This window comes from Paenibacillus sp. BJ-4 (assembly GCF_020404765.1).
Classification (GTDB): domain Bacteria; phylum Bacillota; class Bacilli; order Paenibacillales; family Paenibacillaceae; genus Paenibacillus.
Genome location: NZ_JAIVEM010000045.1, coordinates 1 through 109202 on the forward strand (window position 1 = coordinate 1; position 109202 = coordinate 109202).

Annotated in this window: 87 protein-coding genes, 1 rRNA gene and 1 pseudogene; 11 read left to right on the forward strand and 78 right to left on the reverse strand. The window is 44.4% G+C overall.

What is annotated here, in order from left to right:
* The 22 genes from LCF57_RS09375 to LCF57_RS09485 all read right to left on the reverse strand — a co-directional run.
* Window positions 1–62: ribosomal RNA gene (locus LCF57_RS09375) — 16S ribosomal RNA — on the reverse strand; the annotation flags it as partial.
* A 389-nt stretch (window positions 63–451) separates the two neighbouring features.
* Window positions 452–2467 carry an NAD-dependent DNA ligase LigA gene (gene ligA, locus LCF57_RS09380; RefSeq protein ID WP_226000447.1) on the reverse strand — a complete coding sequence of 672 codons (2016 nt, stop codon included), beginning with the start codon at window positions 2465–2467 and terminating at the stop codon, window positions 452–454.
* Window positions 2468–2554: 87 nt separating this feature from the next.
* Entirely contained in the window at window positions 2555–4879 is a 2325-nt protein-coding gene (gene pcrA, locus LCF57_RS09385; RefSeq protein WP_226000448.1) for a DNA helicase PcrA, read from the reverse strand.
* A 42-nt stretch (window positions 4880–4921) separates the two neighbouring features.
* Window positions 4922–5632 carry a heptaprenylglyceryl phosphate synthase gene (locus tag LCF57_RS09390; RefSeq protein ID WP_226000449.1) on the reverse strand — a complete coding sequence of 237 codons (711 nt, stop codon included), beginning with the start codon at window positions 5630–5632 and terminating at the stop codon, window positions 4922–4924.
* 125 nt (window positions 5633–5757) lie between these two features.
* On the reverse strand, window positions 5758–6630 hold the full coding sequence (locus LCF57_RS09395) for a phosphatidylinositol-specific phospholipase C/glycerophosphodiester phosphodiesterase family protein (RefSeq protein ID WP_226000450.1): 873 nt from the start codon (window positions 6628–6630) through the stop codon (window positions 5758–5760).
* 106 nt (window positions 6631–6736) lie between these two features.
* Window positions 6737–8137: an undecaprenyl-phosphate glucose phosphotransferase gene (locus tag LCF57_RS09400; protein ID WP_226000451.1), complete on the reverse strand. Its 1401-nt coding sequence runs from the start codon at window positions 8135–8137 to the stop codon at window positions 6737–6739.
* On the reverse strand, window positions 8134–9042 hold the full coding sequence (locus tag LCF57_RS09405; protein ID WP_226000452.1) for a glycosyltransferase family 2 protein: 909 nt from the start codon (window positions 9040–9042) through the stop codon (window positions 8134–8136). Before LCF57_RS09405 ends, LCF57_RS09400 begins: the two co-directional genes overlap by 4 nt.
* A 249-nt stretch (window positions 9043–9291) precedes the next feature.
* Window positions 9292–9384 carry a putative holin-like toxin gene (locus LCF57_RS28140; protein WP_219727884.1) on the reverse strand — a complete coding sequence of 31 codons (93 nt, stop codon included), beginning with the start codon at window positions 9382–9384 and terminating at the stop codon, window positions 9292–9294.
* Window positions 9385–9748: 364 nt separating this feature from the next.
* Complete coding sequence (gene rfbD, locus LCF57_RS09420) at window positions 9749–10624, reverse strand: dTDP-4-dehydrorhamnose reductase (RefSeq protein WP_226000453.1); 876 nt, start codon at window positions 10622–10624, stop codon at window positions 9749–9751.
* Between the two features lies 1 nt (window position 10625).
* Window positions 10626–11645, reverse strand: a complete 1020-nt coding sequence (gene rfbB / locus LCF57_RS09425; RefSeq protein WP_068497099.1) for a dTDP-glucose 4,6-dehydratase — start codon at window positions 11643–11645, stop codon at window positions 10626–10628.
* A 112-nt stretch (window positions 11646–11757) separates the two neighbouring features.
* On the reverse strand, window positions 11758–12306 hold the full coding sequence (gene rfbC, locus LCF57_RS09430) for a dTDP-4-dehydrorhamnose 3,5-epimerase (RefSeq protein WP_226000454.1): 549 nt from the start codon (window positions 12304–12306) through the stop codon (window positions 11758–11760).
* Window positions 12307–12328: 22 nt separating this feature from the next.
* Entirely contained in the window at window positions 12329–13072 is a 744-nt protein-coding gene (locus LCF57_RS09435; protein ID WP_226000455.1) for a sugar phosphate nucleotidyltransferase, read from the reverse strand.
* A gap of 13 nt (window positions 13073–13085) precedes the next feature.
* Window positions 13086–13457, reverse strand: coding sequence for a GtrA family protein (locus LCF57_RS09440; protein ID WP_226000456.1), 372 nt, complete (start codon window positions 13455–13457; stop codon window positions 13086–13088).
* A complete protein-coding gene (locus LCF57_RS09445; RefSeq protein WP_226000457.1) occupies window positions 13441–14376 on the reverse strand; it encodes a glycosyltransferase family 2 protein in 936 nt (311 codons plus the stop codon). Before LCF57_RS09445 ends, LCF57_RS09440 begins: the two co-directional genes overlap by 17 nt.
* On the reverse strand, window positions 14357–15454 hold the full coding sequence (locus tag LCF57_RS09450; RefSeq protein ID WP_226000521.1) for a DegT/DnrJ/EryC1/StrS family aminotransferase: 1098 nt from the start codon (window positions 15452–15454) through the stop codon (window positions 14357–14359). Before LCF57_RS09450 ends, LCF57_RS09445 begins: the two co-directional genes overlap by 20 nt.
* A gap of 5 nt (window positions 15455–15459) precedes the next feature.
* On the reverse strand, window positions 15460–16026 hold the full coding sequence (locus LCF57_RS09455) for an acyltransferase (protein WP_025720503.1): 567 nt from the start codon (window positions 16024–16026) through the stop codon (window positions 15460–15462).
* Window positions 16023–16442: a sugar 3,4-ketoisomerase gene (locus tag LCF57_RS09460; protein ID WP_226000458.1), complete on the reverse strand. Its 420-nt coding sequence runs from the start codon at window positions 16440–16442 to the stop codon at window positions 16023–16025. Before LCF57_RS09460 ends, LCF57_RS09455 begins: the two co-directional genes overlap by 4 nt.
* A 390-nt stretch (window positions 16443–16832) precedes the next feature.
* A complete protein-coding gene (locus LCF57_RS09465) occupies window positions 16833–19049 on the reverse strand; it encodes a hypothetical protein (RefSeq protein ID WP_226000459.1) in 2217 nt (738 codons plus the stop codon).
* Window positions 19046–20413, reverse strand: a complete 1368-nt coding sequence (locus LCF57_RS09470) for a mannose-1-phosphate guanylyltransferase/mannose-6-phosphate isomerase (RefSeq protein ID WP_226000460.1) — start codon at window positions 20411–20413, stop codon at window positions 19046–19048. The genes LCF57_RS09465 and LCF57_RS09470 overlap by 4 nt, the downstream gene beginning before the upstream one ends.
* Before the next feature lie 12 nt (window positions 20414–20425).
* Entirely contained in the window at window positions 20426–23731 is a 3306-nt protein-coding gene (locus LCF57_RS09475) for a glycosyltransferase (RefSeq protein ID WP_226000461.1), read from the reverse strand.
* A 15-nt stretch (window positions 23732–23746) separates the two neighbouring features.
* On the reverse strand, window positions 23747–25030 hold the full coding sequence (locus tag LCF57_RS09480; RefSeq protein WP_226000462.1) for an ABC transporter ATP-binding protein: 1284 nt from the start codon (window positions 25028–25030) through the stop codon (window positions 23747–23749).
* Between the two features lie 13 nt (window positions 25031–25043).
* Window positions 25044–25826 (reverse strand): ABC transporter permease, encoded by a 783-nt coding sequence (locus LCF57_RS09485; protein WP_226000463.1) that lies wholly within the window; start codon window positions 25824–25826, stop codon window positions 25044–25046.
* A gap of 145 nt (window positions 25827–25971) precedes the next feature.
* Here LCF57_RS09485 and LCF57_RS09490 point away from each other — a divergent pair, with 145 nt between their 5' ends.
* A complete protein-coding gene (locus tag LCF57_RS09490) occupies window positions 25972–28425 on the forward strand; it encodes an O-antigen ligase family protein (protein ID WP_226000464.1) in 2454 nt (817 codons plus the stop codon).
* Between the two features lie 70 nt (window positions 28426–28495).
* On the opposite strand, the gene galU is transcribed toward LCF57_RS09490, so the two are convergent.
* The 4 genes from galU to LCF57_RS09510 form a co-directional block, all read right to left on the reverse strand.
* Complete coding sequence (gene galU / locus LCF57_RS09495; protein WP_226000465.1) at window positions 28496–29392, reverse strand: UTP--glucose-1-phosphate uridylyltransferase GalU; 897 nt, start codon at window positions 29390–29392, stop codon at window positions 28496–28498.
* Window positions 29393–29587: 195 nt separating this feature from the next.
* Window positions 29588–32098, reverse strand: coding sequence for a U32 family peptidase (locus tag LCF57_RS09500; protein ID WP_226000466.1), 2511 nt, complete (start codon window positions 32096–32098; stop codon window positions 29588–29590).
* Between the two features lie 804 nt (window positions 32099–32902).
* On the reverse strand, window positions 32903–34819 hold the full coding sequence (locus LCF57_RS09505) for a stalk domain-containing protein (protein WP_226000467.1): 1917 nt from the start codon (window positions 34817–34819) through the stop codon (window positions 32903–32905).
* A 48-nt stretch (window positions 34820–34867) separates the two neighbouring features.
* On the reverse strand, window positions 34868–36115 hold the full coding sequence (locus LCF57_RS09510) for a S1C family serine protease (protein WP_226000468.1): 1248 nt from the start codon (window positions 36113–36115) through the stop codon (window positions 34868–34870).
* A 310-nt stretch (window positions 36116–36425) separates the two neighbouring features.
* Here LCF57_RS09510 and LCF57_RS09515 point away from each other — a divergent pair, with 310 nt between their 5' ends.
* Window positions 36426–38051 carry a nitrite/sulfite reductase gene (locus LCF57_RS09515; protein ID WP_226000469.1) on the forward strand — a complete coding sequence of 542 codons (1626 nt, stop codon included), beginning with the start codon at window positions 36426–36428 and terminating at the stop codon, window positions 38049–38051.
* A 111-nt stretch (window positions 38052–38162) separates the two neighbouring features.
* Here the strand turns inward: LCF57_RS09515 and LCF57_RS09520 are convergent, their stop codons facing one another.
* From LCF57_RS09520 to uvrB, 3 genes are all read right to left on the reverse strand, one after another.
* A complete protein-coding gene (locus LCF57_RS09520; protein WP_226000470.1) occupies window positions 38163–39374 on the reverse strand; it encodes a hypothetical protein in 1212 nt (403 codons plus the stop codon).
* A gap of 433 nt (window positions 39375–39807) precedes the next feature.
* A complete protein-coding gene (gene uvrA, locus LCF57_RS09525) occupies window positions 39808–42669 on the reverse strand; it encodes an excinuclease ABC subunit UvrA (protein WP_226000471.1) in 2862 nt (953 codons plus the stop codon).
* A gap of 173 nt (window positions 42670–42842) precedes the next feature.
* Complete coding sequence (uvrB, locus tag LCF57_RS09530) at window positions 42843–44834, reverse strand: excinuclease ABC subunit UvrB (RefSeq protein WP_226000472.1); 1992 nt, start codon at window positions 44832–44834, stop codon at window positions 42843–42845.
* 208 nt (window positions 44835–45042) lie between these two features.
* On the opposite strand from uvrB, the gene LCF57_RS09535 reads away from it, so the two are divergent.
* Window positions 45043–45873 carry a flagellar motor protein gene (locus LCF57_RS09535; RefSeq protein ID WP_226000522.1) on the forward strand — a complete coding sequence of 277 codons (831 nt, stop codon included), beginning with the start codon at window positions 45043–45045 and terminating at the stop codon, window positions 45871–45873.
* On the forward strand, window positions 45857–46669 hold the full coding sequence (locus tag LCF57_RS09540) for a flagellar motor protein MotB (RefSeq protein ID WP_226000473.1): 813 nt from the start codon (window positions 45857–45859) through the stop codon (window positions 46667–46669). The genes LCF57_RS09535 and LCF57_RS09540 overlap by 17 nt, the downstream gene beginning before the upstream one ends.
* A 242-nt stretch (window positions 46670–46911) precedes the next feature.
* Here LCF57_RS09540 and LCF57_RS09545 read toward each other — a convergent pair whose 3' ends face one another.
* Complete coding sequence (locus LCF57_RS09545; protein WP_226000474.1) at window positions 46912–47139, reverse strand: Spo0E family sporulation regulatory protein-aspartic acid phosphatase; 228 nt, start codon at window positions 47137–47139, stop codon at window positions 46912–46914.
* Window positions 47140–47420: 281 nt separating this feature from the next.
* Window positions 47421–48824 carry a DNA-binding protein gene (locus LCF57_RS09550; protein WP_226000475.1) on the reverse strand — a complete coding sequence of 468 codons (1404 nt, stop codon included), beginning with the start codon at window positions 48822–48824 and terminating at the stop codon, window positions 47421–47423.
* Between the two features lie 255 nt (window positions 48825–49079).
* On the opposite strand from LCF57_RS09550, the gene LCF57_RS09555 reads away from it, so the two are divergent.
* Complete coding sequence (locus LCF57_RS09555; protein ID WP_226000476.1) at window positions 49080–49460, forward strand: helix-turn-helix domain-containing protein; 381 nt, start codon at window positions 49080–49082, stop codon at window positions 49458–49460.
* A gap of 84 nt (window positions 49461–49544) precedes the next feature.
* Here the strand turns inward: LCF57_RS09555 and LCF57_RS09560 are convergent, their stop codons facing one another.
* Both LCF57_RS09560 and LCF57_RS09565 read right to left on the reverse strand, forming a co-directional pair.
* Entirely contained in the window at window positions 49545–50942 is a 1398-nt protein-coding gene (locus LCF57_RS09560) for a helix-turn-helix domain-containing protein (RefSeq protein WP_226000477.1), read from the reverse strand.
* 42 nt (window positions 50943–50984) lie between these two features.
* Window positions 50985–52381: pseudogene (locus LCF57_RS09565) on the reverse strand (DNA-binding protein).
* Between the two features lie 295 nt (window positions 52382–52676).
* On the opposite strand from LCF57_RS09565, the gene LCF57_RS09570 reads away from it, so the two are divergent.
* Both LCF57_RS09570 and LCF57_RS09575 read left to right on the forward strand, forming a co-directional pair.
* Window positions 52677–53252, forward strand: coding sequence for an RNA polymerase sigma factor (locus tag LCF57_RS09570; RefSeq protein WP_226000478.1), 576 nt, complete (start codon window positions 52677–52679; stop codon window positions 53250–53252).
* Window positions 53224–54369, forward strand: coding sequence for a DUF4179 domain-containing protein (locus LCF57_RS09575; protein WP_226000479.1), 1146 nt, complete (start codon window positions 53224–53226; stop codon window positions 54367–54369). Before LCF57_RS09570 ends, LCF57_RS09575 begins: the two co-directional genes overlap by 29 nt.
* Window positions 54370–54425: 56 nt before the next feature.
* Here LCF57_RS09575 and LCF57_RS09580 read toward each other — a convergent pair whose 3' ends face one another.
* Complete coding sequence (locus tag LCF57_RS09580) at window positions 54426–54581, reverse strand: hypothetical protein (RefSeq protein WP_226000480.1); 156 nt, start codon at window positions 54579–54581, stop codon at window positions 54426–54428.
* A 70-nt stretch (window positions 54582–54651) separates the two neighbouring features.
* Here LCF57_RS09580 and LCF57_RS09585 point away from each other — a divergent pair, with 70 nt between their 5' ends.
* On the forward strand, window positions 54652–54831 hold the full coding sequence (locus tag LCF57_RS09585; RefSeq protein WP_226000481.1) for a hypothetical protein: 180 nt from the start codon (window positions 54652–54654) through the stop codon (window positions 54829–54831).
* A gap of 253 nt (window positions 54832–55084) precedes the next feature.
* On the opposite strand, the gene LCF57_RS09590 is transcribed toward LCF57_RS09585, so the two are convergent.
* The 13 genes from LCF57_RS09590 to ftsE all read right to left on the reverse strand — a co-directional run bounded on the left by LCF57_RS09590 (window position 55085) and on the right by ftsE (window position 69560).
* Window positions 55085–56377: a helix-turn-helix domain-containing protein gene (locus tag LCF57_RS09590; protein ID WP_226000482.1), complete on the reverse strand. Its 1293-nt coding sequence runs from the start codon at window positions 56375–56377 to the stop codon at window positions 55085–55087.
* A gap of 536 nt (window positions 56378–56913) precedes the next feature.
* Window positions 56914–59337, reverse strand: a complete 2424-nt coding sequence (locus LCF57_RS09595) for a glycoside hydrolase family 44 protein (RefSeq protein WP_226000483.1) — start codon at window positions 59335–59337, stop codon at window positions 56914–56916.
* Window positions 59338–59483: 146 nt separating this feature from the next.
* Window positions 59484–59648, reverse strand: a complete 165-nt coding sequence (locus LCF57_RS09600; RefSeq protein ID WP_226000484.1) for a hypothetical protein — start codon at window positions 59646–59648, stop codon at window positions 59484–59486.
* 28 nt (window positions 59649–59676) lie between these two features.
* Window positions 59677–59796 (reverse strand): glycoside hydrolase family 48 protein, encoded by a 120-nt coding sequence (locus tag LCF57_RS28145; RefSeq protein WP_155983919.1) that lies wholly within the window; start codon window positions 59794–59796, stop codon window positions 59677–59679.
* Between the two features lie 410 nt (window positions 59797–60206).
* The gene (locus LCF57_RS09610) at window positions 60207–60590 is read right to left on the reverse strand and encodes a hypothetical protein (protein WP_226000485.1); all 384 of its coding nucleotides are present in this window, start codon (window positions 60588–60590) and stop codon (window positions 60207–60209) included.
* Between the two features lie 210 nt (window positions 60591–60800).
* Entirely contained in the window at window positions 60801–62006 is a 1206-nt protein-coding gene (locus LCF57_RS09615) for a DUF4179 domain-containing protein (RefSeq protein ID WP_226000486.1), read from the reverse strand.
* Window positions 61993–62529: an RNA polymerase sigma factor gene (locus LCF57_RS09620; protein ID WP_226000487.1), complete on the reverse strand. Its 537-nt coding sequence runs from the start codon at window positions 62527–62529 to the stop codon at window positions 61993–61995. The genes LCF57_RS09615 and LCF57_RS09620 overlap by 14 nt, the downstream gene beginning before the upstream one ends.
* 175 nt (window positions 62530–62704) lie before the next feature.
* Window positions 62705–63262, reverse strand: coding sequence for a class I SAM-dependent methyltransferase (locus LCF57_RS09625; RefSeq protein WP_226000523.1), 558 nt, complete (start codon window positions 63260–63262; stop codon window positions 62705–62707).
* 179 nt (window positions 63263–63441) lie between these two features.
* Window positions 63442–64758, reverse strand: a complete 1317-nt coding sequence (locus LCF57_RS09630) for a serine protease (RefSeq protein WP_226000488.1) — start codon at window positions 64756–64758, stop codon at window positions 63442–63444.
* 164 nt (window positions 64759–64922) lie between these two features.
* Complete coding sequence (locus tag LCF57_RS09635; protein ID WP_226000489.1) at window positions 64923–66389, reverse strand: S41 family peptidase; 1467 nt, start codon at window positions 66387–66389, stop codon at window positions 64923–64925.
* Between the two features lie 207 nt (window positions 66390–66596).
* Window positions 66597–67880, reverse strand: a complete 1284-nt coding sequence (locus LCF57_RS09640; RefSeq protein WP_226000490.1) for a murein hydrolase activator EnvC family protein — start codon at window positions 67878–67880, stop codon at window positions 66597–66599.
* 86 nt (window positions 67881–67966) lie between these two features.
* A complete protein-coding gene (gene ftsX, locus LCF57_RS09645; protein WP_226000491.1) occupies window positions 67967–68884 on the reverse strand; it encodes a permease-like cell division protein FtsX in 918 nt (305 codons plus the stop codon).
* Window positions 68874–69560 (reverse strand): cell division ATP-binding protein FtsE, encoded by a 687-nt coding sequence (gene ftsE, locus LCF57_RS09650; protein ID WP_007432660.1) that lies wholly within the window; start codon window positions 69558–69560, stop codon window positions 68874–68876. The genes ftsX and ftsE overlap by 11 nt, the downstream gene beginning before the upstream one ends.
* Window positions 69561–69784: 224 nt before the next feature.
* Here ftsE and LCF57_RS09655 point away from each other — a divergent pair, with 224 nt between their 5' ends.
* Window positions 69785–71203, forward strand: a complete 1419-nt coding sequence (locus LCF57_RS09655) for a VanW family protein (protein ID WP_226000492.1) — start codon at window positions 69785–69787, stop codon at window positions 71201–71203.
* Window positions 71204–71280: 77 nt separating this feature from the next.
* Here LCF57_RS09655 and LCF57_RS09660 read toward each other — a convergent pair whose 3' ends face one another.
* Window positions 71281–72468, reverse strand: coding sequence for an S-layer homology domain-containing protein (locus LCF57_RS09660; RefSeq protein ID WP_226000493.1), 1188 nt, complete (start codon window positions 72466–72468; stop codon window positions 71281–71283).
* 264 nt (window positions 72469–72732) lie between these two features.
* On the opposite strand from LCF57_RS09660, the gene LCF57_RS09665 reads away from it, so the two are divergent.
* The gene (locus tag LCF57_RS09665; RefSeq protein WP_226000494.1) at window positions 72733–73521 is read left to right on the forward strand and encodes an alpha/beta hydrolase; all 789 of its coding nucleotides are present in this window, start codon (window positions 72733–72735) and stop codon (window positions 73519–73521) included.
* A 115-nt stretch (window positions 73522–73636) separates the two neighbouring features.
* Here LCF57_RS09665 and LCF57_RS09670 read toward each other — a convergent pair whose 3' ends face one another.
* The 17 genes from LCF57_RS09670 to hpf all read right to left on the reverse strand — a co-directional run bounded on the left by LCF57_RS09670 (window position 73637) and on the right by hpf (window position 96227).
* Complete coding sequence (locus LCF57_RS09670; RefSeq protein ID WP_226000495.1) at window positions 73637–75271, reverse strand: glycosyltransferase family 39 protein; 1635 nt, start codon at window positions 75269–75271, stop codon at window positions 73637–73639.
* 102 nt (window positions 75272–75373) lie between these two features.
* Window positions 75374–76975: a glycosyltransferase family 39 protein gene (locus LCF57_RS09675; RefSeq protein WP_226000496.1), complete on the reverse strand. Its 1602-nt coding sequence runs from the start codon at window positions 76973–76975 to the stop codon at window positions 75374–75376.
* Window positions 76972–77391, reverse strand: a complete 420-nt coding sequence (locus tag LCF57_RS09680; protein WP_226000497.1) for a GtrA family protein — start codon at window positions 77389–77391, stop codon at window positions 76972–76974. Before LCF57_RS09680 ends, LCF57_RS09675 begins: the two co-directional genes overlap by 4 nt.
* Complete coding sequence (locus tag LCF57_RS09685) at window positions 77354–78358, reverse strand: glycosyltransferase family 2 protein (protein ID WP_226000498.1); 1005 nt, start codon at window positions 78356–78358, stop codon at window positions 77354–77356. Before LCF57_RS09685 ends, LCF57_RS09680 begins: the two co-directional genes overlap by 38 nt.
* 24 nt (window positions 78359–78382) lie before the next feature.
* Window positions 78383–80842, reverse strand: a complete 2460-nt coding sequence (locus LCF57_RS09690; protein ID WP_226000524.1) for a glycosyltransferase family 2 protein — start codon at window positions 80840–80842, stop codon at window positions 78383–78385.
* Complete coding sequence (locus LCF57_RS09695) at window positions 80835–81086, reverse strand: hypothetical protein (RefSeq protein WP_226000499.1); 252 nt, start codon at window positions 81084–81086, stop codon at window positions 80835–80837. The genes LCF57_RS09690 and LCF57_RS09695 overlap by 8 nt, the downstream gene beginning before the upstream one ends.
* A gap of 432 nt (window positions 81087–81518) precedes the next feature.
* The gene (argH, locus tag LCF57_RS09700; protein WP_226000500.1) at window positions 81519–82931 is read right to left on the reverse strand and encodes an argininosuccinate lyase; all 1413 of its coding nucleotides are present in this window, start codon (window positions 82929–82931) and stop codon (window positions 81519–81521) included.
* An 87-nt stretch (window positions 82932–83018) separates the two neighbouring features.
* Window positions 83019–84254, reverse strand: coding sequence for an argininosuccinate synthase (locus LCF57_RS09705; protein WP_025720414.1), 1236 nt, complete (start codon window positions 84252–84254; stop codon window positions 83019–83021).
* A 66-nt stretch (window positions 84255–84320) separates the two neighbouring features.
* Window positions 84321–85277, reverse strand: coding sequence for an ornithine carbamoyltransferase (gene argF / locus LCF57_RS09710; RefSeq protein ID WP_226000501.1), 957 nt, complete (start codon window positions 85275–85277; stop codon window positions 84321–84323).
* A 48-nt stretch (window positions 85278–85325) separates the two neighbouring features.
* Complete coding sequence (locus LCF57_RS09715) at window positions 85326–86588, reverse strand: acetylornithine transaminase (RefSeq protein WP_226000502.1); 1263 nt, start codon at window positions 86586–86588, stop codon at window positions 85326–85328.
* Window positions 86589–86644: 56 nt separating this feature from the next.
* Window positions 86645–87484 (reverse strand): acetylglutamate kinase, encoded by an 840-nt coding sequence (gene argB / locus LCF57_RS09720; protein WP_226000503.1) that lies wholly within the window; start codon window positions 87482–87484, stop codon window positions 86645–86647.
* A gap of 91 nt (window positions 87485–87575) precedes the next feature.
* The gene (gene argJ, locus LCF57_RS09725) at window positions 87576–88802 is read right to left on the reverse strand and encodes a bifunctional glutamate N-acetyltransferase/amino-acid acetyltransferase ArgJ (RefSeq protein WP_226000504.1); all 1227 of its coding nucleotides are present in this window, start codon (window positions 88800–88802) and stop codon (window positions 87576–87578) included.
* A gap of 105 nt (window positions 88803–88907) precedes the next feature.
* The gene (gene argC / locus LCF57_RS09730; RefSeq protein WP_226000505.1) at window positions 88908–89957 is read right to left on the reverse strand and encodes an N-acetyl-gamma-glutamyl-phosphate reductase; all 1050 of its coding nucleotides are present in this window, start codon (window positions 89955–89957) and stop codon (window positions 88908–88910) included.
* Between the two features lie 346 nt (window positions 89958–90303).
* Window positions 90304–91203, reverse strand: a complete 900-nt coding sequence (locus LCF57_RS09735) for a YitT family protein (RefSeq protein ID WP_226000506.1) — start codon at window positions 91201–91203, stop codon at window positions 90304–90306.
* Between the two features lie 98 nt (window positions 91204–91301).
* Window positions 91302–92415, reverse strand: a protein-coding gene (gene prfB, locus LCF57_RS09740) for a peptide chain release factor 2 (protein ID WP_226000507.1) whose coding sequence is annotated in 2 segments (ribosomal slippage) — window positions 91302–92342 and window positions 92344–92415 — 1113 coding nt in all. Because the reading frame shifts where the segments join, the coding sequence is not laid out codon by codon here.
* A gap of 438 nt (window positions 92416–92853) precedes the next feature.
* Window positions 92854–95304: a preprotein translocase subunit SecA gene (gene secA, locus LCF57_RS09745; RefSeq protein ID WP_226000508.1), complete on the reverse strand. Its 2451-nt coding sequence runs from the start codon at window positions 95302–95304 to the stop codon at window positions 92854–92856.
* Window positions 95305–95666: 362 nt separating this feature from the next.
* A complete protein-coding gene (gene hpf / locus LCF57_RS09750) occupies window positions 95667–96227 on the reverse strand; it encodes a ribosome hibernation-promoting factor, HPF/YfiA family (protein ID WP_025716758.1) in 561 nt (186 codons plus the stop codon).
* A 357-nt stretch (window positions 96228–96584) separates the two neighbouring features.
* Here hpf and LCF57_RS27855 point away from each other — a divergent pair, with 357 nt between their 5' ends.
* Entirely contained in the window at window positions 96585–96731 is a 147-nt protein-coding gene (locus LCF57_RS27855) for a hypothetical protein (protein ID WP_226000509.1), read from the forward strand.
* 615 nt (window positions 96732–97346) lie between these two features.
* Here the strand turns inward: LCF57_RS27855 and LCF57_RS09760 are convergent.
* The 13 genes from LCF57_RS09760 to LCF57_RS09820 form a co-directional block, all read right to left on the reverse strand.
* On the reverse strand, window positions 97347–97544 hold the full coding sequence (locus LCF57_RS09760; RefSeq protein ID WP_013373372.1) for a cold shock domain-containing protein: 198 nt from the start codon (window positions 97542–97544) through the stop codon (window positions 97347–97349).
* Between the two features lie 286 nt (window positions 97545–97830).
* The gene (gene pseC, locus LCF57_RS09765) at window positions 97831–99042 is read right to left on the reverse strand and encodes a UDP-4-amino-4,6-dideoxy-N-acetyl-beta-L-altrosamine transaminase (protein ID WP_226000510.1); all 1212 of its coding nucleotides are present in this window, start codon (window positions 99040–99042) and stop codon (window positions 97831–97833) included.
* A gap of 30 nt (window positions 99043–99072) precedes the next feature.
* Complete coding sequence (locus LCF57_RS09770; RefSeq protein ID WP_152379617.1) at window positions 99073–100020, reverse strand: dTDP-glucose 4,6-dehydratase; 948 nt, start codon at window positions 100018–100020, stop codon at window positions 99073–99075.
* 28 nt (window positions 100021–100048) lie between these two features.
* On the reverse strand, window positions 100049–101080 hold the full coding sequence (gene pseI, locus LCF57_RS09775; RefSeq protein ID WP_413232191.1) for a pseudaminic acid synthase: 1032 nt from the start codon (window positions 101078–101080) through the stop codon (window positions 100049–100051).
* A gap of 10 nt (window positions 101081–101090) precedes the next feature.
* Window positions 101091–101558, reverse strand: coding sequence for a GNAT family N-acetyltransferase (locus LCF57_RS09780; RefSeq protein ID WP_226000512.1), 468 nt, complete (start codon window positions 101556–101558; stop codon window positions 101091–101093).
* Between the two features lie 14 nt (window positions 101559–101572).
* Complete coding sequence (pseG, locus tag LCF57_RS09785) at window positions 101573–102616, reverse strand: UDP-2,4-diacetamido-2,4,6-trideoxy-beta-L-altropyranose hydrolase (protein ID WP_226000513.1); 1044 nt, start codon at window positions 102614–102616, stop codon at window positions 101573–101575.
* The gene (locus LCF57_RS09790; RefSeq protein ID WP_226000514.1) at window positions 102616–103347 is read right to left on the reverse strand and encodes a glycosyltransferase family protein; all 732 of its coding nucleotides are present in this window, start codon (window positions 103345–103347) and stop codon (window positions 102616–102618) included. Before LCF57_RS09790 ends, pseG begins: the two co-directional genes overlap by 1 nt.
* Window positions 103348–103373: 26 nt before the next feature.
* The gene (locus LCF57_RS09795; protein WP_226000515.1) at window positions 103374–104369 is read right to left on the reverse strand and encodes a UDP-N-acetylglucosamine 4,6-dehydratase family protein; all 996 of its coding nucleotides are present in this window, start codon (window positions 104367–104369) and stop codon (window positions 103374–103376) included.
* Window positions 104370–104395: 26 nt separating this feature from the next.
* The gene (locus LCF57_RS09800; RefSeq protein ID WP_226000516.1) at window positions 104396–106159 is read right to left on the reverse strand and encodes a motility associated factor glycosyltransferase family protein; all 1764 of its coding nucleotides are present in this window, start codon (window positions 106157–106159) and stop codon (window positions 104396–104398) included.
* 136 nt (window positions 106160–106295) lie between these two features.
* Complete coding sequence (locus LCF57_RS09805) at window positions 106296–106640, reverse strand: hypothetical protein (RefSeq protein ID WP_226000517.1); 345 nt, start codon at window positions 106638–106640, stop codon at window positions 106296–106298.
* Window positions 106640–107023: a flagellar export chaperone FliS gene (gene fliS, locus LCF57_RS09810; protein ID WP_226000518.1), complete on the reverse strand. Its 384-nt coding sequence runs from the start codon at window positions 107021–107023 to the stop codon at window positions 106640–106642. Before fliS ends, LCF57_RS09805 begins: the two co-directional genes overlap by 1 nt.
* A gap of 17 nt (window positions 107024–107040) precedes the next feature.
* Window positions 107041–108564 (reverse strand): flagellar filament capping protein FliD, encoded by a 1524-nt coding sequence (gene fliD / locus LCF57_RS09815; RefSeq protein WP_226000519.1) that lies wholly within the window; start codon window positions 108562–108564, stop codon window positions 107041–107043.
* Window positions 108565–108576: 12 nt separating this feature from the next.
* Window positions 108577–108948, reverse strand: coding sequence for a flagellar protein FlaG (locus LCF57_RS09820; RefSeq protein ID WP_226000520.1), 372 nt, complete (start codon window positions 108946–108948; stop codon window positions 108577–108579).
* Between the last annotated feature and the right edge of the window lie 254 nt (window positions 108949–109202).

The following is a 109202-nucleotide window of genomic DNA, read 5'->3' on the forward strand; positions in this document are numbered from 1 at the left end:
ACTTGCATGTATTAGGCACGCCGCCAGCGTTCGTCCTGAGCCAGGATCAAACTCTCCAATAAAGACCAACCGAAGTTGGTTATAGAAAGAGCGATTAGCTCATTTTTAATGCTAGCGATTCTTCTTTATAAAAGAAGAAATCTTTATTTTCATCATCCATTTGTTCAGTTTTCAAAGAACTTGTCTGTTCTCGTCTATTTAACGAGCCAGGAATTAGATCATATCATGTTCGTCGCTTTCTTGTCAAATCTTTTTTTGATTTTCTTTTCAGCAACCTTTGCTTTAAGGAAAGCTGCTCTCAAAGCAACGTCTAATAATATAACATGATTAAAGCTATTAAGCAAGCATTTTTTAAAAATATTTTTTTAGTTTTATATACCTACCACTGAACAATGACTAACAAAACAGCCACCCCGTCCTTAGACGGAGTGGCTGCGCACATTACAAACTATTATTCTTGCTCCAGCAATCTGATGAATTCGTCCTCATCTTCTATAGTTTCGATTCCGAGTTGTTGGGCCTTGGCCAGTTTACTGCCAGCCTTTTCACCAGCTATGACTAGATCCGTCTTTTTCGATACAGATCCAGCCACCTTGGCACCCAGCGCCTCCAGCCTGGAAGCTGCTTCGTCACGGGTAAGCTGATGCAAGGTACCTGTGAGCACAACCGTTTTGCCACTGAAGAAGCTGTCTGTCTTCTTTTGCTGTGGAGCTTCAGGAGCTTGAGCCTTCACTCCGAGCGATAGCATCTTTTCAATCCCCGCCTGAGTAAATGGATCTGCGAAGAACGCAACAATACTTTCAGCTACAATCCCGCCCACATCCGGTAGTTCTATCAGTTCTTCCACGGTAGCGGACATGACCTTATGCAAATCACGATAATGTTCTGACAGCATACGTGTTGTCGCTTTACCGGTATTCGGTATACCCAGTGCGTAAAGGAAGGAAGCCAGATCTCTTTCTTTACTTTTCTCAAGTGCTGCTAGAAGGTTATTGGCTTTTTTCTCACCAAACCGCTCCAGCTTTACTAGATCGTCATATTGGAGTGTATACAAATCCGCAGGCTCGCGTACTTCCAGTTCGTCATGCAACTGGATCGCTGTTTTGTCGCTGAATGTTTCAATATCCATGGCATCACGCGATGCAAAATGGGAAATGCGGGCCACAATCTGAGGTTTGCACCCCAGCTTATTATCGCAGAACAAATGGGCCCCTCGCTGCTGCAATGGGAAACCGCAGGCCGGACAATGATCGGGTACGACAATTTCCTCCCCGTCGTTCTCAGATGTTACCTTTCCCAATATCTCGGGAATGACATCATTGGAGCGACGGATAAACACACGTGTCCCCAAAGCGAATTTCAAATTCTTGCGCTCGATATCACCGGCATTGTTCAATGTGCAATTTTGTACAGTGACTCCCGCCAGCTCCACCGGCTCCACCCTTGCCAGCGGTGTAATTTTACCAGTTCGACCTACATTCCACTCGACCGAGTTGAGCACCGTGGTGGTTTCCTCTGCTTCGAATTTATATGCCACTGCCCAACGTGGAAATTTATCGGTATACCCAAGAGCCTCGCGTGTGCGCATATCTGTAATTTTCAATACAGCCCCATCAATGAGATAATCCAAACGGGCACGAGACTCTTCAATCTCAGCCAGTTGCTCCATCGCATCATCAAAATTATCAAAGTAAGTCAGATATGGGTTCACCTTAAAGTGATTGTCACGCAGGAAGGCCATCATCTCCTGGTGGCTATCAAACTGGATACGGTCCGCAAATCCTACATTGTAGAAAAACGCATTCAGTCGCCGCTCTGCTGTCACTTTGGGATTTAAATTACGCAAAGCGCCAGCTGCGGCATTACGTGCGTTTTTAAGAGGGTCCACAGCGGTCTCATTATATTTCGCCAGCACAGACAGATTCATTATGCCTTCTCCCTGAACTTCAATGGTTCCATCCTGAAAAGGAATCGTAAGCGGCACGGATTTAATGGTCTTTACCTGTGCCAGTATCCCTTCACCCACAACGCCATTGCCACGGGTAGAAGCCTGCACCAGCTTTCCATCCGTATAAGTCAAATTCAACGTTAGCCCATCGAATTTAAGTTCTATCGCATAGCTTGGAGAAGGCAGAGGCTGCTCCGGGTTCTTGGTATTGTAATCATTGACCAGCTTAACGACACGCGCGTTCCATGTACGCAGCTGCTCCATATTCTGTGCTTTATCCAGGCTCCATAACGGGGCCAGATGACGATGCGGCGTGAATCCCTTAAGCAATTCCCCACCTACGCGCTGTGTTGGCGAATCTGGCAACACCAGTCCGCTCGCCTGTTCAAGCGCTACCAGCTCGTCATAAAGCACATCATATTCTTTGTCGCTGACCATGGGCTCATCCAGTGTGTAATAATGATAGTTATATGTGTTCAGCTCAGCAACAAGCTGCTCCATCCTGTGCATTGGGTTCATGCAGGCGTATCCCTCCGGGAACTTCATCAGGGCAGAAGCCTAGGCCATTCTGCCGCTGTGAGGCTCGAGATTTATTGATGTTAAAATCTATTCTACTTTTGTGATAGGTGCAAAGCCAGCCAGCAGTCGTTTAACCCCGACCGGAGCCGGGAAGGCGATCTGAAGCTCCATATCATTGCCCGTTCCTTTGACAGCCACAATGGTTCCCACTCCCCACTTGCCATGCTGTACCTTGTCTCCAGCAGCAAAAATAGAAGGCCCCCCTGTCGAAGCTGCCGGGGAAGGCTTGGGCGATGAAGATGTCGTTACAGTAACACGCGACGACGCGGAGGCAGTCGAACCACTACGACTCATCGAATCAAAGGAACGCTCTCCTCCAAAGTTACTACCACTACTTTTACCCAGTCCACGCCCGCCATAAGAGCCCCCTATATTGCCTGAACGACGGTAGCGATCCTGTTTGATGATCGTATCCTCTTTTAACTCGTCCGGAATTTCTTCCAGAAAGCGCGACGGCGGATTAGCAGTGGTACGACCAAACAGAGTACGCATTTGTGCGCATGTAAGGAACAGTTGCTCCTCTGCACGGGTAATGCCGACATACGCCAATCTGCGTTCTTCCTCAAGCTCTTCATTATCCAGGAAAGCCCTGCTGTGAGGAAATACTCCCTCCTCCATACCGACAATAAATACAATTGGAAACTCCAAACCTTTTGCACTGTGCATGGTCATCAATACAACGGCATCACTTTGCTCGTCTTCATCGTCATTCATGGAATCGATATCTGCGATAAGAGCAAGGTCGGTCAGGAAGGAGACCAGCGATTTGTCCTCCGCACCTTTCTCAAACTCCATTGTTACCGACAGAAACTCATCAATATTTTCCAGACGTGAGCGTGATTCGAGGGTATTCTCGTTTTGCAGCTCCAGCCGGTACTGGGTGGTTTCCAGCATTTTTTCAGTTAACTCCGTGACCGACAGATAGTCCACCATCCGACTTAAACCTTCGATCATATCGTAAAACTCGACCAGCGCATTGCGGGTACGGCCAGCAAAGCCCAAATCATCTACCACTTGCAGCACGCGGAAGATCGAAACTCCACGCTCCGCTGCGGCTGCCTGCAATTTACCAACCGTCGTATCTCCGATGCTTCGTTTTGGCACGTTAATGATTCTCATCAAGCTGATATCGTCGTCAGGATTGGAAAGCAGACGCAGATAGGCCAGCAAGTCCTTAATCTCTTTACGATCATAGAACTTGATCCCGCCAACGATCTGGTACGGTATGTCCGATTTGATCAAAATTTCCTCGACGACCCGAGACTGGGCATTGGTACGGTACAAAATGGCATGATGGCTATAGGTTTTGCCCGCTTTAATATTCTTATGAATTTCCGAGGCGATAAAGTAGCCCTCATCATGCTCCGAGTCAGCACGGTAAACTTTAATCTTGGCTCCGCCTTCTTTGTCGGTCCATAGTTTTTTCGGCTTGCGGCCTGTATTTTGCGCAATAACCTCATTCGCTGCGTTCAGTATGTTCGAGGTTGACCGATAGTTCTGCTCCAGCAAAATGGTACGCGCTTCCGGATAGTCCTCTTCAAAGTTCAAAATATTGCTGATATCCGCACCCCGCCATCGGTAGATGGATTGGTCACTGTCACCTACTACACAAATCCGATGATGCTTATCAGCCAGCATTTTGCATAGCATGTACTGCGCACGGTTGGTATCCTGGTATTCATCGACATGAATGTATTGAAATTTCTTTTGGTAAAAATCCAGCACTTCAGGCACTTCTTTAAAGAGCTGAATCGTTGCCATGATCAAATCATCAAAATCAAGAGAGTTGTTACTTTTGAGCCGTTGTTGGTACTTGGTATATACCTTCGCCACAATTCCCTCAAAATAATCGCCAATCTTGCGCTCATACATTTCAGGAGTGACCAGTTCATTTTTAGCCGTGCTCATCATAGATTGAACCGCTTTGGGTTCAAATTTTTTGGTATCTATATTCAGATCCTTCATGCAGCTCCGAATGACAGACAATTGATCCGTGGAATCCAAAATGCTGAAATTGGAGGTGAATCCGATCCGCTCAATATCCCGACGCAAAATACGCACACACATCGAGTGGAAAGTGGATACCCACACATCTCTTCCCTGCGGGCCAATCAGCTTGGATACGCGATCCTGCATCTCACGCGCGGCTTTGTTCGTAAAGGTAATCGCCAAAATCCCCCATGGAGCCGTCTTGCGGGTCGCGATAAGGTAGGCTATTCGGTGCGTGAGCACCCTTGTCTTGCCACTGCCTGCGCCAGCCATAATCAGCAACGGACCATCTACCACCTCTACGGCCTGACGCTGAGGAGGATTTAGGCGGGCTACAGCCTCGTGTATATCTATTGATTGCATGCATGCATGCTCCTTTCTCCGAGCTTCGATAAAATAAACATTCTATACTTTCAATTTCACAGCCACCGTCTCTAGCGCTTTCGCCAAGTCACGGTAAATGATGTTCCCTACTATAATGGTGTCACAAACGGCAGCCGCTTGTAACGCGGTAGATTTATCCACGATACCTCCTCCGTATAGGACACGAGAGCGCTCTGTGCTGCGATGTATTTTTTGTACCAGCTCCATATCCCCAAAGGTACCGCTATATTCCACATAAACAATTGGCAGATGCATGAGCTTGTCAGCAATCTGCGCATAGGAGACAGCCGATGAAGCACTCAGCGAAGTATCGGCTCCGGTAAGTTTAGCGACCGTAGAATCAGCGTTCAAAACAATATATCCTTCTGTCACAAGCGAATCCCAAGGAATCATATAACCAAACTGCTCAATTGCACGCTGGTGCTGCCCTAAGATCCAATTACTGTCCATGGTATTCAGTACCATGGGAATCATATATAGATCAAACCCTGGCACGACAGCCTCCAGATCGGACACCTCAAGTACACATGGCACCTCATAACGCCGAACCCGTGACAGTAAATCCACCGTATTTTCATAAGTTATGCCCGAGGAACCTCCTACCATAATAGCGTCCGTACCAGACATACACACGGCATCCAGCGCCTTATCGTCCAGTTCCTTGTCAGGATCAAGCTTAAAAACATGTCTCCATGATTGAATTGAATCTACCAACACACATTCCTCCAGCATCCTTTGCTTTTGTCATGATCCGGACGAACCGAATTCGATATCCAAAAGCGTTCTATGCTAAGTCTATGACAGTGCTCAGAAGGTGTCAATGTTCGTATTAGATGGGAACACTCCGTTCATGCATTTCAGGGCTGTAACACGTACAACCAACTGCGTTTACTTAGTTCTTTCTCCGTTAAAACATCAGTATAGAATCCACGTACACCCATCTGTTCGTACTCTGCGGCTGCCTTCAATTCATTAATGGTATTCACGTAGCATACTGCCCCCGCCTGACGCAAGCTTTCCACTAGAGGACCACTCACCCGATTTTCTGGTAAAGTCACTGCTGTTATATGGTTTCTTTGCACAAATCGAATGATCTGGTCGTCCGTATCTTCTGTGGCATAAAGCGTATAAATAATGGATGGATAGGGATAAATACTTCGTAGTGTTCGCAGCATTTCTTCATTGTAAATTTGAGGGACAATACGAGATAGAAGGTTAGGATTTTTCTCCTGTGCCTGACGGGTCAGTTGCGCGAATAGCTGTTTTATTTGAGCAGGGTCCTGCTCCTTCGTATCCGTCACGACATAGGCATCTGGATATAATTCCAATAAGTCCAATACATCCCTCCAGTCCACCGGGGAATAGGAGCCGTGTATGGGGGTGTTCTTGAATTGCTCGTAGCTCCAAGGCTTTCCCCCTTGCTCTGTAGCAACTACGTGCTCCTGCTGCAATTGCTCTGTAAAAGATTCTGTCCATTCATGGCGCGCCACCAAATGCCCATCCGAAGTAAACATCAGATCGATCTCAAATACGCGGCTGCCTTTTTTATAATTTTCCACAAATGCTTCACGCGCATTGGTATAAGCCAAACCATCGACGGCTCCCATGGCATGAGAAATCACACGGTGAGTGGTAAAGCCGGCATGTTCCTCTGTAGATTTTCCTTTGTAAGCCAATAAAAACGCGCCAATCAACATTAAAAGAATGACCGCAGCAATCAGTCGTTTCATAGGGTGTCACATCCTTTTCGTACAGGTCAATACCCTGCATACACCTACTCAAAACAATTTCCAGACACAAAAACACCCTCCGGCTGAACCGAAGGGTGACTCTGGATTAATACGCGTTTTTGAAGCCGTTGCGAATCGTGCGGAAAATAATTTTAATATCGAATAAGAGCGACCAATTCTCAATGTAGAAAATGTCATGCTTGATCCGTTCCTCAATGGACGTATCCCCACGCAACCCATTGCTCTGTGCCCAGCCTGTAATTCCAGGACGAACATGATGCTTTACCATATATTTTGGAATTTCCTCACGGAACTGATCCACATAATACGGTCGTTCCGGACGGGGACCAACGACACTCATATCTCCCAACAACACGTTGAAAAACTGTGGCAGCTCGTCGAGGCTCGTTTTTCGAATGAAGGAACCAAAACGCGTGCGCCGTGGATCATTAGCAGTCGTCCACCCTGTATCTTCAGTCCCAAGCGGCAGCACCTTCATGGAGCGGAATTTGTACATTCGGAAGGTACGACGATTCAAACCTACGCGCTCCTGCTTAAAAATGATGGGACCTCTTGATGTGACCTTCACACCAATCGCCACTGCCAGCATAATCGGAGAGGTCAGAACAATAGCGAATAAAGAGAATAAAATATCGAACAGACGCTTAAATAATCGGTTCCCCGCCACATCCAGCGGAATATCCCGTACATTGATCATTGGCATGCCTGCAAAGTTATCAAAATAAGGCCGAGCAGGCAAATAGTCGAAAAAGTCGGGAATAATCAGTGTGCGTACCCCGGCCTTTTCACACATGTTGATAATTTTAGGGTACTTATCATGGGCATCCAGCGGTAGAGCCAGAATAACCTCGTCAATCATCAGGTGCGACAGCGTTGCCTCCAATTGATTTAATCCGCCAAGAATCGGGCGAAAATGCGCTTCTTCCTCTTCACTCCAGTGACGTTTATCATCCAGAAATCCCACCACTTCATATCCCAAATCAGGATACTGTCCAAGATTATGATAAAACCGTTGGCCCAGAGAGCCTGCCCCGAGAATGAGCATGAATTGCTTATTGTACCCTTTTTGACGGAGCACTTTAAGAATCTGCTTCAAAAAATATCGATAAAACAAAATCAGCAGCACATTTCCAACCATATAGATCGCTAGATAGGAACGCGAAATATCGATTTGCTTTACGAAAAACATGACACTCAGTAATACAAACAGACCAACAATGTGGATCTGGGTGACGCGAAATACGTCGTCTGCAAATCGCTTTTTGCGTTTGGGCGAATAGAGCGAGAACAACATACCCAGCACCACGGCAATCAGACCGTAGATTAAACTCCAGCCTCCATATACTTGAATAGGAAGCGGCTCTTGATAGGTAATCCATTCACTTTCAAACTTAAAGAACCAAGCAATCAAGAAAGATAACTGAATGACAGAGAAATCCGCCACAATATACAATTGGGTTAAAAAACGTTGATTTCTGCGTATCATGCTTTCACCTCAGTACGAGATTGTTCGCCGCTGTCCGGTTTGGCCGGTGCAGACAGTTTATTTTTCAAAAAGGCTATTCCAAATTTCACCGTAATCCCCGCGTAGACAGCCATGTTGGTGATCCAGCTGTACTGCTGTTTGTAATGCTTGCGGTGAAATACCCACATAGCTCTATGAAACTCATAAATAATTTTCAAAGGACGACGGCGAGCACTTCCCCCTTTGATATGAACAATATATGTGCGCGGGTAGTAGTAAATGCCCCACCCTGCTTGCTTAATCCGGTAACACCAGTCAATGTCCTCACCATACATAAAAAAGGTTTCGTCCAAACCGCCAACCTGCTCAATAGTCTCGCGACGCACCAGCATAAAAGCTCCAACCAGTACATCTACAGGGTACTCATTATCCGGGCTTAGATGCCCAAGCTGGTATTGGTTGTACTTCGGATTATCTGGGTAACGCTTCGACCAGCCGAAAGCGTAGTAAAAAGACGCAGACGGTGTTGGAAACCCACGTTTACATGCCTTGTCTAGTGAACCATCTGGCAAGATGACCTTGCAGCCCGCAGCTCCGATGTCCGGGTGCGTATCCATAAACTGAATCATCGTATCCAGTGTGTCCGGCTGCACCAGCGTATCGGAATTCAAAAGCAATACATAGCGTCCGCTGGCCACTTCTATTCCCTGATTGTTTGCCTTGGCAAAACCTGTATTATCCTCATTAGCTATCAACATGATCTCCGGGTATGCAGCACGGATAGCCTCAACAGACCCGTCACTGGAATGATTGTCGATGACAATCACTTCATATCGATATTGCGTTTTTGACGCATACACCGACTGCAAACAATCCAGCGTCAAACGGCATGTATTATAGTTGACGACCAGTATGCTTACATCCATATTTAAAACGCTCCTGACAAATTCAGTAATCTATTCTACTATCGACTATTATAGCATACCCCGCAGACCACGGGGCGCAAAAAAGCACATAACTTGTAACCTTACACAGTTGAGGTCTAAAAATCATCGTGGTAAGATATACATGGAAAAAGGGCTGGTGCCAGCCAGCCCCTGCGCAACCGACGCTCCCAAGAGCGGGCGGTTTTGGAACAATCAGGCCGAAAATAGACCCTTCCTTGCGGGGGCGGTCTATTTTCGTTTGTTAAACTCTAACAGTGTGACGATTAACGCCCCGAACGTCAGCATTAAACTGAGCGCCTCAAACACTGTCACAGGCTTCACCCCCCTCCTCGGGAGAGTTAGCCGACCGCCCTTGCCAGCCTATATCGGTTGCGCCTCTCAATTATACTATATTTTTCCATAAAGGAACATGCATTCGATGGTATTTTATCTAGTATTCATTTGCACCTTTGACTATTTGACGCTTATATATGGAAAAAAGTTTCAATATTTTTTCTTTCCATACCTCTATAACTTCCCCAACAAGAAAACCAACTTATAAATCCAGTTGTCTAACCGCGACTGTCTATAGAAGGGGGACTGCCAAATGTATTTCAGCCGAAGAAATAATCCCTTTATGTCTCTACATAATAAAATCTCCCAATCATAACATGATGGGAGATCGCTGCAGATATATAGTCTACCTCTATTTACTGGAACTTTCCAGATACTCTTTTAAAAAATCCTGCAATCCTTCACGCCAATCGCGTAAATCATTCAACCCATTGGTTCGGATCGCAATATGCTCCATAACCGAATTACACGGACGTGCTGCGGGCCTAGGGAATTGTTCCGTACTACATGGGTCCAGTTTCGCTGTCATCTTAGCACCTAATAGTTCTGCCGCATCCTGAAAAATCGCTTGCGTAAACTCGTACCAGGTGCAAGTACCGCTGTTGGACGCGTGATATACGCCATACTTCTCGGTTTGAACCAATTCCGCTAAAAAACGAGCCAAATCCACCGTATAGGTAGGCGAGCCCTTCTGATCGTTTACGACCTGAAGGTGCGGCTTTTCCTGTCCAAGCTTCAGCATCGTTTTCACAAAATTGTTCCCGTGCAATCCATATACCCAAGAAGTACGAACAATAAAATATCTGGAGGAAAGTGTTTGGGCCAGTATCTCCCCGGCCCGCTTAGACTTTCCGTAAATACTCTGCGGATTTGTATTGTCATACTCATGATAGGGCTGCTCCGCTATTCCATCGAACACGTAATCCGTGCTGATATAAACCAGCTTGGCTCCAACCTTTTCCACAGCCAGTGCCACATTACGTGTGCCTGCAGCGTTGACTTGATAAGCCCCGTCTACATCGGTCTCCGCAGCATCCACAGCCGTATACGCTGCACAGTGGATTACTGCATCAGGTTGATATTGCCCTACAATATTCACAGTCTGCTGCAAATCCGTGATATCCAATTGTTCCCGATCGTAACCAAGGACATCATGCCCTTGCTCCTGAAAAACCTTTACTACATCTTTGCCAAGTTGACCGGATGCTCCAGTAACCAGTACCTTCATCTTACGCATCCCCCAAGCGGGAACCGTACTGCTTTGCATAATATTGCTGATACTCGCCGGATTGAATGCGAGTCCACCATTCTTTGTTGTCCAAGTACCAACGGATCGTTTCTTTAATGCCTGTTTCAAAAGAGTGCTTTGGCTTCCAGCCCAGCTCATTCATGGTCTTTGTTGGATCAATGCCATAACGGCGGTCATGACCTGGACGATCCTGCACATACGAAATCAGAGATTCTGGCTTGCCCAGCTCCTCCAATACCGTTTTGACGATATGCACATTTGTCCGCTCATTATTTCCACCGATATTGTATACTTCACCCAGTTTACCCTGATGAATGACCAGATCAATTGCGCTGCAATGATCCTCTACATACAACCAATCACGGATGTTCAGGCCATCCCCGTATACAGGTAGCTGCTGATCACTCAACGCACGCGAGATCATCAGTGGAATCAGCTTTTCTGGAAACTGGTACGGACCATAGTTATTGGAACAACGCGTGATATTCACAGGTAGACCAAAGGTTTCATGATATGCACGAACCAGCAGATCGCCACCTGCCTTGGAAGCAGAGTAAGGACTATTAGGCTGCAGCGGAGTTTCCTCCGTAAACAAACCTGTTTCACCCAGAGATCCGTACACCTCATCTGTCGATACCTGTACAAACTTGGTCACATTATGTTTCTTGGCTGCGTCCAACAGTACCTGTGTACCAAATACGTTTGTTTTCACAAACACTTCCGGCTCCAAAATACTCCGATCCACATGCGACTCTGCCGCAAAATTCACCACCACATCAATCCCCTGCTGCATCAACTGGTCAATCGCTTGCGCGTCAGTAATATCTGCTTTCACGAAGGTATGATTGGGATGATTTTCGATGGATTTCAAATTTTCCAGATTACCTGCATACGTAAGCGCATCGATATTCACAATTTCGTAATCTGGATGCTGTTTTAACATATACAATACAAAGTTACTGCCAATAAATCCGGCACCGCCGGTGACAAGAAGTTTCATACAGTCCTCCTAAAACTCTCACTAATACATACAGAATATGCCTCAAAGCCAACAAAGAACAAGGAAATGCCGCCCATTTTATAAATTGTGCCTAGCTTTACTTGTCAGTAATCTATTCGAAATTAATATCTGCTTCAGCCAGCGCCGGTTGCTTCTGATCCTTTTCCGAAAGGATTGCATGGGAAGTGGGCCAATCAATCCCCAGTGCAGGGTCATTCCAAAGAATACCACGATCATTTTCAGGTGAATAGTACTCGTCGACCTTATAAAACACCTGAGTATTTGGCACGAGCGTGCAGAATCCGTGAGCAAATCCTTTAGGAACCAGTAATTGACGCTTATTGTGTTCACTTAAGATCACCCCAACCCATTGACCGAATGTTGGAGAACTTTTTCGAATATCTACAATAACATCATAAATGGCTCCAGAAAGCACTCGAATGAGTTTGGTCTGGGCTTTAGGATTAAGCTGGTAATGCAACCCTCGGATCACGCTGGCTTCTGCAGATAAGGACTGATTATCCTGAATAAAAGCATAGTTGGTTCCGTGCTGCTTCATGATTTGTTCATTGTAACTCTCCATAAAAAAGCCACGATGATCACCATGAACAACAGGTTCAATGATTTTCGCACCTTCCAGTTTCAAAGGGATTACCTTCATTCGTCCGCATCCTCCCTTTACTTTAAAGCTTTAGCTTTCCAAACTCTTCACCAAACACGATATCCTTGGCTAATTCATTAGCACGTGCAAGAGATGGGTGAGTTCCAGCATCCGTCCACCATCCTTGAAGAATATCATATGTCAATGTTCCATTAGCAATATATGCATTGTTAACGTCAGTTATCTCAAGTTCTCCACGAGCTGAAGGTTCAAGCGTTTTTACAATTTCAAACACACTTTGATCGAACATATAAATACCTGTTACAGCGTAATTACTTTTGGGATCTTTAGGTTTTTCTTCAATAGATACAATCCGTTCTTTTTGAAGCTCGGCCACTCCAAAACGGTGTGGATCTTGAACCTGCTGAAGAAGGATCTTCGCCCCCGTAATTTGGTTACGGAAATTATCCACAAATGGTGCAATGTCATCTTGAAATACATTATCGCCCAAAATAACAACCATTTGATCATCACCAACAAATTGTTCAGCGAGATCAAGGGCTTGTGCGATCCCGCCTGCTTCATCCTGAACTTTATAAGTGAATGTTACACCCATTTCACGACCGCTACCAAGAAGGTTAACGACATCTCCCATATGCTCTTTACCTGTAACGATAAGAATATCCTTTATCTCAGCTTGCTTGAGCTTGAATACAGAATGAAAAATCATTGGGTACTTACCAACGGGTAATAAATGCTTATTTGTGACTTTGGTTAAAGGGTAAAGACGTGAGCCTGTACCTCCCGCAAGAATTATCCCTTTCATAATAAAACCTCCATTAATTCGTTCTAATAATTAATCTCGATAAAACAAAAGTAATTGGAATGGTAACAATAGTAACTATTAACGGAACAAAAATTTCTGGTATGTGAAAAATTCTAACCAAGGCAAACAGCAGTAACAAGTTAATCAAATACTGTACAATATATACAATTGGATATTTGATAAAGCTCCTTAAAGAAACCTTTTGCTTAAAAACAAACAAAGCATTTAAAAAAAATGATATAACTATTCCGCAAACATATGAAATGCTATAAGAAATCTTATAATCAACGAAGTCAATAAGAGCTAAATAAATACCATAGGTTGCCAGTGTATTTAATCCCCCGCTAATTAGAAATTTAAGAAACTCTTTATTCGTAAGTTTCATCCACAATATATGCAGGGCGCTCTCTACTTTCATCAAGAATCCTCCATAGGTACTCTCCAATTATGCCGAGCATAATCATAATGATACCTAATAAAAATGTAATCAGTGCAATAATTGTAGTCCAACCTTGAAGTTCGATCAATCCCACAAGCGCGTTGATAATTATAAAAACACCATATAAAAAACTTAAAACAGCAGTAACAAAACCTATTGCTGACATAAAACGAATAGGCGCATATGAGAAGCTAACAAATGAGTCAACAAATAACTTAACCTTTTTAGATAACGTCCATTTAGACGTTCCCAATTTTCTTTCCCGTCTCACATAAGAAACCATTTCTCTCTCATGGCCAAGCCAGTAAATCAGACTCATAATGTTTGTGTTTTTTTCTCTTATGTGTAAAACTTCACTTACCACTTGTTTATCAACTAGTAAAAAGTCAAAACCGCCTTTAGGATAATCTTTTAAAGCCAGCTTCTCCAGAAGGTAATAATACGTATTGGAAAAAAGCTTTTGCGAGAAAGACTCCTCTCTATCTTCTCTTGTTGCCAAAACAACTTTTTTACCAGATTTCCAATGCTGAATCATTTCTTTGAATAGCTCTGGCGGATCCTGCAAATCTGCTGCAATAATACCTACACAATCACCCGAAGCATAGTTCAAACCAGCTTGTATGGCAGACATCGAGCCGAAATTTCTGCTTAGCTTGATAACTTTTATTCTAGAATCTTTCTCTCTAGCCTCCAATAATAACCTCAAAGAATCATCTTTGGAACCATCATCAACAAAAATAAATTCTAAATCACAGCCAATCAAGTGCTTTTGTAAATCAGTCAGTCTAGGAATCGTATAAGGTATATTTAACTCATTAAAGTATACAGGAACTACGATAGAAAATTTAATCGGGTTTGTAGTCATTAATAGCCTCCACAACATACTTTGCATCTTCCATAGTCATAACTGGACTTAACGGAATGCTTATAACCTCAGAGTGGATTTTCTCAGAGATAGGAAAACTTGAACTTCCCCATTCACTATAAGCTTGTTGTTGATGCGGTGGAATAGGATAATGGATCATAGTTTGAATTTCTTTGTTTTTTAGGAAATCAGCGAAATTATTCCTATTTTTAACTCTCACAACAAAAACATGCCAAACATGAGACAGTTCTTTTTCTTCAACCTGAGGCAAAGTAATATGAGGATTGTGAATATTATTCAAATAATATAATGCAATCTCTCTTCTCAATTGATTGTCGCGATCTAAATACTTTAATTTTTCTCGAAGTATAGGGGCCTGAAATTCATCCAAGCGACTATTATAACCTTTTACGATATTTTCATATTTTTTCTCAGAGCCATAATTACGAAGTGCGTATAATTTTTTGTAAAGTTCTTTATCATTTGTTGTTATTGCTCCCGCATCACCTAAAGCACCCAAATTTTTCCCTGGATAAAAACTGAATGCGGCTGCATCGCCTAAATTTCCAGCACGAATACCGTCATAAATTGCACCATGTGATTGAGCGCAATCTTCAATAATTTTCAAATTGTATTTTTCTGCTAAGGTACGAATAGGTTTCATGTTACATATCTGCCCATATAAATGAACGACTAATATCGCTTTCGTTCTATCAGTAATTGATTCCTCAATTCTATCGGGGTCAATATTATATGTCTTAAGATTAGGTTCAACCAAAACTGGAATAGCCCTATTAGCAGAAATAGAAAGAATCGATGCAATATAGGTATTCGAAGGTACAATAACTTCATCTTCTGGACCAATATCATAAGCACGTATAATTAATTCTAATGCGTCAAGTCCATTAGCTACCCCAACGCAATATTCGGTCCCACAATAGTCGCTGAAATCCCGTTCAAATGCTTTAACCTCTTCTCCCAAAATATACCACCCGGAATGCAGAACTTTCTTCATGCTTTCCAAAATAGCTACTTCGTGTTGTAAATTTATTTTTTTCAGATCTAGGAAAGGTATCATGATATTCACTCACTTTGTATGTTTATTGAAATTTCTCCATTAAATAAGTGATACTGAGAATCACATTTAGAGCAATAATAAACTTCATTTAAATTTTCTCCACAATTACAAATATACCCGTGAAATCTTGCCGGGTTTCCATAGAATAAGGTATTATTTGGGATATCAGAAGTTACGACCGAACCTGCACCCACCATAGCATATTTCCCAATTCTATTACCAGCTATAATTGTAGCGTTGGCTCCAATAGAGCAGCCCTCTTCCAAAAATGTGTTTAGAAATTTATCTGGATACTGTTTGGAGCGCGGCTTCATATCATTCGTAAATGTTACATTAGGGCCAATAAACACATTATCTTTTATTCGAACACCGTCCCATATATACACCCCAGATTTAATTGTAACATTGTTACCTATAGTCACATCATTCTCAATAAATGTATGATCATTAATATTACAATTATCCCCTACTACAGCACCAGGTAAAACATGAGCAAAAGCCCAGATTCGTGTATTATCACCTATTTTATTGGTCTCTACTATTGCCATTTCATGAGCAAAATAATTTTTCATGAATCATACACCTCTAAAAACACAGAATAGTCTCTGATATAGTCCTCTGCATCATATAGATGGGATGCAAGCACCAAAAGTACACAATCAGAAGAAAAATCATACATTTCATGCCAGTCATTAGGTTCTAATATTAGTACCTTAGCAGGATTATCTAATAATACATCCGTTTTTCTTTTGGCATTATCTAGGTATACTTTACAACTACCTGCTACAGCTACTAAAGCTTGCCGTGTTTTATAATGAGCATGAAAACCACGTCTAATATCGTGTTTTGTTCCATAAATATAAAAGACTCTTTTAATCTCAAAAGGTAAATCCTTATGTTCTTCAATAACAGCAAGCATACCTCTTTCATCGCCTAATTCACTAATTTTTATCAATTGACTTGTGTACTCATATGATGAACTACTCATTTGCCCCTCCCCATCAACACATTTATAAACTTAACCAGTCAATTCTTCCTGTTGGATAGTCCAATAAGAATGACAACACGAAAAGAAAAAACTAATAACAATGGATATCCGAACTTGATTCAACTACGGTTACCCCAATGAAAAATAGATACCCTAGACAGGAAATAGTAAAAAAAACGGTAATAAACTTAACTTTCTTAGTCTTATAATTAAGAAAGCCAACTATTCGTCAATTTAAATTTAATAAGGATTAAAAGCCCGAAAGTCAGTATCACATAATAGATCAAATTGGTTATTATTTTTAGTTGTTTTATAGGAATAAGAACCTTTCCATGTTTTCGTGCCTTTATGAGATGTGGCCCAAGTCTGAAATTGTATTTAGTAAACTAACTATGAATGGCTTTGTTCATCAAACGAAAGCTGCTTACTATTTGGCGTATAATATATATAGTATTTATTTCGAGAGAAAAATTCGCTTATCTCTTTATCGGTAGGCGAATATGAATCATTCCAACCAGACGCAGCATTACTTACTGATATCAAAAAGTGATTTGGATGTTCCCAATGTCTGTTAGAAAACTGATTAGAAGCTAAAAAATCATCATTAAAAGTTAATTTTTCACCCTTAGAGTTTATTACTTCTATTTCTTGCTGTTCCATAGGTAAATATTTGATTTGGTCGGTTTGAAGCACTTTATACCCTTGTTTATTCTGAAGTAAACTCCAATTTTCTTGACCCTGAATTGTTATTTCTTTACCATAATTTATTCTAGATAAATACTCATTTTTTTTCTTTTCCCACTGGCTATCTGTTAACTTCGACTTTAACTTTTCAGAATAGCTTCTGAGATCGTAGAATGCTGACGTTTTATCATAACTTTCAATTGGATCCTTACCGGTTAAGTTTTTAAGAGTAGCTTCTAACTGCTTCAAATAATCAGGAGTATACCCGTTTCTATCGATGTAGATTCCTGTGTAACCAGTATAGCTTATAATGTTTATTGCCTCATTTATGGGCCTTTTCACCAACGCTTTCATCCACCTATCCCCAAAGCTTGATTTCATGTTCCCAAAGCTCCAGTATAGGTCGTGAGAGTGAATATAGCCTTTCAATAAATCATAATTGCCCATATTGTTGAGTTTTTCACCTTCTGGAAAAGACACATATGGAACCTGAAAAATCATAGATTTTGAAGGCACTAATTCTCTAATATGATGAATAAATTCTGCGTCCTGATTGTACTTTTGTGCAACTATTTTAGATGATACTAACGGATGTGAGGACTGATCAAACATTCCAACAAAAGCGACAATCAACGCAATCAGAAAAACAACATAATTATTAAGCTTAAATTTTTTAATTATTAACTTTGTGCTTAGTGCTAAATATAGTAAAGAAAAAAACGCAATAAAAATACTTAGTCTATTATAACTTCTTATTTGAGCAGATATTAAAGCTGCAAATAATACTCCAAACCCACCAATTGTACCCAATAACAAAGCGCATACATTCATGATCGAGAGAGTTCTGACATACTGATTATTCAGATCGGGACGCATTTTCAGAAAAATCATCACTATTAAGAGCATCAAGAATCCAAATGAGCCGATCACCCCTAGTGAAGCTGTATCATTTTCATTTACAAGAGGCGCCTTACTGTTATACTCATTTTTTTTATCTCTAATCCACTCTATATTGTGATTTGTAGTAGGCAAAAGCAGTTGAGATATTTTAAGTCCATATATTTCAGCCGATTCAAAGTCCCTGCTTGAGATACTGTCTTGACTAGGATTATTAAGTTTATAATACAAACTCGGCGAAATGTTAACTGCTAATGAAAATACAATGATTAAAACCAAAAATAAAGATTTAAAAAACTTTGCAGCGTTCTTCTCGAATATCCATTGTACAATTCCAACGACAGCCAAAAAAAAGCAAGAAAAGAAAGCATAATAGGCTCCAGTCGCGCCAATTAGAGCACAAATTATAAAAGAAGCGAATAATTTCTTGTTGACATTGATTCTGTATCCCTCAGTTTTTGGATTCTCTCTTGACTTAACTAATAGAAAATCATCTTGATGAGCTAACCACATTATAACCATTACCATCAATGGAATCATATAATATCCTAACAAAAATAAGTGCCCAGTTCTCAAAATATGATAGGGAAGAAAAGCATAGAGAAGACTAAAGGTAATAGAAAATGAAATAGGAACCTTGAAATTACGGAAAACCATGTGCGCCGAGATCATACATAACGGGAAAGTTATCAAATAATATACATTCATTACCCAAATGGAATCAGAATTAAATAAGGATAATAATTTCATCACTAAATACTGAAAATTATCCCCTCCTAAAGGGTAATCATACATCTCCAATCCAAAAGGAGCTCCCACATAAGGATTAAAATTATACCAGCCATTATCTATCATGCCTTTAATGAACAGATTTGTTGATAAGCCGTCACCCGTGTATACATACGGAATATAAATGTCAAACAAATTTAAACGCAACACATACCACATGCTAACAAAACATACAATTGCACAAAGTATATACTCTAATGGAATGCGTACTTGCTTTATATGCAACAGCCTTTTCATCGTTTACATTCAGCTCCTACACTACCTGGTAAATTGCTCGAGAATTCATCAATTTGTACCTCTACTAAATGTAAATCTATACCCTCCCTATTTTCAACTGAGTACTCTTCGTCAGCTCGAATAAAAATAGATTCATTTGTATGAAGCTTTGATCCCCTTCCGTTCACCTTTATTAATGCTGTTCCACTAACTACTATCCAAAATCGTCCGCCTTGAAATAGCTTCTCATCACTTAGTTTTTTCCCTGACTTTATTACTAGCTTCTTTATTCTATAGTTTGTTGAATATTCTAACTCGGTGTATGTGCCCCAAGGTCTATATATCTTATTATGACTTTCACTTATACTAGAACTCCTCTTTTTTAACTCATCGACAATCTGCTTGACCTTTTGTGATGAGCCTTTTTGAGAAATTAGTAGAGCGTCAGGGGTATCCACAATAATTAGATTATCTACATCCACGGTTGCAATTGTTCTATCACTCGAAAGTATTAAATTTTGCGAAGAGTCTATCCCTATATGCTGATCAGATATAGTGTTATCGTTCGCGTCCTTCGGTAATTCATCATATAATGATTCAAAACTTCCTAGATCGGACCAACCAATATCGGATGGGACGACTTTAACGATATCACTTTGCTCTATTACCGCGTAATCTATACTATCTGATGGTATATGATTCATATCCACCATACGAATTCTACATAAATTTTGATTTTTATGTGAATTTTGGAATGCATTAATAGCAGCAATATAGATCTTAGGGGCATAAGTTTCCAATTCCCGCAAAAACACTCCGGACTTTAACAAGAAAATACCACTATTCCAATAATAATTGCCTAGCTGTACATATCTTTTAGCGAGTGTAAGGTCGGGCTTTTCTTTAAATGAAATCACTTTGGTTCCCTCTGATTCAATATAGCCATATCCAGTCTCAGGATAATCTGGCGTTATACCGAAAGTCACTATATCCCCCTGCTCCGCCATATATTTAGCAATCTCTATACAACGATTATACTCATCTTTATTTTTTACAATATGATCGGATGGAGTAATTAAAAGTAAATCGTCTTCATTAGCCGCCAAGCAGGCAAGTGCAATAGCTGGAGCAGTATTCCTACCTATCGGCTCAAGCACGAACCTAGTTTCTCTAAAGTTAATCTCTTCTAAATGATCTTGTGCCAAAAAATATTGTGCCTCATTTGAAACAATAATCGTTTCATCACATAAACTGCGATTACGCTCAACAGTTAATTGAAATAAAGAACGCTCAGATACCAATTTATTAAATTGTTTTGGATATCCTGCTCTTGAGATTGGCCAGAGACGCGTCCCGTTCCCCCCACATAGAACTACATTAATCATTTATAAATTCTCCTATTGAGTAATATCCAGAGAAATAACCCGTTCAGCAGCTTCGTTTGTAAAATGTTCCTTAATATACTCTCCAGATAATGCAGAAAGTTTAGCCCACTTGGTTTCGTCTGTATATAACCTTATAATGTGATCAGCAAATTCTTGTTCTTCATCTGCAATTTCCATCACTAAATTTGCTTCTTTAAGTCCCTCGGCTCCAATGGAGGTTGTAACAAGAGGAACTTGATAATAAAGCGACTCAACAACTTTCCCCTTGACACCTGCTCCAAAACGAAGTGGTACTACTACCAAACGGGTCTGCCGGTAGTATTCTTCTAATTCTCCATCAGTTACATAGCCCGTAATAATAATTCTTTCAGATTGCCTTGCCATCAAATCCTCTGGAGGATTTGATCCCACGACATAAAGTTTAATGTTTGGAATCTCTCGGGAAAGATAAGGTAAAACTTTATCTATAAACCATATAATCCCATCGAAGTTAGGTGTATGATTGAATCCGCCCACAAACAGTAAACCACTTCTTTTGTTAAATTGTGTATTACTAGTATCTGTGTCATAGGGTTTATCATATAGAAATAAAGGTATGTTCCGAATTAATTTATTCGGAAACTCTGAACCAACCAGTTTTTTCTCATATTCTCCAACGACATGAATTACATCTGACTTTTCAAATAACTCAAACTCAACTTTTTTCCATTCCTCAGATGCCTTTAATAAACTAACCTCTCCAGAAATTTCATAGTTTCTCAATTCACGTATATAATGCAGATCATGCCCGAAATATATGATTTTAGCTTTCGTATGCTTTTTAAAAACATCTATATACTTGACTGAGATATGCGGACGATTCAAATACACATAATCAATATACTGTGCGTTATTCTTTATCCATTGGTTAATATGCTTAGCATATTCATTTCCGTATAGAACCTCAACACCCATTTGTTCAAGCTTTGTAGTGTAAGGCTCATGCTTGAAGAAGTTATCACCCATAAAAATAACATGGAAGCCCATGGACCGCAGTAATTTAGTATAGAGGAACGTGCATCTTCCCCCGGCATCCTTATCATAGTGCGGCACATAGTGATCCACAATAACCACAGTTTTCTTATAGCGGCTACGATCTCTCGCCCAGAAAAGGTGCTCAGCATTATTGAAATGATCTTTAGCAAGCTCTGTCTTCCATTTTTCTTTAAACTTCTCTTTATTTGTGACCTGATAGCTTTTAATACCGCTTCCGGTATCCGTCCCGTGTGAAATACCTTCAAAGTGAACGATAACGGATCGCGGTTGCAGCATGACTTTATAGCCCAGTCTTCTAATTTCAAAAGCAATATCCGTATCCTCAAAATAAGCAGGAACGTAGCGTTCATCAAATCCCTTAAGCTCTTTCCACAAGTTATGCCGCAGCAAAATGGCTGCACCGGAAACATAATCTACTTCCTTAACATAGTTGTATTCCGGCTTGGATGGATCATCCAGTCGTCCAAAGTTCCAGCCACTTGCATCATTCCAGATAATCCCGCCAGCTTCTTGCTGTCTTCCATCCGGATATACCAGCTTAGAGCCAACCATTCCGATAGTCTGATCCGATTCAATCAATTCCACCAGAGAGCTTAGCCAATCCTTCTGTACATTCGTATCATTATTGAGGAAAAACAGATACTCTCCCTCTGCAACTTTGGCTGCATTGTTACAATTAAGAAGAAAACCGCGGTTTACACCGTCACGGACTACTTTGATATTTTCCACATAATTAGCAATATTGATTGTCTCATCATTGGACACATCGTCGGCAATAATGACCTCGTAGGATACATCATTGGTATTTTTCAAGATGGATGCAAGGCACAAATAGGTGTATTTCCATTGATTGTAAACCGGTATAATTATAGACACCTTAGGAGCATTAATTTCAGGAAACACCAAATGCTCATAATGAACATTATCCATTTCCTCAACCTCAACAACTGGAGTCTCTTCCTCTACAAATCGTCCAACATACGTATCAATTCTGCTGCCGAGCCGACTGCTATCTTCGGATTTCAAATAGTATTTTAATTTTCGCAGGTTAGACTTGTTAAGTGCGGAAAGCATGATTTTAGGATGCTTTACCGTTCTTGCGGCCAGTTTCGATACTACACGCCGTTTGCTGTTGGCAGGAACCAGCCAATCCCGGAAATGATAATATTTCTGCAGCAGACGCCAACCGCCAGACTGATAGATATTATTTAGAATTCTTTCCTGCCGAAGTAGAAGCTCTATGTGTCCTTTTTGATTCTCAATTTGAGTGCCCAATTTATTTTTTTGTGCCTCAATACTATGTTTCAATTCAACAATCTTTTGCTCATACTTGCCAGTAAGCTCTATTTCCTGTTGCTTCCACAAGGCTTTCGCCGTCACCAACTGCTCTTTATAATTTCCAAGCTGACTATGCAGCTCGCTTTTTTCTTCTTCCAGGCGATACAGCTTTTCCTTGAGAGGATCCAGTTCTGCAAATCTTTCTCTCAAAAAAAACAATTCCTGATCCAGCACGTTGATATGCTTGTTTCTCTCTTCAACTTCATTCTGTAAGCTCAAAATACGTTCAGTTATCTCCTGATACTTGTCAGGATATGGTGTAATGGAGAACTTCGGCTCTGCATACTCAGAGAAATCGGAACAAAAAGCAATCATATATTTCTCATGTATTTCTTGGCTGTCATTCAACTCACAAGCATAAACAGAAGTGCCGCCCGAAGAGGCGTTGTTCATAAGCGAAACAACTTCAAATCGCTGAGAAACAATGTTAGTATACTTAAAATAATCCTTCAGAAAATTAGAAAACTCGTCTTTATACAACTCTTTAACATGATAAGGATTGGTGTAATCCCTCAAGTCGGAATAGTATTTTTTGTTAGGTGTTGAAACAACGAACGTCCCATTGTCTTTCAACAATCTTTTGACTTCCTTTAGAAAAAGAATTTGCAATTCTTCATCAACATGCTCCAGCGTTTCAAAGGAAACAATGATATCAAAAGAGTTGTCCTGAAATGGCATGCGCTCAATACTGGCGATATAATATTCGAGATTGTCCTTTGGATAAACTCTCCTTGCATGCTCAATTGTGTCCGAATCAATATCTATTCCTACAACTTTGGCAGCAGAATTCGCCAGCAAATAAGAGCCATAACCCTCTCCGCAAGCCGCGTCCAGCACAGTCTTTCCCTTTACCAGTTGTTTGAGTACGCTGTACCGCTGAATATGTTCTATTTCTAGTTCCTTATCTGATTCTTGAGGTATAAAACGCTCCCCTGTAAAATCCAATGTAATCCCTACTTTCTATAAGATAACTGAGAAAGAGACATCGTTTAAATAAAGTACACCACTCAGCGAATCATACCCAATTGGTAAAACCTCAAGAACCAATGCATCATGAACCCAACTATGCTGCTTATGATCCTGTTGTGTACCTGAAGCAATTGCAGGTGAAATAGTATACTGCCCCTGATTCAAGCTTGGAAAACGGAAGTCGAAACAGAAAACATACCCTTTCCCGGGAGAAAGCGACTCCTGTTTCATACCTAAAATATAGCTGTTAGTCTGCCCGATAATATTTCCAAGACGGTCTCTAATGGAAAAACCGACAATCGGATTGTCAATCACTTCGAATATATCAATTCGGATGAGCAGTTGTACATTTTGCTCCGCTTCTACGAATGTTACTTTATGACGCGTAGCGGAGTCATAAAGTGTTATGCCTGTAATAAGCGCTTTATCGTCACCCATCATATCGAGTTTATCCTGCAGAGGATCAACCATATCAGCTTTGGAAGAGCCCTCAAAAATAGATTCAGAATCTAAAGATATATCTAAACCCAATTTTTTGTAATCTGCTCCAATCATAAAGGCCTGATATTTCTTGGATATCTCTTTAGGATCTCCTTCTTCAATAAGCCTACCTTCATTAATCCAGATTACCCGATCACAGTATTTGTTGATAACTGACATATCATGGGTTACAAACAGAACCGTTTTAGTCTTCTTCAACTCATCTATTTTCCGATAGCATTTTTGCTGAAATCTAATATCGCCCACACTCAGCGCCTCATCAATAATTAAAATGTCTGGGTCCACATTGATAGCTACTGCAAAAGCGAGCCGTACAAACATTCCGCTAGAATATGTTTTGACTGGCTGGTGAATAAATTGCCCAATATCAGCAAATTCAAGAATTTCATGTAATCTTTGATCCATATCTTCTTTGGAGAAGCCCATAATAGTCCCGTTCAGATAAATATTCTCAATCCCTGTGAAATCAGGATTAAAGCCTGCGCCAAGTTCCAGTAGAGCCGATATATTCCCTTTAACTTGCAATGAACCAGAAGTAGGTGTAAGCACACCAGTGATCATTTTAAGCAAAGTGGATTTACCTGAACCGTTCTTACCGATGATCCCCAGACACTCTCCCTTAGGGACATGAAAGGTAACCTGGTCAAGAGCCACAAATTTCTCGTGATAAGCTTTATTTGATAGATGCAATGCTTCTTTTAACCTGTCGGTAGGTTTATGGTAGAGCTTATATTGTTTAGTAAGGCTTTGGGCCTTAATTACATAATCATCCATTCGATATTACTCCTTATATGACATCTGCAAAATGAGGTTTTAACTTACGATATAAAAAGTAACCTACAATAAGCATAGCGAGGGTAACCACCCAAAAATAGATAGTTAACTTCATATCTTGCCAAAACCACTGCCGATAAATAAATATTCTCCGATAACCATCCGTTATATAGTACATAGGGTTTGCCTTAAATAAGAAGCTGTACTTTTCTGGAATCATTTTAAGTGGGTACATAATAGGAGTAAGCCAAAATCCAAACTGTACCAGTAAAGCGACAATCTGAGATGTGTCTTTAAAAAATAACAAAATCGAACTCGTAATCCACGATAGTCCAACTACCAACAAAAAAGTAGCTATCAAATAATAAAAAATTTGGAAGTAATATACCGTGAAATCATATTTATACACCGCAAACATGATAACGAGAAAAACTAAAAAAAACAGATGTACAAATAAAGAGGAGTAAATCCTTATAATTGGTAATATTTCAAGTTTAAAAACCACCTTTTTAACCAAAAAATTATTATCCAATACAGACGTGGTTGACGTCTGCCAGGCCTCGGCAAAAAAGTTCCATGGAATCATGGCACATATAAGCCACAAAATAAACGGAGCGTCATCAATCGGTGTAGACCTGAATCCCACCTGGAAAACAAACCAGAACAGAAGTATAGTAACTAAGGGCTGTATAAAGGCCCACACCGTTCCAAGATAAGAACCCATATATCTCTTTTTGAAATCACTTTTTGCTAAGCTAATAATTAGCTTTTGCGTCTTAATAAATTCTGCCCACATATGGCACTTCCCCACTTACATTTAAAATGTCGAACTGCATAATAATCAGTATTTTGCTTAAAACCCTATTCAATACACGAGTGGATAGTATGAAGCCCCTGTGCTAAAATATTGACGTATCTACAAGAAAAGGAGATTGTAAACCTTGTCGAATCCAGTATACGGGAAACAAGCCCAAACGTCGACCCGTGGCGATAAAAGGGCGGCTATATTTTGGGTGTTAATTGTTGGCATGATTTTGTTTTTAGCTTGGGCCCCCTTCCAGGCTGCACTTTTTAATGGGCAAATGTTCGACTTTGAAAAGCCTCTGTATTGGGCTTTAATCATCAGCACGATTCTATTGATCTTGGGAATCGTAACCTATTATAAGAAATTCAAATTGGAAGATCAAAGAGACTGGCTGGCGGTACTTGTTATGCTGCTCCCGCTGACATACGTGCTCTCGATGATTTCCGCTGCTTCTCATTATCTCGCAATGAACATGGTCGTAGTGCAGTGCATCTATGCCTCATTATTCATCATTACATTGTACGCCTTGCGGGATCGGTTGAGCAACCGGATCATTCAAACCACAATTATGACCGTTGCCTACCTTATTATAGGCTTCGGGTTCATTAACTGGTTCGGGCAATGGGTCTTGGCTGGGCGCTTGGTGGGTTGGTTCTCGTCCAGGGTATTTAACAATCATTACATAGATGCCGTCATGACGGACTCCAATGGTATACGTCTGACATCCGTCTTTCAGTACGCAAATACGTATGCAGCATTTTTGATGGCGTTTTTGTTCGCAGCCGTTTTTTGCCTAATGAAGTCAAAGACGTGGTATGGAAAAGTGACTCACGCCTTTATGCTGGTGCCTATTCTGGTATCACTGTTCCTGACTCTTTCGCGTGGTGGTCTTGTGATGCTGCCCGTAGTATTTGTACTACTACTTTTATTTTTTAAACCTGCACGTCAAATTTTGTGGATACTACATTGCGCAATTGCAGGTGTCGTTTCACTTGCTATTTTGAGTCCTATTACAAATTGGGGATTACAGCTGAATCAGACCTACAACGGTGCCGTGGCTGCTAAAGGCTGGGGACTGCTTCTTGGGGCTTCCTTGGTGACTGCAGTTGTTCTATGGCTTATACAAGCCTCTCTGGGACCTCGTTTGGAAAAAGGGATGCAAGGTCTAGCTTCACGTAAACTCTCTAATCTGTGGCTGCCTGTTGGCTCTGTGGTCGTGATTGGTGTAGTTGCGTTCCTGCTCATTGGTACAGGGCTACGGAGCTTTCTGCCGGCCAACGTGGAGACACGTCTGGAAAACATCAACTTCCAACAGCATAGTGTGCTGGAACGTATAACTTTTTATCGTGATGCTTCGAAGCTAATTGCCGATTATCCGTTGATTGGCGCAGGTGGCGGCGGTTGGGCTACGCTGTATGAAAAATATCAAGACTATGGCTATACAAGCGCACAGGCACATAACTTTTTCATGCAGTATTTGGTAGAGGTCGGTATTCTTGGATTCATTATTTTCATGGCGTTTATCCTTTATATTTTCTACAAATATATTAAAGGCTATATCAAAAACGATGAGGAAAATCGGGATAGCCACTTCCTTTACCTGATCTTGGCGATGTCCATTTTGCTCCATAGTCTATTGGACTTTAATATGAGTTATGTGTTCATGGGCATACTTGTGTTTATAGGACTCGGGGGTATGGCTGCAGCAATGGATACACAACCTGTAAAACGCTTGGCTATGAAGCCCGAAGGCTTCCGTCCGATTTACAGTATCGCCATAGGTATCCTCAGTATTGTGCTCCTGTTTGTGGGGCTACGCTTTGTACAAGCCAACAATGCTGCCTGGGAAGCAAAAGCGCTGGAAAGCAGCAATTCGTTCGAACAAAGACAAGCTGCTTATAATAAAGATTTGAACTTGCGCCCAACTCATATTGATTCCATTGTAGGGTTGAGCCGCATGTACTATCAGGTATATCAGCAGACTAAACGCGAAGAATTTTATACTGGCGGCCTTGCTATTGTTGATCTGGGTCTACAGGCAGAGCCGTATAATAAAAATATGCTGGTTATTAAGATGCGACTAGAGCAAGCTAAAGGAAACAGTGACAAGGCATTTGCCATTTTGGAAAATAACCGTACTAACTTCAACTGGGATCTGGATTGGCACAATTTGTTGATTACGCAAGCGTTTGAGTTTGGCAATAAAGCTCGATTGGCCAATGACACAGCTAATGAGAAAAAATATTTTGATGCTGGGATGAGCGCCTATCAACGCATTCTGGATGGTATGGCGCATTTAAAGACATTGCCTCCTACTCAGTTTACTGGCCGCTCTTGGGAGATCACACCATCGATTGCATTGAATGCCGGTAAGATTCAATTCGTCACGGGTAAGTATGCCGAGGCTGCCAGCATTCTGAAAAACGGCTTGAAGGACGATCTGAGTGATTCCACGAATCGTGAGGTAGCTCGTTATTATATTGCCGCTCTGCAAAAGCAGGGACAGGATGACAAAGCATTGTACGATAAGCTGATTAAAGCTGATCCGATGGAGAAGGAGCAAATTGCTCAGTTGAAATCGGAGAAATAGGTATATAAAAATAGACTGCCATGATATCATATCATCTGGCAGTCTATTTTTTTATATTAAGCATGGTAGGCTATTGAAACTTTGCCTGCTTTTGTTGATCAATCTCTTCTATAACCTGTCTCATATAAGCCAGTACTTCATCTTTAATTTCGTTATGCTGCAGGGCATAATGAATGGTTGTTTCAATGAAGCCCAGCTTCTCGCCAACGTCATGGCGGTTCCCATCAAATTCGTAGGCCAGAATGGGTTTTTTTTCGCCCAGTTTGGACAATGCATCTGTCAGCTGAATCTCCCCGCCTACGCCAGCGGATTGCTGACCAAGAATATCAAAAATATCAGGCGTCAAGATATAGCGTCCCATAATCGCCAAATTGGAGGTTGCTTCTTCTTTCTTCGGCTTTTCTACCAGACGTTCTGCTTCCGAGATTTTGGTGGTAAGTGCATGTCCTTCAACAATCCCATAACGATGAACCTCGTTCCAATCTACTTGCTTTACACCTACAACCGAACGCTGATACTCATCAAAAACATCAATCATCTGTTTGAGACATGGATTATCGGATTCGACGATATCATCACCCAAAAGCACGGCAAAAGGCTCATCACCAATAAACTTACGTGCACACCAGATAGCATGCCCCAAACCTTTAGGTTCCTTTTGACGAATATAGTGGATATCTGCCATTTCTGATGGTTTGCGCACTTCATTAAGCAGATTCCATTTTTCTTTCGAAGTAAGATTATATTCTAGCTCAAATGAGTAGTCAAAATGATCCTCAATTGCTCTTTTGCCTTTACCAGTAACGATAATGATATCCTCAATACCAGATGCTACAGCCTCTTCAATAATATATTGAATCGTCGGTTTGTCTATGATCGGAAGCATCTCTTTAGGCATCGCCTTCGTAGCAGGAAGGAATCGGGTTCCCAGTCCCGCAGCAGGAATAATCGCTTTACGGATTTTCATAGGTTAAGCTCCTTTGTCTTCAATATAACGAATAGGAATACTGTCTATGATTATAACAGGAAGATAGATGAATTTGATAGGTTAAAGAAGAAGACATCTTCCCTCGACGAGAACATGTCTTCCAATCTCTAGCTTGCTATATGATTATATTATGCTTCTATGATCTTTCTTGCTCCAGTATAAATATACAGTTATTTACTTCACCAGCTGCCCACGTGTAACACCCAGCTGATTCGTCGCTTTGAGAGTCTTCCAAACCTGCGTTCCGCTGATTTCTCCGCGCAGGGCACGGTTATACAGATCAATAACCTCATGCACTTGCTCCGGTGTCTCTTCCAAAAATTCTACACGGTAACGAGACACACCCAGCTCCATAAAGTTGGACAGGTACTCGGCGCCGGATTGCTCAATAGCATTGTATACTGTATTGCGGCAGCCTTCGTCCACACGGACCGGGTGAGACATACCAATCCGATCACGCAGGGAGGCACGATGATCCTCACAAGGGCGACCACAGTTGGTGTAGTCCGTGCCTTCACTCATAAAGGTACAGTATACGCAGTGTTCGGTATGGAACATCGGCATATGCTGCTGGATTACGATTTCCAGCTTGTCAGTACGCGTACGTCTAAGCATATCGACCATCTGTTGGATGTTCAGATCATACGACGGCGTAACGAGGTCGCAGCCGGAATCAAGGAACAGATCGGCCGCCTTATGGTTGGCAACGTTAAGCGAGAAGTCGCCAATCAGCTGCGGATGATGTGCGTCCGGGTTCTCCAAGCGATGACGCATGTAGAAATACAGCGCACCCGGATTGCGTACCAACACAGCATCCGGCTTCAAGCGCAGGATGTTGTTGTGATAGCCGTTTTCACCCGGCATGTGAATACGCGGGGTCACCAGCGCAATTCGGCGTCCTGCGCCGTGTACGGCCTCAACAGCGGCCGGAAATTGCTTGATGAACTCGAAGTCGGCGTAGATGAACTCCACGCCGGCCTCCAGCGCAGCCGCAACCTGCGGGAGGCTGCGGCACAGCGCGGTCAGCTCCGCCTGACCGCGTACCACAGGCGATGCCGGAACGGATGCATCGCCATACACCTCCACCGCCCGCTTCGTGTACACGGGCGGTTTGGGGCGCTCGCCCGCGAGCAATTCCACCGCCTGGCGGCGGATGCTGTTCAGCTCGCGCATCGGCACGATGACGTCCCCATGCAGATGGACGTCCAGTTCTTCCAGCTGGAACACTGTTCCGCCCAGACGGCCGAACTGTTCTTCGAGCAGCTCGTACGTCATCGGACGCTTCTGGGCAATTTCAAGTTCCAGCTCAGAGTCCACGCGGACCGTTGTACCCTTCTGCACATCGGTCCACCAGGTCGACAGCGGCTGCCCTGGGGAGCCGCTGACACGTACATGTACCGGGAAGACACGGTACGGCTTATCGGTCTCGTACGACTGGCGCAGACGCTTGTCCAGCGCCGGGTCGTTGGTCTTCCAAATGCGGTCGCCTACGTGCACACGGCGCAAATCGACATCGTTGCGTCCCGCTATGATGTCGATGATCCAACCTTCTCCGGCTTCGCCTTCAATCTTCACACCCTTGCGGCGGATATCGTATACGCGTCCGCCCTCTTCTTTTTGCGTAGGATCTCCCGCATCGAATACAATACCGTCGCCACGCTTAAGCGGCGCATCAATACGGCACACTACACCATCACGGAGAATTTGTTCCACCCGGCCCAGATACACGCCCCGGCTTTTCGGGAACGTACCGTCAACCAGCTTTTTGTTATTCGTTCCTTCCAGAAAACCGTGCGTAAAGCCGCGTGAAAAGCTCTGCTGCAGCTCACGAATATCTTCTTTGCTCGTTTTGGATGTATCGCCATCAAAATACTTATCAATGGCCTTGCGGTACTTGCTGACCACATTTGCCACATATTCAGGCGTTTTCAGTCGGCCTTCGATTTTAAAAGAAACCACACCCGCGTCGATCAGCTCAGGCATCAAATCAATAGCTGCCAGATCCTTAGGAGACAACAAGTATGTCACATCGGCCATCGGCTTTTGTTCTCCATCCACCATCAGATCGTAAGGCAAACGACATGCCTGCGCACACTCACCACGGTTAGCAGAGCGTCCGCCCCACATTTCTGAGGTCAGACATTGGCCTGAGTAGGATACGCATAACGCGCCATGCACAAACACTTCCATCGGAAGTCTCGCCTGATCGCCAATTTTTTGAATCTGTTTCAGATTATTTTCACGACCAAGCACAACCCGCTCCATGTTGTACGGCTTCGTGAACTCTACGGCCTCCGGCGAAGTAATTGTCATTTGGGTAGAACCATGAATCGGAAAATCCGGTGATATATCACGAATCATTTTCACCAAGCCCATATCCTGAACAATTAAGGCATCAACTCCAGCATCAATGCAGGCATCAACCAGTTCCTTAGCGTCCTCCAGTTCATTCTCAAATACCAGTATATTAAATGTCAAAAAGCCCTTAACCCCGTAGCTATGCAGAAACGCCATAATTTCAGACAGTTCCTCCATGCGGAAATTGTTCGCCCGTGCCCGTGCATTGAACTTTTCGACTCCGAAAAAGATTGCATCGGCTCCATTCGCTACCGCCGCACGCATACAATCCCAGTCACCTGCTGGTGCCAGAAGCTCGACATCTTCTCTTCGTACTGCTGATTTCATTATTGTCCTCCCTATATGCTGAAAACGAATGATCACGCATTGGCTCATCGTTTTTCAGGGCAGCTATGCTGCTTGTTTGAATCCTATCTGTTTCTATCATCCTGTCCGATCATTCACCCTCTGAACCATCGGTTCCTCGCATGAATTGCATCCAACTCAAAAAATCCGCATCACAAACATCTGCGGCATAAACATTCTTATCTTGTAACTAATCTAGTGTACCAGACTGCGCCCCAAGCTTCTACACTTTCCAAGCGATTCCTTCAAAAATATCATATCTATATAAGTTGAACTTAAAAGTTACTTATTATGCCACTACGCAGTCGGATGGTGCTTCCCATCGCCACCGCCCCCGAATTTCTTGAATAAAGCCTATGTTCAGGGGAGAAATCCGGGGACAAAAGCGACCGCTCCGCTTGTACAGCACCATTCCGCCTACTCCGTTCCCTGTGAACATTTTTCTTAATTTAACTTATATAAAAACACAAAAAACACTTACAATCCCGTCAAACGGTACATTGTAAGTGCTGATTATACAAAGTAAGACAGAATTCACATGTTCAAATACCACAAACAGCAGCCTTTGACTTCCCTGCCTCTATCCCCTCCTTGAAAAATTAGTACTCTTATGGCGGGCACCAGCCGGAGCGGGCCATTTGAATCCGAAGAAGCGTCAGCGTTCGCCTTTGACACGGGATTCTTACCTTTCAATCCCTTATAAAATCAAAGAATCCCGGGTCAACAGCGATCGAAGGATCAAATGGCACGCGCAGCACTTCCCCCACAAACTGCCTAATCTTTTCTCTACTTCACAAACATAAATGAATTCAGCGTTGAATCCAGTGCGTTAGACTGCACAGCCGTGTTGTTCGCGTCATTCAACGTTGTTGTCACGGTATATGTTTTTCCATTATGCTCCAGAACGATTTGGTGGCCTGTATAGCCGATCCCTTCCTCCACACGGTGGAATGCAAAGGACACTGCCGGAACACCAGCAAATGTCACGTCCTTAACCTCCTCAACCTTGAGGTTCTTATAGTTTTTACCTTGTTTATCATAAAAGTCCTTGAGCTGGGACACTGTTAACTCAAATGATTGATCATTGTCGATTTTGATGGAAAAACGACCGCCTGTAAACTTGTATTCCACATCGCCTAATTCAAATTGGTCGCTAACCGCAGTCCAGTACCGTGGAATATTGACCGTATATTCATAGGCTTTGGATGTTTTTTTGATCGTTTTCGTTTTATCCGCCAGATAGTCATCTTCTTCCAACTGTCCAAAGTTGCTCGCTACGGTTTGGAAATCAATTTGAAGCGAGGAAATGAGTGCGTTGAACTGGTCATTCCCTTTGCTTACTTTTTCCGGTACCGCGTATTCTGCCAAGTAGCGGTATCCACTTTGCTGTATCAGCACATTGTATTCCTTAACCCATCCGTCACCAAAATTATACCGGTACTCCTGAACTAGTCCTTGAACACCTGCAACCTTCATTGGATATGTCTTCTGTGCCTCGTAGGCTGTAGACACAAATGAATCACTCAGCCATTTTTGCAGCTGTTGACTCCAATTCTCCAGTGTCCCATCCGCTGGAGCTGAGGTTACCTTTATGTGGAAGCTTGATCCATCATTGCTTTCGTATTGCATCCGCTGATCATCCATATTCCAGCCCGCGGGTATGCTGAGTGATACACCGTAGTCTGGATTTCCGGCCTCGCGAGTGCCTCCTACGACGGTGGACAGGTCTTTGATGCTCTTATCCTGCGCATTAAAGGAGGTCTTGAAGGAATTTAACAATCCCGCATATTGGGCCAGATCTTTATAGTTCGTGGCTTTAGCATCGGAAAAATAAATCACATACAGTCGTCCGTTATCATAATATTGACGATTTTCCCACAATACGCCGTCCGCATCCTTCGTAATGACACGAGCATAAGGCACCTTCGCTTTCGGGAAGGATTTCCGATCTATGACAGTTTCTCCCGTTTCCTTGGCATTCTGCACCAATTGTTGTAACAGATCATCCGCATTCAGTGGAACCGGCTGTGATGCTGTATGGACTTCCATATAATACGCGCTATTTTCGTCCATAAAAGTGGAAATGCTCTCATCTCCACCTCCCTGACCAATGACGAGTCCTGTTGGATAGTTCATAGACCATTCGTAGTAACTGTTCCCGATCTGCGTCTTGCCCTCATCATTATCAATGTTCGGCGTCTCTTCAGCTACCGTACCCGCCTCTTCTTGCGCTTCCATCCGAATGATGATACCTGCACCATTCTTCTCCAGCTTGCCGCCAAGGCCTTCCGCTACTTGACGCAAGGGCACCATAAGGATACCTGAAGACATTTCCGGTGGAGCGGAAAGGGTCACCTTGTGGCCTCTCACCCAGGCTGTACGGCTACCCATAGTCAGCGATACGATGCGAGACCCGCTGCTGATTTTGACTACATTATCCTCTGCCAGCCGAATTTTGCTGTTAAATGCCTTTTTAAACACACCTGCCGGAACCATAAGTGCGCCACTCTTCGAGTACGGCTTCGTAATATTCGCCTTCTGACCGTTCACGATGGCTGTATTGCTGCCGCTTTGCAGACGCAACTCCAATATGGTTTTATCACTACTATCTGCTGCGGCTGCTGGCAAAGTGGAAAGCAGAAGGGACAATGCGACTGCGCCGACCCCCAGCTTACGCATCATTTTTCTTTGAATATGCTTCACAATAATCTCCCTTTAGCTGTATTTGATAGATTCAAGGTCCGTTTTCGTTCACTTTCCAGTAACAGCGGCCTCTTGAGCTGACTCTGATGCTTCCTTGGAAGGCGCTTTGCCGCCATCTTCGACAGAATCCGATTCATTCGAATCCTCAAGATCTTCTCCCGACTGAATGGAATCGTAGATTTCACCATTATCCTGTGTCAATACCAGCTTGCGCTTCACAATATCACCATCCGACTGCATAAGTACACTCACCGTTTGACCCGGCTGATAGCTTTTAAGCAACTCATTGACGTCGATTGCGGAAGCTACACGCTTGCCATTAATACTGTACAGCTCATCGCCTTCCTTGATTTTGGCCTGAACGGCGTTCGCCGAAGTAATTTTCGTGACTTTCAGAGGGTCCTCGGTAGGCAATCCGACGATAGCCGACCAGCTCTCTTCCAGGCCCAAGCCAAGACTGGCACGCCGAACCTCGCCGTATTTGAAAAATTGGCCGATGACGTATTTTACCGTATCCGATGGAATTGAAAAGCCCATATTTTCAATGCCGACCGCCGAGAACTTCATTGTATTGATCCCGATGACCTCACCCTTGAGATTGACCAGCGGACCGCCACTGTTACCGGGATTGATCGCTGTATCACTTTGGATCAGACGATAAGCAGCGTTGACACCACGGTTCAGTCCGCTAACGACACCCGAGGTTGCCGAATTACGAAGTGAGAACGAGATAGGCGTACCGATAGCGACCACCTGCTCACCCACCTGCAGACTGTTCGTGGAGGCTGCCAAAGTAGCGGGCTTGAGTCCGCTTGCCTTGATTTTGACTAATGCTAAATCACTGACCGGATCGCTGTAGCTGTCGGTAATTCCATACGATTTTCCGTCCGAAGTTACAACCACAGCATCACCTAATCCTTCGATAACATGTGCGTTCGTGACGATCCACCCATCTGTCCGAATGATGACGCCCGTGCCGTGAGCCAGATTGTACCGATCTCCACCTGCTACTGTTTCTCCTGTGGCTGAACGGCCGATGATACCGACCACAGAAGGAGATACATTTTTAATGACCTGCGGCACACGATCAGCCGATAACGTATATGTACCATTCGCGCTGTTATATGCGCCGCTGGTTCCCAAAGCTTTATTCATATCGCTTACGTTGACATAGACCCCGCCATTAATGACTTTGGCCTTCAAGGCAGCTCCACTGCTGGCTGCACCTGCTGTTCCAGAAACACACAAAGCGCTGCCCAAAGCCAGAACAGCCGCTCTTTTCCCCATCTTACGCATACACTCACCATTTCCTCTCTTACATGCCCCTGTTCTATCAGCTAGTCCAAATCTACCATAGAGGGGACATGCATACAATCGCTTTAAGCCCTATCTTTTTCTAAAAAAGTGCCGTTTGCCACTTACCTGTTCTCTCATACTATTTATATTATAAATTTACCAAATCCTTATATCAAAAAAATAAGCAAAAACGATAAATAATCGTTATACCATTTGGACCATTCCTTCGTTTACGGGCACAACCAATTATGATACCATCACATTATATCTTAGTTCTATTGTCGGAAATAAAGTGAAGGAGGTTAACAGGATGGCCTACGAACCAATCTGGACTGCTCATCCAGATAAGCTAAACAAATTTGAGCTGGTCAAGCTGGAAAAAGACGGTCTCGACGTAATACGTACCATTATCGAAAACTATGCAAACGAAGGCTATGACTCGATTTCCGCAGACGACATGGACCGTTTCAAATGGGCTGGTGTCTATCAGCAAAAGCCCAAGGATGGTCATTTCATGATGCGTGTCCGAATCAACACAGGTATCATGACCTCAGCACAGGCACATGCACTGGCTGACATATCCACGCTGTACGGACGCGGTCTTGTGGATGTCACCACTCGTCAGGCGATTCAATTTCACTGGCTGACGGTTGAAAACTTGCCCGATATTTTCAAGCGACTGGAAGAAGTCGATTTGTATTCCTTTGAAGCCTGCGGAGACTGCCCGCGTACGATTGTCGGGAACCCGCTGGCTGGCATTGACCCCAACGAATTGGTGGATACTAGGGAGATTGTCGATGAGGTAAACCGTTTCTTTTTATTGAATCGAGACTTCTCCAATCTGCCGCGCAAGTACAAAATGTCCATCTCCGGCAATACGTACAACAACGCACAGGCTGAAATTAACGACTTGTCCTTCACGCCAGCCACCAAGACCATTGACGGAAAAGAAGTGGTCGGCTTCCACGCGATGGTCGGTGGAGGTTTGTCCGCCAAGCCACACTTGGCACAGTCACTGGATCTGTTTGTTCGTCCCGAGGAAGTACTGAAGGTTGCTATTGCAGTCACAACCATTTTCCGTGACTACGGCTATCGGGAAAAACGCCACCATGCCCGCCTGAAATTTCTCGTCGCCGATTGGGGCCCGGAAAAGTTTTTGGCAAAGCTCACCGAGTATATTGGCGAAATGCCAGGGCGAGGCGAGGACAAAACGATCGGCTGGCAGGCCGCCTATTTTGACGGTGTACATCCACAAGTCCAAAAGGGGCTGAACTACGTTGGCCTGAACGTGCCTGTCGGTCGTCTGAGCGCCGACGAGCTGCATGAACTGGCTGAACTGGCTGATCGCTATGGTGATGGACAGATTCGTACCACCATGTCGCAAAATATATTGCTGAGTGGCGTGCCGGACGACCAAGTGGATGAATTACTGAAAGCTCCTGTTTTGCAGCGCCTGACACCACAGCCCAAGCATTTTATGAGCCGCACGATATCGTGCACAGGGAATGAATTCTGCAATCTGGCGATTGTAGAAACCAAAAAGCGGGCGGTTGACGTAGCCGAGTATTTGGATCAGCACATAGATTTGGATGAAAAAGTGCGAATTCATTTTATCGGCTGCCCAAATTCCTGCGGTCAAAAGCATATTGCCGACATCGGCTTGCAGGGCTCGCTCATTAAAACACCTGAAGGCATGGTCGACGCTTTCGATATCGCTGTCGGGGGAACACTCGGATCGGGTGCCCAATTGAACAAAGCGCTCAAAGGCCGCGTACGCGGGGATCAGGTTGGACCTGTTCTGGCAGAACTCATTCTGTTCTATAAAGAGAACCGGACCCCTGGCGAAAGCTTTTACGCGTATGTACAGCGTGTAGGCATTCCGACTTTCCAGGAAAAGCTGTCTGCTATTTTACAGTCCAGCATCGTTGCATCCTAGATACAGCATCGAATACCAGCCTGTTTGTATTTCATATACAAGCAGGCTGTTTTTTATGATCACACAGCTATACAAGATCGTCCTCGGTGTTTCACAAAAAAAGACACCGGATTACTCCGGCATCAATATTTTCGCAAAATCGAGAGCTGTTGGTTTCTGTGCACCTGTTGTAGATGTTACCACCGCGTAGCCTGATGGTATTTTATATATCAAGCCTGTATCATATCGGATACCAAAGGAATTGTCTTCCTTATAATGAGTCGTAGTTTCCCATTCCTTCGTCCCGTTTCCTTCCAAGCCTGTGATCGTGATTCCATGCATCTTCGTGGTTTTTCCCAGTGGATCATATCGATCGCTAAACTGAACGTACAGCTGTTCTTCAGGCAGGTACACCCGGTCAGCCGGATAGTCCTCTGTGTTACCAAACAATTGCAGACCATTGCTTAAAACCTGTGTGCGCTTGCTGCTTCCTTTAAGTCCCGTTACAGCAATATGACCACTGGACAGCTCACGCACGGCTGCAATGTCCTTGCCTGAGCCCAAATCCAACTGGATATTGCGAATATCGCGACCATATACATCTGCTTGCACCCCTACCGGGCCATCTGAGCTGTTCATAAGCGCATAATACCCATCGTGGCTGCCGACCAGCCAACCCGAGTTCACCCCGTTCGTCGTGCGATTCCATTGACTATCGCCATCTTCTGTATATTTGAGTACAGTGAAAGTCTGCTCCGCACCGTTAAGAGAGGAAACCAGAAAACCTCCATCCGCAAGCGGTTCCAAACCTATCCGAGAATTCTGTCCTTGGGATATCAAGCCATCTGTTTGTAACGTTTTGGACCACACGGCATTTCCATCGTTGTCCAAACGTGTAGCCTGCAAATCTTGTATGCCGTTCGGTTTTGTATAGTCAGTCAGAAACAGCATGCCACCATCTAACGTTTCCCGCTGTACTCCCCTACTGCTCGTTCCCGGTTGCGTGTTCAAATCCTGCTGGTGCCACCATACGCTCTCCAGAGAGCTGTCCAGCTTGCCATATGTAACATGCACGACGCTTGCCTCTGTATCGTCCTCGATATTCAGGATTAAAAATCCACCATTCACCGCGGGCTGGATATAATCGTGGGCGTTTTCTACATCCTTAATGCTTCCAATCGCCGCACTGGTTTCAATCTCGGCTTGCTTGGGTACAAGTGCCTGAGACACCTCTGATGCATAGGATGGTGAAGCACTATACCCCATCGCACATGCCGCCAAAACAATTCCCGCTGCCCATGAATATACTCGTGTACGTAGAACCCTGTTTTGTACAATCTTCAAAACGTTCCAGCTCCCTTCATGACTTTACCTCAGAGATGTTTTATAAACCTTGATGTGATCAAACTACAGACGGTTTCGCTTCAACTTGGAATGGTTGTCACGTGGGCACGGAGCTTCGTATGATGCCAATTACTTATGAGTTATATATTTACCTCTTCAAGTCCGAGCCTAAACATTCGCAACTCCACAATAGAGAGAGACTACTCAGAACTTTATGACGATGAATACAGCTATAGATTTATTATTTCAGTCCTTGGAAAACTAGGTGTCACATGCTTTAACGCAAGAAATTCATAAAAGTTTTCTTTTTTTCAAAAATAATAAAGCCCTGCCAAGAGAAAGGCATCAATACGCTAATTCGTATTCCGCCTTCCTGCCTGTGCAGGGCTTCTAAAACATACAACAGACGCTATCTTTAGATCACAATCGCTATCTATAGATCAACGGCCTGAAGCGCTTGGCTGCGCTGTGTATCCCGTTCAAGGATTGGTTTTAAATATCGGCCTGTATACGATTCTTCAACTTTCACGAGCTGTTCCGGTGTTCCTGTAGCCAGGATCGTTCCACCGCCGCTTCCACCTTCTGGTCCCAGATCAATCAAATAATCGGCTGTTTTAATTACATCCAGATTATGCTCAATAACCAGAACCGTCTCTCCTGAATCGACCAAACGATGCAGTACCATTAGTAATCGGTCAATATCGTGAACGTGCAGGCCGGTGGTCGGCTCGTCCAAAATATAAATTGTTTTGCCTGTGCTGCGACGATACAGTTCAGAAGCCAGCTTCACACGCTGAGCTTCACCCCCGGATAAGGTAGTCGCAGGCTGACCCAGCTTGACATACCCCAAACCTACATCCATTAGCGTCTGAATCTTGCGATGAATCTTCGGGATATTTTCAAAAAACTCTGTCGCATCCTCTACCGTCATCTCCAGCACATCTGCAATACTCTTACCTTTGTATTTAACCTCAAGGGTCTCCCGATTATAGCGTTTGCCCTTGCAGACTTCACATGGAACATATACATCCGGCAGAAAATGCATCTCAATCTTGATGATGCCGTCGCCTTTACAAGCTTCACAGCGGCCTCCCTTAATGTTAAAGCTAAAACGACCTTTTTGGTAACCACGGACCTTCGCTTCATTTGTTTTTGAAAATAGATCACGGATATCATCAAATACGCCGGTGTAGGTCGCAGGATTTGAACGAGGCGTGCGGCCGATTGGAGACTGATCAATCTCTACGACCTTATCGATATTTTCAAGCCCGCGAATTTCCTTATGTTGGCCCGGACGAACTCTCGCCCGGTTCAGATCACGCGCCAGCGTTTTGTATAGGATTTCGTTGACCAGCGTTGACTTCCCAGAACCGGATACGCCAGTAACGGCTGTGAACACACCTAACGGGACTTTAACATTCAAATTTTTGAGATTGTTCTCCTTGGCCCCGCGAACCTCCAGCCACTTATCCGTAGGCTTGCGTCGTACGGTATTGACCGGGATGAACTTGCGTCCGCTCAAATACTGCCCTGTCAAAGAGTTCGGGTCTTCCATAACTTCCTGCGGGGTCCCCTGTGACATAATCATCCCGCCATGGATTCCTGCTCCCGGCCCAATATCAATGATATAATCCGCCGCCATCATGGTATCTTCGTCATGCTCCACCACAATCAACGTATTTCCGAGATTCCGCATATGCTCCAAAGCACTGATCAGGCGGTCATTATCTCGCTGGTGCAATCCGATACTAGGCTCGTCCAAAATATAGAGTACACCCATTAGACTGGACCCGATCTGTGTCGCAAGCCGAATACGCTGTGCCTCACCACCGGACAACGTCCCTGCTGCACGGCTTAATGTCAAATATTCCAGACCGACATTGACCAGGAAGCCTAAACGGTTGTTAATTTCTTTTAAAATGAGATTGGCAATCGACTTTTCCTTCTCACTTAGCTCCAGCGTTTGAAAAAAGTGAGCCGCTTCAGTGATGGACAAATCAGTCACATAGGCGATATTGTGCTCCTGAATGGTTACTGCGAGGCTCTCTTTCTTCAGACGGTGTCCCTTACAGGTGTTACATGGTTTGGCGCTCATGAAGCCTTCAATAAATTCACGGATGCCATCAGAAGCTGTATCACGATAACGACGCTCCAGATTCGGAATGATTCCCTCAAAGGTCACATAGGCTTCCTTGCGTTGACCAAAATCATTTTCGTAGCGGAAGCGAATCTTCTCGTCAGCCGTCCCGTGTAAAATAATATTCATTTGCTCCGTGGTCAATTGGCTAACAGGAACATCCTGTGGAATACCGTAATGCTCGCATACCGACTGTAAAAATTGCGGATAATAAGTGGAAGTTCCACCACTCCATGCCTGAAATGCTCCATCTTCCACACTTTTTTGAGGATCGGGAATAAGCAAATCTGGGTCAACTACCATTTTAGCACCCAGTCCGTCACAATCCGGGCAAGCACCAAACGGATTATTAAAGGAGAACATCCGCGGGGTCAGCTCATCTATACTGAAACCGCAAATCGGACACGCAAAATTAGAGCTAAACCGCAGCTCTTCTTGACCCATATTGTCCACAAGCAGTTGACCGCCTGACAGTTTTAGAGCCGTCTCAATCGAGTCGGATAGACGCGTACGCACATCTTCCTTGACTACGATCCGGTCTACGACCACTTCAATCGAATGCTTCTTATTCTTCTCCAGCTCAATCTTTTCCGACAGCTCGCGCAATTCGCCATTGACACGTACCCGTACAAAGCCCTGCTTGGCTATATCCGCAAATAGTGTTTTATGCTCGCCCTTGCGTCCCGATACCAATGGAGCCAAAATTTGCAGTCGTGTCTTTTCAGGATACTGCATGATACGATCCACCATCTGCTCAACGGTCTGGGATGTGATCTCAATGCCATGTTCAGGGCAATGAGGGTGGCCGACTCGGGCAAACAATAACCGCAAGTAATCATAAATTTCTGTAACCGTACCGACGGTGGAACGCGGATTCCGGTTAGTGGTTTTCTGGTCAATAGAGATCGCTGGAGACAGACCGTCAATCGAGTCGACATCCGGCTTCTCCATTTGTCCGAGGAACTGACGTGCATACGCAGATAGAGATTCCACATACCGCCGCTGTCCTTCCGCATAAATCGTATCGAAAGCCAGTGACGATTTACCCGAACCACTAAGCCCGGTCAGAACGACAAATTTGTCACGTGGAATCGTCACGTCGATATTTTTGAGATTATGCGCCCGTGCGCCTTTGATGATGATGCTTTCATTCGCCAAATGTTTCATCTCCTTAGCTGTAGTTCAAGTTATGCTATATTCCATTGGGTTATTGATGCAGGTGATATATCGCAAAGAGAACGACCACATGGGCCGCTCTCACTATTGTTAAAACCATCAAACATTTCATTTTCAATGTGCTTTCGCTACCAACCTATTCTTATACTAAAAGTTTAATCGGCCCGCAGCTCCAACAAAGCATCACGCAACTCGGCTGCCCGCTCGAACTGTAGATTCTTGGCGGCATCCTTCATTTCTGCTTCCAGACGCTGAATAAGCGATTGACGCTCCTTTTTGGAAAGTTTACCCGTCTCACTAGGAAGGTAATCATTCTTCGCCTCTGTAGCCTTGGTTGCTTCAATGACATCCCGAATTTTTTTGCGGATCGTTTGAGGGGTAATCTCATGCTCTTCATTATACTGAATTTGAATGGCACGGCGACGTTCGGTTTCTTTGATCGCTTTATCCATAGATTCGGTAATCTTATCGCCGTACATAATAACACGACCATCGCTATTCCGTGCTGCCCGTCCAATCGTCTGAATCAGAGACCGTTCAGAACGCAGGAAGCCTTCTTTGTCCGCATCCAAAATTGCGACCAGAGATACTTCCGGTAAATCCAGGCCTTCCCGCAACAGATTGATCCCGATCAGCACATCAAAAGTGCCCAGACGCAGATCCCGCAAAATAGCCATCCGCTCCAGCGTCTTAATCTCAGAGTGCATATATCGGACCTTGATGCCCACTTCTTTCAAATAGTCTGTCAAATCCTCAGACATTTTCTTCGTGAGTGTGGTGACCAGCACCCGTTCTTCACGCTCTATGCGAAGCCGTATCTCATTAATAAGATCGTCAATCTGTCCCTTGCTCGGACGTACTTCAATAATTGGATCAAGAAGCCCGGTAGGACGAATGATCTGCTGCACCATCGTTTCGCATTTCTCCATCTCATAGGGACCTGGAGTAGCTGATACGTAGATGATCTGATTCACCTTGTCTTCGAACTCTTCAAATTTCAACGGACGGTTATCCAGCGCGGACGGCAGACGGAAACCATGCTCCACCAGCACATTCTTGCGTGCTTGGTCACCATTATACATAGCCCGAATTTGCGGCAACGTAACATGGGATTCGTCAATGACGATCAGCATATCATCCGGAAAATAATCCATCAACGTATACGGTGTCGCTCCCCGCTCGCGGAATGTCAGCGGACCCGAATAGTTCTCGATCCCGGAACAAAAACCGACCTCTTTCATCATCTCGATATCATAACGAGTACGTTGTTCCAAACGCTGTGCCTCCAGCAGCTTCCCTTGTTCCTTCAGCACCGCCAGCCGTTCTTCAAGCTCACGCTCAATGTTGACCAGTGCCACCCTCATCGTATCCTCATGCGTGACGAAGTGAGATGCCGGGAAAATAGCTACATGGTCACGCTCACCGATCAATTCACCTGTAAGCACATCAATTTCGGTAATCCGTTCAATCTCATCCCCAAACAGTTCTACCCGTATGGCATGTTCCCCTTGAGAAGCCGGAAAGATTTCAACCACATCCCCCCGTACACGGAAAGTACCCCGCACGAAGTTGATATCGTTCCGCTGATATTGAATATCGACCAAGCGGGACAAAATCTGATTGCGGGGTTTCTCCATACCGACTCTAAGCGAAAGCAGCAGGCTTGAATATTCTTTCGGCGACCCCAGACCATAGATGCAGGAGACACTCGCCACGATAATAACATCACGACGCTCGAATAGAGAGCTTGTGGCCGAGTGGCGAAGTTTATCAATCTCTTCATTAATGCTGGAATCCTTCTCAATATACGTATCGGAAGACGGAATGTACGCTTCCGGTTGGTAGTAATCATAGTAGCTGACAAAATAATCGACGGAGTTGTTTGGAAAAAACTCTTTAAACTCGCTTGCCAGTTGGGCAGCCAACGTCTTATTATGCGCAATAATCAGCGTAGGCCGATTCAGCTTGGCAATGGTTTGCGCGATGGTAAATGTCTTACCCGTTCCCGTAGCACCCAACAACGTTTGATGCTTCTTTCCTTCTGCGATCCCTTCTACCAGTTCAAAAATGGCCTGAGGCTGATCGCCTTGAGGTTGGAATTCCGACTCAATTTCAAAAGTCTTGTTGCTAACAACGATATCACTCATTGCCCTGCATCACCCTTATCGTCTAAAATGGAAACATCATGTTTCTACACCAGCCGAGCTGGAACGTCTTTGCCTGTAACTCTATGTCAATATTTCCCGAGCAATGATACTTGGGAAATATGGTTAGATAAGAATGTTTGTTCCCGTATTATACCTCTTTCTTACTGTGGATGCAAACGATAAGTCTTGAATAGGAGTGAATTATATTTTGGATATCACCATCGTGTTGGGCATCATCGTAGGAATCATATCATTAATCGGTGGCTTCTTATGGGAGGGTGGCCAATTTTCAGGACTGCTCCAGGGTACATCGGCTCTGATTGTATTTGGTGGAACCTTCGCCGCAGTCGTTATTAGCTACCCCGCCTCCAAGCTGAAAACCCTCCCCATTGCGCTTCGGATGGCGTTTAGCCGTGAGGAAAACCCTACCGAGCAATATATAGAAGATTTGGTTTCTATGGCTTCCACCTCCCGCCGATCCGGTGTACTCGCGCTAGAGCGTATTTCCTCGGAGCATCCGAATGCTTTTTTGCGTGAAGGTCTTCAACTGGTCATCGACGGCACCGAGCAGGAGCAGATCAAACAGATTCTAGAGCTTGAGTTAGATACCATTGAACAAAAGCATGAAGGATATGCCAAAATATTCGAATCAGCAGGCGGCTATGCCCCTACGATGGGAATTATCGGTACGGTAATGGGTCTGATCCATGTACTGGGCAGTCTGACCGAACCTACTGCGCTCGGACCGTCCATTGCTGTCGCGTTTATCGCAACACTATACGGCGTAGCCAGCGCCAATCTGATCTTCTTGCCCATCGCTTCTAAAATAAGAGCGTGTAGTGAAAGAGAAATTTCCACGCTGGACTTGCTGCTGCAAGGTATTCTGGCTATCCAAAACGGTGAGAACCCGAAGCTGGTACGCAAAAAGCTGGAGTTTTTTATCCGCACAGAGCAAACTCCGGATCGCAAGCCGCCACGTCGCTCACGCATAAAGGACGCTGCTCCAAAGGAGGATTCCTTCCATGAGCGCGCGCGCTAAGCGCCGTGGGCGTAAGGAGGGCGGAGACCATCGTGATCGCTGGATGATTACCTATGCTGATCTAATCACCCTGCTGCTCATTTTTTTCGTCGTAATGTACGCTATGAGCAGCCTGGATGCCAAGAAATACGACGTCGTTGTTCAATCCCTCCAGGATACGTTCCGTAAGGGTGATTCTATTTTGGAGCAAGGTTCGGGCATCACGGGGACGGCGGATCGCTACACCAGTAAGAATCCGCCTGCGACCAAGCAACCGGCATCCGATAAAAAAGAAGCGGGATCGACTAAGCTAACCGAACGTGAACAGGCCTTTCGTAAGCAGGAAAAAGAACTGCAAAATCTAATGGGTGTCATTCAAGAATATATTTCAGACAACAAGTTGGAAAACCAGATTTTTGTGTCAGATCAACCGCGCGGTATTGTCATTACGCTGAATGACCGCTTTTTATTCGATCAAGGCAGGGCTGCACTCAAGCAAGGCTCTGCGAACACGCTATCCAAGTTGGCCAGTCTGTTCAGGGACTTAAAAACCCCTATCAGCATTGAGGGGCATACGGACAACATTCCGTTCACTCGCACCTCAAGCCCATCGATCTATAAGGACAACTGGGAGCTTTCCGGCGCACGCGCGTTATCTGTACTCCGATTCTTTCTGGATAGAGAGCAGCTGTCGCCTTCTGGATTCCAGTATGCGGGGTATTCGGATACCCGACCGGTTGGTGACAATAAGACCGAGACTGGACGACAAAAAAACCGCCGTGTCGAAATCACTGTACTGCGTCAGCTTCAACAGTAAATGCCAAAAACCTCCTGAGTCACGCAGCAACGTGAATCGGGAGGTTTTTTGGGGATACATATCATCATGTTACATGGCTTCCGCTCTGATGTGATGCAGAACAATAAACCGTACGAACAACGTGTAAAAATGCGGCGTACGAGATGCAATAGAGATTATTTTGTTTAGTCTATATCCCCACTATGTATTAGAAGCCAAGGTGAAGTTAGAAGTTAGGTATATCTTGTCATGTTGCTTGAAAATCAATAAGATAGGACAAGCTCATGTTGTTCCTCTTGCATATGTGAACTATGGGGTATGCTCTGTTGTCTACGATAGCTATATTTCCAATCGCTGTACTTATTCAGGAGCCGATCCAACTCCATGGATTTGGTCAACACCCGTCGATCCTTCAATCCCACCTCATTCGCCAAATCATTTAATTCTTTCCGCTTTTCTTCGATGCAGTCCTCCAATTCTTGCCATTTCACATCAATAAACCTCCTGTTTGGTGTGGTATTTACATTTATTTTACAAGCTGATACCTTCCCCACAGGTTAAAAATATAATAAAACCCATTTCATCCCTTTAACGGAATGAATCAAAAAAACAGCCACACTAGGGCTGTTTTTTTCACTAATTCCATTTAACAGGAAACTCACCTAGAAGCAAATATCCACAATTGCGATTTCACCCACCTCTACCATGACTAAAAACTGTAATATGGGAACTATCACTAATTATATTATCGAAAGAAGGCAGAATCCCGATATTACCGACTACTATTAGAGAAAGCAAAAGTGAAAGAAAAACCCTCTTCATCTTTGCACACCCCTTTAATAATAGATTTATAAATCTCAATTTGTCCTTCGTCACATAAAGCTCTATGATTTTCGAAGAAAACCATACTCTGGGCGAAACTCTCTACATTTTTAAGAAAGAATGATATCTGTATACATTGTAAAATAGCATTTATTGTCTCCTTGTATTTCTTATTTCGGCTATAATAAATGGCTAATTGAAAATTAAAATTATAATAATCGTCCATAAATATTACATCTTGAGTATTTCTGAAAGTATCGATATGTTTGATAAAACGATCCAAGATAATGTCAACTGAAAACAAATTCCTATTAGCTGATTCTAAAATATTCACAAGACCTGGTAATATCTCTTCATTATTGTTCTCTAATAAGTTCACATATTGAGGGAGAACAGATGTATCTCCTAGTAGTAAATCAAGTGTATAAGAGTTTCCCTGAGACCACACCTTAAACTTTTCCACTTCTCTTTTCCCAACGGTGTCTAAACCATCAAACCAACTTAAATCAGCATACTCAGCAACAATTTTTTTCGCATTATCATAGTCCCCAATTTTTTGTAAGGCATAAGCTTTCATAAGTAATCCTTGTCCATAATACACTACTAAATGTCGTTCAGTTTTTATTGGTACATAATCCCTGTTTTTGCGAGTTCTTCTTTTATTTTCTTCTTCATATATAATTTTAGATTGTTCCCAAAGCTCATCGCTGTGTGTAATTGTTTCTTGCCATTTATGTAGTGAAGAATATATATTTGTTAGATGCAATAATCCGTCTAATTGATGACACTCTGGCAACCGAAAACGAAAAGGTTCAAATTGAATAGCTGCCTTTAGGTTTATTTCAGTATTCTCACCAATTTTTGCACGAAATAATTTATAGTGACTAATTGCCAATCTCTCCGAATGTTGATACTTTTCATTTTCAATAACACACTCATAAAAAGGTATCGCCTCTTGTAACTTTCCTGCATCATACAGTTCTTCTGCCAAAGTAAAGATTGTAGGGATATGAGTAAGATCTTCCATTAATCGAGATAATACTTTCTCTACGCACCGCAGGTTTCCAACTTCAACACAACGAATTAGAAACGGCTTAACTCTTTTCCAATGTGGTCTTCCATCATAAAAACATTCATCCACATACAGGTCGTACAACCAGTCCTCTGGATAATTAAGCGCTTTAGTAATCAAGTCCATTTGTCTCACAGAGATTGGTTTAGGCGGATTGCCGTTAAGCATAGCACTAAATATGCCCCGGTTAAGACCTGTAGCTTGTCCAAAACTATTAAAGGTATATCCACCAAGTTTTAATTCTTTCTCAATTTCCGAACGAATCGTGGTTGCATTTTCCAATAAAGACACCTCCCGGCGTATTCAGATGATTTTAAAAATCACCCTCCTCGACAACCAATTACAATATACTAGAAATTATATGAATAAATTGGATGATGGTCAACCCCTTTTCTACACTGTTTTAATATATTATGGAATTTAATGTCTGTTAAATAGTCTCTACAAGGACTTATTAACAAATTATTTAGGTAATTCAATTACCTCCACGCTTGATCTACCTTTGTCTACACTCATACTATAGGAGTGTGGATGTCGATGGAAACAACGAAACTCATAGGAACAAAAATCTTCCAATTTCGAAAATTGCTTGGTATTACACAAGAACAACTTGCAGAAGCATCCGATTCAACAGGTTCCTATATCGGAAAGTTAGAGCGTGGCGAGGTCAATGTCCAAATCAAAACATTGGAGAAAATAGCCGAGGCACTAGGCACAAACGTGTTTGCATTTTTTAACTTTAATTCATATGAAGAACTCAAAAGCCAGCCCTGGATATGGGGATGTGTTCATATTCTTTCCCAGCAGAGTGAAGCGGAGCAAAATAAAGCTTATCGTATTTTAAAGGAACTTTTCTCGTCAGAGAGTGAGCTTACTGAAAATAACTCCGACGCTCCTGGTACACATGAGGAATATTAACTTTCACTCGATTAACACGCACGTAAAAATTAAAAGAGTTGTGTGATCTTCTACTCTAGGTAGAGAAACATAGCCCTTTTTGCTCTAAGAGGTCATTTGCCTCATATTACTTTCCACTGCTTTTATCGCTTTTTCATATTCTGTCCGTTGTTCTTCGGTCGAATGATCCTTATATTTCTCAAACAATAGCGTGATGGACTTGATATAGTAGGTCTTATCGTTTAACTGTGAGGACGCTTTTAAACTAATCAGCATACTGTCTATTGCCTCGGTATAGCTTCCTTTATTAAAATAGTATCGACTAAGCTCAAGAAAAAAACGAGAATATGTCAGCAGATTATTATTTGTATGATAATACGAAATATTTGTACGTAGTTCCCTATATTCATTAATATTCTCTGCAAAAAGGATTAGAATATCGTCTATTGAGTAACTGTAATTATTGGCCGATTCTATAATGGTCATTAGCCCAAGTAATATTTCCTGAGGATTATTCCTAATAAGTTCAACATAGGGAGATAAACTAGTCATATCCCCCATCAGAATTTCTAAATTTAAACGGTTTGCTTTTCCCCATATTTGGAACTTCTGTACCTCTACCGTTCCAATCTCATCCAGACCTTCAAAGCCAGTTAGATTTTCATAGTAAGGTATGAACTTCATAGCTTCTTCATATAGTCCTTGTTTTTCGAGAGCATTTCCCTGCATTAAATAGGCTTGACCATAGTAAACGATTAGATGTCTTTCTGTATTTAGATTTATAACTCTACGATTCTTCGTCCTCGTTTGAGTTTGATGCCTATAAATACTTGTGACTAGTACCTCAAGTTCTTTCGCATAGTGTATAGTCGTCTCATAATCATAAAATTGAAAATGCAAATTAGCCAATTTTAATAAAGCGTCTAATTGGTAATTCTCAGGAAGGTTCCTTCGAAACGGAGCAAACTTTATAGCTGCTTGACGATTATTATCCAAGTCAGTATTCAGAGAATTACAGAACAATCTATACTGACTGATGGCCAATCGCTCCGATTGGTAATACCTTTCGTTCTCTACCACACACTCATAAAAGGGAATAGATTCCTTTTTCTTGCCTCCTTTATACAGCTCCTCTGCAAGCTCAAATATCGTCGACACATAGGATAAGTCCTCTGTTAGTCTCATCAATACCTTTTGAATACAGTCTTTCCTATCCAACTCTACACAACGCAATAAAAAAGGCTTGATTCGCTTCCAGTGCCCTTTTCCCTCGTAAAAGCATTCATCTATGTACAACTCATACAGCCAGCCTTCAGGATATCCCAATGCCTTGGTAATCAGGTCCATCTGCCGAACAGAGATTGGCTTAGGCGGATTACTATTCAGCATGGTGCTAAATGTACCACGGTTAATTCCAGATATTTTACTGAAGCTGCTAAATGTATAGCCCCTCTGCTTTAGTTCTGTCTCTATCTTCGAGCGGATCGTAGGTGTATGTTCCATTTCAATCCCTCCTGTGTGATCAAATAACAAGATAAATATAGTTTAGGGAACCATTTGCTTCATACTGTAGCGCACTTCTTCAAGTACTTTTTCATATTCTGCAAGTTGTTCATGTGTAACATGATCTGTTAATTCTTCGAATAACAACGCTATTCCTTTAATAAATGTACTTTTCGTGTTTAATTGAGAAGATACCCTAAGGCTTTTTATTAAATTGTCAATAGCTTCTGAATATCTGCCTTTATTGAAATAGTAACGTGCAAGCCCCAAATACAAACGGGAATAATTCCATAAAAGCGTGCTTATTTGATAGTGCGAAGGTGCCGAAACGTATTTCTTATAATCAGCAATTTCCTCAGAGAAAACATTTAGAACATCTTCTAAAGAGAAGTTATACTTATTTGCCGATTCTATAATGGAAATTAATCCATGAGAGATTTCCTGAGGATTTTGCTGTATAAGCTCGACATAAGCCGCTAAGCTGCTAACATCTCCAATTAAAACTTTTAAATTAAGAAGATTAGCCTTTGCCCATAGTTGGAGTCTTTCCACCCCTTGTAGACCATTTTCATCCAACCCCTCAAACCAGGACAAATCTTCATAATAGGGGATGAATTTTAAAGCTTCTTCATACAACCCTTGATTCTCCAAGGCATTTCCGTGCAATAAATATCCTAGACCATAGATACGACAAGAGGCTTCTCACTATTGAAGTTATCCGGTTTCCTATTTTTTGAATAACTATAAGTTTGCTGATGATATACATTTATAGCCAGTGTACGGAGCTCTGTTGCATACTTTATTGCAGCCTCCCAATTACTTGTGTTGAAATAAACATTAGCCAACTTCAATAAACCATCCAACTGATGATTCTCTGGTAAGCTTTTGCGAAATGGGTCAAATTTAATAGCAGCCTTCACACTGCTTTCTAAATCTTCAGTAAGCGAGTAACAAAACAAACGATACTGACTGATCGCCAACCTCTCCGAATGGTAATATCTTTCGTTCTCTACCACACATTCGTAAAAAGGGACCGCTTCCTGATCCTTGCTTGTAGCATGAAGCTCTTCTGCAAGCTCAAATATCGTCGACACATAGGACAAGTCCTCTGTTAGTCTCGTTAATACCTTTTGAATACAGTCCTTCCTCCCTAACTCCACACAACGCAATAAAAAAGGCTTGATCCGTTTCCAGTGTCCTTTTCCCTCGTAAAAGCATTCATCTATGTACAACTCATACAGCCAGCCTTCGGGATATCCCAATGCCTTGGTAATCAGGTCCATCTGCCGAACGGAGATTGGCTTGGGTGGGTTACTATTCAGCATGGTGCTGAATGTACCACGATTAATACCGGATATTTTACTGAAACCGCTAAATGTATAGCCTCTTTGCTTTAGTTCTGCCTCTATCTTCGAGCGGATCGTAGGTGTGTGCTCCATGTCAATCCCCCTCATTAAGTCTTAGAAATATCATAAGTGATACTTTATATGTAAAATCCATCCTATAGGAAATTCATTTTAATACAAAATAGCGAAAATAGTGAAATATATGGTCAATATCTCTACTTTAATTTATGATGCCTTTAAAAGAAGTCTTTTTTTAATGAATCCCGTGATAATTGAAAAGTTGAATGAAGTACATAAAGAGAGCATAAAAGCAAGCTTCAAGTTTTTTTATTTGAATGTCACAAACGCATACCTTTTTCAGTTATATAGGCAGAAAGGAGGGATGTTAATGGAAATACTACATGCAAATAATCAAGACACAGATATCAATCTTGTCATAGAACAGGTCCAAGCGGGCGACAAACAAGCATACACACATATCATACGACGTTATCAACAACAGATCTTTTTATATTGCTACTATTTACTTAAAAATCAGGAAGAAGCAGAAGATGCCGCTCAAGAAATATTCATCAAAGGGCTTGAGCACATCCATCAGTTCGTACCTACAGTCTCTTTTTCAGCTTGGCTTTACAAAATCGCTCAAAATTACTGTAATGACTTATTAAAAAGAAACGCTAGAAAATTCAAATCCTTCATTCAGTACAAATTGAACCTAAAGCAACAACCAATACACGAATATACAAATTTAATTCACGAGTTACTGGACCAGCTAACATTAAAAGATCGTCAAATTTTATTATTACGTTCACTTGAGGACTACAACTACGAAGAGATTGCTACAATAATGGGACTGAAATCATCCACGATCCGAAAAAGATATGAGCGACTCCGTAATAGGCTAATTAACTACAATGAAAAGGGAGGAAAACAAATTGAGCACTCATTTAAAACCGGAAGATAAAGAAATCGAGCAATTACAAAAGCTTATTCGGAATACTCCATTACAAGTGGATTTAATTGATAGAACTATGGAACGCTATAGTAAAATAAAAACAAGGCGCTATAATCGCTCTAGCTTTCGTTCAAAAAGAGTTCGCAATACCTTTTTCGGAACTTCCGCTGCACTTGTAATGGCGTTTACACTTGTCGTTAGTACTCGCTTCATTTCCCCGACAATGGCTGCCTCCTTGAAACAAATTCCAGGTATGAATTCTATATTCCAGCTAGCTGGTGATCTTGGTTTACAAACAGCGGACGAAAAAGGGCTGTTATCAAAACCAAATCTTAGTGACACTCACGATGGCCTGACTCTCAGCGTACCGGAAGTCATGTTTGATGGAACACGTGTATCAATTGCCTTAGAACGACAAACCACTGACAAAAGATTTTTAAACACCGAATTACCCTTGTTACTTGATGATTTAATATTTTCCATTAATGGCGAAGAAATTAATTCTTCTTATGCACCTAAAAACACCAGCAACTCCATTGACTCATATACGATACCTGGAAAAAATTCGAATTCAACCATTATACAATTTTCAGATTTACGTAATCAAGGAGGAAAATCTTTTCCAGATAAGTTTGATTTAACAATTTCCATGTCTGTCTCCGGCATTAAGCAGCCATTTAAAATAGAAATTCCTGTGGAAAAGAATACTAAGAATAACTTAGTTTTTACACCATCCCTTAAGCGAGAGTATAAAAACATTGACTATACTCTAGAAAAAGTTGAGCTCACACCGATTACAACTAGCATCACAACTCGCATAAAGCTACCTGCTAATTCAAAAATTTCTTCGTCACTTGCTTTGTGGTTGAGTTATGAAATTTACGATGATAAAGGAAAGCAACTAAATTTAATTAGCAACAATGGTTGGAGTGCTACTGATGGCAACGTTCTGATAAATGATTCACGATTTGAAGCTTTCATCTCTCTCCCCAAAGAAATTACTATAAAGGTTTATAAAGATATCTTAAAAAAGGATGATAAGAGCAAATTCGAACTAGGGAAAGATGGAAATCCAAAAAAAGAGTATTTCCCTGATTTAGAAATTACTTACCCAATTAATCCATAAAAATAAATAAGTGAAGGAAGTGAAGCGTACTTCACCTCCTTCACTGCATACAAATACTATCTTCTAACCTTAAAAGTATAAACTCCAAGTTTGTCTCCATTAGATTTAAAAGCTTCAACCTGAGCTGTACCGTAGCCAATCATCTTAGCTTTATAATCATGAAGTTCGACAACATCACTTCCGTACAAAATCATCCAGTTAGAACCTTCCATTTCATATGTGCTACCTATGCCTAAACGAAGTGTGGGACTATCCTGCTTTGTAATGGGTGCTTTTTCTCCGTTGGCAGGTTCAAAAGTTACTGTAACTGTCGCTGGGGTTACAACTGATGCCGTTGAACTTACTGGTGAAGCGGAAGCTACTCACCCCAAAGATAACGCTAGCGCAGAAATTGATAATGCTAAGATGGCTTTTTTCATTTGTCATTTCTCCTCTTTAATAGTTTTCTTTCTAAGCTACTAAATGCCTTCCTTTATGTCTGTAACTACGTTTTTGTTGTTCTCAAGCTATTAGTTCTTTACTAATCAAACATTGAACTTCCAAGCTATTATAGACATCAACAAGATATTAACCTTTTCATTTCCCCACCTCCTTTCTTCTAATTAATTCCATTATATTTCTTGATGTGTTACAAAAACATTTAAAATAAACATATAATTTCTTTTTTTTACAAAAAAATCAATAAAAAGACCGATCCTGCAAGATTGGTCTAATCTTATTGCATATGATCTTGAAGAACCTCAATAGAAACTGGTGGCTTAAACCAATTTCTTTGCTCAGATAATGACAGATAATTAAGGGTATCCTCTTGTCCTTTTAATATTCTCCCACGTCTGTAATGGTAAATGGCAAGCTGGTACATGTAACAATAATAATAGGTCAATTGTTTAACATCATCAGATTCCTGTAATCTCTTTATTTGTTCAGAATATTTATCAATAATAGAGTCTACATCAAAATTATGCTTATTGGCAGCTTCTAGTATGGTTATAAGCCCAGAGCTTATCTCTTCAGGGTGATTTTCGAGGAAAGTTAAATACTCAGGAAGGATATCCCTATTACCTAATAGTAAATCTAAAGTATAAGAGTTGGCTTTAGCCCACAAACGGAATTGCTCTACATCTGCTTCACCTTCTAAATCAAGCCCTTTAAACCAGCTTAAATCTGCATAGCCCTCAAGCTCTGCCCTTGCCTCCTTAATAAATTCTTTCTTTTGCAAAGCTGTTGAGACAGAAAGGAATCCGTAACCGTAGTAAAATACCAAGTGCCTTTCTGCACGTGACCAATTATATGCTCTTCTTTTTTCCTTCCTTATTTGCTGATCCATATAGATTACATTAGCCAATTTCTTTAATTCGTAACCGTACTTCTCTACCTCATCCCATTTGTGTAAGTGAAAATATATATTTGTCACCTTATAAATCGCCTCCAACTGATAATGCTCAGGAAGCAAATTACGATAAGGAGTAAATTCCAATACTAACTCAAGACTCTTTTCCAAGTCAGACATTGTATAAGCTTTAAACCTTTTGTATTGGCTTATGGCCAACCGCTCCGAATGACGATATTTTTCATTTTCGATTACACATTCATAAAAAGGGATAGCTTCCTTTTCTCTGCCTTCGGAATGTAACTCTTCTCCAAGCTCAAATATCGTCGGTACATAGGACAAGTCCTCTGACAGTCTCCACAATACTTTTTGAATACAGTCTTGCCTCTCCAACTCCACACAACGCAATAAAAAGGGCTTAATCCGTTTCCAGTGCCCTTTTCCTTCGTAAAAGCATTCATCTATGTACAACTCATACAGCCAGTCATCAGGATATCCCAGTGCTTGGGTAATCAAGTCCATCTGCCGAACCGAGATCGGCTTAGGTGGGTTACTATTCAGCATGGTACTGAATGTACCACGGTTAATTCCAGATATTTTACTGAAGCTGCTAAATGTATAGCCCCTTTGCTTCAATTCTGTCTCTATCTTCGAGCGGATCGTTGGTGTATGTTTCATTCCAATCCCCCTCTTTAACTTGAAGAATTATATTTTCCGTATCTTCTAACATTTACTCCTTTTCGCTCGCATCGTTCCCTGTTTTTTTCCTATCTCTAGTTTCAATTTCCCGTAGATTACTTGTCTTCTATACTTCCGAGCAAATAGCTATGATAATTAATGGTTCCACTTCGTATGTGCCAAACTGCTCTTGTCCATCCTTTGTCCTCTCTGGTAAGTTTGAGCGGTTGGCAGACCGACTCTCATCTTATCACCTGAGTTCAAAGGATGACTACTCATAGCTATAAGCTTTCCTGAACCCCCCAGTCGAACTGGAGGGGGTGTACAAAAAAAATGAACAGGTGGGATACTAAATCCCCCTGCTCATTTCAGCGATGGTACTTATTTAATTTAAAAATGGCAGTATCTCCCGTAATCCAAACTTGAGTGTGCCATTCATAGCCGTTTGATCAGCTAGTGAACCCCGCAGTGCTGGCTCTCCCCATCGGCGCAAATCATCGATTGATTCACATGTTGCCGTATAACGGACGCTTGTCTTAATTAGCTGTCGGTTCGGCTCCCCAAACAAGTACGCCATTATGATACAACGTAGCTTTCGTATGATCAGCAAATGAAGTTTGCGTGCCTTTATACGAGTAATCGTCACTTTCGTTATAGTCCGACCAGTCTGTTTTATTCATACGGGTTTGAATTTGGCCCGTGCTTCCTTCAGGTGCTAACACGCCTGCATTCGAGTTGAAGCTGACTTCCAAATAATAATCAGCCCCTGTTACAGCTTTATCCATTTTAACCAGCTTGCCGTTCACCTTCGAGCTGCTCAGCGTCGCATAGTCGCAGTTGAATGTCTGCGCGCGGTCGCCGTCGATCGTGTAGTAGTAGCGAATTTTCAACTCGTTGATCGGTACGGAGGTTGTACCTTTGTTTAAAATTTGGAAATACGGCTTAAATTGATTGTCGTTCACACTGGTATCCGCTGCGCGATACTGGAGCACCAGTCCCTTTGGCGGCTGCTGAGCATCCGCTTTCGGCGCTGCGCTAGCCGTGTTCGACACCGTTTGTCCTGCATCGCTCTTCGCTACGACTTGGTAGTAGTACGTCGTGTCTGCCGTTACGGCTGTGTCGGTGTAGCTGCTTCCGTATACATCGCTCGCTACTGTGGCGAACGCGCCGTTTTCAGCCGTCGAACGCTTCACTTCATAGCTTACCGCATTCGCCGATGCTGTCCAGCTCAGTTTTACTTTCGCCGTTTCGCCCGCTGCGTTTAGCGTGAAGCTTTTAGGATTTTCCACAGGTGTATCATTGCCGGCAGTCAACACGATGTGATAAGCCGTCAAAGGCGGTACTGTATAGGTAAAGCGGTTGCCTGAAATTTGCGTAATTGGCGCTGCTTCCTTAATTTCCGAGCTATTTTTGTCAAAGCCCCATACTTTACCGGAACCGTAAGTCGTCTCGCCGGAAAGATTAAATTGGGCGTCGAATGCGCTGTCCATGCTTTTATTCATGACAACGAGGTGCAGTTCTTTGTAGGATGCATCCGTTACGGAAGCATGCACCGAGCTATTAACAATATCTGATGTTTGTGCATTAACGCTGATATCGCCGAAGGTAGAGCTTTTTCCGTCATAATTGCGGTAAAGCTTGTAAGCGGCACTAACGTAGTTGTTGGCATCATCCTTTAACTTCCAGTAGTTTGCCATATAAACATCGTTTTTGCCCAAGATGCCCAGCACATCGGTCATAGCTATACCGCCGGAAATATCATTTTCGCCCCCGTAGCTATACTCGGTCAAAGCCAGCTTGGTTCCCGGGTAATACTTGTCCACCGACTGTTTCAATCGAGGCAGTAAAGGCAAGAATTCGCTGTTCCATTGAGCGATCCAGCTATCTTCCTTGTAGGTCGGATCCCACAAAGTACGAGGCGCCTGCATTCTGGCTTTCTTCGTTTCGTCATTGCCTACCTCATTCGTAATTCGTATTCCTCCGCCCATCGCTTCAGGATACCAGTGCACATCGAAAACATCCAGCAATCTCTTGCCTTCGGCTTGCGAACTGAGGCGCATTTGATCCAGGTAATAGTCCACGAACCAACTGTAGTTGCCTTTTACAGACTTCCAATCAGGTGCAGTTTGAAGATCTTTATAGGCGCCAAAACCGTAAAGAACTGGCCCAAAAATTTCCGCGCTCGCGTCAACCGCTTTGACTGCCTTGGATAAACTTACCGACCGATCTACCAACTCTTTCGCTCCGACTTTTTCACCATGAATACGCGGATGCGTATTCGACCAGAGAGCTGGTTCATTGTCGAGCGCATATCCTTTCACACCCGTCTTTGTTGAAGCAGCGCCGTACTTTTTCACTAAAAAGTTGACGAATTCATCTGCATAAACCTGATTGTCATTCAGATCAGGCTGCAGTTGAAACGGCGCATTTTTGGCGTTTACGACCTGATTCCAACGAGCGGAAGGAGCCTTTTCGCTTTCCTGCACACTTCCGTTTCCATCCTTGGCCACATAACCGGCCATCGGCAGCGTAACTAAAGAATAAGTGCCAAGCTTCAGCGATTGATCATGAAACGAAGTCGTCACCGCTCCCGGCTTTTCACATTCGGCTTTTGTCAGACCGCCTTTGTTGCATAAATAGTCACCGCTGGATTGCTGCCAATCGCTTCCTGCATTGGACATATTGTTTTCCCAGTTGTATCCGGTCATTCGATTGCCACCAAGTCGTCTGGCAGCCAGATTTTCATCGCCTGCCAAATCCTCATTCGTACCGTATATATAAGGGCTAATAGGCTTACGATCCTTGGATGTATCGACTTTAATGGTAACGGTCTTTGCCGTTTGACCGTGAACTACAGTTGTAGCCGGTAGAGTCCCCCCTACTATAATCGTGCATGCCATGACGACAGGCATCCATTTGGAACGTTTGGACAAAATACCACTACTATTTTTCGCCTTCATGCCGCTTTCCTCCTTTAAATTTGAAAAGAGCGGCACCCATACGAGTGCCGCTCCGTCAGGCTTTAAAGCTCCTGACCCCAAACGGGTTGATCGTTCTGGTACAGCGTCACCTTACTCTAATCTGCAAATTAATTTTTTGTAGGATCTTAGGAGTATTCATCTGCCACATTGTAGTTCGTCCACTCGTTTTTGTTGATACACGCTTGAATTTCGCCAGTCGAAGCTCCAATTATCCGGTTGACTACACTCTCCTCTCCGTCCGAAATCCAAAATTGGCCTGGATCTTCAAGTATTGCAACAGTCGTATTCACATTGCACATGATGGGTTTGCCGTTTGCATCAAGGTAGTACCGTTACCGGCTTCTTGTTGACAAATGTGTAATAGTACAGCTCTGCTATACGTTCTACCGACCAAACCTGCATATCGAACCATTTGTTGGACGGAAGGTCCATATACATAGATTACCATATAACCATATAGTAGAACATGAATTTTGCCGCAAAGTTGTTCTAGCTATGTCACCGCCTTTCATTGAAACTGGACAAACTTCGATAGGTTATCTATTCATAGAAAGGAATATACTGGGTAGAAATGGAACCTTCATTGCCTTCCAATGCTTTTACGAATACTTAAAAGTCATATTGCTTTATGTAGCTTTTATCATCTCAAAATAAGAAAAGAATGGTTGAGTAAACACGGAGTCTACTAAACCATTCCTCATGGAAAATTAATACGCTGTCCAGTCGCCACCGGCGAGGTCACGACCCCTTTTATAAAACGGGAATCTTCAGACGCAACAGTTTTTCAATCTTTTCATCATTCTTCTTCAATCTATTAAACAGCTCTTGCTGATCCATGTCGATTTCCCCTACCGTACTTTGTCCTTTTGAATCAGCTCATAATAGATACGTGCAGGTTCTGATTCTCCAGTGGATAAAATGTATTCTGCCAAGGGGGCGCACAGCTTTTGAAGATAGAAAGAGTACAGCAGCTCCGCCGTGTCAAAATGAATGTTCAACACTCGTTTCATCAGTCCTTCAAATTTGGAGTAATCCAGTTCCTCCGGGGTAATGTCAAACGGGTATTCAGGAAAGGCTTTTTTTTGAATCTCGACGAATTGTTCCCTCAGCTTCGGATGATTGCCTGATCGGGCAGCCGAGAAATTCATCATAAAAAAAGATATAAAATCCGTCTCTCGGTCACTTAACCCGTAATACTCACACCAACGCATGAACATCAGCGGTTTTACCATACATAAATCCCCTTTAACAAAAACTCAGATTTATTATGAATCACACAAAATCTAACAGGTTCCAGCATATGTAATATATAGGTTAACCCCCATTCTAAAATATGATTCCTTAAATGAATTTTGCTTTTTAACATATCCCCTTATTTGCACAAGAAAACTCTCCAGATCTATTTCATCCGAATAGTTCACTTATTTCCTCAATATCTGACCTTATTTGGGCTTATTTTCTCCGATAGGGATTTTCATTTCCAGTTCAGGCAGGTAAGTTCTTTTCGAATTCCCATCTTCATCATATACAGGTTTGCCTTCTGGTCCAGTTACGTTGAAATAGGGTTTAATGGTAATAAATTTCGGTGTCTTTTTAAAGGGAGCTACGAATATCTTGTAAACTCCAGGCCTTGTTTTAGTACCAGGACGTCCTGATCCTCCAGTAACCCATTGCTGTTCATGTCCCTCATCATCCAAGATGGCGTAGTCCACTTTGTTCATAGCGAGCCCGTACCCGTATGTCTCACGCCCAAGCGTTGTCGGCCCCGGGCTTATGTAATGCGTTTTGGTCACGATCATGGTAGTCATGGGCGTCATTTCTAGTTTTTCTACAACCAAATGGGTAAAATCATTTGATTTTTCAACCCGGGGAGTGAGCACCCTGCTCTTTGAGGGAATTTTTTGCACAGGTAATTCAAACTTAAAAGATTCTTTTATTCCTTGGATTTGTATGTCTGCCTTTAGTTTAAATTGGTCAGGAAACTCCTTTCCTGAAGAGTACATTTTCTCTAAATCACTATAATGAATGATGACGGAACCAGGTGTGCCTCCAGAATTAGTAATCAGTGAAGGACCATCAAATTGAAACGGTTTGCCATTGTACCATAATGTGATATCCTCAATTCGGTCTTGCAGCGCTGTGCCCAAGGCCTCCCCGTTACTTTCCAGCGTTAGAGCCAGACGGATACCGTCATAAGCAACCTGAGATATGCGGAGTCGGGTTCCGTTATGAGTGCTGCTGACCGTTGTCTTTGTCACAAGACCTGCTTTCTCGACCTCCTGAAGCCCCGGGTCACCTGCTCGCATAAATGCATTACCACCTGCTGTTGATAATCCTTGATTAGCTGCTAACTGCAAAACATTGTTGACCATGGGTACTTGCCACAACATTTTTGCCATGTTAGGAGAAACGAATGCCGAGGCTACGATTCCACTGCTCAACACCATAGTTGTTGTGAGCAAAGTTCCTATAAATCTACGATGGCGTGAGGTTGAGTCTGCTTGGCCCACATTTTGATAGATAAAACCTGTCTCAATCTGGCTATATACAGCCTCCAGCCGTTGCCGTACATACGGTGTAATGACATGCTCATTGCGAACTTTTGCTTTAGCTGTTACCCACTCACTATCAAGTTCAATATCTCCCATGGATCGGCGTTCCCCTTTCTCCCGAATTTGATAGCATGCGAAGCAGAGATTTCCGTGCGCGATACAACCGTGTTTTGACCAGACTCTCTGTAATGCCCAGCGTTTTCGAAATCTCCTTAATATTCAGATCATAAAAATATCTCAAAATGATAACGAGCCGCATCGGCTCTTCCAATTGATCCACTGCTTCATGCAGTTCAATATTTTCATACTCGCCGGAAATACCCACTTGGTATGAAAACTCAGATACAGCAACGGAGCGGGAACGCTTTTTAGCAATTTTTTTGGATTCATTAATGATGATCCGATACATCCAGGTTTTAAAGAGACTCTCGTCCCGCAGTGTACCTAAAGACTTATATGCCTTGAGTATGGCTTCTTGTAGCGCATCTGCACTATCTTGTTCATTTCTCAGGATAGAGTACGCCATTCCGTATAAATCGTTTTCAACTTCTCTAATGATATTCACAAAAGCCCGTCTATCTCCATGTTGTGCCTTCTTGACTTCATTCTCGATATCCAAAGGAGACCTCCTTTCAAGTTGCCTATCTATTAGATCAACTGGCAGGGCGATCCGTTACAATTTACTTCCAAATTACACAACAAAAAAGACCTGTTCAACATCTTAATGACGCTAACCGGGTCTTACCAAAGATCCTATATTCGTTTCTATTCTAATCCTCTACATAGCTGACAGATCACAGGCTGCAAGTGAATACATAAGCGGGCGGGACGTTGCAGTGTACCTTTTTAATCTGGATGTCAGCAAAAAAAGTGCGAAAAAAATTGTGTTTCACCTTGCTGTACTGGAACGTAATAAATTTGCCCTCCTGACCCAAAACCTCGGCTGTTTGTCCCAAAATAAGGCTGGATAACGCGGCTGGTAGGCTGGTAAAAGGAAGTCCTGACACGACATAATCCACCTTAGGGACTTCATACTGGCGCATATACTGCGCTACATGCTCAGCAGATCCGTGAATAACGTGCACCCGTTCCAAGTGTCCATATTTGCTTTGTAGTGTTTTGTAAAACGATTCATTGGTTTCAATCACTAGAAGTAGTGTTTCCGGACGCTTGTTTGAGATCAACTCTTGCGTAAACACACCGGTACCTGCGCCGTATTCAATAATACACGATGCTTCGTCAAAGGAAATCGGTGTGGTGATTTGCTTGGCCAGCTGTCTTGAACTGGGTATGACAGCGCCTACGCTGCGTGGATGCCTAATGTACTCTCGAATAAAGTGAATCGCATTCATCTTTTCCTCTCCCTGCTTCACACACTTGATAGGCATACGGTTCATCAATACATCCAATTACTTATTCATTGTATATCGATCAGAATAGTCATTTCAAGCAGGCGACTACCTGAATATAAAAAAGAGCGCAGAGCCTTATTCGACACTAATCAAATAAAGACTGCCCTCTTATGATACATCTATTTTTTCACGGTGTCCAAACTTGCCCCCTCCGCCTTCGATGACTGTCCAGCTTTACGTCGCCGTGCACCTATGTGCATGGCAACAATCCGGTAGATCGAGGCTGGCTGTATGGACACGGCCCAGCTCGCGTCTTCATCTGGTGCAAGCACGACCCCTAGCTGGTGATGATCGCCATCGTACATGCCACGCTGTACAAACTTGATCTCACCTTGAAGGTTGCGTACCTCCAGTTTGCAAAAGGCAGAATTAATCCGTAAGGCCTGGTGCAGCTCGGCACGGCTATTCACAACCACGCCATTCACACGGTAAATGGCCTCGCCCGTAAGAATGCCCATGGCCGTCGCCGGGCTGTCCGGCAGCACAGCAAGAACGCGCATTCCCTGCTCCGGATGAACAAACATCGGACTGAGACGGCTTTCCTCCATATTGCCATACCAGATCAGCGCTTCGTGGGCGAGGAAGGAGAATAACGCTGCAGGCAACATCAGCGGGCTCCACCAGGCCGCCAGCAGGCTTAGCAGAAGCAAAGCCACGCTGTACAGGAGCAGACGGTTCGACGTGAGCACCGCCTTTTGACGTGGTAGGTGGCCCAGCGTTACACTGCTGAAGCCCATCAGGATTGGCAAGGCTGCCAGCATATATCCCGCCCCGGCATCGCCGCCGAATAAAGGTGTCCATGGAAGCGTGAAGCCTCCCTGAACGGGAACCAACAGCAGCAATGGAATCGGCCATAGGTCTTCCATACGGTAGCCTCCAACCAGTCTTCCACGTTTGCCCTCTACAAATAGCGGAGTGGCTGCCTTTCCTCCTTGCCAGCGAACCAGCAGCGCCTCAGCCACGTGCAGCGCAGCGACCAGCACCAGCAATGCCGGTATATCCAATCCGCGGATGGCAGCTACCGATGTTCCGAGCGCCCCCTGAGGCTGCCAGCCATCTGCGACGTTCAAGGCAAATTGAGCCACACCCAGCAGACCTACCGAATAGGCCAGGCACAGGTAACGGACACGTACCAGCATGAGCAGCAATGTGGTCACCCACAGACACACGATGGAAGCTGTGTTTAGATGCACGCTGACGAACATTCCCAGAGCGGAAAGCACTATTCCAGCAATCAAACCACTCCATACGACGCGCCAGGTTTCTCCTGCCCAGCTGTGCACTTTGGTATGAAAGAGCTTGCGCTCCAGTAGCATTTGCCGACGATAGCCAAGCCCGACAATGAGTACCGAGATATAGTAAAACGGCTGCAAAAGCAGGTACAAGCAAGCATTCAGAACGCTCCATCCCCATTGTAATGCCCATTCCAAGTTCATTCACACTCCTTATGCCCCTGGCCCGCTGTATAGCGGATCACGTACATTTCATATCCATTTATTCTATATGAAATTGCCAACGTAGGGAAGACAAACCGGCAGACTGCAAATAAATGCCAATATAAAAGGAGGCTGTTTCCAGCCCCCTTGTTGTAGCCTTACTATTATTTCGCTGCGCTCGTCTTCATTTCCTTCCGAATCTCTTCAATCCCCTGCTTGAGTTGATTATCGTTTTTCGGATCACGAATTTTTTCGATCAGTTTCGCTTCCATCGCCGAAGCTGTCTTCGCATCAATGATACCGCTAGCCGTCAGCTTCGCCTGTTTTTGAAAAGCAATCACAGAGCTTTCTGTCGTTTTGTCAAAATATCCGTCTTCACGCCCCGGATTGTAACCCAAGCCTTGCAGAATGATTTGCGCATTTTTTACATCGCTGCTATTCATATTGTATTTCAGGGACTTTTCTTTGTTTAGTGGTGCCGCTGTGAAGTATTCAGGCTGCTCCACTGCGATATCCGGCTTAATCCCTTTTTTATGAATCCACGTTCCATTTGGCGTTAGCCATTTGGCAATCGTGATTTTGAGCAGGCTGCCGTCACCCATTTGCTTGTCGTAGCTGGTTTGTACCGTTCCTTTACCAAAGGAATTTTCCCCGATCAACACTGCACCAGCGGATTGCTGGAGAGCACCTGCCAGAATTTCGGACGCGCTGGCGCTACCTTTATTCATCAGCAAAGTCACCGGATAATTTTTGCTTGAACCTTTGGATTTCTCTTCTTCACGCTTCTGGTTCTTGTCTTCCACTTGTACTATCGTTTTGCCAGAAGGAACAAATTGCTGTGCAATCTCAATAACGACAGAAAGCACACCACCGGGATTATTACGCACGTCGATGACGAGCCCTTTAAGCCCTTGCTTTTCCAGCTTCGCCAGTTCTGCTTTGAAACGTTCTGCTGTATTTAAGGAGAATTGGGTAATGGTAATAACACCTACACCGTCGCTTTCCATATGAGCTGTGACGGTTTCCATATCAATGTTGTCACGGGTAATCGTGTATTCGAGCGGATCAGGAGAGCCGCTGCGCTGAATTTTGACCTTAGCCTGACTGCCTTTGGGTCCACGAATTTTGGAAACAGCCTTGTTCAGATCCAATCCATCCAGTGTTTCACCGTTAACCGACAAAATAATATCCTTAGAGCGAAGCCCCGCCTTTTCAGCCGGAGAGCCTTTAATTGGCGTTACTACGACTACTTTCCCGTTTTCCGCCGCTACCTCGGCTCCGATCCCGGTAAAAGAGCCTTCAATAGACTGCTCGAACTGCTGCGCAGTTTCCTTGCCCATATAAGAGGAATAAGGGTCGCCTAGCGACTCCATCATACCATTGATGGCACCATCCACCAGCTTGGTACGATCCACATCCTGATAATATTGTCCCTGAATCAGGTCCATCGCTGTCTCAATTTTGCGGATATCACTTCTGGAGGCGGAGCTACTCCCTGTCACACTTGCCAGCAGTCCTTCGCCCAGAGCGCTATTCCCTACTGTGGTCGTTCCAGTATAAGCAAAAGTGAGCAGACTACCGCCAAGCAGCCCAATCACCATCAAGAGTACTGCTGTACTTTTTTTCAACATCTAATCGTCCACCGCCTTCTCTTTATCTTGAATCCTATTTCCTCACAACGTATATCCATTCACGCAGTATACGTCTAGCTTGTACGGAATATGTTAATTGTATCCTACTCCGTGTCTCAATGCACATGTTCTTCATCGGGTATCAAGCTATGAAAGCAAAGCCCTATCTACAACCATATTGGCTACAAATAGGGCTTGCCTTTTCAACTATAGATAGTTCATCGGATTTACAGGTTTGTTATTCTCTCGTACCTCAAAATGACAGTGAGGTCCTGTTGAATTGCCCGTCGAACCAATTTCCGCAATTTTTTGACCGCGTTTCACAGTTTGTCCCGTATGAACCACCGTACCTCCATTGCGAATATGTCCGTACAGGGTCCATAGCCCGTCTCCGTGGTCAATCACAACCGTGTTTCCATAGCCACTCCACCATTCCGCAACAATGACAACACCGTCTTCTGCTGCATGAATATCGGTTCCCTGTGGAGCCGCCATATCAATGCCTGTGTGACCTTTAAGCTTGCCCGTAATCGGATGTACCCGCATGCCAAAAGTAGATGAGAGTCGGTAATGAGATACAGGCAAAGCCAACGTGCCTGATCCGCCCGTATACGTACTGGCTGCCGCATGGCTGGAATTTGAGCCGCCGCCTGAGGATGAAGAGGCATATCGCTTCGCCTCAGCAGCACGTGCAGCCGCTCTAGCGCGTGCTGCTTTAGCAGCCTGCTCCGCTCTGAGCTTGTTTTTCTCCTGCAGCAGACCCACACGTTTGTTAGCGAGGGCTACCAGCATATCATTTTGCTCTTCACTGATTTCATCTGACTCAGCAATATCATGATCATAATTGGCAATCAGTCTTTGCTTCTCTTTCTCCTTCGAATTCAGTTCTGCTTTGGCGTTCTGCTTGAGGGCATACAGCTTCTTGGCATTTTTATATTCTGTGTCAAGCTGCTTCTTCTTGCTTACGACCAGAGCCTTGTCCTTTTTGTGCTCGTCCAACAGGATTTGATCCTGCTCCACGATCGTTTTCAAGGAATCTACCCGGCTGAGAAAGTCGCTAAAGCTGGTCGAAGACATAAGCACGTCCATATAGGAGACGGTTCCATCTGTATACATCAGACGCACGCGGGTTTCCAGCATTTTTTCCCGTGAATTGATGCGGTCAATTGCTTCGGCCAAATCTTTTTTAGTCGCACGCAGATTATCTTCCGTTTGATCAATCTGAACCGCTACACGAGTCAGTTGATCACTGACACTGTTAATCTGTTCAAGTACCATTTTCAGGTTTTGCACGGTTTTATTTTTATAATGCTGGGCATACTGTTTATCTTGAGCAGCCTTTTCCTGCTGTTGCTTGGCAGATTTGGCCTGCTTTTCCAATTGGTTCAGCTGCGAATTGATTTCACTCACGCTTTTGGCATATCCGTCAGAAGGCTGAATCAGCAATGCGGCTACCAGGGTAGCGGCCAACACAGGTCCTGTTTTCTTCAACTTGCAATCCCCATCCTTTACCGCAAAATAACACCGGACTTCCCCGTTCTAATTGATATCGATTACGACGTCCACCAAATGATTCTTTATACTTTTAAGAACTTGCGCATGGACAGGGTACTGCCAACAATCCCGACCAGCATCCCCAAAATAACCAGCAAAGCACTCAGCTGAATCCAAATGCCTTCAAGCGGCATCAGCTTCAGCATATTCAGTGCGATGTCTCCCTGAACAGCTGTGAGCAGACGCTGATAGCCTGTAAATAAAACACCTACCGTAATAAGAGAACCAATGAGACCAATAAGCGCACCTTCGATAAAAAACGGCCATCGTATAAAAAAGTTGGTCGCACCGACCAGCTTCATAATGCCAATCTCTCTGCGTCGTGCCAATATCGTCACACGAATCGTATTCGAGATCAAAAACATGGACATAATTGCCAACCCAGCAACGAATATAAAGCCAACATTACGGATCAGTTTGGTGATCGTAAAGAGGGTCTCTACGGTGCCTTTTCCATAACGAACCTTTAAAATCGGCTTTTCTGGATGCAACGTATTCAGCTTCTCAATCTTCTCGGCCACAAATGGAACCGTCGTCGGTTCAATAACCTCTACTACAATTTTGTCCGGCAGCGGGTTACTGTCCTTGTCAAAACCCTCCAGCAGGTCTTTGCCGCTGTCTCCCAGATCTTTGCGCAACTCTTCCAATCCTTGAGCTTTAGTCACAAAGCTGGTTTTGCTGATTTCCGGCATTGCCGCGATTTCTTTTTGCAGCGTTTCACGCATGCTCTGATCCACATTCAGCTCCAGAAATACGTTAACCTCCACTTGACTATCGGCTTGATCAGCCAAGGAGTTGACGTTGAGCACCAGCATGATAAACACGCCCAGTATAAGCAGTGACACAATAATTGAGGTGATGGATGCTACGGACATCCAGCCATTGCGGAATATGTTTTTGAAACCTTCCCGCATATGACGCAAGAAGGTATTAAAAGTCATATCCGTACTCCCCTCTTACCTGATCTCTTACGATGTTGCCATTTTCGATGGCAATAACGCGTTTACGCATGGAGTTCACGATGTCCTTATTGTGTGTTGCCATCACAATGGTCGTTCCCCGGAAATTAATTTCGTCCAGCAGCTGCATGATCTCCCACGATGTTTCGGGGTCCAGATTACCTGTTGGCTCATCGGCAATGATCACCGAGGGGTTGTTCACGATAGCCCGTGCAATCGCTACACGCTGTTGCTCCCCACCGGAAAGCTGGGCAGGCTCACGGTTCATTTTCTCTTTCAAGCCAACCAGTTCGAGCACCTCTGGCACTCGTTTGCGGATCAGCTTTTTGGGAGCCTCGATAACTTCCATGGCAAACGCTACATTCTCATACGCCGTCAAACGCGGCAAAAGACGGAAATCCTGAAAAATGACTCCGATGTTACGACGAACATAAGGGATTTTACGCTGTTTGAGCTTCCCGATATTAAATCCATTAACTGAAATTTGCCCCTTGGTCGGTACTTCTTCTCTATAAATAAGCTTCATAAAAGTCGATTTACCCGCCCCGGACGGGCCGACTACGTATACGAATTCATTGCGGTCAATTCTGACCGACACTCCTTGAAGTGCGTGGGTCCCGTTAGTATAGGTCTTCCACACATCCTGCATTTCAATCACTCGATCACTTCCCGCTGCTTAATCATATTACATATAACCTAATACCCATTCGACATATTCCATGCATTTCCTCTATAAACTTCTGTATTTCATCATACCGTTTATCATTGTAACAAATTTGTTACCTAAATAGTACCGAAAGTTTTCTGCATTTGGCACATATACATGAATATTATGGCACACGAATACGTTACCAAGCTTACAAGACAGGAGACAGCTGCATTATGAAAAAAATTCATTTATCTGTCATTTGGTTATGGTGTGGAATTTTGGCGCTGGCCATGTTGTGGGGAGGGCTTCATCTGTACGCCGACAGACAAACGCTGCCGGAGGGAGTAAGGGTCGGAGGAGTCAACATGGGAACTATGGATAAAACAGCTGCTCTTCGCCTGCTGGACGAGAAACTGGATGCCTTGAAGCAACGCCCTTTGATCCTGACGGACAATGACAGCAGTGCGCAGGATATAAAACTTACCCTTGGAGAAGCAGGGGTTACTTATAAAGCAACGGCATTCCGCAATGCCGTCAAGGCGCTCGGCTCGGAGCATTTGTGGACTCGTGTGCAGACACGCTTTGCCTTTGAAAAGGAATGGCTAGTCACGCCTTCCCGACAGGAGACGGTCTTAAAAGCCCAATTGGGGAACGATTGGGAGGAACAGCGCTACGGCATGCCGGTAAATGCTGTGCGCCAGATCAGTGCGGACGATCAGGTCCGCTATATTCCGGAGCGATCCGCCCGCCGCCTGGATTGGCCCAAATTAAACGTAGCTCTGGATAAGGCGCTACCCAAGGATCTAATCACATCCGGGGAGCCAGTGCGAGTGGTATTGCCGTTCCGCCAACTGGAACCGACTATTACGGTAGATAGCCTGCGGAACGAAGGTATTGAGCGTAAAATCGTCCAGTTTTCCACCAGTCTGGGCAGCAGCTCGGAAGGACGTGTGTATAACGTCAACTCGGCCGCCAGCACTATTGATGGATTGATCCTCAAGCCAGGCGATATATTCGACTACGGGCAAATCATAGCCAAGGCTGAGCGCACTCACGGCTTTCGTGAAGCCCCGGTGATCGTGAACGGACAGTTGGAGTCCGGTATTGGCGGCGGAATTTGCCAGGTATCCAGCACCGTCTATAATGCGGCACTGCGAGTCGGTTTGGACATTATTGAGCGCCGCAACCACTCCTTGCCGGTCAGCTACCTGCCCAAGGGACAGGATGCTACTTTTGCTACCGGGTCTATTAATTTCCGCTTTAAGAACAATACGGGCAAGCATTTGCTCCTGCGTGCCGCTGTCCAAAACCGAATGCTTACCGTAAAATTTTTTGGTACCTTCCCGTCCAGTGTGTCTTATGAGCTGGAATCCCGCACGGTTCGTGTTTTACCTATACCGGAAAAGAGAATCCGCAATGGCTCATTTTCCCCCGGCTTCTATCAAGTACTTCGGCAGGGCAAGGAAGGATATGTAGTAGAAACATACCGAATCAAAAAGGTGGATGGCAAAACCGTGGAACGCACCCGGATCAGCCGCGATACTTACCGTGCACAGCAGCGCATTGTTGCTGTTCCTGACGGAAGTACATCGTCTGAGCCGCAAACACGCGAACCGCAAAAGCGTATCATTGAGGACGGCATAAGCGAATAAACAAAAAATCCCCCTTCAACTGCTGCCTGAATTGGTCCAGACAGAGCTAAAGGGGGATTTAAATTATAGGTTACTCATTATTCGCTGCGTTTACCCAAAACAGTAATTTCTACAGGCGCACTTTCGTTGCCGCCTGCATCTTCAGCTTTGATCACCAGCCTAACCGTTGCTTTTTGAGTAAGCACGTTGATGCTAAATGTACCATCATCCTTGGCTACCGCACTACCGATGGGCAGGTCGTTGGAATAAGCAGTTACTGTGGAACCAGCTTTGGCAGTCCCTGTAATTGTACCTTCTCCGTCATACACATCATTGACTTTTAGTGTATCTGTGCTTGCAACCGTGTCAGTGGTTGTGTCTGTATTTGCATCTGTATCTGCACTGGTATCAGTTGTTGTCGAGCTATCCGTAGTGGTGCTGCTGCTCGTCGTAGAATCTGTATCTGTGGTTGTGCTGTCTGTACTGGTACTGGTACTGGTACTTGTGCTGCTATCTTCAGCTTCGCTGCCAGAAGTAGTAGACGTGTTACCATAAGTGGAATCCGTAACGTTACTGTATGTGGAATCTGTTACGGTTCCGCCAGGAGTCGTTGTCAGATTATCAACGGAGCTCAGGTTGTAACCGGATGCCGCATCCAAAATGGCAATCGCTTCTGCACGAGTCAGCGGCTTCAATGGCTGGAATTTGCCGTCAGGATAGCCGTTAATGATTTTTTGCTCCGCAGCGGCCGCTACACTTTTCTTCGCCCAAGATCCAATTTTGTCGGAGTCGATGAATTTAGTGACATCTGCTGCGTTACCCGCAGTCAGTCCAATAGCTTTGCCCACGATGGCCGCAGCTTCCTGACGTGTTACTTTTCCATTCGGTTTGAGCTTGTTACCTGCATAGCCGCTTATGTAACCTGCATTCACGGCACTTGTCAGCTCATTGTATGCCCAGTGCGATGCTGGTACATCTGCGAATGTTCTGCTTCCATTACCGTTTACTTTCACACTGCCCCCATATGTTACGTCCGTCACAGCTGGAATATCCTGCGTGAACGTGCCCAGGCTGCGGTTCAAAAGAACAATAAATTCTGCGCGAGTGATCGCTGCATCCGGTTTCGTTACACCACCCAATTGTCCTGTAGCTGCCCAGCGTTGTACCTGATCTCCCGCCCAATGGCCACTTGTAGTTTGAGGAGCTGCTGCCGCAACACTGAATGCGCTTAGAATAAGACCAGTACTCAATACACCCGCAACTGTGTTTTTAAACTTTTTCCCCATATTATTAATTCCTCCTTTGATTGGCTTCATCATTCTTTTTTAAACACTTTACCAGAAAACAAACCCAAATAACCCCCAAATTAAAAAAATCGTCCCATATAACCATCCCCCTACCTAATGTAGGATAAATAAGACTCAGGACTTAATGCCCAGCTAATTGGTTGGATATGTATATTGGGACAGGCTACGCTATACTGAATACATAATAAACTGTAGGCTGAACGCAATGACGAGGTCACCACTCCTAGGAAAAGAGGATCACTTATGGCACTTATTCAATGTCAGTTTTATTCGGAAGTTCTTGGCCTGAGCACATCCATGCATGTTATTCTCCCCCAGGCAACCCGTTCCCAGATTGGACTGGAGGGCAAGCAAGGAACCGGTCCACACCCGACACTGTATTTACTGCATGGTCTGTCGGACGACGATTCGACCTGGTTGCGTCGAACCTCCATTGAGCGTTATGTCGCTTCACTGGGTATAGCTGTTGTGATGCCTCAGGTACATCGGAGTTTTTATACGGATATGGAGCAAGGAGCGGCTTATTGGACTTTTATCAGTGAAGAATTGCCGACTTTGGCACGTTCATTTTTCCCCCTGTCCGCCAAACGTGAAGACAATTTTGTAGCAGGGCTTTCCATGGGCGGGTATGGAGCCTTCAAACTGGCACTACGGCATCCAGAGCGGTTTGCAGCCGCTGCCAGTCTCTCGGGGGTCATGGATTTACACGCAGCACGCATTGATCCTGTAGTACAACCGATGAGTCCAGCGGAGTGGAGACATATTTTTGGTCCAGATGAAATACGCGGAACGGATCACGACTTGCTAGAGCTGCTGCAACGCCATGCCAACTTGGGCACACCCCTCCCCCGGCTTTACCAATGCTGCGGGACAGAGGATTTTTTATATGAGGGAAATCAGACCTTTCGTAAAGCCTGCAATTGTGCCGGAATCCCACTAACCTACGAAGAGGGTCCAGGGACTCATGAATGGGGATACTGGGACGCCAAAATCCAGGATGTATTGGCATGGCTACCGATCCAAGGGCACTAAACAGGTTAAAAAAATCCCCGCAGCTTCCTCATCACACTAAGCTGTTGAGGAGATTGCGGGGATTTGTTATGGTCCGATATGCAAGCAACTGCTTATATTCCTGCCGCGCGTCACGTCAAGGGGCTACCGTTGTCCCCGACGATGGAGATACTTTAGCTTGTGACTTGGGTAGCACCTTGTACAGGCGCCACTCTCCATTAAACTCACGCTCAAGCTTGACCCACGGTGCACCTTTTTCATATAAATTCGGATATACCATGTTGATTTTACTCAGTGGCATGCCTGACATGATTTTAGGTACAAGGATGTAATTCACATGGCTATCCTGCGGATAGCTTAATGCTTTATTGAACGAGAAATCACTTGTGATCAGGAAGCGTTTGGGATACTGACTATACACGATCATGGTGTAGGCTGAGGCCGAATCGGTCATAATCGTAGACTTCGGCAGATGCTCATCCAGCCAGACGGCAATTTTTCGATCTGATACCTGTCTTACATAGTTCACATTCCCCGTTCGGGTGAGGAAGCTGTTCTCATCCGGCGCAATATCCGGACGAGTCAACGCATAAGAGAGTAATCCAGCGGTAAGCAGCAGACTGACAGATACCAGACCAAAGGCAGCTCTCCGCCATCGTCCCTGAAGCTGGCTCAGCTCATACGGTAGCCAAGCGACCGTAATCGGAAACACATACATAAAATAACGGAACCACCCATACGAAGATTGCTTCATCATGAGTAAAAATTGCAAACCCGGCACGGACAGGAACAGCAGTAAAATAATCAGGGTTCCCCACCGGAACAGGCGCCCGCTCATTAAGCGAATGAACAGGATAGCAAACAGCGGCACAGAATACCAAATCGTTTTGGAAGCAATAAACTTCAAGGCTACCAGCGGATTGGAGAATATCTCCACAAATTTATCATCATTTAGCAATTCTGCTGATTGTGCCGTGTTCGAATACTCCGAATTGAGGAAATAAAAAGCATTTCCCATAATGAGATAATTAAAGAAAATCCACAGCAGTCCTGAAAAGATCACGGGGAGCAGGAGAAGGAGCCAGGTTGCCTCGACCTTGTGCAGCTTTTCCCGCAAAGGCAGTTCACGTCTGTCCATATGCCGATGTAAAAACAGCACCGCTACGACCACGCCACACGCCATTGCCACGCCCAATGGTACCGCCTCATAGCGAGTCCAGAACGCCATGGCTAGCGCTAATCCAGATACAATTAGACTGGCCGTCATACGATCCTTAAGCCACAGCGCAAATTCAATCACCGTCATCATAATAAAATATATGTATAGCGAATCACTCAGCCCATTGGCACCGAACAGTAAAATAAATGGATTGAGCGCATACAGCAGAGCCAGCATCAAGCTCATCCCTGAGCTAAGCCCGGTTCTGACACCAGCCCGATACAGCAGCATTGCAGTCAAAGCGGCAAAGGTAGCACTAAGGATAACAGCGGCTAATCCATAAGAAGCTAATGCCGGAAAAACTGGATACAGCACTAGAATTACCAATTCCAGAAGACTGGGCAGCGGATTCCAAATAAATCCGATTGCACCCAGATGCGGGTCACGGCTATACAGTACATAAAATGCGTTGGCAACGCGACTGAGCGCGTCCGTATGCATATATCCCAAAACATAGCTGAAATAGATGCCCGCGGACAGCTCTAACGCAAGTATAAATACAAACAGACCTATAGCCATCCATCTGCTTGCAGACCATGTGCGAAAGGACATTCCTCTCGTTCCCCCTCAAACTTGTTGCGGTATTGCAGCTGTAGCCTTCCCTTCCATCCTGCAGCTGCATGAATCCATCCGCTACATTACACCACATATCAATTATTGTGGTTTTTTATGTTCTATTTTGTATAATCGCCACTGTCCGTCAAAATCACGTACCAGCGAGGCCCACGGTGCACCATTTTCAAATAAGTCGGGATAATTTCGATTTACCTGATCCAGTGGAACTCCTTCCACCACACGCGTTACGAGCACATAATCTACCTTGGAGGCAGGCAAATCCGCTAAGGATTTCCCAAAATCATAATCGCTCGTAATCATAAATTTCTTCGGAATTTGGCTGCTCAGAATGATCGGGTAAGCAGTATAAGAATCTGTCAGAATGAGAGATGAGCCATAATGTTCATCCAGCCAAGGTGCGATTTTCCGCTCAATAATTTGTCGTTCATAGCTTTCATTACCACTATGCGTCAGATAGCTGTGTTCATCAGCGGCAATCGAAGGATTCGTCAGTGCATAGGATAACAAGCCTACTGTAACCAGCATCCCGGCTGTTACCAATGAGATTCCGAGTCCCCGCATTTTTCCTTTTAGCAAGCTTAGCTCATACGGCAGCCAGGCCACCGTAATCGGGAATACATACATAAAATACCGGAACCAGCCGAAGGAAGACTGCTTGAGCATCAGTAAAAGCTGCAGACCGGGTACCGATAAGAAGATCGCGAGAAGCGTTAGCGTGCTCCAATTCAACAGCCGCTTGTCCAATAGTCGAATGAGCAAAATGGCAATCAGCGGAGCAGCATACCACAAGGTTCGTTGTCCGATAAATTTCAGCAGCAGCAGAGGATGCGCAAACATCGTCACAAAGCGCTGATCTTCCAGCAAAGCGGTTGATTGTGTGGCATTGGAATATTGCGAGCGCAAGAAGTAGAGCGGATCATCCATGATAATCCAGTTAAAAAAGAGCCAAAGCAGCCCGGAAAAGACAAGCGGCAACAATAACAGCAGCCAAGTCGCTTCCACCTTGTACAGGCGTTCTTTGAAGGATAGTTCCGTCCTGTTCATATCTCTGCTTGTACGCCAACGATGTAGAGAAAGAACAGTCAACAGTACACCCAAAGCCATGGCAACGCCGAGCGGGACTGCTTCATAGCGTACCCAAAAGGCCAAGGCAAGCGCAAAACCTGAAACGATCAAATTCGCCGCCTTGCGATCCTTCAGCCACATGCAGAATCGACTCACCGTCAACAGAATAAAAAAGATATATGGCGAATCGCTCAAGCCGTTAAAGCCAAATAGAAACATAAACGGATTCAGTGAAAATAACAGCGCAATCAGCAGACTGATTCCACCATGCAGCCCCAGTTGCTTCCCCGTTCCGTACAATAATGCTGCGCTTGCGCCTGCGAACAGGCTGCTCACAATTACAGCTGCCAATCCGTGGGAAGCAAGTACAGGAAATAATGGATAAAACAACAGCACAACCAGTTCCATCAAACTGGGCAGCGGATTCCATACAAAACCAATAGCTCCCAAATGCGGGTCACGACTGTACAGCACATAAAATGCGTTAGCCACCCGACTGAGGGCATCTGTGTGCATATAACCCAGATACCAGGCAAAATAAATGCCTACGGCCAGTTCAAGAGCGGTAATACAAACAAACAACGACAACGTTTTTCCGTGTTTTTTTAAAATCATGAAGCCTCTTTCTGACGCTTTTGCGGAACGGTGAAAATCCAATAGCGGTTCCAGATGTAATTATGAATGGGCACGATGATGGTAGTCAGCACTTCGCCGATCAGATACGACCAACCGATCCAGTGAATCGTTACGTACATAAGAGCTGCATTCAAGAGCAGACCACAGGAGCAGACCAACAAATATTTAAGAAATTGTGTGCGGCTCCCCTCGCCGGTGGGCTCGAACGTCCAGTTCCGATTCAGCACGTACGAAACGAGCAGCGTCACCACAAATCCTATCGTAGTAGCTGTTACGGCAGGCACCTTGAACAGCTCCACCAGCAGCACAAGCACACCGACGTGGATGCCTGTACCCAGCAGTCCCACAATACTGTATTTAATGATTGGATACTTTAGATATGAACGTCTGATCATGATTAAACTCCCTATCCACCCACAATCGGTCAGCATTCGCCCGTTTGTCTGCAATTAGATAACGGGGTCGGGCTTTGACTTCGTGATATATGGCGGCAATATATTCTCCTACCACTCCAATGGACAGCATGAGGACACTGCCAATGATCAAGAGCAGTAATATGACAGTCGTAAAACCGGTCACAGCATCACCCGTTAATTTGCGCATCAAGGTTTGAATCCCCAATACGACTGAAATCAGCATAAAAATGATTCCCATCAGACTGACTACCCGCAGCGGTACGGTTGAAAACGAAACGATCGCTTCGGCTGCCAGCCGAAACAGCCCGAACGGACTCCAGCGGCTTGGACCTTCCTCCCGCGGGGCCACTCGAAACGAAATCTGGGTTTTGCGGAAACCAAGCCAAGCCGTCATTCCGCGAAAAAACGGCATACGCTCCGGCATTGCCATCCAGGCATCCACTACCCGGCGATCCAGAAGCTTGTAATCAGAAGCATCCTTCAAGTTAAAGCCCGTCAAACGGTTCAAGGTCGCGTAGAACAATGAAGCACCGAGCTTTTTGCCCACCGACTCTTCTCCCCTAAATTCTTTCACACATTCGACCAGATCATAACCTTCATTCTGCCATAAACGCACCATTTCCCCGATCATCTCAGGAGGATGCTGCAAATCGCCGTCCATAACGATGATCGCATCACCGGAGGCATTTTCCAAGCCTGCGCACAGTGCCAGCTCCTTGCCAAAGTTCCGGCTCAGCCGCAGCGCGAGCAAAGAAGGCATACGACGGGACAATTCGGACAGTTTGAGCCACGTGTCGTCTTTGGAACCATCATCCACGATAATCAGTTCATAGCGTGAGGTAACAACAGACAATACTCCGTCAATTACCGTGAGTGAACGCTCCAAATGCGAGCTTTCATTATACATGGGAATGACGACAGATAGAAAAGGTGTTTTTGTGTCCATTTCTTGCTCCTTCTTTCTTCATATTCAGGAGGACTGTGCCGGAGGATCATCCAAATCGTGCATATCGGTCAGACCATGCGTCGTCTTCTCCCAATAGAACGGCTTGGTAATGAGCTGCCAGGCTGCTTTGACCGCAGCTATACTCATAAGTACCCAATATAACGGCGAAAGTAGCCCATATTTGACCATCGCGTATGAAAATGTTCGTTCACCACGCTCTTCCAGCTCCCCAATGACCCAATACATGCCGGCCACATTACTGAATACGAACAGAAAGTTACCGATATAAAATTCCGCGCTGGCCAGGTAATACACATAACCCGGAAACAGCTTGGGAATAAAGGACAATTCCCAGCCAAACCATAAAATAAGCAAACCCCAGAAAATCGGGTTCAGCAAAGGCAGCATGGGAGTTGCCAGAATCATAACCTGAAAGCCAAAAAAACCTTTCCAGCCCACTTCACGCACCAATTTAACCGGATTGCGCATATGAACCAGCCATGTCTGCATATACCCCTTGATCCAGCGTGACCGCTGACGAATCCAGTTGCCGACACGGCTGTTGGCCTCCTCCCATGTGCGAGAGTCGACAATGGCGGTTTTATAGCCGCCTTTATACAGACGTATGCCCAGATCGGCATCCTCGGTTACATTGTAGGGGTCCCATGCATTGATATCTTTTAATACAGTTACCCGAAAATGATTGGACGTGCCGCCGAGCGGAATGGGGGTATCTAGCTGCATAATCCCCGGCAGCAGCAATTCGAACCACATGCTGTATTCTTGAGTAAACCAGCGAGTGAGCAAATTTTGTGTGCTGTTAAAATAATTGAGCTTTGCCTGAATACATGCATAATTCTCAGGAAGTGAATTGAACGCCGCAATGACCTTTTTAAGCTGGTCAGCGTCGGGACGATCCTCGGCATCGTAAATGACGACAAATTCGCCACGGGCCCGAATAAGCCCGTAATTACATGCCTTTGGCTTGGTTTTCGGCAGGCCGTCAGGGACGACCAGTGTCGTATAATAGGCTGGCAGCTTCATGTCGCGAAGCAGCTCAATCGTCTCCATGTCGTCCTCTTCAATTAGCAACCGCACATCCAGCTTGGATTTGGGATAATCCAGCTGCTCCAAATTCCGCAGCAGCATCGGAAGCACGCCTGCCTCCTTGTACATCGGTACAAGGATCGTATAGATCGGCAGCTTTTTTTCATCCATGGCGTCAACCTCTTCCTTCGTGAAGCGAAGCTGCGCTCCACGCCGGGAACCGAGATAGATAATGCCGAATTTGAAAAGGGTCATAGCAAAATAAAACAACTGAATCATCATATTGATAATCAGCACCGTTTTCCAGCTGTTCCAGAAGAGGCCGAGCAGTGTGATTACGCCCATCGCCGCAAACACCAACAACTGCCCCTTCGTAAAGGTCGTGCGCGCCGAATTGTGCGGCTCTTTTTCGAGCAGCCCGGTCGTGCTCTCCTGCATCATTTCTTCACCGTAAATTTTACCCCAGAGCTGTTCCATTTCTTCCTTGGTCGCCAGCACTTGCTCTACCGGCATACCGAGGATTTCCTCCAGCTTCAGGCGTCGCTCTTCTGGCAGCGGGTCACTGACCGCCACAATATAGCGGTTCATATATTGATGAATGACGACCACACCATAAGCCATGGCCACCTGCTCAGGAAGCTTATAGGCTGCATCCAGTGCCAGCTCCTCGCCGATGCGTCCGATCCGGTTCTGTGTCGCAATCGCCCGGTACAAATCCGCGGGTTCCAGCATTTGCAATGACAGCAAAATATCGCCGAGCAGCCCGCCGCTCTTTGCCTGGAACTCCAGTGCGCGCTCTAGCTGCTCAGGTAAAATATAGCCGGAACGAACCAGCATATCGCCCAATCGTTCCTTGGACTCGTCCCCGTCAACCTGCTGCTGGAGCTGCTCGGCTGTAATGAAGCCCATCTCCACGAGAATATCACCCAGCCTGCCACCATAACGCTTTTGGTTTCGGATGGCGTCTGCCAGTTGATCCCGGGTGATCAACCCGTTCTCCAGAAGTTGATCACCCAGACGGGCTTTGCCGTTTCGTCCGCTCTGTGACTCTGCGGCAATCTCCCCGCCTTGCGCACCAGCCCCACTGGAAGCCAGCCCCATAGCGACGCCCGCTGCTTGCTCCTGCTGCCCGGAAGCATACTGGACCTGCGCCTCCTGGACCTGTCCAGCCTGCATGCCTTCATCTAGCAATTGCTCCACTGCTGCTGCGGAATCATTAGCGTCCTTTATAGCCTGGATGCGAAGCTCTGTATCCTGGAGCCGCCGTTCCAGCTCTTCGATATGAAAATCAAGCTTGTACAGCACCGGAGCCTGCTCTGAGCGCTGGGCTTCTAGCTCCTGCTTCAGCTGAGCGATCTGCTGACGCTCTTCTTTTATTCTTCTGTTGGTTTGGCGAATCGAAACTCCGCCAACCTGCCACCTCAGCTTGTCACCCATGGATTCCCGCCCTTTCAATCCAGCGCCGCTCTTCGGCGAGCGCGTCCGCAAGCAGCTGCTTCAGCTCCGCATCCCGTTGCTTTTTCCGTTCCAGTGCCGCGTGAAAAAGCTCCCGCTCCTCACGCAGCAACTTCTCCGCTTGCATCCGCTCCTCATTCAATGAAGACACCAGTTGTTCGGCGTCAGAAGCGCGATAACCAATCCATGCGCTCTTTAACTGCCGCGCCGTTCTTTTACTTCTCATAGTACCTCCTGTACCGTCCTGTCTCTGTCTCTCGAGCATGTCACTACTTCGATGGTTAATCCGTCCTTACGCAAATCAGAACCTCTTATATTTCTTATATAAACCAATCATTTACACATTGATGCAAATTTTCCGGTCCAGAAAAGCACTTTCTTCAACCTGATATCGCTATGTAAAAATGGGTCCGTTTTGGCTAATTGGGTCTACCATTAAAAACTTAGTGCTATTCTACCATAATCATGGCAGAAGTAGGTATACAATAATGTAAATTATAGAATCTTTCATACTGATGTATAACTAGGTATTTAGAACTACTAAGTATGCGTCTTATACAGCAAAAAAGGCACCGCGAACGGTGCCTCTATTAATGAAACTTGAGATTCCACATATGATCTTGTAACCAAGCAGAAGCATATTGCATCTTTTGCTGATTTAGTTGCTCCGTTGGTGCTTTTCAAACCAGCTTGACGTATCTGCCAAGAGCTGTTCACTACGTCCTATGGCTGCCTGTACCTGTCCTGTAGCTGTTCCGCCATATACATTCCGTGCATTCACTACGGCCTCTGGTTGAAGCACCTCATAAATACGGTCGTCGAACAAATCGGAAAACTGCTGGAATTCCTCTAGGGTCAGATCCAGCAAATATTTGCCGTGTTGGATACAATACAGCACGGTTTTGCCAATGACCTCGTGCGCCTGACGGAAAGGAAGTCCCTTGCCGACCAGGAAATCCGCAATATCCGTTGCGTTCGAGAAATCCTGATTGACGGCTTGACGCATGCGATCCTTGTTCACCTTCATCGTAGCGATCATCGGTGCGAACAGCTGTAGCGCTCCTTCCAGCGTAGCAACGGTATCAAACATACCTTCCTTGTCCTCCTGCATATCCTTGTTGTATGCGAGTGGTAAGGATTTCAGAACGGTCAGCAAGCCCATGAGATTGCCGTAGACACGTCCGGTTTTCCCACGTACCAGCTCCGGTACGTCCGGGTTCTTCTTCTGCGGCATAATGCTGCTGCCTGTACAAAAGGCATCATCCAGCTCCACGAAGCCAAACTCCGTGCTGCTCCACAGCACCAGTTCTTCGCTCAAACGAGACAAATGCGTCATAATCAGCGAGGCTCCGGCCAGGAACTCTACAATAAAGTCCCGGTCACTGACAGCATCCAGGCTATTTTCATATACGCCATCGAACCCGAGCTGCTCAGCCACAAAATGACGGTCTATCGGGAAGGTGGTTCCTGCCAAAGCGCCAGCACCCAGCGGCAGCACATTGATGCGCTTGTAGCTGTCCTTAAGACGGTCAATATCGCGCTCCAGCATAGATACATACGCGAGCAAATGATGCGCAAACAAAATCGGCTGTGCACGCTGCAAGTGTGTGTACCCAGGCACAATCGTGTCCAGATTGTCCTTGGCCTGTCCGATTAATGCGGCTTGCACATTATGCAGCATCCCTATCAGCGATACCACACGGCCGCGCAAATACAAGTGCATATCCGTTGCTACCTGATCGTTGCGGCTGCGTCCGGTGTGCAGCTTACCACCGACCGGACCGATGGCTTCGATCAGATTTTTTTCGATATTCATGTGAATATCCTCATCCGAAACGGAAAATTCAATCTCTCCACGGCGGATACGCTCCAGTACCGTGTGAAGTCCTTCCTTGATCGTGTCGACGTCCGCTTGCGGAATAATGCCGCATTTGCCCAGCATAGCCACATGGGCCAAGCTGCCTTGGATATCCTCTTCTGCCAACGCCTGATCAAACCCGATGGAAGCCGTGTATTCCTCTACCAGCTTATTCGTTTGCTTCGTAAAACGTCCGCCCCATAACTTACTCATTGCATGATCCCCTCTCTGCAATAACAAGCCGCCCTCGTCGTTTGGACAAGAACGGCCCGCATTCCGTACATTTTTTAGATTACATCCTTATTTATGATTTTGTGTTACGCCCGCATTAACCTTCAAGCGCAAAGCATTCAACCGGATGAAGCCTGTTGCATCGCCTTGATCGTAGGCTTGTGTCGGATCGGCTTCCATCGTCGCAATGTCCGGGTTGTACAAGCTAACCGGACTCTTGACGCCTGCACCGATAATATTGCCTTTATACAGCTTCACACGTACAGTACCACTGACGTTTTTCTGGCTCTCATGAACCAGAGCCTGCAGAGCCACACGTTCCGGTGCGAACCAGAAACCGTTGTAAACCAAGGTAGCATAACGGGTAATCAGACTATCACGCAAATTCATAACTTCGCGATCCATCGTGATGGACTCCATTTTACGGTGAGCTGTGAACAGGATCGTCCCCCCCGGTGTCTCATAGACTCCACGGCTCTTCATGCCCACAAAACGGTTCTCTACCATATCTACACGTCCGATGCCGTGCTTGCCACCCAACTCATTCAGTTTTTCCATCACTTGCAGTGGAGTCAACCGCTCTCCGTTCAAAGCAACGCAGTTTCCTGCTTCAAATTCCAGCTCCAAATATTCCGCTTCATCAGGAGCGTCCTCTGGTGCATTGCTGAGCAAGAACATTTCTTTATTTTCAGGAGCACTCGGATCAAACCAAGGGTCCTCCAGCACACCGCTTTCATAGCTGATATGCAACAGGTTGCGGTCCATGGAGTACGGCTTGGCTGCAGAAGCAGTTACCGGAATACCGTGTTTTTCCGCATAGGCAATCATTTCTGCCCGGCCCGGGAACTGATTGCGGAACTCTTCCAGCCGCCAAGGTGCAATCACCTTGATATCTGGCGTTAATGCCGCCGCGTTCAGCTCGAAGCGCACCTGATCGTTGCCTTTACCTGTTGCGCCGTGAGCGATTGCTATTGCTCCCTCGGCAATTGCAATATCGACCATCCGCTTAGCGATCAACGGACGTGCAATACTCGTTCCGAGCAAATATTGTCCTTCATACAAAGCACCCGCCTGAAACATTGGATAAATAAAATCCTTGGCGAATTCATCACGCAGATCATCAATGTACACTTTGGAAGCTCCCGTAGCGAGCGCTTTTTCCTCCAAACCGTCCAGTTCTTCCTTCTGACCGATATCTGCGGTAAATGCGATGATTTCCGCATCATATGTTTCCTTGAGCCATTTCAAAATGACCGACGTATCCAGACCGCCGGAATATGCGAGTACGATTTTATCTTTTGCCATGTTTAAAGTCCTCCCCAAATGCTTCTAGCCTTTATCTTCCTTACCTATCTTCCTTACCTATCTTCCTTACCCCAGCAAAGCAACCAGCAGCGCTTTTTGCGCGTGCAGACGATTTTCCGCTTCATCAAAAATGACCGAATTCGGACCGTCGATGACACCTGCACTCACTTCTTCCCCACGATGTGCAGGCAGGCAGTGCAGGAACAAATAATCCGGCTTGGCCAGCTGGACCAGTTCCTCATTCACCTGGAAGTCGGCAAAAGCAAGCTCACGCTCCTTCTGCTCTTCCTCAAAGCCCATGCTCGCCCATACATCCGTATAGATCGCATCCGCATCCTTTACCGCTTCTTGCGGACTTTGCGTTATAACGATTTCACTACCTGTCTGTTTGGCAATCTCACGGCAAGCTGCAACCACACTCGGGTCAGGCTCGTATCCAGCAGGACTTGCAATCGACACATGCACTCCGAGCTTCGCTCCACCAATCAAGAGGGAATGCGCCATATTGTTGCCATCCCCGATATAAGCCAATTTGAGCCCTTTTAGCTTACCTTTTTGCTCATACAAGGTTTGATAATCAGCCAATACCTGACATGGATGCGCCAAATCGCTCAAGCCATTGATTACAGGGACGGATGCATAATGTGCTAACTCTACCACATTATCGTGCCCAAAGGTACGAATCATAATGCCATCCAGATAACGTGACATCACTTGTGCCATGTCGCTAATAGGCTCACCGCGTCCCAGTTGAATGTCATTCTTACTCAGGAAAAGGGCATGCCCGCCCAATTGATACATACCGACCTCAAAAGATACCCGTGTACGCGTAGAGGATTTTTCGAAAATCAGTCCGAGTGTCTTCCTTTTTAGCGGCTGATAGACTTCCCCGTTTTTGTGCTTACGCTTAATTTCGATGGCGAGATCAATTAGATACTGAATTTCCTCTGTCGAGTAGTCGTCCAGCTCAAGGAAGTCTCGCCCCTTCAAATTTATCTGCTGCAGTGCGCCGCTCTGACTCATGCTATCGTCTCCTTTTACACTCTAATCTAGATGAATTGACCTTTAACACTAAGCCACATGCTCCCGAATCAATTCAGCAATCAGTGTTACAGCCTGATCAATCTCACCCTTCGTTACATACAGGTTAGGCAACAGGCGAATCACGTTCGGTCCTGCTGTAATGAACAAAATCCCCTTCTTCTGTCCTGCCAAAACAAGCTCTGCTACCGGTTCCGCACACTCAATGCCGACCATCAGCCCTTTTCCACGGATATCCTTTACAAAAGGAATATCTCCAAGCTGCTTTTGCAGGCTATGGAACAAATATTCGCCCATCTCAGCTGCACGTTCTGGTAGATTGTCATCAATAATCGTTTCAATGGTAGCCTGAACCGCTGCCATCGCGAGCGGCGTGCCACCAAAGGTGGAGCCGTGGCTGCCTGCTGTGAACGCTTCGCGCAAATATCCTTTGCCCAGCATCGCACCTACAGAAAAGCCACTGCCCAGCCCCTTCGCCAATGTAAAGATATCCGGCTCTATGCCATAATGCTCAAAGGAAAACAGCTTACCTGTCCGTCCCATGCCTGTTTGCACCTCATCAATGATCAGCAGCAAGCCATGCTCACGGCACAGCTTGGTAATCACGTCTACAAAAGCAGGGTCTACCGGATACATGCCGCCTTCTGCCTGCACCATTTCCAGCATAATGGCTGCGGTATTTTCACTGATGGCTGCTTCAAGCGCAGCCTGATCGTGAAGTGGAACGCTTTTAAACCCGGCAGGAAGCGGCAAAAATCCCTCTTTAACTTTGTCCTGACCAGTAGCGGTCAGGGTTGCGAGCGTCCGTCCGTGAAAGGATTGCGTGAACGTAATGATCTCGTAGCGGCCGGTCTGCTTCACCTTTTGATGATAACGACGCGCCAGCTTAATCGCAGCTTCATTCGCTTCTGCCCCGCTATTGCAGAAAAATACAGCATCTGCGCTGCTATTGGCAGTCAGCAAAGCCGCTGCCCGTTCTTGCCCGGGAATATGAAACAGATTGGATACATGCCACAGTTCATCAATCTGTTTCTTCAATCGCTCAGCTACAGCCTGAGGCGCATGCCCGAGATTGGTAACAGCAATACCTGACATAAAATCCAGATAACGCTTGCCCTGATCATCCCACAGCCAGCTTCCTTGACCTTTAACCAGTGAAAGCGGGTATCTTGCATAGTTTGGAAAAAGAGAGCTTTCCGGCTGCACTTCTACAGACACCTTTTCCGCGTGCACTCCGACTGCATTTGTACTTGGCGATTCCTCGCTCACCAGTGCATTAGACTCCTTACTCATGTTGTTCACGCTCCTTTTATTCGTTTATGGTTAACAGGTTTCGTTATATATCGCAATTACTGCATACGCACGATGCGTGTTCCAATCGATTCCCCGCCCAGCACACGGCTTAACACCTGCGGCTCGCTGCCGTCCACAATAACGACTTCTTTCACTTTTCCGTGGATGCAGGCAATAGCCGCTCTCACTTTCGGGATCATACCACCGTATATTTCACCCGTGCTGATCATATCTTCAATCTCCTGTACGGTGATAGAGTTCAATACCTTCTTTTCTCCGCCATTGTTTTTCAATATGCCCGGTACATCGGTAACCACAATCATCCGACTGACGCCGAGATGAGAGGCCACCGCACCCGCAGCTGTATCTGCATTAATGTTGTAACGCTGACCGGATCGATCAATCCCGATGGGTGCAATAACAGGCATATAGTTCATATCCAGCACACCTGTAATAATCGAAGCTTGAACAGACGTTACCTCTCCGACCCAACCGACCTCTGCGGCATTCGACACAGGCTTCGCTTCGATTAAATAACCATCACTGCCTGACAACCCCAGCGCTCGCCCACCGTGCATCCCTATTCTGCGTACAATCTGCTTGTTAATGCTGCCCGCCAGCACCATTTCCACGACATCCAGCACGGGCTCAGTCGTTTTACGCAATCCATGAATGAACTCCGTTTCGATTCCCAGCTTCGCCAAACTGTCGGAGATCGCAGGGCCCCCGCCATGGACGATAACAGGTTGAAGACCTTCCGACTGCAAACGAGCCAAGTCGTCAAAAAAGGAATCAGGCAGCGCAGCCAGCGTACTTCCTCCGCATTTCATCACAAAATTACGACGTGCCACTCCGGCATGATTGGCTTGATCCGCGTGCTCCATTGCTGATTGCATATCATCTCTCCTTTTCTCCTGTGCACAGGCTGTGCGATTTTAAAATGATCGAAGATTAACCCGTCCGTTTAATTCGTGTTTATTCCTTCATCTATGTCCGATATGCAGCGTTAATCCGCACATAATCATAAGTTAAGTCACAGCCCCATGCTGTAGCAGTCCCGTTCCCATGATGCAAATCAACGATAATCCGCACCGTATCTCCCCGCAAATAGGAAAGCGCCTCTGCTTCATCAAAAGCGACCGGACTTGATTGGCTCAGCACGATAATATCACCCAAGCGGATGTCTACCGTATCTGGATTAACCGGCTCTCCGGCACGTCCGACGGCTGCAATAATTCGTCCCCAGTTGGCGTCTGCGCCAAATACGGCTGACTTCACCAGACTGGACCCGATTACCGTCTTGGCTATCGCTTGGGCAGACGCATCGCTTACCGCCCCGCTCACAGACACCTCTACCAGCTTCGTAGCACCTTCTCCATCGCGCGCAATCGCCTTCGCCAGCTCTCGGCAGATATAGGTGAACGCCTCGGCAAAAGCCTCCCAATCGGGATGACCTGCATGCAACTCGCGGTTGCCCGCCTGCCCGCTTGCCATAGCGATCAGCATATCGTTCGTACTTGTATCGCCATCTACGGTAATCATATTAAAGCTGGTATCCGTCGCCTGCTTCAAAAGTTGATGAAGCGCCGCCTGCCTGATGGCTGCGTCACAGGTCATAAAAGCCAGCATCGTTGCCATACTCGGATGAATCATGCCCGAGCCCTTCGCCGCCCCGGCGATATGCACCGTCACACCATCCACTTCTACCGCCACGCACGCTTCCTTTTTAACCAAATCTGTCGTCAGAATGGCTTGGGTAAATTGCTCCGCTCCGTCGCTTTCCCCGTTCACACGATCAGGTAATGAGGATATCCCCCCAAGCACACGATCCATTTTCAAATGCTCGCCAATCACGCCAGTCGAAGCAACGGCTACATTGCTCTCGGCTACACCCAGCTCGCGAGCAGCAGCCGCACGCATCGCGTAGGCATCCTGCTCCCCTTGCTGCCCCGTGCAGGCATTGGCGTTTCCGCTATTCACCACTACCGCCTGCAATCGGCCATCTGCCAAGCTCTCGCGGGTCACCTTCAGCGGTGCAGCCTGGAACACATTGGTGGTATACACCGCAGCAGCTGTCGCCTCTACTTCGCAACGAATTGCGCCAATATCGTTGCGGTCCGTATTTTTCAGTCCGCAGTGCAATCCCCCAGCTGTAAATCCACGCGGGGTTACGATGTTGCCCCCGTTTACTACTGTAAACCCTACTTTACTCATAATTATGTGCCCTCGTTCGCAACATATGGGATGAGTGACAGCTTCGCTTGCATTCCCAATTCTGTCTGCTGTCGTTCCCCGCAGCCTGTTGCGGTTACTTGCTACTTACGGATATACCGGTATGAAGCCCAGCCCGAGGTTCTCCTCCCATCCCATCATCAAATTTAAATTCTGAATCGCCTGTCCGGCGGCACCCTTCACCACATTATCAATGACAGAAATAATCGTAAGGCGCCCGGTTCGGGCATCTGCTGCAAAACCGATATCGCAATAATTCGAGCCAAATACTTCCTTCGTTGCCGGCCATACACCTTCCCCACGAACACGGACAAAAGGATGGTCTTTATAATAGTCTCGGTATAAGCCGATAAGCTCCTGATCCGTGTGGTCACCTTTCAGCGTGACATAGATTGTACTCATAATCCCCCGCGTCATAGGCACAAGCTGTGTCGTAAACGTAATCGTAACATCCTCGCCCGCAATATCGCCCAGAACCTGTTCGATTTCAGGGATATGCTGGTGCTTATTCACCTTATAAGCCTTAAAGTTCTCGTTCATTTCCGCATAATGCGACACGAGACTCGTTCCCCGTCCAGAGCCGGATACCCCGGATTTGGCATCCACAATCAGCGTTCGATGGTCGATCCAATCTGCCTTCAGAGCTGGGATAATTCCCAGCAATGTGGCCGTTGAATAGCAGCCCGGATTAGAAATAAAAGAAACATCCGCAAGCTTTTCTGCATACACCTCGCTGAGTCCGTATACCGCTTGCTTGAGATATTCCGGTGAAGCCGCAGGCTTTTTATACCATGCTTCATACGTTTCTCCGCTCCGGAGCCTGAAATCCCCGGACAGATCAATGACCTTCAGTCCGGCATCAAGCAACTGCGGTACCAGTTGCGTACTAACGCCCGATGGCGTAGCTGTGAAAACCAGATCGGCCTTGGCAGCAATTTCGTGGACATCGACACCGTCCAAATCCTGCACCACAATATCCGTCAGATGTGGAAACCCGTCACTGATCGGGACACCCGCGCTGGACGAGGATATAACAGATACGATCTCTACCTGCGGATGATGAATCAAAAAACGAATGAGCTCCACCCCGCCATATCCGGTGGAACCAACAATTGCCACTTTTAGCTTGCTGCTCACAGACCTTCCTCCATTCCGTTCCTATGAAATATGTATTATTATACGACTATATTCATATAAATACAACACACAATGTAATGTTATTCTCAAATCTTAAAATAAATGCTCCTGCCTATTCTTTTGGGAGACAAGCTATACAAGCTATACAAGCTATACACACGCAAATAAAAAAAGAGACAGGCCTCCTATTGAAACAATACACCGATTGCATAAAAGAAGAGGGCTATCCTTGTGCAATAAGATTGTCTCATGTATTGGTAATCATTTGGTTTAGCCATTTCCTGCACTTTAACATAACAAAAAACCCCCGTCTTATAAGACGGGGGTTCCGGCAGGTTATCCTGTTTTAGCTTTCCTTTTTAAAACCTTCTCCCAGCACTTCACGCGTGTTACTAATGATCACAAAAGCCTCCGGATCTACCAAGCGAACGAGTGTTTTGAGACGAGTTACCTCGTTTTGCCCGACCACAACCATAAGTACAGGACGTTCCTCGTTCGTGTAGCCCCCACGTCCTGCCAGCTCTGTCAATCCCCGATCCAGATCCTGCAAAATAGCCTGTGTGATCGTTTCCTTCTGATTGGAGATGATGTAGGCGACTTTGGAATAGCTTAACCCCATTTCCACAGCATCAATAACCTTGCCTGTTACAAACAGTCCAATTAATGCATACAATGCCCGTTCCGGGGACAGGGTAAAGCCAGCCAATGTAATTACCGTTCCATCCATTAACATGACACAAAGAGAAAGGCTAAAGCCCGTATATTTATGAATAATTTGCGCCAAAATAGCCAGCCCACCCGTCGAGCCTCTGCCCCTAAATACGGTACCCAATCCCAAGCCCACTCCGATCCCGCCATACAGCGAAGCCAGCAGCGGATTCGTTGTCGGAATCGCCCAATCCTTGGTCACATACACGAATAGCGGCAGCATAATACTCCCCAGCAGAGAACGCAGTCCGTACTTTTTTCCTAACAGCAGTACCCCTGCTATGAATAGGGGAATATTCATAGCCCATTGCGTATAGGCCGGTTCCAAACCAAACAGCTCCTCGCCCACGATAGACAAACCTGATACCCCACCGGATGCAATCCGGTTTGGAAGCAGGAACATATTGAAGGTTAATGCTGTAATGAAGGAGCCGAGTATAATCAGCAAAATATCCGTTACATTACGTACGGGTCCGCTGGCGGCAATCCAAGGCTTGCGGCGTCTTCGGCGAGGCACGGGGGGATTCAATTGAGACATCGTTCATGTTCTCCTTTAATTAAAAATACCGTATACACAAAAATTCCTACAGTCCGCAGACATCCGTTCTGCGGTTCTGTAGGAAAACGTACAGGCTATTATTCTGCATCCAGCTTAATTTGACTGCGCAGGTAACCGTCGATGAACGGATCGAGATCACCATCCATGACAGCCCCTACGTTGCCTGTTTCTACGCTGGTACGATGATCCTTGACCATGCTGTATGGATGGAATACGTAGGAGCGAATTTGGCTGCCCCAAGCAATATCAGACTGCTCTCCACGGATTTCGTCCAATTGTTGCTGTTGTTCTTCAATCTTGCGCTCGTAAAGCTTGGAACGGAGCATCGTCATCGCACGTTCACGGTTCTTGATCTGGGAACGCTCATTTTGACAAGTCACGACAATACCGGTAGGTAAATGCGTAATCCGAACAGCTGAGTCGGTCGTATTAATATGCTGACCACCCGCACCGCTGGCCCGGTACGTATCAATTTTAAGATCTTCCGTGCGGATCTCAATATCCACATCATCCGCAATTTCCGGTACCACATCACAGGATACGAACGATGTATGCCGACGACCGGAGGAATCAAATGGAGAGATGCGAACAAGCCGATGCACGCCTTTCTCCGCTTTGAGATAACCGTAGGCATTATAGCCTTTGATCAACAGGGTTACACTCTTGATCCCCGCTTCATCCCCTGCCAGATAATCCAGGGTCTCCACCTTAAAGCCCCGTTTTTCTGCCCAGCGTGTATACATACGCAGCAGCATTTGGCCCCAATCCTGGGACTCGGTACCGCCTGCCCCTGGATGCAGCTCCAGAATCGCATTAAGCTTGTCATATGGCTGATTTAAAAGCAATTGTAGTTCAAACTCCTGCAATTTGCTCAGCAGGGATTTGACACTACTTTCAATTTCTCCAGCCAGTGTTTCATCGCCTTCCTCATCAGCCAGTTCAACCATCATACCTGCATCTTCATATTCCTGACGAAGCTGTTCATAGCTGTCCACAGAAGACTTGACTGCATTCATTTCGGCAATTACACCTTGGGCCTTTTCGTTATCATCCCAAAAATCAGGCGCAGCCATCTTTTCCTCAAAGTTTGCGATCATTTCCTGTTTGAGATCTAAGTCAAAGAGACCCCCTAAGGTTTGTTAGTTTCTTGCCTATTTCTCGTAAATCATGTTTTACACTTGGATCAATCATGATGTATTCTCCTTTAATATAGGGTTAGGGGGAGTAAAAGCATTTTGAGTTACGGCTGGGTGAAGAGACGCTACGCGAATGAATTTGATCTTACGATCGCTGACGCTTCCCCAGATTCAAATCCTCCGCTTCGCTCCCGACCGCCGTAAAGTCAAACCGCTTTTAAATAACCGGCTCTGGTATGTGAGCCGGATTAACTGCTGAATTAATTGACAAACAAGCAGGGACCAGCTTGTTTGTCATAATTATTAGTTACAGGGAAAACTTTTGTGAGTATAGAAATATTCAACTCGTTCTCCAACAAAAAAGTATTGCTGAAAAATCCGGGTTACCCCCTGTATGGCACAAAATGGCCGACGGTCAGTGATTGAACTGCCGCCTGCCATTATATGCATTGCAGGGAATGGTGTATCTATATTTATCCCTTCATTCAATTCATTATCTTCTGCGTGGTCGCGCAGGGGCGGATTTCTTTTTAGGTGCAGCAGGTTCTCCACTCGTCGAGATTTTATCTTCATCAACGACAGCCTGACGCTCTTGGTTGGATTCAATTTGTGCTTTCATGATGTATGTCGCTACTTCCTCTTGAATGCTGGCGATCATAGCATGGAACATTTCGAAGCCTTCAAATTGGTATTCACGCAACGGATCAGTACCACCGTAAGCACGCAAGTGGATACCTTGGCGCAATTGATCCATAGCATCAATATGATCCATCCATTTGCTATCAACCGCACGCAGTACGATAACTTTCTCGAATTCGCGTACCATATCTTCGCCAATCATCTCTTCACGTCTGTGGTATCTGTCGGTAACTTTTTCGAAGATCATTTCTACCATCTCTTCTCTTTCCTTGCCCCACAGATCGTCACGAGTAAGTGCATTTTCCTCAAGCAGGTTGTTATTCACATACTCTGCTACTTCTTCAAGTTCCCAGTTTTCAGGAATGTCATCACCGCAATGAGCTTCAACCACACGCTCGATGACAGGTTTGATCATATCAAACACAATTTCCTTAATGTTCTCCGATTCCAGCACTTCACGGCGCTGTTTGTAAATAATAGCACGCTGCTGGTTCATTACATCATCGTACTGGAGAACGATTTTACGCTGATCAAAGTTGTTGCCTTCGACGCGTTTTTGCGCCGATTCGATAGCACGTGTAATCATGCGGCTCTCGATGGGTTGGTCTTCTTCAAAGCCCAAGCGCTCCATCATATTCAGTACGTTATCCGCACCAAAACGCTTCATTAATTCATCGCCGAGCGACAAATAAAACTGTGTGGATCCTGGATCACCCTGACGTCCTGCACGTCCGCGAAGCTGATTATCAATACGACGGGATTCATGACGCTCTGTACCGATGATATGCAATCCACCGAGCTCTGACACGCCTTCGCCCAATACGATGTCAGTACCACGTCCTGCCATGTTGGTAGCGATAGTAACCGCACCCGCTTGACCTGCATGGGAAATAATCTCAGCTTCCTCAGCGTGATACTTGGCGTTAAGCACTTTATGACGAACGCCTTTGCGTTTCAGCATCTCAGAAAGCAACTCCGAGTTTTCGATAGAAATCGTACCTACCAATACCGGCTGATTCTTTTTGTTACGCTCTAGAATTTCATCCACTACTGCATGGAATTTACCCTTTACGCTCTTGTATACAACGTCAGGCATATCTACACGCTGGTTGGGCCGGTTCGTTGGAATTTGGAGCACTTCCAGACCGTAGATTTTTTTAAATTCTTCTTCTTCTGTTTTCGCTGTACCCGTCATACCCGCCAATTTGCGGTACATACGGAAGTAGTTTTGGAAGGTAATCGTCGCCAGCGTCATGCTTTCATTTTGTACAATGATGTTTTCCTTCGCTTCAATGGCCTGATGCAAACCATCACTGTAGCGACGTCCGGCCATCAGACGGCCTGTGAACTCATCGACAATCAGGACTTCACCGTCAGCTACGACATAATCCACATCCAGGCGCATAATAGCATTAGCCTTCAAAGCCTGTACAATATGATGGTTGATCGTCACACTTTCCTGATCGTACAGATTTTCCAGTCCGAAGAAATTTTCAGCCTTGGATACGCCGTTTTCGGTCAAAGCAACCGACTTCACCTTGATATCCAGCGTGTAATCTTCTTCGACATCCAGGCTCTTCACAAAACGGTCAGCCGCAAAATACAGCTCTGTCGATTTTTGAGCTTGTCCTGAAATAATCAATGGTGTACGCGCCTCATCGACGAGAATGGAATCCACTTCATCAATGATACAGAAGTACAATGGCCGCTGTACCATCTGCTCTTTGTAAAGCACCATATTATCGCGCAGATAATCGAATCCGAACTCGTTGTTCGTACCGTATGTGATATCACAAGCATAAGCTTCCTGCTTGGCGGCATGATCCATATTCGCCAAATTCAGTCCCACAGACATCCCCAGGAAGTTATAGATTTGTCCCATTTCTCCGCTGTCACGCTGTGCCAAATAGTCATTGACCGTAACCACGTGCACACCTTTGCCCAACAGTGCATTCAAATAAACCGGCAGCGTACCTACGAGTGTTTTACCTTCCCCGGTTTTCATTTCGGCAATCTTGCCTTCATGCAGCGCAATACCGCCGAGCATCTGAACGTCGTAATGACGTTTGCCCAGCACCCGCTTAGACGCTTCACGAACGGTCGCAAAAGCTTCCGGCAGAACTTCTTCAGCCGTAGCACCTTGTTCAATCCGCTCTTTAAACTCCGCCGTCTTCGCTTTCAGCTCCTCATCCGAGAGCTTCTCAAAATCCGGCTCTATTTTATTGATCAGTTCAACCGTCTTCATTAAACGCTTGACGTCACGTTCATTTGTATCACCAAAAATTTTCTTAACAATTCCTAGCATGGTTTACCCCTTTCGCGCAAAACAATTAATAGAATCAATTTCACAATAAGAAAGGGTCCATGATGAAATTGATTCCCGATATGTTTGACAGGCCCGGCTATACCAGCCCATCGTGCGATGTTCTTTGCATAAATTGTAACAGTTTGTAGGACATGCCGCAACATAAGCAGTCTCTAGAATTGCATCCGGTTAAAGATACCAAAGCAATTCACTCATGAAATACCATATAAAAGAGCCCTACCCCGCCAGATTCGCAAGGATAAGGCTCGTCGTTATTATCATTTTCGCTAATATCCATAAAGCATGCTTTCGTTGAAAACGAACTATTCATTTTAAAATACGATAAGCTTCTACTCTACAAACTATTCCCGTTCGATCAGTCCGTACTTGCCGTCATTGCGTTTGTAAACCACGCTGACTTCTTCGTTATCAATATTGGCAAATACGAAGAAATTATGTCCAACCATGTTCATTTGAAGAATAGCTTCTTCCACATCCATAGGTTTCAATAAGAAACGCTTGGTGCGAACGACTTCCAGCTCATCCAATTCTGCATCCTCATCCTCAGCCACAACCACGCCGCCTGCCGGATCTTCCACAAAAAGAGTCTTCAAACTGCCTTTCTGACGGAATTTTCGGTTTAACTTGGTTTTGTTCTTGCGGATTTGCCGCTCAAGCTTGTCTACCACGGCATCAATGGACGCATACATGTCATCGCTTTCGTCTTCGGCACGGAGTACAAGCCCCGGCAAAGGAATGGTTACTTCTACAGTGTGCAAATCTCTGGTTGTGCTTAACGTTACACTTCCGTCAGACGTCGGGGGTGCATCGAAATACTTTTCAAGTCTGCTGAATTTCTTATCAACGTAGTCCTTCAAAGCGTCGGTAACCTCGATCTGTTGACCTCGTACTGTTAAGTTCATAGGGCACGCCTCCTTTGCCCCTTCATTATAACACATATGTTAACGCCAAGTAAAAAAAACACCCAGCATTTCGGAGCTATTTTACAAAACTCATCATTGTTCGATAAAACGCTTCAGTTAACGTCATTCTTGTATCTGGAGCTTCACCAGTTACAGGCATTACACTCGGCTCGCTTGCTCCTTCCAGAAGTATGGTAGTGAATTTCCAAACGGTCGTTTCGTCTCTGCCACCCCCACCTGTACTGACCCTTCTGGGCAAGCGAACTTTACCTACTCACCACCTGACGGTAGAGTCCTGAGTGGTTCTGTCACATCAAATACAGTCAATGTCAGCTCGTATCCGCACCTAACATCCAGGTGACGAAAACATCCATTTTAGCAGCCTCTGTAGTCGGCGATCCGATCAGATACACACTGAGCATCACGAATAGCGGTGTAGATTCGGTCACAGATACCATTGTAATCGATACAAATTCCGGCCGGAACCTCCTTTGCTCCAGGTAGTGTTATCATCGACGGCCCAGCCTCCTCTAACGCCTCTCCGGTTGCTGTAATTGCCATCGGCAACATTGCGCCTGAAATACATTCGCCGTCAGCTTCCAGACATCAGTTCAAACTTTGCCGCACCCTCCACTGCTCACAGATATCGCATCCGAGGATTTCCTTTTTGCGAACTGTCACCATGAACTCTGTGCCGCTTCCGCATCCTAAGCTGCTCGAAGGTATCCCATTGGGGCGCCTTGATCCAAACCATCAGGCTGTCATCATCTTCTCCTTCCTTTGATATTGAAAACGCGCTCCGTCCTTATCTGATCGCCCAGGCTATCCTGCGCTATCAATTCTGTTATCCCGACGGACGCGTAGAAAAGCAATCTGCTTCCTCCAATACTATTTTTGTGGAGATGGCTAATTTCGACGGTTCTTTAGAGTAACTTTCTATTACGCAGAGCTCCCTTACCATCGTGTAAAGGGGCTCTTTTTCATATCAGGATTTTGGAAAAATCCTTAAGTATTTAGAAAACATAAAAAAGCCCTGGAAAATATTCCAGGGCAGTTGCTAGCGTGTTATCCATTGCTAACCATCTTACCAATTATGTAGGTCGGCTATGCCGGGGATGATTATAATTTGGTTACGTTAGCGGCTTGTGGTCCACGTGCGCCTTCGACAATGTCGAACTCCACGTCTTGTCCTTCTTCAAGTGTTTTGAAGCCTTCTGTTTGAATTGCGGAAAAATGTACAAATACGTCGCCGCCGTCAGCCGTTTCAATGAAACCATAACCTTTTTCTGCGTTAAACCATTTTACTTTACCTTGCATGCACTAACATTCCCTTCGTCATCAAATGAAGTGAAGCTCTCGCCCACATTTTCGACTATACCACCCAAACTTATCCATTGTCAATTGGAATTGATAATGTTTTCATACATTTTTTTACCACAAATTAGGGTTAAATATTGATTTAGTCAAGGCAGTATATACAAAAATAAAGGAGCTTCTCAGCTCCTTTACCCTACACAAATTAATTTGAATCAAAAAATTAAAATAAATTTCTCCAGCGAATCAACTTAATCGCGGAGGAACGACTTGCATCTCATACAAGGAGTCATTTTGTTACATTTTCTCCAGGGACCGATCTTGTATATCTAGTCCATACCTTACGAACCGCCTGGATTACATCCTGTACATCCTGATCCATCATCTTAGGAAAGAGCGGGAGTGTTAATGCTGTCCTATAATAATCTTCAGCGTTCGGGCATAGCCCTTCCTCATATCCGAGGCGCTGGTAGTAAGGTTGTAAATAGACAGGAATATAATGCACATTTACACCGATGTTCTCTGACCGCAGGGCCTCAAATATCGTTTTCCGGTCTGCATTAAAATGCTCCGGCTGCCAACGTATCACGTATAAGTGCCAGCTGGAGTAAGCCCCGGCAATCTGCTGAGGAAGGACAACCCCGGTCAACTCACTCAAAGCTTCATTGTACGCCCGAGCGATCGCGCGACGCCGCTCTACGAACGCATCCAACTTGTCCATCTGAGAATGACCCAATGCAGCCTGAATATCTGTCATACGGTAGTTATATCCCAGTTCCTGCATTTCGTAATACCAAGGGCCATCGTTTTTTGTCAACTCCTGCGGATCGCGTGTCATACCGTGACTACGGAACAGTGACAACTTCCGATAAAATTCCTCAGAATTCGTCACAATGATGCCACCCTCGCCTGTCGTAATATGCTTGACAGGATGGAAACTGAACATGGTCATATCTGCCCATGAACCTACTTTACGTCCATGGTAATCCGCCCCCAATGAGTGAGCCGCATCCTCAATGAACACCAGCCCACGATCCCGGCACAGCATCGATATCTTGTCGAGTTCAGCCGGCTGACCCGTAAAATCAACGGCAATAACCGCCCGAGTACGCTCGGTAATCTGTTCTGTAATTTTGCTCGGATCAATGTTGTAGGTGTGCATATCAATGTCGGCGAACACCGGGGTCCCCCCCTCATATAACACACAATTACTACTGGCAAGGAACGTAAGTGGTGTTGTGATAACCTCATCGCCTTGTCCAATCCCTGCGGCAAAACAAGCTCCATGCAGTGCGGCAGTTCCATTGGTGAACGCCACAGCATACTTGGCACCTACATACTCAGCAATCTTGGCCTCAAACTGCTGAATCGCAGGTCCCTGCGTAACAAATCCGCTACGAAGCACATCCACGACAGCTTGAATATCTTCATCGTCAATCCATTGCTGTCCATAGGGCAGTAGCGTATCACGCACAGGTCCAGATAATATATCATCGGACATCCTGTTAACCCCCTCTATACTTGAAACAAACTAGATCATGCCGCTCTCACGAATCCAGACCGTCGTACGCCGGATACCTTCTTCCAAACTAATACGAGGTTCCCAACCAAGTAACTCCTTCGCCTTCGTCGAGTTACACAACAGCTTTTGAATTTCACTTTGCGGATGGATATGCTCCACATGCTTGATACGCGACGGATCACCGCTAATCAGCAATGCCAAATCATTCACAGAAATGTCCTGCCCCAATCCCGCATTGACAATTTGGCCATTAACACGGTCGCTAAATCCAGCCTCCACCACGAAGCGAGCGCAATCCTCAACGTACAGAAGATCACGGGTTTGTGTGCCTTCTCCATAGATGTTAAGATCCTTACCTTCCAGGTGGTTTTTAATAAAAATCGCAACTACGCCGCCTTCACCGCCTGTCTTTTGAAAAGGACCGTACGTATTAAATGGACGAATAACCACTGTCGGTAAACCATATGCGAAATAATAGGACAGTACCATATTTTCAGCAGCTACCTTTGCTCCTGCATAAGGAGAAGCAGGTTTGGTAGGATGTAGCTCATTAATACCTTGATCGTCGCTACAGCGGTCATATACCATACACGTACTCATAAAAACGACTTTGGTCTGATGTTTCCGGCACTGCTCCAAGATTGCGAAGGTTCCTACCGTATCGTTATTAAAAGTAGTGCGTGGATCATCAATAGAATCCTGTACATTTATGGAAGCTCCCAAATGGTAACAAACTTCAAATGAATGCTCTTCGAACAATCGTTCCAGCAAAGATTCATCCAAAATACTTCCTTTGATGAATTCCTTGAAGCCGTTATGTTCGACTAATTCCGACAAATTCTCTTCGCGTCCATTCGACAAATCGTCGACAATCCAAAGCTGATGCCCATCCTCCAGCAAGCGCTTGGCAACCCAACGCCCAATGAAACCAGCGCCACCAGTGAGTAAAATGTTCATATTTTATTCTCCTTAAATTTTTTTGAATTCATAAGATATCCCAACTGATAGGCGTCCCTTTTGATACATTCTTACGAACTGGTTTTCCCAATAACTGATCTATATACTTAGGCGGGAGACCATAGCCTGGGCGTATTGCCCTAACATTTTTTTCTGTGAGAATATCCCCCGCCTGCATATTTTCAGAAATATATAAGGATCTTCGAAATTGAAGAGAAGCTTTTTCTGCATCCGTTGCTCCATATGAAATCCCTCCGAGAGATTGCCAAGCTCTTTCAGTCTCCATAACTAGTGATTTCATTTCATTTGGTTCCAACGAGAACGTTGAGTCTACTCCCCCATCAGCTCTAGACAATGTAAAATGCTTTTCTATTACAGTAGCACCTAACGCAACACTAGAAACAGCAACCCCCACTCCCATAGTGTGATCAGACAATCCTACTTGGGTATTAAATAAATCCTTTAAATGAGGAATTGTACGTATATTCGTATTTTCAGGTGATGCAGGATAAGTACTGGTACATTTTAATAATACGATTTGATTATTTCCTGTTTCTCTCACCGCTTGAACAGCTTCTTCTAGCTCTGCTATAGTAGCCATCCCCGTAGAGATTATCACCGGTTTACCCGTAGATGCTACCTTTTTGATTAATGGTATATCCGTATTTTCAAATGAAGCTATTTTATAAGCTGGAACATTGAGTGATTCTAAAAAATCTACCGCTGTAGAATCAAAGGGGGTACTAAATCCTATAATCCCCAACTCATTGCATCTGTTGAAAATAGGTTCATGCCACTCCCAGGGCGTGTATGCTTCCTGATACAAATCATATAGGCTCTTACCTTCCCACAGACTACCCTCATCCTTAATGTAAAATTCCCCTGAATTTATATTAAGAGTCATAGTCTCAGCAGTGTAGGTTTGTATTTTTAGAGCATCTACTCCCGCATCCGCTGCTGCTTCCACAATACGTAAGGCACGATCCAATGATTGATTATGATTTCCTGACATTTCTGCAATGATGAAGGGACGAGTATTTGTGCTTATTTCCCTGTTCATTATTTTAAATTCAGTCAAGACAGTCCCCCCTAAGCTCTTTACACATTATTATTTCGTCCTTATTTTTCGAAACGACAACATAACCTCTCTTACTAAACAATTTAATTGAAGCAATATTGCTTGGCTTTATTAGAGCAGTCAAAAACTTTATTTCATTATTCCAAGAAGTTGTGTAACTTTCAATTTCGCATAGCATTTTATTAGCATATCCTTTTTGTCTAAGACTTGGAGCAATATTTATGCTAATTACCGTTTCATTGTCACTCTTTAAATCTAACCTAATTACTCCTACTAAGACTTCATTTTCATGAGCTATGAGTATTTCTCTTGTTTTCATGTCTAATGATTTTTCAAACCAATGCCTATGCTCTTCATAGGAAATCTCGTCCGTGACAAACGAGTTTTTTCTAGTGTCTAAATCATTTCTCAAATTAAAGATGATGATCGAATCATTTAGGGTTGCGCTTCGAAATTCCATATGATCCCCGCTTCTTAAATAGTGGTTTCCAAATTTCGGACTACTCTCTCCACTCCTCTGCCGTCAACAATATTAAACGCTCTTAAACTATTGTTCCCTAAGTCACCATGATAATCCTTTAAATTGCTAACAATATCAAGGTCACGAACATTAGAGTGGAACCCTAAGAATATGTCTATCCCTAATCTTTCTCCCATAGTAGCATTATGAATTTGATTTTCAGCAACCGCTATAACCACCCCCGGAAGCCCCATACAATACCGTTCCCAAGTCAGAGTTCCACCAGAGCAAATGGCTAAATCAGCCTCTCTCATAATTGCTGCGACAGAATTAGATTGAATATGGAGACTCAAACTGTTTTTCGAATCAACAATCTTTCTCAATTCATTTAGATGACCATAAGATTGACCGACCAATATATCAAAATCCAGATTGCTATCCAGTATCCCTTCTTTATCCAATGCATACAGAGACCTCAGCGTCTCATTAGTAGGATCAGTCCCTCCAAAAGTGACCAATACCCGTCGAATGGCGCCGCTTCTTGTTTTAACCTTCTTACGTTCCAGATGGAATTCATCTCTAAGCAAAGCATAACTTGGTCCTATCAATTGTTTCGCATTATTCGTTAATCTATTATATCTTGAATCAGAAATTTCATATAAATTTTGGTCTAAAAGGATATTGCAAATGTGCGTTCGATTAGCTAAATCATCAATTACTAAAATATTCTTAGCAATCCGATACATTTCTTTTTCCCATATATCACTAATTTGATAATGATCAATAATTATCCAATCAAAACCATTTTGAAAAGCATTATCAATCTTTGAGCTTACGTACACAGCATCCTCAATTGACCCTACTGGATACTCGCTGTTTAAATAGAACGGAATGCAACCTATCTGCTTAACTTTTTCAACCAAGTGATCAGGCATTTGTTGAAAAACAAAAACCACTTCTCTTCCTGAACTTATCAGTGCTTTTGCTAAAGCTAAACAACGCATCACATGTCCTGTACCGATATTAACAGAGGCATCCGCCCTAATCAAAAATTTCATTATTCCCCCTTGAGCTTCTTCTGCTCTACATGCGAGTTAATAAGCGCAATTTCTGGGTTAGTCTCCATTAGTTCCAAAACATCCTGCCAATCAAAGCTGTCCCTATCTTTAAAATAGGCATATATCTGCTGAATTAGCTCCCAATCTTCAGCTGTATCCAAGGTCCAGCGATAATTAGAGTAATCTTTCGCACAAGTAACGCTCAGCATAGAGAATTGATCTGGATTTTGGTAAATATAGGGTGTAACATGCTCTCTTTGCTCCATTTTCTTTGCCTCCAGATGTGCTTTTTCTAGAGAAGCAAAAGAAAACACCTCTGCATCCAATCCTCTTGGGTAAGAACGTTCGATCGTATTGCTGACATAGTCATAAGAACCAGTAATATAGTTTGTGATTAGCTCATCAATAATCACAGGATCTATAACAGGACAATCTGAAGTAATGCGAATGATCACATCCGCATTATGTGTGACAGCCGCTTCATAGTAGCGTTTTAGCACATCACTTTCACTGCCACGATATACTTCAACCTCTGCTTTATGAGCCAGTTTTACTATTGTTTCGTCTGTCGTTAAATCAGTAGTTGCTACTACAATTTTATTAATTTGTTTTACTTTCTTTATTCTTTCTACAACCCGCTCAAGTACTGTTACACCCAGTAAATTCAAATCAACTTTTCCTGGAAGGCGAGTAGATCCCATTCTTGCTTGAATGATCGCTACAATATTCATAAGTCCCCATACTTTCTGTTGTATTCTTATATAAGACTTTCATCATATAACCAATCAACAACAACCGCTTTATTAATGGGATTCATCTCTAACTCAGTAATCTCTTTGTTTATAGATTGATTTTCCCCTTGAAAAGCAGGCGGAATGATAAACATATTTTCCGATTCTAACGCAACTAGCTGTTCATCTAAAGTCATTAATTCTTCATAGCGTTTTTCTCCAGGTCGAAGACCGATATATTTAATAGCGACTTCATCATTCAGCTTGTATTTTTCCGACACCGTTTCTATAAGCGCCTCCGCCAGATCCGCAATTCGCACAACCGGCATCTTCAGGACAAAGACCTCACCACCTTGTGCGACCTCATTGGCCTGCAAGATCAGTTCAATTGCCTGTGAAGGAGTCATCATGTATCTCAACATCTCGGGATCGGTAATAGTAATTTCACCATTCTCCAAAATCTGCTTCTTGAATAATGGAATAACGGAACCACGTGAGCCCATTACGTTCCCAAATCGAACCGAAGAAAATATAGTAGACTTCGAACCCTTTTGATATTCAGAGGCCGAGATCAGACGCTCTGCCGTTAACTTCGTTGCACCATATGTGTTGGTTGGAGAAATAGCTTTGTCCGTACTTGTGAAAAGGACCTTCTTTACACCATTCTCCAAAGCCGCTTGAATGACATTCTGGGTACCTATTACATTGGTTTGTACAGCCTCAAACGGGTTATACTCACACGAAGGTACATGCTTCATTGCGGCTAAATGGAATACATAATCAATATCCTCCATTGCTCTCATCAATCTTTGCTGATCTCTCACATCACCAATCAGAAAGCGCAATTGATTAGAATGGACCTGAAAATCTATATTCATTTCATACTGCTTATGCTCATCCCGGCTAAAAATACGAATCACGCTCGGCTCGTCCTTCAGAAGCCTCTGCACCAGTTGACGCCCTATTGTTCCCGTTCCACCTGTGATTAATATCTTTTTTCCTTTATAGGTTTCCTTAAACATTTTGAACACATCCCTGTCCTTTAACTCTATATCTCATCTATTCTGCGAATCGCTTCTATAAACAACTCTTCAAGCATCGGGATTTTGTTCACTATCTCATTCGCTAGCTTCCCGAGATGTTCGTGTATCATATCGGCTTTACGCGTAAGATTTTGCTCTATGGCAATCAAAGGCTGCTGCTGGTCAAACAGTCCAATCTCCAGTGGGAGTACGGTTTCTATAATAGGAACAAACCACTCTCTACTTACAATGCTGGTCCAGCGTTGTTCAATTTCAACAATCGCATTATGACATTTGAGCGGCTTCATTCGGCTCCATTCTCTAATATTCTCGATCGTTTTCAGCATAATTTTCAATTCTTCCCTGAATAGAGTGAAATCATCAAGTGTATGCTGTATTTTTCCTTTAACCTCTGTGATACGATTTTCATTTATATTAAAGGGCTGATTACGTTGAATATTGGCTATTGCATCGTGCTCAATATGTTCCTCGGCAATCATATCATATACTTCCTCAATCGGCTTCCAAACCGTTCCCTCTAGCGCAGCCCCGTTACTAGTCGTATTAATAAATTCAACACTGGATAAGGCTGCAAACAAGTGCTCAAGTGCGTCTTTCATAAACAAGAAGCTTTCGTTCGTGGCATTATATTCACCATGTACGTTTAATACCTGCTGCGGTGCCTTCTCCACGATGGATGCATTCCGGGATGCCTCAATATGTCCTACTCCATCAGCGTAGAACTTATTACCAGGGAAGGATAAATCCTGTCCCATCAGCACGACACGTCGAGCCCCCAGCCATACAGCTGCTTGTATGGCTGAGCCTACAACTGTTGGAGTTGCTGTTATAGCAACCTGCGTTCGATCCATCCCTAAATAATACTGCGAAATATGATCATTACTCAGCACAAAATGGATAGTATCTTTCTGCTTGCGATCTGTAATACCATAATAAGAGGTAGACCCATACAATAGAGGAGCTTTCAACGTGTCAGGCTGGGAAAATACCTTATCATTGATAATACCACCATCCAGCGTGACCGCTAAATGCGGCTGTATTCCCTCTTTAACTAGTGCTTGAATACTAGAGCCTGCTGCGATAACAAGCGCATGAGGTTGCACGCGTTTAACCCATTCAATATCTTGTTGAAGCGATGGTCCCGATGCAATAATAAAAGCCGTGCTTCCGGGAAAAGAAAATTTCAAATCATCAATAGAGGGCGAGGATAGCATTCCTGCCATCTGATACATGCTGTTACGAATCCAATCCTGTCGAAAAAGATGATGAGTGATTTGGTTTGATTCATAGGTGTGATTGTATTCTTCCAATTTTTCTTTAACATCACGTAATACATCCATCTCAGCCTCGAGATAATGACGAAGCGCTACGAAAGCCAGCTCACGTTGCATATGGACAGAAGCCATATAAAACAGTGAATTCAATTGCGAATCGCCAATAGCCAGCCAGTACAAATTAGGATGCTCTAAAAGACTTCGCATATCATAGCTGCTAACGGAGTTTAGAAACTGATATTCATCCGGCTCATATACAAAAAGTAACCGGTCAGGATACATTTCAAGAATGTCAGCGACACCAAGACCTTGACCAAATCCATAAACAAAGACACATTCTATATTTTCTACCGATTGCTGGACCGCCTCCAACCAAATATGATCTTTTTCTACAGGTTCATTATAAGACTTGTGATCCCTGGCCTCAGTTGGCTCAAGAGAGAGTACTGTGCTAGCAACATGCGGAAAGCGATTCTGTATAGCAGTCAGATTCAATGATAAAATTGTCAAGACCATACCACCATTCATAATGATTCTTCTTAATTAGTATATCGGACTGTAACGTGAAGGAGTGAACCTTGCAAATAAAAAAATCCCTCCCAGTAACACCTGAGAGAGATTGTAATTCCAGTTATTTCCTCTGGTCTATGAAAAGACTGTCAACGGAATAAGCACGCTGGTAAGCATTTTGTTGAACTCGAATACTCCCTTTTTTCTCCATCCAACTTCCCGCTTCATCTTTCAACTTATTCATACGCTTCAATATCGGTCCATCCATATCTAAGATCAGTCCAATTTCTTGTTTGTCTTCCTCAGTGAGAAAAGTACGGTATTTTTCCATTGCATGCACAATTTCCTGTCTACGATCTACAAAAGCAACTAACTCTTCCTCTTCTATGATTGAGAGCCTCTTAGTTGTCTCTATTGTCACTTTTTTTAATGCTTGAATGAGATCTTGAATATTGTTACTATCCATCAGCTACCTGTGACCGAGCTTGGAAGTTTGCTCACTTCTACCCAAGCCTCACGAAGATCCGTTAGATGTTCCTCTACTTCCCGAGCCTTAGACACATCTTTATGAACATTAGACTCAATCAGACAATGCAGCATATATTCATAAATTCTTAATAAATCCTGTGCAATCGGATAATCAAAATTCAAAGCGGATATTAATTCATGAATGATAGCTTGTGATTTACAAAGATTATAGTTTGCTTTCCCGAAATCTTTATCTAAAATCCCGTCTATACCTGCCCGAGTAAATCGGATTGCCCCATCATACAGCATAATCAGAAGTTTAGGCTTGGAGGCAGTCTGGGCTTGAGCCTGCTGGTACTTCTGGTAAGGGGATTGAATCAAATGTATGACCTCCTTATTTATCTAAAGCTGGACAAACTAGAAGAAGTGCTATTATATTTATTAATTGCCGTCTCCATAGATGTGAATTTTTTATAGTAGTTCGTTTCGATCATATTCAATCGGGCTGTCATATCAGTTATCCTTCTATCAATACTCGTTAGCTCTTGTCCCATCGTGCTGTTGATAATGAATGAAGCACTAAGATCAGTGCTTACCTTTGAGGTTCCTGCCTTATCAGCTAACTTTTGCAGCGCAGTATTGGAGATTTTTTTCATACGCGCGAAAATCCCATCTTGATCTGTATATTTATTACTTTGTGCTGTAGCAGAATCCTGCTTACCAAAAAAGTTGGTCACAATGTCAGGATCTTTATCTAAAGCAGCTTTCAGCTTATCTGTATCTAAAATAAGTTTCCCTTTTGTCTGATACGTACCTGTTGTTATACCAAGCTCGGCAAGGCTAATTGTTGTACCGTCGTCCAGTGTAACTTTTTGAACCATTGCACTACGCATATCCGCTGCTGCGCTCTGCAAGATGCTGTCGTTTTTAAGCATGCCACTTTTAGCTTTATTGGTCCAAAGTGTGATTTCATCATCACTCATATCCTTTTTTTGGTCAGTTGTTAGAGGAGTGTATTTTTTGTATCGTTCTTCACTTACTTTATTATTTAACGTAGAGAGAACATCATTGTACGCGTCAACAAACCCCTGAACCGTTTCAACCAGCTTATCTGTATCTTTGACTACCTCAATGCGTGTTGAAGTACTCCCACTGGCATTATTAAGCGTAAGTTCAACACCATTCATCGCGAAGGTATTGGAAGACCTTGTGATATCCAAACCATTTACAGTGAGCTTGGCATCTTCGCCTCCTGTAATAGTACTCCCCAGCTTTAAAGCCGAGAATATCGCTCCATTAAGCACAATATCTTTGGCTCCAGTCGTTTTACTTGTTAGAGAAATCTTACCTGTGGCAGAGTCATAGATTGCACTCACACCAGCTTGCTTATTTGAATTGATTTTTTGGACAAAGGAATCAAGCGTTTCATTGACAGGATCAATCTCTATTGATGCTTCCGAGTCTCCTGAACCAATTTTGACTGTTATTGGAGTGGTTCCTGAGATTCCCGAATCTTTAATATCCTGTAGCTTAACAGTTCCCCAATCGGTCGGTGCAGGAGCAGAACCATTGAGTTCGATAGCTGCAGAAGAAGTAGCGCTTGATGCTGTTGCCAGCGAAGTTACCTTTACATCTAATACTCCACTAGCCGACGAAGATACTTTTGCACTAACAGCACTCGTATTTCCAGTAACATTGGCCTTCTGAGCACTGATTGCACTACTCAAGTTAAGTTTAGATAGTTTATCTTGTGTAAAACTAACCAGTTTCACACTGGTCTCCCGATAATTTTCACGCTTCCATTCCATTAGCTGTTTCTGTTGATTCAACTTGTCGAGCGGAGCGCTCTCAGCTGTCATCAACTTTTTAACCATGGAATCTATATCCATACCAGATGCCAAACCACTTATTCTCGTTACCATGAACGTTCCTCCTTATGCCTTCTTATCAACAATAATCCCGGTAATCTCCATCATTCTTGCTGCTACATCCAAAATTTTTTCTGGTGGAACTTCACGAATGAGATCACCTGTTTCCTTGTTCAAAACTTTAATCATAATGGTGTGAGTTTTTTCGTGCACAGATATTTCAAACATTTTTTGCGGACCTTGAATCGCATCAATTGCTTTTTGCAACTGCTGAATGGTTTGCTCGTGTGTCAACTGTGCTTTTGCAGGAATTACAGACTGGACTGCACCTTCTTCAGAAGTTATCGCAGGATCAGTAACTGTGTCCTTCTTTGGAGTTCCGGTAGAAAGATGAATCGGTGTTATACCTTCTGCATTGGCGGGTATCAACGGTTCCATAACATAACCCCTCGCTTATAAAATGGTATGCCGCATACTGTATCTCTTTTATTCCTATCAGATGTCCTACTCTATATATCGGCTAATGATGTAGAATATTTATGAAAAAATAATACAAAAAACAAAAAAAGACTCTGCAAAATGCAGAGCCAGATTGTCGAGAAACCCCGTCTTTTTGAGACGCGGGTTCTTTTTCTTTACATAATAATGGTCTGGTATCTGGGAGAAACGGGGTGTTACCCCTGTTTCTCCAG

Excerpts from the sequence above, each read along its gene's own strand:
- LCF57_RS09570 (WP_226000478.1), top strand. The coding sequence starts at position 52,677 with ATGGAAATACTACATGCAAATAATCAAGACACAGATATCAATCTTGTC.
- LCF57_RS09445 (WP_226000457.1), bottom strand. The coding sequence starts at position 14,376 with ATGACTACAAACCCGATTAAATTTTCTATCGTAGTTCCTGTATACTTT.
- LCF57_RS09665 (WP_226000494.1), top strand. The coding sequence starts at position 72,733 with ATGGCACTTATTCAATGTCAGTTTTATTCGGAAGTTCTTGGCCTGAGC.
- LCF57_RS09400 (WP_226000451.1), bottom strand. The coding sequence starts at position 8,137 with ATGATACGCAGAAATCAACGTTTTTTAACCCAATTGTATATTGTGGCG.
- LCF57_RS28145 (WP_155983919.1), bottom strand. The coding sequence starts at position 59,796 with ATGTATATGGACCTTCCGTCCAACAAATGGTTCGATATGCAGGTTTGG.
- LCF57_RS09515 (WP_226000469.1), top strand. The coding sequence starts at position 36,426 with ATGGCCTACGAACCAATCTGGACTGCTCATCCAGATAAGCTAAACAAA.
- fliD (WP_226000519.1), bottom strand. The coding sequence starts at position 108,564 with ATGGTAACGAGAATAAGTGGTTTGGCATCTGGTATGGATATAGATTCC.
- galU (WP_226000465.1), bottom strand. The coding sequence starts at position 29,392 with ATGAAAATCCGTAAAGCGATTATTCCTGCTGCGGGACTGGGAACCCGA.
- LCF57_RS09670 (WP_226000495.1), bottom strand. The coding sequence starts at position 75,271 with ATGTCCTTTCGCACATGGTCTGCAAGCAGATGGATGGCTATAGGTCTG.
- argH (WP_226000500.1), bottom strand. The coding sequence starts at position 82,931 with ATGAGTAAGTTATGGGGCGGACGTTTTACGAAGCAAACGAATAAGCTG.
- LCF57_RS09780 (WP_226000512.1), bottom strand. The coding sequence starts at position 101,558 with ATGGAATTTCGAAGCGCAACCCTAAATGATTCGATCATCATCTTTAAT.
- LCF57_RS09655 (WP_226000492.1), top strand. The coding sequence starts at position 69,785 with ATGAAAAAAATTCATTTATCTGTCATTTGGTTATGGTGTGGAATTTTG.
- LCF57_RS09630 (WP_226000488.1), bottom strand. The coding sequence starts at position 64,758 with ATGAACTTGGAATGGGCATTACAATGGGGATGGAGCGTTCTGAATGCT.
- LCF57_RS09480 (WP_226000462.1), bottom strand. The coding sequence starts at position 25,030 with ATGGATGATTATGTAATTAAGGCCCAAAGCCTTACTAAACAATATAAG.
- rfbB (WP_068497099.1), bottom strand. The coding sequence starts at position 11,645 with ATGAAACTTCTTGTCACCGGCGGTGCCGGATTTATTGGCAGTAACTTT.
- pseC (WP_226000510.1), bottom strand. The coding sequence starts at position 99,042 with ATGTCCGATGATATATTATCTGGACCTGTGCGTGATACGCTACTGCCC.
- LCF57_RS09485 (WP_226000463.1), bottom strand. The coding sequence starts at position 25,826 with ATGTGGGCAGAATTTATTAAGACGCAAAAGCTAATTATTAGCTTAGCA.
- LCF57_RS09770 (WP_152379617.1), bottom strand. The coding sequence starts at position 100,020 with ATGAACATTTTACTCACTGGTGGCGCTGGTTTCATTGGGCGTTGGGTT.
- ligA (WP_226000447.1), bottom strand. The coding sequence starts at position 2,467 with ATGAACCCAATGCACAGGATGGAGCAGCTTGTTGCTGAGCTGAACACA.
- LCF57_RS09540 (WP_226000473.1), top strand. The coding sequence starts at position 45,857 with ATGAGCGCGCGCGCTAAGCGCCGTGGGCGTAAGGAGGGCGGAGACCAT.
- rfbC (WP_226000454.1), bottom strand. The coding sequence starts at position 12,306 with ATGAAGGTAATCCCTTTGAAACTGGAAGGTGCGAAAATCATTGAACCT.
- LCF57_RS09500 (WP_226000466.1), bottom strand. The coding sequence starts at position 32,098 with ATGAAATCAGCAGTACGAAGAGAAGATGTCGAGCTTCTGGCACCAGCA.
- pseG (WP_226000513.1), bottom strand. The coding sequence starts at position 102,616 with ATGAAATTTTTGATTAGGGCGGATGCCTCTGTTAATATCGGTACAGGA.
- LCF57_RS09760 (WP_013373372.1), bottom strand. The coding sequence starts at position 97,544 with ATGCAAGGTAAAGTAAAATGGTTTAACGCAGAAAAAGGTTATGGTTTC.
- LCF57_RS09625 (WP_226000523.1), bottom strand. The coding sequence starts at position 63,262 with ATGAATGCGATTCACTTTATTCGAGAGTACATTAGGCATCCACGCAGC.
- uvrB (WP_226000472.1), bottom strand. The coding sequence starts at position 44,834 with ATGAGTGATATCGTTGTTAGCAACAAGACTTTTGAAATTGAGTCGGAA.
- LCF57_RS09460 (WP_226000458.1), bottom strand. The coding sequence starts at position 16,442 with ATGAGTAGTTCATCATATGAGTACACAAGTCAATTGATAAAAATTAGT.
- LCF57_RS09450 (WP_226000521.1), bottom strand. The coding sequence starts at position 15,454 with ATGATACCTTTCCTAGATCTGAAAAAAATAAATTTACAACACGAAGTA.
- LCF57_RS09590 (WP_226000482.1), bottom strand. The coding sequence starts at position 56,377 with ATGAAACATACACCAACGATCCGCTCGAAGATAGAGACAGAATTGAAG.
- LCF57_RS09685 (WP_226000498.1), bottom strand. The coding sequence starts at position 78,358 with ATGGACACAAAAACACCTTTTCTATCTGTCGTCATTCCCATGTATAAT.
- LCF57_RS09455 (WP_025720503.1), bottom strand. The coding sequence starts at position 16,026 with ATGAAAAATTATTTTGCTCATGAAATGGCAATAGTAGAGACCAATAAA.
- LCF57_RS09615 (WP_226000486.1), bottom strand. The coding sequence starts at position 62,006 with ATGGGAGATATTGAACTTGATAGTGAGTGGGTAACAGCTAAAGCAAAA.
- argF (WP_226000501.1), bottom strand. The coding sequence starts at position 85,277 with ATGAGTCAGAGCGGCGCACTGCAGCAGATAAATTTGAAGGGGCGAGAC.
- LCF57_RS09555 (WP_226000476.1), top strand. The coding sequence starts at position 49,080 with ATGGAAACAACGAAACTCATAGGAACAAAAATCTTCCAATTTCGAAAA.
- LCF57_RS09660 (WP_226000493.1), bottom strand. The coding sequence starts at position 72,468 with ATGGGGAAAAAGTTTAAAAACACAGTTGCGGGTGTATTGAGTACTGGT.
- pcrA (WP_226000448.1), bottom strand. The coding sequence starts at position 4,879 with ATGCAATCAATAGATATACACGAGGCTGTAGCCCGCCTAAATCCTCCT.
- secA (WP_226000508.1), bottom strand. The coding sequence starts at position 95,304 with ATGCTAGGAATTGTTAAGAAAATTTTTGGTGATACAAATGAACGTGAC.
- LCF57_RS09790 (WP_226000514.1), bottom strand. The coding sequence starts at position 103,347 with ATGAATATTGTAGCGATCATTCAAGCAAGAATGGGATCTACTCGCCTT.
- LCF57_RS09795 (WP_226000515.1), bottom strand. The coding sequence starts at position 104,369 with ATGTTTAAGGAAACCTATAAAGGAAAAAAGATATTAATCACAGGTGGA.
- argJ (WP_226000504.1), bottom strand. The coding sequence starts at position 88,802 with ATGAGTAAAGTAGGGTTTACAGTAGTAAACGGGGGCAACATCGTAACC.
- LCF57_RS09580 (WP_226000480.1), bottom strand. The coding sequence starts at position 54,581 with ATGGAAGGTTCTAACTGGATGATTTTGTACGGAAGTGATGTTGTCGAA.
- LCF57_RS09695 (WP_226000499.1), bottom strand. The coding sequence starts at position 81,086 with ATGAGAAGTAAAAGAACGGCGCGGCAGTTAAAGAGCGCATGGATTGGT.
- pseI (WP_413232191.1), bottom strand. The coding sequence starts at position 101,080 with ATGAACAGGGAAATAAGCACAAATACTCGTCCCTTCATCATTGCAGAA.
- LCF57_RS09560 (WP_226000477.1), bottom strand. The coding sequence starts at position 50,942 with ATGGAACATACACCTACGATCCGCTCGAAGATAGAGACAGAACTAAAG.
- LCF57_RS09405 (WP_226000452.1), bottom strand. The coding sequence starts at position 9,042 with ATGGATGTAAGCATACTGGTCGTCAACTATAATACATGCCGTTTGACG.
- LCF57_RS09610 (WP_226000485.1), bottom strand. The coding sequence starts at position 60,590 with ATGGTAAAACCGCTGATGTTCATGCGTTGGTGTGAGTATTACGGGTTA.
- LCF57_RS09805 (WP_226000517.1), bottom strand. The coding sequence starts at position 106,640 with ATGGATAGTAACAATATTCAAGATCTCATTCAAGCATTAAAAAAAGTG.
- LCF57_RS09435 (WP_226000455.1), bottom strand. The coding sequence starts at position 13,072 with ATGAAAGGGATAATTCTTGCGGGAGGTACAGGCTCACGTCTTTACCCT.
- LCF57_RS09440 (WP_226000456.1), bottom strand. The coding sequence starts at position 13,457 with ATGAAACTTACGAATAAAGAGTTTCTTAAATTTCTAATTAGCGGGGGA.
- LCF57_RS09510 (WP_226000468.1), bottom strand. The coding sequence starts at position 36,115 with ATGCGTAAGATGGGGAAAAGAGCGGCTGTTCTGGCTTTGGGCAGCGCT.
- rfbD (WP_226000453.1), bottom strand. The coding sequence starts at position 10,624 with ATGAAGGTACTGGTTACTGGAGCATCCGGTCAACTTGGCAAAGATGTA.
- LCF57_RS09395 (WP_226000450.1), bottom strand. The coding sequence starts at position 6,630 with ATGAAACGACTGATTGCTGCGGTCATTCTTTTAATGTTGATTGGCGCG.
- LCF57_RS09470 (WP_226000460.1), bottom strand. The coding sequence starts at position 20,413 with ATGATTAATGTAGTTCTATGTGGGGGGAACGGGACGCGTCTCTGGCCA.
- LCF57_RS09680 (WP_226000497.1), bottom strand. The coding sequence starts at position 77,391 with ATGATCAGACGTTCATATCTAAAGTATCCAATCATTAAATACAGTATT.
- LCF57_RS09715 (WP_226000502.1), bottom strand. The coding sequence starts at position 86,588 with ATGAGTAAGGAGTCTAATGCACTGGTGAGCGAGGAATCGCCAAGTACA.
- hpf (WP_025716758.1), bottom strand. The coding sequence starts at position 96,227 with ATGAACTTAACAGTACGAGGTCAACAGATCGAGGTTACCGACGCTTTG.
- LCF57_RS09820 (WP_226000520.1), bottom strand. The coding sequence starts at position 108,948 with ATGGAACCGTTGATACCCGCCAATGCAGAAGGTATAACACCGATTCAT.
- LCF57_RS09675 (WP_226000496.1), bottom strand. The coding sequence starts at position 76,975 with ATGATTTTAAAAAAACACGGAAAAACGTTGTCGTTGTTTGTTTGTATT.
- LCF57_RS09595 (WP_226000483.1), bottom strand. The coding sequence starts at position 59,337 with ATGAAGGCGAAAAATAGTAGTGGTATTTTGTCCAAACGTTCCAAATGG.
- LCF57_RS09635 (WP_226000489.1), bottom strand. The coding sequence starts at position 66,389 with ATGTTGAAAAAAAGTACAGCAGTACTCTTGATGGTGATTGGGCTGCTT.
- ftsX (WP_226000491.1), bottom strand. The coding sequence starts at position 68,884 with ATGACTTTTAATACCTTCTTGCGTCATATGCGGGAAGGTTTCAAAAAC.
- LCF57_RS09705 (WP_025720414.1), bottom strand. The coding sequence starts at position 84,254 with ATGGCAAAAGATAAAATCGTACTCGCATATTCCGGCGGTCTGGATACG.
- argB (WP_226000503.1), bottom strand. The coding sequence starts at position 87,484 with ATGCAATCAGCAATGGAGCACGCGGATCAAGCCAATCATGCCGGAGTG.
- LCF57_RS09690 (WP_226000524.1), bottom strand. The coding sequence starts at position 80,842 with ATGGGTGACAAGCTGAGGTGGCAGGTTGGCGGAGTTTCGATTCGCCAA.
- LCF57_RS09735 (WP_226000506.1), bottom strand. The coding sequence starts at position 91,203 with ATGTCTCAATTGAATCCCCCCGTGCCTCGCCGAAGACGCCGCAAGCCT.
- LCF57_RS09390 (WP_226000449.1), bottom strand. The coding sequence starts at position 5,632 with ATGCTGGAGGAATGTGTGTTGGTAGATTCAATTCAATCATGGAGACAT.
- LCF57_RS09465 (WP_226000459.1), bottom strand. The coding sequence starts at position 19,049 with ATGAAAAGGCTGTTGCATATAAAGCAAGTACGCATTCCATTAGAGTAT.